Below are 115,343 nucleotides of genomic sequence, written 5' to 3' on the forward strand. Positions count from 1 at the left end.
TGGAGCCACATGGATAGCGGATGGGCAGAGCCCGATTAACGTGCGACGACCACCTCAAAAACAAAAAACGTGAAAAAAGCTACCTAGCCTAACCGATTGTATTCTCTAGAAAAAATCGCATCTAACTGTTAGTAAAGCCCCGGAATTATTGCAATCCACCAAGGCGAACACAGGCTTCCTCATCCGGCTTTGGCCTGTTCCCGGTACAACGCAGCCCCGAGCGCCGCAAAGTAACACTGAAAGGTGTCATTGATCCGCTGGCGATGCTCGCCCTGCGGATACAGACCCGCCTTGGCTTCATCAGAGTGAACGGTTCCGTTTACCAGAAATCGGTTACACGGCTGACTGTCTTCAATAAAAGCTTCAAAGGCGCGGGCGCACAGCTCCTCCGGTTTGGCGTAATAAACCGTTTTCAAGTGCTGATCAGCCACCTGGGAGGCCCGGAACAAAGTGCTGGGTGCAGTGCCGTCCTCCGTCAGCATGATGGCCTGGAAGCAGGCGGCTAGCCGTTCATTCAGTGGATGCGGTTTACTGCTTACGCTGTTCAGCCAGGCACTTGAAGCGAAGCCGCACGGTCCGGCATTCCGGTAAGCTTTGCCACCCATGTAGTGATCAAAGGCGTGAAACCATTCATGCGCCAGGCTACCCGCACCAGCGTTCTTGGCCAGCGCCAGTTGCCGGGTGGCGGGAATGTAGTGCGCGGCCACGCCCAGCCGGCCGCCGATGCCATACTGCAGGCCCAGCGTGCTCCTCAGGGAGATCAATGGCTCCGGTCCTCGCAGGATCGTCATCAAATCACACAGCGCCTGATCGAACCGGCCGGATGCCCGGTCCCGCTCCTGGGGCGTCACCCAGCGTCCGACCTCGATGCTGCGAAAATCGAACCGTCGTCTTACGGTGACAAAGGAGACTGCCGATTCAGGTGTCATCCCTGCCCTCCCCGCTTGAGTGACCGGATGACATTGGTGATCACACCAAACACCTCCATCACCATATCGCCCTCGACGGTAATAGGCCGGTACGCTGAATTCCTTGGAAGGAGGCGAACGGGCGGTGGCGTCAAATGCAACTGCTTGACCGTCATCTCGCTTTCCAGGCTGGCGATGATGATATCTCCATGCCTGGCCCGCAGTGATCGGTCTACCACCAGGACATCGCCGGGATAGATGCCCGCCTCAACCATAGACTCCCCCTGAACTCGCACAAAGAACGTGGCAGCCGGGTGCTGGATGCACAGCTCGTTCAGGTCAATGGTTTTCTCAACGTAGTCCTCCGCCGGCGATGGGAAGCCAGCGGAGACCCGCTCCAGAAACATCGGAATGTTCAGGCGAGAGAAGGACTCAAAGTCACCAAGCAGAATGCAGGACATGCTTTACACCGGATACTGTCTGAATATACAGTATTTTGGCGAGACAATATCAGCAGGTCAACCCATCGCTGGGCACAATGCCTTATACTCGGAATAGTGCAGCTGCCAGGAAGGTGGGAGGAGTCTGTATGAAAAGCGTAATACTGATGTTTATTGGCGGCTTATTGGGCGGCCTGATCGGGCCGGTGACGGCGCTGGTGGGTGTGGCAGCCGGTTACGTGTTAGGTCGCGCTCTGACACATTCGGTCGCACCTAAGCCGAGTGAGGAACAGTCGCACTGTCGTTAACGCCGCCCCTCGTAGCATTAATCCTTCACATGCTCCCGAACAAGGTCTAGCGCTTCTTCCATGTGCTCAAACCGATGGCTGCCGCCCTCAAAGCTATGAACCGGAAAATAGTCCCCAAGCGCCCTTACGGTGTCGTTCCACGGAAGCAGTTCATCCCCCTGATCCAGCAGTACCAACCCGCTACCATAGTGGGTGAAAGGATAGTAGCTAGAAACCACTTCGTCCGTCAGTTGATAGGCCTGCCCCTGATGATCAACACCCTGCCCTATCCAGGGCTTGAGAGTGTGACCAGGATCCGTCACCGGGTTGATGGCGACAAACGGAATGCCGGATTCGGCACCCAGAATACCCGCAAGCCATCCCCCCATCGAAGTCCCAACCAGAAGGTCTGGGTTTACTTGCATCAGTTTGTCCAAGCTCTCTTCGATAACGTCTTCCGAGCCTTGGGTGTAATCGATGTCGTGACCATAGACAGGGCCAAGCCTGGCGAGCGTTTTGAGTTTGTCGCTGGTGATATCGAAGTGACTGGCGAAGCCGTGGAGGTAGTATATCTTCAGCATATCCTTCGCTCTGGAGGCTATATTTTTCCTGACCTTAGCACCGTTGCCGGGTAAATGCCTGTTTCACGGCCCAGCTGCTGTCCTCACACAACATCGAATAAAAAAGGGGTGTGGCCGCAACGTGCTCACACCCCTCACTGTAGTTTTCATCCGCCTCATCCGTGAGCTTCTATCGATGGCCGCCAATATGTGTTGTTTCCGAGCCGCCCAAAACCGATTGGCTGGCGCTTTCGATAGGCCTTCCGCTGATTGTCAGCCATGGCACTCTGGGCATCGGCGTCCCGAACATAACGGGCAAGCGTCATCGCAGGGCTGACACCGTAGCGAGCACCGGGCGAGGCACAGGTCCAAATGTGCCGGAGTGCAAGAGCCGCATCAGGGTCTACCTTGTCAAGATAAGCCAGGCCGTAGGCGCAGGCCTCTAAAGTCATGTCGGCATGGTCGCACAACCTTGCAGTTGCTGTCGGCTTACCCCACGTATCATAGGTGTAGGTCTTGCCAATATCGTGCAACAAACCAGCGACGAAACCGAGCTCCTGAAGCTCCCAAGGCATCTCGGGTTCATTGGCCTTCGTCATGACCAGAACGTTCTTCGCCACCTCCAGGGAATGAGCCAGCAGACCACCGGGCTCACTGTGATGGTAATTCCTGCTTGCCGGAGCTTTCAGGAAAACCTCCAATCTGTCACGGCGCTCCAATACTCGCTTAATGAACATCTGTAATGGGGCTGACCGCAAAGACCGTACCGCAGCCACCAGCTGATCCAGTGCCTCCGGCTTAGGGCAGAACGTTCGTGGCAAAGTCTGCAGTGCCGGCAAGCCGGCAACGTCTGCCTGCAACGGGCGACGGATATCGGTCAGCAAAATCTCACTTTCCTCCGTACCAACACAGGCCTGTCCTTTGACTACAACTAGATCCATATGCCCGAGATGCTCTGGGATCACGATAGAGCCGATCACCGCCAATACAACAATGTCGCTGGCACAACTGCTCAAGCGAAGTTTCAGATACGGGATACCCTCATCATCAAAACAAGCAACACGCCCTGTCAGACGGTAGGTGCCTTTGAACGTTTCCTGGGTCAACGGGCGCAGATCATTCAGTTTCATCACCTGCCTCCTTATCGTTTTCGATGACCCGACTCTGAATCAGACGCTCAAAGGCGCTGCCATCCATACGAGTCAGGTTCGGGATGTATCGGGAATACACTTTAAACAGCATTTCCGTTGAAGAATGGCCGAGAGTTCTGGCCACCCACTCCGGGTTCTCACCGGAGGCGAGGAGCAACGTCGCCGCTGTGTGCCGCGTCTGGTAGGGACGGCGTTTTTTTAGCTTGAGATGCTCCAGCAGCGGGTACCAGACACGCTTAGTCACGTTGTTATGGTCAAGTGGCTCACCCAGCCGGTTGCAAAATACGAACTTGCTGAGCTTGCCGGTGGCCTCGTACTGGGCCTTGAGTGCATCGTACACCGGGCCAAACATGGGAATTTCCCGCTGAGAGCCATCTGTTTTGGTGTACTCGGTCTGGCCATGAATGAGGGTTTCTCGCACCAGGATTTCCCGTTTATCGAAATCCACATGCTCCCACTTGAGGCCGTCAACTTCCCCTGTGCGCATGCCGGTGTAGAAACGCACCAGGTAGTAGTTGCGGTAATCTTCCCTGACTGTTTCGAGGATCTTTTCTACCTCATTCAGGGAGAAGGGCTCGATGTGTACCTTCTGCTGCTTCAGCGGCTTGATGTTCAGGTAGGGATTAGTGAAGTCAAACCGCTCCGCCGCCTCCGTCAGAATCATCCGCAGAATGGTCATGTGGCTGTTGATGGTTTTGGGCGCCATCAAACCACTTGCCCCCTTCCCTTCCGCCGAGCCATCTTGTTACGCGCAGCCAAAATGTCTGGTTTGGAAATCTCGCCTACCCGTTTATCCTTGAAGGCTGGCTTCAGAGAGCTGGCCAGAATGGATTCCACATTACGAGTGTGGGAGTTCCGCCACTGGATTTTCGATTCGAGGAACCACTGGTCAGCGAAGTCTGCGAACAGAGGAGTATCAGATGCTTTGCCATTTTCTGAGTTGCTGCCAGTCCCAGCACCTGCCTGGTTGGCTTGAACCTTCTTGAGGTTACGACTATCAGGGAAATACTCCGCATAGTTGAAGTCACCCAAGAGAATCATGGCCTCAACTTTCTGCAAAAGTGCGTTTACACGTTTGCGGTTTACAAGCGTGTCCGGCAGTGCCGTTTGTTCACGACACCGGTGACCTGCGTACATAAAGTCCAAATACAGCTTTCCTGTCTCTTTCCTTGCCCTCACCTTACCCATGACAAACCACCCCGTTCGCCATAGGAATTGCCAAAAACTCATTCTCCCGGGCACCGTCTAACATTTCCTTTTCGACTTCCTCCCAAAGAAAAAGAATCTTGCGGCGGCCGAACGGCTTGATGTAGTGCTTGCCCTCTAGGAGAACCGTGTCTTTCAGACACTGGCGAATGGTCCGACAGTCATATTTGATTCGACCAGCCAGTTCTTCAGTGGTCAGATAGGTGTAAGAGTTTTCCATCGAAAAATTCCTTCCGTTGCGATACGCTAGATCAACAAAAGACATCCCCTATATCAGAATGCCATCCTAAATGACATTTTATGCAACAAAAGAACACTTGCAAGCGCTTTTTGTCATCCTGGATGATATTTTTTCATTAAGGATAAATTAGAGATGATTCGATGCCACCTGGCCCGCATTATGGGCGAGCACAAAATGAAGATCGTGGATGTGGCGCGAGAGACCGGCCTGAACCGCAACACGGTGACTCTGCTTTACAAAGAGACCGCTCAACGGATCGATCTTGATGCGCTCGACAAACTCTGTAAATTATTCAAATGTGAGGTCAGCGATCTGCTGGAGTTTCAGGAAGACCAATAGGTAAAAATTAAAGATAGCCAAGATAATTCCAGGGAGGGGATTGCTAAATGAGGGATGACCGAGTCGTCCGCTGAGGGATTATTTGGCGTGTGACATAGAAAGACTTACGGTCAATCTCACCCAACCATCAAAATAGGATGTCACAGGGATTGGCACATATGTGTCACATATACGTCACAGGGGAATTTGGTCGCCGCAAAAACAAAAAAGGCAGACCAGTAAGTTACTGATCTGCCTTTCTTTTATATGGTAGCGGGGGCAGGATTCGAACCTACGACCTTCGGGTTATGAGCCCGACGAGCTACCAGACTGCTCCACCCCGCATCAAAACTTTTAACGAAATCTTTTGTTTACCGGGGTTGCCCCAATCAACGTGGCGCGAATATTACAGCGCACCACCGGGACTGTCAATCCATATTTTCAAACAGGTCGGTGGGATAGCTCAACTCGGGCGCACCCTTCTCGCTGGCCGGCTGAAAGAAACCTGCGGAGTCAATTGCTTCCTGGACAGGACGAAAGGATCGGCGATGCTCCGGAGTTGCCCCAAGACGCATCAGCGCCTCCAGGTGCACCGGCGTCGGGTACCCCTTATGTTGCGCCAGACCGTAACCGGGATAGGTTTGCTCCAGCAACGCCATTTCCTGGTCACGCGTCACCTTGGCAATGATAGATGCCGCGCTGATGGCCGGGTGTCGACTATCCCCTTTTACCACCGGCTCCGATGGCCAGCGCCAGTTCGGGCAACGGTTGCCATCCACGAGAACGTATTCCGGAGCGATGGAAAGACCATCCACCGCCCGCTTCATGGCCAGCATCGTGGCCTGGTAGATATTCAATTGATCGATCTCGCCAGGCTCACAGCGCCCCAGGCACCAAGCCGCTGACTTTTCGACAATCTCATCGTACAGTGCCAGGCGCCGCTTCTCTGTGAGCTTCTTGGAATCCGCAAGGCCCTGAATAGGCCGCTCGGGGTCCAGGATAACCGCTGCGGTGACGACGGCACCGATTAAAGGGCCCCGGCCTACCTCGTCCACCCCGGCGAGTCGCCAGCCTTGATAACTGCATTCAAACGGAGGGAGCGCCTTACCAGCCATTAGCGGTGCCGCTCCAACAACTCAGAAACAGCCTTGGCGGCCCGCTCATCGGCATTCTGTTTCAGCGACTGATGAAGCTCGGAAAAGGCTCGCTTCAATGCAGCCCGCTCCTGTTCATTTTCCAGTCGCTCAAGCACAGCAGCACCCAGGCTTTCAGGGGTGGCATCGTCCTGCAACAGTTCCGGCACTAATGGTTTCTGGGCGAGCAGGTTCGGTAACGCCACCCAGGGCACTTTTACCAGCCGCGACAGCAGCTTGTAACTGAAGTTGCTCAATCGGTAGCCCACCACCATTGGCTTTTTGAGCAACATCGCTTCGAGGGTGGCAGTTCCTGAGGCAAGCAGCACCACATCACTGGCAGCCATCACCTCACGAGAGCGACCACGCACCAGGGTAACCGACAGTTTCACGTCCAGGGATTCCACCAACGCCTGAACCTGCCGTTCCCGATCCCGGTTTACACAGGGAATCACCAACTGAATGTCTGGCCTGCGGTTCTGTAGCCAACGGGACGCCTCCAGGAACAGCGTGCCAAGGCGCTCCACCTCCCCACCCCGACTGCCTGGCAAAACAGCCAGTACCGGCTTGTCTGGCTCAAGCCCAAGGCTCTCCCGGGCGGAACCGGTATCCGGTTCCATGGGAATACGATCAGCCAGCGGGTGCCCCACAAAAGCGACCGGCACCTGGTGCTCTTCGTAGAAACGGGCTTCAAAGGGAAACAGCGTGAGCATCAGGTCCACAGACTTGGCAATCTTGAAAATACGCTTCTGGCGCCACGCCCAGACCGAAGGACTCACATAATGAACCGAGGGGATACCCGCCTCCCGACACCGCCGCTCGATAGCCAGGGTGAAATCCGGTGAATCAATGCCAATCACGACATCCGGCGGAGTGGTAAAGAAATAGTCCAACAGCCGGGCGCGGATACTGAACAACTCCCGAATACGCCCCAGCACTTCCACCAACCCCATAACGGATAACCGCTCCATGGGGACCAGGGAATGAAACCCTTCGGCGTTCATCTCATCGCCGCCAATACCAACGAAGCGGGCATTCGGATAGCGATTACGGAGAGACCGGATCAAGCCGGCACCGAGGATATCCCCCGATGCCTCACCGGCGATAATGGCAATGGTCAACTTGCGGGAACTGACCATGTCAGCCTGTGCGTGCGTCACCGGCAGCCTCCTGCCGGATCAGCGGATGATGCCGCGATCCGCTCCCCGGAGCGAGTCGATCAGCGGGCGAACCTCTGGCACGTCAGCAAAGCTGCCCTCAAGTTCTTCCAGTGCCTGCTCTGTGGTCAGGCCCTGACGGTAGATCACCTTATAGGCCCGGCGCAGGGTCAACAACACTTCCTTACTGAAGCCACGGCGCTTCAGCCCCTCAACATTCATGCCATGGGGCTGGGCTGACTGCCCGCTGGCCATGACATAAGCGGGGATATCCTTGAGCACGATACTGCCACCGGCCGCCATGCTGTGGGGCCCGATATGGCAGAACTGATGCACCATAGTGCCGCCGCCGAGGATGGCGTAATCACCTACCGTAACGTGACCAGCCAGGGTGGCACAGTTCGCCAGAATGGTGTTGTCTCCAACGCAGCAGTCATGGGCAACATGCACGTAGGCCATTAGCAGGTTGCCATTGCCAATGCGGGTTTCGCCCCGGTCCTGAATGGTTCCGCGGTGGATGGTGCAGTTCTCGCGGATAACGTTGTTGTCGCCGATCACCAGTGTCGTTGGCTCACCGGCGTACTTCTTGTCCTGACACTCTTCCCCGATACTGGAGAACTGGAAAATACGGTTATTGCGACCGATAACTGTCGGGCCCTTGATCACCACATGGGAAAGAATCTCGGTGCCTTCACCGATTTCCACCCCCGGGCCAATGTAACTCCAGGGACCTACCGTAACGTTATCCGCCAGTTTGGCTGACGGGTCCACAATCGCCTGAGGATGGACACCCGACCAGTCATTTGTCGCCATCAAACTTCTCTCTCAGCGGTCAATATTTCTGCAACGCACGCGACTTCTCCGTCCACCAATGCGCGGCATTCGAATTTCCAGATACCACGCTTGCCAGACACAAACTCGGATTCCATATCCAGGCGGTCTCCCGGCAGCACGGGACGCTTGAAGCGTACTTTACTAGAGCCAGCCAAGTATTGTATCACGCCATCAGACGGTTTCCGTTCCACGGTCACAAAACCGAGAATTCCGGAAAGTTGCGCCATGGCCTCAATAATCAGCACCCCGGGCATAATGGGGTTGTCCGGGAAATGCCCGGTGAAGAACGGCTCATTGAAGGAGATATTTTTGTATCCCTTAATCGACTTTCCTTTTTCGACTTCGGTTACCCTGTCCACCAGCAGAAACGGATAGCGATGCGGCAGATACTCCAGAATTTCATCGATTTTCATCATCTTGCTTGGCCTCAGCCCTCCAGCTTTTTTTCCAGTTCCTTGACCCGCCTCGCCAGAACGTCCAACTGCCTGAAGCGTACCGCATTCTTTCGCCATTGCCGGTTGGTATCTGCGCTGGTACCCGACGAATACACCCCGGGCTCTGCTATGTCGCCCGTCACCATCGTCATTCCAGTCAGTTGAACCTGGTCGGTAATTTCCAGGTGGCCGGCAACACCAGCGGCGCCCCCAAACACACAATGCCGACCAATCGTTGTACTGCCGGCAATGCCCACTTTCGCGGCCATGGCGCTGTGGTCGCCAATGCGCACGTTGTGCGCAACCTGAACCAGGTTATCGATCTTTACACCATTGCCAATCACTGTATCGTCAACCGCCCCCCGATCGATCGTGGTATTGGCACCAATCTCTACATCATCCCCGAGCACCACGCCCCCAACCTGGGCAATGCGGTGCCACACACCACGCTCGTTGGCAAAACCAAAGCCATCTGAACCGATGACTGCCCCGCTGAGAATATGACAACGCTGCCCAAGCACTACATCATGGGCCAGGGTAGCCCGCGGGCGCAGGACTGACTGATCACCGATCCGGGAACGGGCTCCGATGAAACAGCCGGCCCCGATGACAACTTGATCACCGATTTGCGCATCCGCTTCAATCACCACGTGCGGGCCGACACAGGCAGAGTCCGCAACGGTTGCCGAGGGATCAACCACGGCGGTAGGGTGAATACCGGCAACCGGTGCCGGTGTGGCGTCAAACCAGTGACTGATGCGAGCGTAGCCCAGGTAGGGGTTGTCCAGTAACAGGACATTGGTCGGAGCATCGGCCGCATTAGCCGGCGACACAATCACCGCAGAGGCCTTGGTCTGCGCCAGATACTTGGCATAGGCGGGATTAGCCAGAAAACTCATCTGCCCGGGGCCCGCAGCCTGCAGCGTTGCCAAACCGGAAATGGCTGTGTCCGGATCTCCCCTCAGCTCAGCACCCAACGCCTCGGCCAGTTCCTGCAAACGAAAGGATTTTTGCACCATTGAACCTTCTCCCGATGCGGTAGTAACAGTGCCTGGCCAGGTTTATCGGTTAAGCTTCTCGAGCAATTCCGAGGTCAGGTTCATCTCCGGCTTAACGTAGACAACTGCTTCGCTCGGCAGAATCAGGTCCAGATTGTGCTCTTCCAGCAGCTCTTTGACGGCCGCGTCTACTTCAGGGCGAGCGTTCTCCAGAAACTGCTGTTTGCGCTGCGCAACGGTCTGGTCCAGGCGCTGTTTGAGGAAGTTGAACTCCTGCACTTTCTCCTGGAACTCACCGGTCAGCTTGTTGCGCTCGCTTTCATTCATCATGGCGCCGTCTTTCTCGATCCGATCCTTCAGCCTGCGGGCCTGTTCCTGGGCCTCACGAACCTTGGCTTCTTCGCCAGCAAAATCCTGCTGAAGTTTCTCACTGAAAGACTGGGCGTCGTTGGACGAAAACAACGCCTGGCGCAGGTCAACCACGCCAATTCTAGTCTCCGCTGCGAGCTGCAGCGAGAATGCCATCAGAGTTGCGCCAACAATGGCAGATAGACGTTTCATCGGGAATCTCCTGTGTTTCATCCTTTGTTTTTCTGTTTACTGCAATCAGAAGGTTTGCCCCAGCGAGAACTGGAACACCTGAGTATCATCGCCCGACTTGTCATTAAGCGGTTTCGCCAGGCTGAAAGCAAGCGGACCCACTGCGGTAATCCACTGGAAACTCACACCCGCTGAGGCCCGCACTTCACCCAGCTCCGGATCAAACTCACGATCGGTATCAAACACCTGACCAGCATCCAGGAAGAACGAGGTACGCATGGAGCGAGTGTCGCCCGCGAAGGGCGTTGGGAAGATCAGCTCCAGGCCGGCTTCGGTCAGCAGGTTACCGCCAAATGGATCGGGGGTGCTGAAATCACCTTCTGCGCGCTCGGCACGATTACCGAGGGAGTTTGCCCGGTAACCGCGCACAGAACCATAGCCACCCGAGTAGAAATGCTCAAAGAACGGCATCTGGGTTCGGTCGCCGTAGCCATCCCCGAAGCCTACCTCGGTTCGGGCGCGAACCACCCACTTATGGGTGTCCACCACCGGGAAGTAAAAGTCTGTTCTATGGGTGGCCTTGTAGAACGTGAGATCACTGCCCGGCACCGCCACATCCAGAGACAGGGAATGGCTATACCCACGGGTAGGCAGTACACCCCGGTTCAGGGTGCTGCGCCGCCAGCTGCCGAACAGGAAATAGTTGGTAAACGAATCACCTTCGTCGGCAATGAAGTCACGCACCTCAACCGAGGAAAAGATGCCGGGTTTGAGATTGGATTGAGTGACACCCACACCGAAATTGAGTCGGGTGATGGCATCTGTCGGATACCCGAAGGTTAATCTGGCGCCATATTCATCCAGCAAGTAAGAGGAGATATCCTGCTCTTCAAAATCGGTTTCTCTGGCAAACAAACTGAAACCACGGCTGACGCCGTCGACAGTGTAGTAGGGATCCAGATAGGAAATATTGGCGCTTTTAACAGAATCGCTGACGTTTACACCAAACGACACCCGCTTACCTGTACCGAAGAAGTTGTTCTCGGAGACTGCAGCACCGAGGATCACACCGGAGTTCTGGGAGAAACCGATAGATGCAGACAAGCTACCAGTCGGCTGCTCACTGACACTGTAATTGACGTCCACCAGATCGTCGGAGCCAGGCACCGGAACCGTTTCCACGTCAACGATCTGGAAGAAGCCCAGTCGCTCCAATCGGGTTTTTGAGAATTCTATGCGATCAGATGACGCAACGCCCCCTTCCATCTGGGTCATTTCCTGACGCAACACTTCATCCTTGGTGGAGATATTGCCCTCAAAATTCACACGCCTGACGTAAGCGCGCTTGCCAGGTTCAATGAAGAAGGTCACCGCTGCGGTATTGTCTTCGCCGGGCTCTGGGACCGCATTGACGTTGGCGAAGGCATAGCCCTCCCGCCCAAGACGGAAAGACAGGGATTCTGATATGGCCGTCATCTGGGCACGGGAAAACACATCGCCCTCTTTGACCGGAATCAGCTTAAGCAGCTCTTCCTCTTCGACGATCAGGTTGCCGCGAAGGCGAATGTCCGAAATCGTATACTGGGGGCCTTCATCCAGGGAGATGGCGATAAATACCTGCTGCTTGTCCGGTGAAATGGACACCTGGCTGGATTCTACGGTGAAATCCAGATAACCGCGGTCAAGGTAAAATGAACGCAACGATTCCAGGTCACCACTCAGGCGCTCCCGGGCATACTTGTCTTTATTGGTAATGGAATTCCACCAGCTGCTGGTGCGCAACTCAAACAGGCTGATCAGCTCTTCATCACTGAAATCCTGATTTCCAACAATATTAATGTGCTTGATTGAGGCAACAGTGCCTTCGTTGATATCGAGACGAACCGCTACCCGGTTTCTTGGAAGTTCTTCAGCCGTGGCACGCACTCGCGCGTTATAACGGCCCTGTGCGATATAGGAGCGCAGGATCTCAAGCTCCAGCCGTTCGAGGGTCGCTCTACGGAAAACCTGACCTTCTTCCAGCCCGGCGCCCGCCAGCGCATCCATCAACATATCGGTTTCGATGTTCTTGTTGCCGTCGATCTCAATGGACGAAATGGAAGGGCGCTCCTTGACCGACAGAATGAGTACACCGCTGTCACGGCTGGCTTCGATGTCGGTAAACAGACCGGTCCTGAACAACTCCTTGATGGCATTGGCCAGACGGGTCTCGTCGATCTGCTCGCCAATGTTTACCGGAAAAGCCGAGAAGACGGAGCCCGCTGAAACCCGCTGAAGGCCTTCTACCTCGATATCCGCTACCGTGAATTCATCCGCCAGCACAGGCTTGATACCAGTTGCGGTAATGGCTAGGCCAACGGCTACAGCTAGAAGGGAACGTCTCATTCAGTTATATCGCCTGGTTAATGTGCGGTAAGGAGCCCGCAATTCTCACAACCGCATCAGGTCGTTGTAAAGAGCAAACACCATTAAAGTCAGAATCAAAGCCATACCAATTCGTAATCCAAGTGCCTGAACCTGTTCAGATACCGGCTTTCGGCGTATAGCCTCGATGGTGTAATACACAATGTGGCCACCGTCCAATACAGGAATCGGCAAAAGATTCAGCACCCCGAGGCTGACACTCAGGTAGGCCAGAAAACGGATAAAATCTTCAAACCCGGAACTGACACTGGCCTCAGCCACCCGGGCAATGGTTATCGGCCCACTCAGATTGGTGGGCGACAACAGGCCCGTGACCATTTTCTTGATGGCCACCAGCGTCAGTCGGGTATCCGCCCAGGTTTCATGCACCGCATTCGGAATGGCCGCAAAGGGGCCGTAACGGACTTCACGCAGCAACTCGTCTGGCCAGGTGATCGCTTCGACACCTGCACCCACGAAGCCAATTTCCTGGCCGTCGTCGAGGGTTCGGGTAGCCGGGCGAACGGTAAGCTCCAGGGGAGTGCCATCACGCTCTATGGACAGCTCAAGGTCGGTTTCCGGCGCATTCCTGATGTAGTCCACCAGGGCAAACCAGTCGGCCACCGGCTCGTCGTCCACGGCAACAATACGATCGCCGCTCCGAAGCCCTGCGGCAGCAGCCCGGCCATCACTGGTGACCTGCCCCAACACAGCCGGCACCGCCGGTCGCCAGGGCGTGATACCGAATTCTGCCAGGGGGTTAGGCGTATCATTGCTCAGACGCCAGCCATTCAGGGCTCCGTCGACTGTGCCTTTTGATCCATTCTGTGACACCTCAAGTGTCACCAGGCCCTGTTCTCCGGTTCGCTCCAACAGGCGCATATTAATATCACGCCAGGACGTCACCCGGTGACCATCCACAGCATGGATTTCCATGCCCTGCTGCAACCCTGCCCTCTCGGCCACACTGCCGGGCGTCACATCCCCTACCACCGGAGCAACGGTTGTTACGCCCACTACGCTCAGCAACCAGTAGGCGAAGATGGCAAACAGGAAATTTGCCAGCGGGCCGGCAGCAGCGATGGCAATTCTCTGGGACGGCGGCTTGGAGGTAAAGGCCTGATCTTTCAGCCCCTCCGGTACGGGGCCTTCCCGCTCATCGAGCATCTTGACGTAGCCGCCCAACGGGATCGCCGCCACCGCAAACTCGGTACCATGACGATCGTACCAGGAAAACAAGGGTTTACCGAAGCCCACGGAAAACCTGAGCACCTTGACCCCGCACCGCCGGGCCACCCAGAAGTGACCATACTCGTGCAGGGTCACCAGGATTCCCAGTGTTAATGCAAGTGCCAGAACGGTTTGAATAATCTGCATAGAGTTTCCGGTTTGAGGCCGTCGGCCAACATGAACATTCCCGCAGGACTCAGACAGACAGCAGGCTTATCTGTTCCCTGGCCCGGCTGCGAGCCTCGGCATCCTTGGTAAATATGGTGTCGAAGTCGCTCGCTGGAACGACCGGCGTCGCCGCCAAAGTCCGCTCTATGATAACGGGGATATCGGCGAAGCACAGCTTACCGTCCAGAAACGCCTCCACCGCCACTTCGTTGGCGGCATTCAGCACCGCTGGTGCCGTGCCACCACTGGCGAAAGCCTCGGCGGCCAGCCGCAGGCAGGGGAAGCGCTGGAGATCCGGTCGTTCAAAATGGAATTTACCAATGGCAAACAGGTCCAGAGGTGCAACCCCCGCCTCAATACGCTCGGGCCAGGCCAGCCCGTTGGCAATTGGCGTACGCATGTCCGGGCTTCCAAGTTGAGCCAGAACAGAGCCGTCCGCGTACTCCACCATGGAATGGATAATACTCTCCGGATGAACGTGAACCTCAACCCGGTCTGGCGTGGTATTGAACAGCCAGCAGGCTTCAATCAGCTCCAACCCTTTGTTCATCAGCGTGGCGGAATCGACCGAAATCTTCTGGCCCATCGACCAGTTCGGGTGCGCACAGGCCTGAGACGGAGTAACACTGCGGAGCTCTTCTGCTGCCATGGTTCGAAACGGCCCACCAGAGGCGGTCAACAGGATCCGGGTAATACCGGCGGCCTTCGGATCCCGAATTTTGTCTGCTGGCATACACTGGAAAATGGCGTTGTGCTCAGAGTCGATGGGCAGCAACTCCGAGCCTGAGGCGATTACCGCGTCCATAAACAACTGGCCCGACATCACCAACGCTTCCTTGTTGGCCAGCAGTACCCGCTTTCCGGCCCGCACTGCCGATAAGGTTGGCGCCAGGCCCGCAGCGCCAACAATGGCGGCCATGACTGTATCGGCGTCGCTCGCAGCTGCCACGGCACAGAGGCCTGCCTCACCCCCGAGCACCTGGGTATCCGGGCAATCGGCCAGCAACTCCCTGAGCTCGTCCGCAGCGCGCTCACTGGCCATGACAGCTACCTTGGGGCGAAACTCCCGGCACAGGGTTGCCAACTCCCATGCCCGCGTGCCCGCTGTCAGCGCGTAGACCGAGAACCGGCCCGGGTGTCGGCGAATCACATCCAGGGTGCTGAGCCCGATGGAGCCCGTTGCCCCCAATACGGTAATGCAACGTGTTGTCATAGTTACCAGTGACCGGTGGTCAACCAACCCAGCAGGGTGATTATCAGGGCAAATACAGGAATGGCGGCGGTCAGGCTATCGATGCGATCCATGATCCCGCCATGGCCGGGCAGCAATTGACTGCTATCCTTGATACCCCGGAACCGCTTGAGCATGCTTTCAAGAAGGTCGCCCAGCACCGACACAAAACCGGTGACCAGTGTGGCAACGATCAACAGAGCCATTTGAACAGGCGTGGCGCCAGCCAGCTGGCTGGCGACAACGGCAAGCAAGGCGACCGCCGCCAGGCCACCCCACACACCGGCCCACGACTTACCGGGGCTGACCCGGGGCGCCAGTTTGGCCTTGCCGAACGCTCTGCCCGCAAAATAGGCGCCAATATCCGCCACCCAGACCACAAGAAATATATAGAGAATCGCCAGGCGGTTATCTGCCAGGTCACCAAACTGAAAGCCTCCGGTTCGCAGGTGGTTCAACCCCACCCAGGCCGGTATCAGCACCAGCAGGCCCATCACCGCTCGCACGGGCACGGCACCCCAGGAATCCGATCCAGCCGGATACCGGCGCACCAGCCAGAAGCACACCAGCCACCAAATCACGGCAAGCCAGAGCACAGCCACCGAAGGCACGTTCAGCAGCCCATAGAGTAACGCTGCAACAACAGCGGCGTAGATAACCCGGCCCGGCTGCGCCTCAATGCCGGACATATTCGCCCATTCCCAGGCACCCAGAGTGATGATCGCGCCGGTGAACAGGGCAAACCCCAGGGGTGATGTAAAAAAGATGCCGCCAATCGCGATGGGAGCAAGAATAAGAGCTGTGATGATGCGGGTTTTTAACACGGTATAAGTCGCTGTATCGTTATTGTTGTGAAGCTCGCGCCGCGATCTGGTCGTCGGTTTGCCCGAAACGACGCTGGCGACGGCTGTAGGCTTCCAGTGCCTTGCGCATTTCCTCAGCCTTGAAATCCGGCCAGTAAACGCTGGAAAAGTAGAACTCGGTATAGGCCAGGTGCCACAACAGGAAGTTGCTGATGCGCTGCTCGCCGGCGGTACGGATCATCAGGTCCGGCATGGGCAGGTCGCCGATACTGAGGTGCTGCTGGATCAGGTCGTCGGTAATGTCTGACGGTTCAAGTTGACCAATCCGAACCTGCTCTGCCACCTTCCGGGTTGCCTGGGTTATGTCCCAGTGGCCTCCGTAGTTCGCCGCAATCACCAGGGTCATCGCCGTGTTGTCGCGGGTCAGCGTCTCGGCTTTCTCCATGTGCTCCTGAAGCGTTGGATTGAAAGCCGAGCGATCGCCTATTATGCGCAAGCGGATATTGTTGCGATGAAGCTTCCGGACCTCGCGCTCAAGGGCAATCAGGAAAAGCCTCATCAAAGCCGACACTTCGTCTTTCGGGCGACGCCAGTTCTCGCTGGAGAAAGCGAACAGGGTGAGCACCTCCACCCCTTCCCTGGCGCAGGTTTCCACCACGGCCTTTACCGCATCCACACCAGCCTTGTGACCAGCCACTCCCTTGAGCCGATGAGCCTTGGCCCAGCGGTTATTGCCATCCATGATAATGGCCACATGCCGGGGACAGTTGTCTGCCATCACCGGAATTTCTGCGGTTATTTGTGCCGTCATGAAACCCTCTGTGCGGCGGAGCATCCACCCCGCCGCGTGCTTTCTACTGAATGGACCCGGCGATCAGACCGCCATCAGGTCCTCTTCCTTCGCCTTCAGCATCTTGTCGACTTCAGCGATGTACTTGTCAGTCAGTTTCTGGACTTCGTCTTCGCCCCGGCGCTGATCGTCCTCACTGATCTCTTTTTCCTTGAGCAGGTCTTTGATCATGCTGTTGGCATCGCGGCGAGCGTTACGGATGGACACCCGGCCATGCTCCGCATCTGCTTTCGCCTGCTTGACCATTTCCTTACGGGTTTCTTCGGTCAGCATCGGCATGGGCACACGAATCACATCACCGCTGGTAGACGGATTCAGCCCCAGATCCGACGTCATAATGGCCTTTTCGATGGTGGGAACCAGATTCTTCTCCCACGGGGCAACCATCAGGGTGCGATTGTCTTCAACGTTAACGCTGGCAACCTGCTTCAGCGGCGTTTCCTGACCGTAGTAGTTCACCATCACACTGTCCAGAATCGCAGGGTGGGCACGGCCGGTGCGAATCTTGTTGAAAGCCGAGTGCAGAGCCTCCAGGCTCTTCTTCATCTTCTTCTCGGCATCTGCTTTGATATCGTTTATCACGTCAGCATCCTCGAAACGTTCGTCTGGTTATAGTGCAGTATCCGGCCAGCTTTCCGCAGCCGGCAACCAATTATTCAATCAATGTGCCTTCTTTCTCGCCAGTCACAATGCGGGTCAGAACGCCCGGCTGGCTCATATTGAACACGCGCAGCGGCATACCATGATCCCGGGCCAGGCAGATAGCCGTGAGGTCCATCACCCCGAGCTTTTTGTCCAGAACCTCATCGTAGGTCAGGTAATCGTATTTTACAGCGCTGGGGTCAAGATGGGGATCCGCATTGTAGACACCGTCAACCTTGGTGGCCTTCAGCACGGCATCGGCCTCGATCTCGATACCCCGCAGGCAAGCGGCGGAGTCTGTGGTGAAGAACGGATTACCGGTACCTGCGCTGAAAATAACCACGTCACCCTCTTTCAGGTCACGTACTGCGCGCCGGCGGTCATAATGCTCAACAATGCCGCTCATTGGAATGGCAGACATCACACGGGTCCGGATATTGGAACGTTCAAGCGCATCACGCATGGCCAGACCATTCATGACCGTGGCCAGCATACCCATGTGGTCCCCCGTCACACGGTCAAGGCCTGCGGCACTTAGCGCTGCCCCCCGGAACAGGTTACCACCGCCAATCACCAACCCCACTTGTACGCCAATACCGACCAGGGCACCGATTTCAAGCGCCATGCGATCAAGAACTTTGGGGTCAATACCGAAATCGTGATCGCCCATCAGGGCCTCGCCACTGAGCTTCAGCAGAACACGCTTGTATCTGGGCTGGTTTTTTGAAGATGTCGGCATGGTGATCCCCTTATCGTCTGTTGGCTATCCGGCGCAAACCCGTTGCAGGCTTGTATCTGACATACTCCTCGAAAAAAGGGGTATCTCAGATACAAGCCCGCCACGAAAGCCGGGCGTACCCGACTGACGTGGCAGACTCAGGTAAGCACTGCCACCTTGCGTGACAGCGCTCAGAAGAGGATCAGGCCTTGCCTGTGCCAGCGGCAGCAGCCACTTCAGCAGCGAAATCCACTTCTTCTTTCTCGATGCCTTCACCCACTTCCAGGCGAACGAAACCAACCAGCTCGCCACCGGCCGCTTTGATCAGGTCGCCCACTTTCTGGTCGGGGTTCTTGACGAACGGCTGCTCAATCAGGCTGTTCTCAGCCAGGAACTTCTTGATGCGGCCACCCATCATCTTTTCGATGATCTCAGCAGGCTTGCCTTCCATATCCGGCTGCGCCTTGATGATCTCTTTCTCTTTTTCCAGCTCTTCAGCCGGCATGTCGTCGGGCTTGCCAACACGCGGGTTAACAGCAGCCACGTGCATCGCGATGTCACGAGCCAGCTCTTCGTTACCAGCGGTCAGGGCCACAACAGAGGCAATTTTGTTGTTGCTGTGAACGTAACCGCCCACAACCGGACCTTCCACCTTGATGATGCGACGAACAGTGATGTTCTCGCCGATCTTCTGAACCAGCGCCTCACGCTTGGCTTCCAGATCGCCAGCCATCAGGGCCGCAACGTCGGTTTCACCTTTTTCGAAGGCAACGTTCAGAACGTCGTTGGCGAAGTTCATGAAGTTGTCGTCACGAGCAACAAAGTCAGTCTCGGAGTTCACTTCCAGAATGTAGGCAACGGTGTTGTCGTCAGACACTTTAACCAGAGACACGCCTTCAGCGGCGGTACGGCCGGCTTTCTTGGCGGCTTTCAGACCGGAAGACTTGCGCAGCTCTTCGATTGCGGCGTCAACGTCACCACCGGCTTCAACCAGTGCCTTCTTGCATTCCATCATGCCAAGGCCGGTACGCTCACGCAGCTCTTTGACCATTGCAGCGGTAATTGCAGCCATGTTCAGTCCTCTTAATCGTTTCCGAATTCGGTGGGGAGGTATGCCCGGATTAACGAGCGGGCATACCTTACAACTCAAACGTGAAGTTTAAGTGTTACTCGGCAGCCGGAGCGGCGCCCGCAGCGTCTTCGCTGACTTCAACAAACTCGTCAGCACCAGCGCCTGCAGACTGGGAAGCTTCCAGGCAGGTATCGGCAACAGCCTTCACGTAGATCTGGATGGCGCGGATGGCGTCATCGTTACCCGGGATTACGTAATCAACGCCGTCCGGATCGCTGTTGGTATCAACAACACCGATAACAGGAATACCCAGCTTGTTGGCTTCCTTGATAGCGATACGCTCGTGATCCACGTCGATAACGAACAGCGCGTCGGGCAGGCCGCCCATATCCTTGATACCACCGATGGAGCGCTCGAGCTTGTCCATTTCACGGGTACGCTCAAGGGCTTCTTTCTTGGTCAGTTTGTCGAAAGTACCGTCTTTGCTCTGGGCTTCCAGATCACGGTAGCGGCGAATAGACTGACGGATGGTCTTGTAGTTGGTCAGCATGCCACCCAACCAGCGATGGTTAACGTAGGGCTGGCCGGAACGCTGAGCTTCTTCCTTGATGATCTTGGACGCAGCACGCTTGGTACCAACGAACAGGATCTTGTTCTTGCTCTCTGCCAGCTGCTGAATCACATTCAGCGCTTCGTTCATGGCAGGAACAGTCTGCTCAAGGTTGATGATGTGAATCTTGTTGCGGGCACCGAAAATGTACTTACCCATTTTCGGGTTCCAGTAACGGGTCTGGTGACCAAAGTGAGCACCTGCTTTAAGCAGGTCACGCATATTTACCTGAGCCATGATATTTACCTTTTAGCTTCGGGTTAGTCCTCCACGCGTCCGATTGCCCCAACCAGCCTCCTTTAAACAGGAGCCGGCACCCTGGGACAACGTGCTGACACGTGTGTGAATTTGCCGGATTCGTTTCCGGCGGGCGCGTTTATACCATAAAGCGACACCGGGGCGCCATTATTTTTAGCGCAACCCTATAGTCACGATAGCAGGCAGCTCGCCTTGTACCTGACCCCTCAGGCCCTTAAAATGCCTGTTTGATGCAAATCAACAGGTATAGCGATGCAAGTATCCATCAAGACTCCCGAAGAAATTGAAAAAATGCGCGTGGCCGGCCGGCTGGCGGCCGAAGTTCTGGAAATGCTGGACGAACACGTAAAGCCCGGAATTTCTACCGAGGAGCTCAACAGCATCGCCCACGATTACATCGTCAACAAACAGCAGGCTATTCCGGCGCCGCTCAACTACAAGGGTTTCCCGAAATCCATCTGTACATCGGTCAATCATGTGATCTGCCACGGTATCCCGACCGAAAAGAAAATTCTGAAAGACGGCGACATCATTAACATTGACGTCACCGTTATAAAGGATGAGTACCACGGCGACACCAGCAAGATGTGGGTCGTTGGCAAACCCAAGCCCGGTACCGAACGCCTGATCCAGATCACCCAGGAGTGCCTATATAAAGGTATTGAACTGGTCAAACCCGGCACCCGCCTGGGCGACATTGGCCACGTCATCCAGCAGCATGCCGAGAAACATCGTTATTCCGTGGTAAGAGACTACTGCGGCCACGGCATTGGCAAGGTGTTCCACGAGGAGCCGCAGGTCATGCATTACGGCAAGCCCGGCACCGGCATGGAACTGCAGGAAGGCATGACCTTCACCATCGAACCGATGATCAACCAGGGCAAATACCAAACCAAGCTGATGGCCGATGGCTGGACCGTGGTCACCAAGGACCACAAGCTGTCTGCCCAGTGGGAGCACACCATCCTGGTGACCGCTGACGGCTATGAAGTGCTGACCAAACGATCGGAAGAGTCATTCTAAGTGGACCGAAGCGAGCTGGAATCCCGTATCAGCAACGACACCTCACCGGTATTTGCCGCCAGGGAACTGTTACGGGAAAGCTATAATGCTGACGCCGAAGCTTTCCGCCAGGGTGCAGATGTAAGAGCCCTGGTTCATGCCAGAGCCAACACCATAGACAAAGTGCTCAGGCTGATCTGGAATCGGTACCCGTTTTCCCGCTCCTCCGACATTGCCCTGGTCGCCGTCGGCGGCTACGGGCGCGGCGAACTACACCCCCACTCCGACATAGACCTGCTGATCCTGACCCGCCACGGCATAGAAGAGGCCTGGCAGGATGACCTGGGCGCATTCGTTACCCTGCTCTGGGACCTCAAGCTGGATATCGGTCACAGTGTGCGCAGCATGGAAGAGTGCCTCTCCTCGGCCCGGCAGGACATCACCATCCTGACCAACCTGCTGGAGACCCGAACCATCGCCGGCCCCGATGGACTGCGGGCAGAGCTCAGTGAGCTGGTCTATTCCGACGAGGTCAGCTCGGATCGTGACTACTTCCTGGCCAAGCGGGAAGAGCAGCAACAGCGCCACAAAAAGTACGGCGACACCGAATACAACCTGGAGCCAAACGTTAAAGGTTCCCCCGGCGCGCTTCGGGACATCCAGACCATCGGCTGGATCACCAAACGCCACTTTGGCCTGCAGAACATTGCCGACCTCACCCGCTTCAGCATTCTGACCGAAGAAGAACACCAGATCCTGCACCAGGGCGAAACCTTCCTGTGGCAATTGCGTTATGGCCTCCAACTGATCGCCGACCGCAATGAAAACCGGCTGCTGTTCGACCACCAACGTGCGCTCGCGGAAATGCTCGGCTACAAAGATGAAGGCAAACGGCTGGGCGTAGAGCTGATGATGCAGTCCTACTACCGCACCGTACTAGCCCTGGCGGAGCTGGCTGACGTTATCCTGCAGTACTACGACGAAGCCATTATCGGCGAGGGCAGTGAAGACGAAATCCGCCCGCTGAACAAACGCTTCCAGATTCGCAACCTGTATATAGAAGCCATCAACAACCAGGTGTTCGCCTACGCCCCCTACGCCATCATGGAAATCTTCGTACTGATGGCCCAGCACCCTGAAATCAAGGGCATCCGTGCGACCACCATCCGCTCGTTAAGGGCCCACCGGCACCTGATTGACGACGCCTTCCGGTCAGATCTGGCAGTCACCACCCTGTTCATGGAACTGTTGCGCACGCCACACGCCCTGGACCAGACTCTGTCTGCCATGAAAAAGTACAACGTACTGGGCCGCTACTTGCCGGAGTTTGGCCAGATCATCGGCCAGATGCAGCACGACCTCTTCCATATATACACGGTCGATGCCCACACCATGCGCGTGATCCGCAATATGGCGCGGCTGAACAGTACCGACGTGCGCAATGAATACCCCCTGGCCTCCCGGCTGATTCATCGGTTGCCCAAACTGGAAACGCTGTTTATTGCTGGCCTGTATCACGATGTGGCCAAGGGCCGTGGCGGTGACCACTCAGAACTGGGCGCCATTGACGCAGAAGCCTTCTGTGAACGCCACCACTTGAGTGAGCGGGACACCCAGCTGGTGTCATGGCTGGTGGAAAACCACCTGCTGATGTCCATGACCGCCCAGCGCAAGGACATTTCAGACCCGGACATCATCCAGGCCTTTGCCCGCGCAATGCCCAGCCAGGCCCATCTGGATTACCTGTACATTCTGACGGTGTGCGACATCAGCGCCACCAATCCAAAACTCTGGAACACCTGGCGCGCATCCTTGCTGCGCCAGCTTTACATTGAAGCCAAGCGCGCCTTGCGCCGTGGCACCGACACGCCAGTAGACCGCCAGGCCTGGATACGCGCCACCAGGGAAGAAGCCCGTCAGATCCTGCACGCACAGAATATGACCGATGAGCAGATTGATCCTATCTGGGAAACCGTAGACGAGGACTACTTCCTGCAGGATTCCACCGTGGATATTGCCTGGCAGACGGCAGCCATCATTCGCCACGGTGACAACCCGGACCCATTGGTGCTGATTCGTGACACCCGGGGTGGGCCGACAGACGGTTACTCACAGATCATTATCTACATGAAAGACCGGGTTGCCCTGTTTGCGGCAACCACGGCGGTGCTTGAACAGCTGAACCTGAACATCGTGGATGCCCGCATCAACTCCAGCGAAGGCCCCCACTCGATCAGCTCCTACGTGGTATTGGATGAACAGGGTCAGCCACTGGGCGTTGATCCGGCCCGCAAGGAAAGAGTGCGCAAGCGCCTGATCGAAGAACTCGATGACCCGGAAGACTACCCGGACATCATCCACCGGCGCACGCCCCGGCAGCTGAAGCACTTTGCTTTCCCAACCGAAGTGACGTTTTCCAATGACACCATCAATCAGCGCACGGTGATGGAAGTCATCACCCCGGACCGCCCCGGCCTTCTGGCCCGCATCGGCCAGGTGCTGCTGGAACACCGGGTGCGACTGACCAACGCCAAGATCGCCACCCTGGGCGAGCGCGTGGAAGACGTGTTCTTCATCACCGATGAACACGGAGAGCCGCTGCGCGACCCGGGCGTGTGCCAGGCCCTGCAACAGGACCTTTGCAAAATGCTGGACGACATTCAATGAACCCGAATCTCGAAAGACTTCACCCTTACCCGTTCGAAAAGCTGGCCAAACTGAAAGCCGGCATTACGGTGCCGGAACACCTGAAGCCGATATCGCTCGGCATTGGCGAACCCAAGCACCCATCACCCGCATTTGTGAAGCAGGTGATCGCCGACAACCTGGACAAACTGGCCAACTACCCCACCACCAAAGGCATCGACGAGCTGCGCGAAGCCATCGCCACATGGGCCAGCAAGCGCTTTCAACTGGCCGAGGGCACCCTCGACCCAGCGCGGAACGTGGTTCCGGTCAACGGTACCCGTGAGGCCATTTTCGCCCTGGTTCAGGCGGTGGTCGATACCAGCAAACCGGCCACCGTGGTAAGCCCGAACCCGTTCTACCAGATCTACGAGGGTGCCGCTTTCCTGGCCGGCGCCGACCCCGTGTACCTGCCCTGTGATAACAGCAACAACTTTATTCCGGATTTCGACGCGGTGCCGGAATCAGTCTGGAAAGACTGCCAGGTCTTGTTCCTGTGCTCCCCGGGTAACCCCAGCGGCGCAGTCATCCCCCGGGAGACTCTGGTAAAGGTTATCGAACTGGCCGACCGTCATGACTTTCTGGTCGCCTCCGATGAATGCTATTCCGAACTCTACCCGGACGAAGCCACCCCGCCCGAAGGCCTGCTGCAAACCTGCGCGGCCATCGGTCGTCACGACTTCAAGCGCTGCATTGTGTTCCACAGCCTGTCCAAGCGCAGCAACCTGCCCGGCCTGCGCTCCGGCTTTGTGGCCGGTGATGCCGAGGTACTGGCCGGTTACCTGAAGTACCGCACCTACCACGGCTGCGCCATGCCCGTTCACAACCAGCTGGCCAGCATTGCCGCCTGGAGTGATGAAGATCACGTGCGGGAAAACCGCGCCGCCTACCGGGCCAAGTTCGAAGCGGTGGTGCCCATCCTGCGCGAAGTGATGAACGTGGACTTCCCGGATGCCGGTTTCTATCTATGGCCGGAAACGCCGATGGATGATGAAACCTTCGCCAAGGAGCTGTCTGCACAACAGAACGTGCACGTGCTGCCCGGTCGGTACCTGTCCCGAACGGTAGATGGCCACAACCCAGGTGAGAACCGAGTGCGCATGGCGCTGGTAGCACCACTGGAGGAGTGTGTGGAAGCAGCCCAGCGAATCGTCGATTTTGTAAAAGGTTTCAAAGCATGAAGTTATATGGCATCAAGAACTGCGATACCGTGAAAAAAGCCCGTAAGTGGCTGGACGACAACGGCATCGTCTACGAATTCCACGACTTCAAGAAAGACGGCCTGACCAGCGAGAAGCTGAGCCAGTGGGAGCAGGCCATAGGTTGGGAAACCCTGATCAACAAGCGGGGCACGACCTGGCGAAAACTTCCCGACGAGCTTCGTGATACCATTAACGCCCAAAATGCCCACCAGATCATGCTGGAGAACACCTCCATCATTAAACGCCCGGTGGTTGAGCGGGGCGACGAAGTGACCGTGGGCTTTAACGCAGACCAATGGGCTGCGTGGTAAAACCAATTTTCAATCGTTAAGTACAGGAGCAACCACCAGATGAGTTTTGCATTCGGCATTGGCATCGGCACCCAGAATAACCAGGGCGAATGGCTGGAGGTGTATTACCAGCAGCCGATCATGACCCCAGGCAAAGACCTGATCGACGTGGTTGAAACCGCGCTGGACTACAAAGGCGGTAACCAGGCCATTGATGTTAAAGCCGAGCAACTGACCAGGTTTGCCAACGCCCTGCGCCAGCTGGGCCAAACCGACCAGGCGAAACTTGCGGAAAAAGCGGCCGAGAGCAAGCGCCCTGTGGTTGTTACCGTGCTGGCTACCGACGATACCGCCTCCAGCACCCCAGAAGTGTATCTGAAGCTGCACCTGATCTCCCACCGGCTGGCCAAGCCCCACAGTGTAAAGCTGGACGGCATTTTCGGCCTGCTGCCGAACCTGGCCTGGACCAACGAAGGCGCCGTCGACCTGAACGAACTGCCAGAGCACCAGCTGCAGGCCCGTATTGAGGGCCGCACCCTGGAAGTGAAATCGGTCGACAAGTTCCCGCAGATGACCGACTACGTGGTACCCAAAGGTGTGCGTATTGCCGATACCGCCCGTGTTCGTCTGGGCGCCTATGTGGGCGAAGGCACCACCGTGATGCACGAAGGCTTTATCAACTTCAACGCCGGCACCGAAGGCACCAGCATGATCGAAGGCCGCATTTCTGCCGGCGTGATGATCGGCAAGGGCTCTGACCTGGGCGGTGGCTGCTCCACCATGGGTACCCTGTCTGGTGGCGGCAACATCATCATCTCCGTGGGCGAAAACTGCCTGCTCGGCGCCAACGCCGGCATCGGCATCCCCTTGGGCGATCGCTGCACCGTTGAAGCTGGCCTGTACATCACCTCTGGCACCAAGGTGAACCTGCTGGATGACAACAACGAGCAGGTAGAAGTCATCAAGGCCCGCGACCTGGCCGGCAAGAACGACCTGCTGTTCCGTCGCAACAGCCTGACCGGCGCGGTCGAGTGCAAAACCAATAAGTCTGCCATTGAACTGAACGAAGAGCTGCACGCTAACAACTAAAAGCGTGATTTAGCCACGGACGACACGGACAATCACGGACAAAACCCTCCTTGATGTCCGTGAACGTCCGTGTTGTCCGTGGCAAATTTTCTTTTTTTACACAGGTTTCCCGCATGTCATTATCACCCACTTTAGAACTCGCCATGGACCTCATTCGCCGCCGCTCGGTTACGCCGGATGACGCCGGCTGTCAGGAGCTAATGATGTCCCGCCTGGCGCCGTTGGGCTTTGCAGGCGAGAACCTGCGGTTCGGTGATACCGACAACCTCTGGGCCCGCAAGGGCTCAGACGGCCCGGTACTGGCATTTGCCGGCCACACCGATGTGGTGCCAACCGGCCCGGAGAAAAACTGGGCGCACCCGCCGTTTGACCCTGTCATCAAAGATGGCTATCTGTATGGCCGGGGCGCAGCAGACATGAAGGGCAGTCTGGCGGCCTTCATCACCGCCTGCGAACGCTTTGTGGCGAACAACCCTAAGCACCGAGGCTCCATTGCCCTCTTGATCACCAGCGATGAAGAAGGACCGGCCCAGGACGGCACGGTTAAAGTGGTAGAAACCCTGGAAGCCCGCAACGAAAAGATGGACTGGTGCCTGATTGGCGAGCCTTCCAGCACCCATCAGGTGGGCGATGTCATCAAGAACGGCCGCAGGGGCTCCCTGCACGGCTACCTGACAGTACACGGCGTACAAGGCCACGTGGCCTACCCTCATCTGGCAGAGAACCCCGTGCACACGGTAGCACCGGCGCTGGATGCACTGGCCAGGGAATTCTGGGACAACGGCAACGACTTCTTCCCGCCGACCACGTTCCAGATTACCCGGATTGAATCCGGCGTGGGCAGCAACATCATTCCCGGCGAGTGCCTGGTGCACTTCAACTTCCGCTACTGCACCGAGAATACGGCAGAAAGCCTGGAAGAGCGGGTAGTGGCCATTCTGGACCGGCACCAGCTCAAGTACGACCTGCAGTGGCACCTGAGCGGCCGCCCCTTCCTGACCGACAAGGGCGCCCTGGTTGCCGCCAGCCAGAACGCCATCCGCTCCGTCACCGGCCGCGAGACCAAGCTGTCCACCTCCGGCGGCACCTCTGATGGCCGCTTCATCGCACCGACTGGAGCACAGGTAGTAGAACTCGGCCCCATCAACGCCACCATCCACAAAGTGGACGAATGCGTAAAGGCCGAAGACCTGGATACCCTCTCCGAAATCTACGAACAGATACTGGAAGAACTGCTAGGCTAACTCTGAGGGGGCAGACCCCAGCGCGTCAGTGGGCCCTAAGGCCGCGCTGGGGTCTGACCCCGGAGCTCAAGCCATACACCAAATTCAATAATGCGGAGGCGGAGTCTCATCCTCCTCCGCCTTGATATTCGAAGGCGAAATATCCTTCAACTGCTTATGCAGCACCTTCTTGGCATCCCACAGCTCCCGAATATCCATCTCCTGCTTCGCCACCTGCTCACTCAGGGTATTGATCACATCGTCCTGGAACGCAAGTCGCATTTCCAGCTCTGCAAGCCTGTCTTCCAGTGTCTTTTTGCTCATGAGATTTGGTCAGCCCTTTCGGTAATCTGGTATGATGCCGCCTTTTACCGCCAACATTGAACATTGGCGGCGTTCATTGGCCGGGCATGCCATGTTACCCGATGTCTGGCTTTTTATCGTTAGTGTTAACCCATGGAGAATATTCAGCCAATGCGTAATCCAGCCAAAGCGATCCGTCTTTCCCTTATGATCGCCATTCCGGCACCCCTGGTACTGTTTCTGCTGCTGTCTGTCACACCGCAATTCCTGGCCGCGCTGAGCGCTGGCAACCTCGCCGAGGCACTGGGCAGTGTTGGTGGCCTTGCAGCGTACCTGATTGCCTTTGTTATTTTTGCCATCACCGGTTTTCTGGCCATCGCGCTTGCCACCAAGCAGCCCTCCGCAGCGCCGGCTTCCAGAAGCCAGAGCCGCCCGGCACGCAACAGTCGCCAGAACAACGTTTATGATGACGAAGAAGACGATTTTGACGACACCACACCGGAAGGTGACGAAGAAGGCACCGTCAAGTGGTTCAACGTCAAGAAAGGCTTTGGCTTCATCGTCCGCGACAGCGGCGACGAGATCTTCGTACATTTCCGCGCCATTCGTGGTCGTGGTCGCCGAGTCTTGCGTCAGGGCCAACTGGTTCGGTTCAACGTTGTGGAAGCCGACAAAGGCCTGCAAGCAGACAACGTGTCTATCCTGAGCGAGTAATTTCAAAGCACGGAATACGAAAAAGGCAGCCTCCAATGGCTGCCTTTTTACCTTCTGGCGATCGGTTCAGTTCCAAACCACCCGTTGTTCACCCCGGTGGTCCAGGCGCCACCACTTCTCATCTTCCACCGGATCGCCCTCTTTCCAGTCACCGGTGCTGCACCGTATCTCCCCTTCCATGGCACGCCAGGCACTTCGGGCGCAGTCCAGGTCACTGTTCCAGGGCAAATCGTCGCCCTCCATCAGCACAGAGGTAAACCTCTTTCCAAAGGCGCCGGGATACAGGGTAATCCGCAAACGGGTACCATTGAACAACGCACTTCCCTTCACCACCGACGTGACATCCGAATCGTCCAGTTGAACGTCATCAAGCTGGTTCTCCAGCCAACCGGATATGGCCGCCGGTTCCAGATCACGAATATAAATTTCCAGGTCCTGCACCCAAGGTATCTCCCTGCTGTTGTTCACAATTCAGCACATAGTGAACCGGCCCGGGCCTGGCTGCAACCCATCGTTCCAGTTCCTGGCGAAGATCCTCCACCAATAACCGACGCAGGGTGCCGGAACGCTTACGTTCGTGCCAAACCACCTCAGCGGCGGCTTGTTCAAGATCCAGTTGTTGTATCTGCAGCTCTACCCGCTCAGCACACTCACCCCGGGCGAGGGCCACCAGGGACTGGCGCCGAAGGGTGTCGTGTTCTGCCGCCAGAGCCACCGCCTCCAGCGGTCCCCGGCTGGCAAACAGGTCAAGCCTGGCGGCTGCCCGGTGCAACCATTCGAGCATACCGCCGGGCGTTGCTATACTTCGTGTTTGGCGGGACGCCGCATACTCCATCGCTGCCGGCGACAATTGCAGGTTCCAACGCTTTTCGATGGCTGGCTGGTGTGCTGTCAAGATCGCTCTTCTCTGCGCCTCGCTAACACCCGGCATCGCCATGGTTTCCAACTCCCGGCCCAGAATGGCGGTCAACCGGCTGTTGTCTGTTCGTCCTTTACCCCTGTCGTCTGATGCCAGCATCAGGATTGGCCCCTGCCATCCTGTCACCAGTTCCCGAACAGCACCATCCGGCATGCTCATCAGTTCCAGTAGGTCGAGCGGTGCCACATTGTCCAGAATCATCGCTGGCCACTGCGCGACTCCGCCCCCGCCTGATGGGACCACCGGCTGATCGGACGCCATCACCTCTGCCTGGCGGCGCAAGTCCATCTGCACCCACGAGAATCCCGGCGTCGCCAGCAACATCCTCAGCCAGGCGGTTTTTCCGCTACCACGGGGGCCTGCTACCCAGATCAACCCATTCCGGTTTGCGGATAAAGCCACCACAACGTCCTCAGCCAGCTGCAACCAGGCTGGATCAGTCACCGTAACGGGGCTGAAAGGTTGGTCAGGGGAAGCCGGAGGTGTGCAGGCCTCACCCTCCGCACTCGGCCAGTGGCTGACCAGTTCCAGCACCGCCACATAGGCTTTGTCTTGCAGGCGCTCCGCAAGGTGAACCAGCCCATGCAACAGCACCGGCCAGTCCAACCAGGGCTGGTCGGTCGCTTCACGGGTGCTGGAAATCCAGTAGATAAGCTGGGAAGACAAATCTCCATCGCCACGGACTTCCGCAACAATGGGTTGCTCGCCCTGAATGGTACGAATCAGTTCATCCAGGTCCACACCCTGGCGTTTCAGAAACGAAACTGCCTCCGGAACGGCATCGAGCAATGCCAAGAGGTAGTCTTCAACGGTAATCACCGAGCCGCCGCGGCTGGCGACATTGTTGCGGGCCTGCAAAAGCGCAGTCTGACACTGGGGCGCAAGGCACCCTTGCCAATCATCCATCGGCATTCTCCTTCCTTGGGTTTGGGGCAGCATCATCCTGATGCATGGTTTAAACAGCGAAGGATTTTAGGGGGAAGAGCGGCCAACAGCAACGGTTAGCCGCCTGTTTTTCTGATTCGGCCGCACTCTGTTCAGGTTGGAGCTTGGGCCGATGCCTTGCAAGCCAATCACAGGGCCAGGCGCATCCCGACCCTGTGGCGCTGATCACTCAGCCTGATTGGGTGACAGGGTGACCGCAAACGCGGGTGAAGCCCACCCCGGAACAGGCTGATCGTTGCTGCTCAGCGGCGCGCCGCCATGCACCACCGTCTCGGCATCACCATAATGCATCCAGGTCACTGTTGGTACCTGGCCAACCGGTGGTTTGCTGTAATCGCATACCCCGTTCGGGAAGATCTCCGCAACCTTCTGGGCAAAGTTCTCAGAGTTGAAAATACCCTGGAGCAGATTGGCTGAATAATCCGCAGGGTCAACTGGCTTGAGCTGACACTTGTTATTCAGGGTGCGAATGTCATCTCCGGCCACGGTTCTCGGGGTGCCAAACCGGGTTTGCACCAGCAGTGCCTGGGTTTCAACAATCGGGTCTGTGATCGGCGCCAGCAGATCGGTCACCAGCGATGGCAAGCCAAGGGCGCCAAGATCCAGGCCGCACACCTGCCCGGTGGCCACGTCCAGGATCTCACCCATCTCTGCTGGCAATCGGTTGGTCGGCAAGTATTCCAGGCCGGGCAGAACCGGGTCCGGGTACAACAGGCCACCGGTGAGCGGCAGAATCACACCCCATTCGGCGGTAGCGCCCGACAACGACAGGCAGCGATCACGGGCGAAGCCGGGCCGGTTGCGAATCACTTTCTCCGGCAGGCTATCCTGGCGCTCATCCGCCTCGATGCCCGCCAGCCACTGGTCCATGGTCAACAGGGCCTCGGTGGTAAACACGGTATCCCCGGCGATCGGGAAGGCGCCATACCAGATCACATGGTTGAGCGAATGGCCCTGAACCTCCTCAATGCGGGCACGGGTTTGCCAGGAGTGGAAGGCATCGTGGGCAAAGCCGGGGTCCGGGCCTCGCAAGTCAATCATCGGCACACCGGCAAGATTCTCTGCCGTGTTGATGGCGCCGGTGCGATAGGCATTGGTGATGGCCTGGATATCGCCCAGGGTACGCTCTGGCTGATATTTGATGTCCACGTTGAAGCCACCAATCTCCCGGTTCAGATCCAGGAACTGGGAACCGGTAATCAACCCTTCCTGCAATGCTCTGAGGCCGTACTGAACCCCTTCGTTATCCAGCGGAATGCCGGCAAAACCCCGCCCCAAAAGCTGTTCATTCTCAGACCACACCTCCGGTGGCCGCTCGCCAAACTGGTTGACCATGTAATCGATCAACCCGCAGCGCAGGCCGCCCGGTCGTTCCTCAGGATGATAAACCTCAACGCCCTCCTTCAGGCGCCGGCAATCCTCCTGATCCGGGTAGGCCGCCGGGAAAAAGGCCAGGTCTGAAACCACTGGATTGACGGGCAGGTGCCCATAGATAAAGGGCCACTGGGTTGGCAGCAGGCCGTTGGTCAGCAGATCCGTCATGAAGGAGAAGAACCCTTCCGGACCCTCCGGCATCTGTAGCCCAAGGTAGTTGCTGATCAGGTTGTAGTCCGCGAACTGGGTAGCGGTGGTCCAGACATCCGGATAGGAACACTGAACAATCAACCCCTGATAGATACCGGGATAGGCATTGGCAATGTGTTGCTGGGCAATCGCCCCGCCCGAGCAGCCAGTGCCAATGGTGTAACGGACCGGGCCATAGTTCTCGATGATGTGCTCCTTGGCCATCATCAAGGACTCGGCAGCAGTAACCAGGTTCACGTTATGGCCGAGGTTGGCCTGGGCGGTGGACAGGGTTACAAAACCCCGGGCCAGCGCCACGGAAATACTGTCTCCCAGCAACAGCTCGTTACCGCTAGTCAGGCCGGAAATGTCACCGTTGGGCGGACTGCCCATACCGTAACTCACCCCCACGTTACCACCGTGATGAACCAGTACTTTCCCGTTCCACTGCTCCTGGGGATTCAGGGCGGTCCAGTCGTTTCCAGGTTGGAACAATGACATTACCTGGTAACGGTCCCGGTTCAGCACACCGGTTTCCACACGAACGATGAACGGCATTTCAACGCCTTCGTCGGTGGTCACGGTGGCGATGTCGTCATCGGCGGGAGGGTTTTCCGGGTCGTAAGGCAAAAAAGCATCCGGCAGGCCGGGGTCTTGCGGATCAAACTCGATGAATAGCCGCGTAAAGCGCTCCGCAGGAACATACTTGAAGCGGTATTCCGCAGGCTGGTTGCATTGCTCGTCCATCGCAGCGGCGTTGGTGCAGGTCCAGGGTTGAACCTGGGGGCCCGAAAATACTGGCCCACCTTTCGGGTGGTTAGTGATGGTCTTCACCAGCCGGCTACTGCGATTGTCCAGCAGCACTTCCAGCGTGTTGTCGCCCAACGCCAGGCCGGTAACAAGGCCACGCAACTGACCAGCTTCCATCAAGGTAAACTGCCCGGTTACATCCTGGCCGTTCAGCAAAACACGGGCACCATCGGGATTGGCGACCTCGATGTCTATCAGGGCATCGCCACCGCTGATCAGATCGGCGCGATTGGACAGAACCCGCACCTCGCCCTCACCTATTGGCAGACCTTTGTTGCCATCAGACTGACCGGGCGGCGTAGTGCCCGGAACCGTCGGCCCCGGGCCCTGGGCATTGGTATTATCGGAAGCGTTCTCTGAACCGGAACCCCCGCACCCCACCACACCCAGCATAACGGCTGCAACCAGAGCGTTTCTGGAGAACATAACGACCACCTCATTTGTTGTTGTTTTAGTAACAGAGCGTTACATAGCGCAACAAATGATAAGCGAGTGTTATGTTTCAGGGCCTTGGTCAAATCGCCCGGGGCCTGCGTCAAAAATGTGAATCAAGTCTCACTTTAGTCTGGCCAATAGACTCCATGGCTTCACCAGGTACCGGTGTTTTCCATACTGGCCCAGGGCTCCTGCGCCGGCAGCGCATCGCCCTTCTGCAGCAGTTCAATCGAGATATTATCCGGCGTTCGAATAAAGGCCATATGGCCATCCCGAGGCGGACGATTGATGGTAACGCCGTTGGCCTGGAGCCTTTCGCACAGCGCATAAATGTTGTCCACCCGGAATGCCAGGTGCCCGAAGTTGCGGCCGCCAGTGTACTCCTCAGGGTCCCAGTTATGGGTAAGCTCAATCATCGGCGCCCTGTCTTCACGGGCACGGGCTTCGTCTTCCGGAGCTGCCAGGAACACCAGGGTAAAACGGCCTTTCTCACTGTCTTTACGAGAAATCTCCACCATACCCAGCAGGTCGCAGAAGAAATGGAGTGTGCCATCCAGATTGCTGACCCGAATCATCGTGTGCAGGTATTGCATATAGGGCTCCTGTGGTTTCGTGACTCTCAAACACGCTCAGTTTACGTTATTCTCAGGCCATGACGACAAACGCAGAAACCGAAACCCTGCTCAACCTGCAGATACCGGCCATCCGGCACCTCGCCTGGCTGTGCACCGCACCGCAACTCCTGGCCGCCCCCGTGAGCTTTGAGCCACTGCAGTGGCTGCCCGATGATTACCGCGACACGCTCAAGCACTGGGACAAGCACCCGGACACCATGCCAGCAAGACTCGCGGCCACTACCGAGCGCCGCCTTGGTCATTACTTTGAGCGTTTGTATGAAGTGCTCCTGTTCGATCTGCTGGGTTGGGAACTGCTGCTAAAAAACCAGCAGATCAAGGCCGGCAACCGAACCATCGGCGAGCTGGATTTTCTGGTGCGAAACCCAAACACCCAGTGCCTGGAACACCATGAAATTGCCATCAAATACTATCTGGGCGTCAACGAAGGCCCCGACATTACCAAGTGGTACGGGCCAAACGCCAAGGACCGCCTGGACCTGAAAGTAGACCGAATGCTCAGCCACCAGAGCCTCATGGCACAGCGGGAGGAAGCGCAGGCGCTGTTAGCAGATCTGGGGCTTTCAGAACCGATTATTCCGCGAGTGTTTTTGCCGGGCTATCTGTTCTATCCCGATGACGAAGTGGCACTTCCGGACTACGTACCGGCGGGCCATGGGCAGGGGCGATGGTGCTATACCCGCGATTTGGAGAACACCGATCTGACCGGCTGGGTGCCGTTGAAAAAGCCGCATTGGATTGGGCCTTGGAGGCAGGGTGCCCAGCCTGATATTGAGGCGGCGCGGGAGGCAGTGGCATTTGTGGAGGCCCAGGGCGTGCCGGTGTTGTTTGCGCGGGTGGAGTGGCAGCCAGGGATTGGGTGTTGGGTTGAGAGGGAGCGGAGGTTTGTGGTGCCGGGGGAGTGGCCTGCTTGACGCCCAAGAGTAACGTATGACGGAACTACATCCTGATAAAAACCTCAGCCCACTCCGGCAAGACGTCCTGATGCAGCACCCACTCTGCCCCACGTTGCTCGGCCACTCGCAAAAACGGCTTCTCGGCACTGGAGTTGTCAACAAGATAAAGTTCGTCTACCAAGCCAATGCTTGCCTTCACATTCTGCATGGTACGAGGGATGCGATCTTCGATCTTCTTCTCAGGAACTCCATGCCCTCCCGCCTTTACCCGAGAGGACACCCGAGCCTTGTTCAGCGCCACAAAATCGAGGTGGAAGTAAACCATTCGGATTCGAAAGCCCGCCGCTTTGGCAGCACCCAGAAAGTCCAGCTTCGATGGATGAGAAAACACTGTTTCAAAGCAAAAGCTGCTGCCCTCCTCCAGAAAACGAAATCTTTCCTTTTCGGCAATTAAAGCCGCCGCATAGCTGTGTTTCTCTGGCTCATCCGGCCAGAGGCTCCTGGCAATGTTATCTGCGTTGATAAACGGAAAATTTCGGCGAGCCAGAAATTTTTCATAAAAAGTCGACTTGCCGGCCCCATTGCCGCCGACCAATATCCAAAGTTCAGGCTGCGTTGTCTCGATCATTCAGCGCCTCAAAAACTCCGTTTCTGAAAACACCGGTTTGCCGGGTACCATCAGGATGGATAGCCTGCAGATATCCCGGTTTGTTTGGTGAACGCTGATAGACAACACGATTATTAGCAATAGTCTTAGCAAGCTCACCGGAATCACGAGCAGCATCCACCTCAGCCCATAATTCATCACCGGATACCGGCTCCGGAACTAACGGCTCCACCTTTACCCGACGATTGCCCTGCGCAATGGACATCAGATCCTCAGCCGAGACTTCGCCAGCGACAATCCTGCCAATCTCCGCCCAGTATTCGATCTGTTTGGGCGTAGAACGACGTTGAACCTGAGCCTCTGCAGCCGCCTCCCGGATCAGTTTGTCATCGATTCGAATTGCAGTTGCCATGGTGCCCTCCTGAAATGATTGCTGCAACCATGCGTACAGATTACTACAGGCATTGCATTTTGCAACATCAAATTGGCCAGGCCTCGGCCGGTCGTAGTTTGCGGTATTCTTCCATCGATATCTTGCCCAGTTGCGGCGTAAGTTTGCAACGGCGCTTATCCCACGGATACTCCACCTGGCGCCTCAACCACTCAGCACCCTCGCCTTTTTTCCAGGCTTCCAGATCCAAGTCTCGCCAGAACCGAGGATTACGCCCGGTACGCTCGTCATGCTCCGCAGTGACCGGATCCAGATGCCGGAACGGTTCCAGCCTTGGCACATCCGGCAAGGGCTGGGAGGTATCCATGTAGCGTTGAAGCATGTCCCAAAGCGCCATCACCTCTTCTTTCGAGGGCTCGACCCGGCCCAGGGACGTCTGGCTGAATTGTTTGGCGGTATAGCGATGCACAAACATCAGACGATAAAAGACACCGCCGGCTTCAATGACTCGCTCCACGTAGGCATCGAACTCCTCAAAAGGGGCTTTCAGTTTCTTGCCGCCCGACATTGCAAAGCTCACTTCACCGGTTTCACGACTGAAGTAGCTTTCTCCGGCTTCGAGGCCTCGATTCAGGAGCTTGCTGAGGAGTTTGTCAAAGGGTCTGAGTAGCAGGGCGAAAGCGCCCATGACCCAGGGCATGGTTTTTACAAGGATGAAGAGAGAAGCCGCTATCCATCCAAAGCCAGCTAGAAGAATTAACACGAACTTCAGTAACTTCGGGAATTCGACTAAATTAGAGCCTGTAAATAAATCTGTGTAACTGCCCATCCCATTACAGGTGACCGTCCAGACGGTCACCGAATTCGATAATAAAGCGATTCAATGCCGGCTTCCAATCACGGATCGGCATCGTCCATTTCTTTGAGGCCTGCTGGATCGCCAGGAAGGCCACTTTCAGTGCCGAGTCATCGCTGGGGAACAGCTTACGGCGCTTGGTGGCTTTGCGGATGACGCTGTTCAGCGACTCAATGGCATTGGTGGTGTAGATCACTTTTCGGATGGCCGGAGGATACTCGAAGATGGTGATCAGGTTGTCCCAATGGCTGTGCCAGGATCGGGAGATCTGTGGGTACTGACCGTCCCAGCGTTCTCCGAAGGCCTCCAACGCCTGCCGGGCTTCGTGTTCCGAGGCAGACTGGTAGATCTGCTTCAGATCGGCCGTCACGGCCTTATAGTCCTTCCAGGACACGTAGCGCAGCGAGTTGCGAACCATGTGCACGATGCACAGCTGCACCTTGGTCTGAGGGTACTCAGCAGCAATAGCATCCGGGAAGCCCTTGAGGCCGTCCACGCAGGCGATCAGGATGTCCTCCAGACCACGGTTCTTCAGTTCCGTCAGTACCGACAACCAGAACTTCGCGCCTTCGGTCTCGGCCAGCCAGAGGCCTAGCAGCTCCTTCTGGCCTTCCATGTTGATGCCCAGGGCCAGGTATAGGGACTTGTTGATCACCCTCTTGTCCTGACGAATTTTCAGCACGATGCAGTCCAGATAGACGATGGGATAGATCGGATCCAGCGGACGGTTCTGCCACTCCTGAACCTGCTCGATCACCCGCTCCGTCACCTTGGACACCAGAGTGGCCGAGATGTCGGCGTCATACATCTCCTTGAAGGCGTCCACGATATCCCGGGTGCTCAGGCCCTTGGCGTATAGCGCCAGGATCTGGTCATCCATCTGGGTCAGGCGGGACTGGCCCTTGCGGACGAACTGAGGTTCGAAAGAGCCATCACGGTCACGGGGAGCCTCTATCGGCACATCTCCGTGCTGGCCCTTCAGGCGCTTGGCGGTATAGCCATTTCGACTGTTGCCGGTGCCACGGCCTTCAGGCGCATGCTTCTCGTATCCGAGATGCTCGTCCAGTTCGGCATTGAGGGCGGTCTCGACCGTCAGTTTGACCAGTTGCTGAGTGAGGGCTCCGAGATCTTTTTCAGACTTGATGTCCTTGGCCAGCTCGGCGGCCATAGCTTTGAGTTTTTCTTGGTCCACTTGTGTACCCACGATGGTATCCTTTTGAAAAGATTACTCAGTCGTGAGCAGTTACACAATTTGGTTTACAGCCTCCTAAATTAGCTAAATAGATCGACGACACCCCACCACCGACGAGCACTAGACCGCCCCAAGCGTAAGGTACTAGTAACAGTAAAGCAGAAAGACCAACGAATGCCTTGCCACTGAGAAAACGAATTCGACGCTGATTCCACCTCCAATCATCAGAATGAAAAACCTCTGGGTCACTCTTATCCTGATGTTGAACAGCCCCCTCATCCTCACAAACCCGGTAGTAGGGCTCGATACCAGCGTAATCACCAACCGGTTGCAAATCCTGACCAAGGCGTTGTCTGTTTTTCACGGCTTCAGGAGTAGGAGGAAGCTGATTCTCCAACCTTCCCGCGTTCTCATAGGTCTCTTCGTTACCATCCTGACTCAAAGCGCAACCTCTTTAAAAACCACGTACAAAACGTTCCAATGGTAACGGCTCTTGGTTACTACTCCACTCTGGCTATTGCGGAGCTCATCGAAGCGATTACTCGAAGATATAGGTCCCACTCTCATCCTTCCTCACATCCATAAACCCCATGTGAGGGAATAGGCGAACCTTGATTGTAGTGGTTCAATGATTCCGGACACCAACGTAGGTGGTAAGATCGCCACCATAAACGAGGTGTCTGATGACCAGAAAGCGACGTTCTTTTTCTCCTGAGTTCAAACAGGAAGCAGCCAGCTTGGTGCTGGATCAAGGTTACACGATTCCGCAGGCCAGCGTGTCTCTGGGAATTGGTGAAAGCGCTGTTCGGCGTTGGGTTCAACAACTGACGGACGAGCGTAAGGGCGTCACTCCGAAAGGCAAGGCGTTAACCCCGGAGCAGCGACGTATTCAGGAGCTGGAAGCCCGTTGCAATCGCCTGGAGCGAGAGAAAGAAATATTAAAAAAGGCTACAGCTCTCTTGATGTCGGACGAGATGAATCGTACGCGCTGATAGACCGGTTGGGGGAGCAGGAGCCAATTGAACTGGTCTGTGAAGCGTTTGATATCAGTCGTTCCAGCTATTACGAGTACCGCCAACGGCGGAACCGTGTAGATGTGGAGCGCCTGGCCCTGAGGGCTCAGGTAAACCGCCTGTTTACCAAGAGCCGCAGCTCTGCCGGCAGTCGTACAATCAAAGGCTTGCTCCGCGAGGAAGGCGTTGTCGTTGGTCGCTTTAAAGTTCGACGACTGATGAGCGAGTTGGGGCTGATCTGTAAGCAGCCAGGCCCTCATGCCTACAAGCAGGCTACCGTTGAACGACCAGATATCCCGAACCATCTGGACCGGGAGTTTGCAGTAGAACGGCCTAACCAAGTCTGGTGTGGTGACATCACCTACATCTGGAGCGGCCAGCGATGGAGCTATCTGGCTGTGGTGCTGGACCTATATGCCCGGCGAGTTGTTGGCTGGGCAATGTCATCCAGTCCGGATGCGGACCTGGTTGTAAAAGCTCTGGATCACGCCTGGGAACAGCGTGGTCAGCCAGAGAAAGTCATGTTCCACTCGGATCAGGGCAGTCAGTACGCCAGTCGCAAGTTCCGTCAGAGGCTCTGGCGCTATCGAATGACACAAAGCATGAGCCGGCGTGGCAACTGCTGGGACAACGCTCCGATGGAGCGACTGTTCCGAAGCCTGAAATCTGAGTGGATACCGGCCCTGGGTTATCGAAATCTGCCTGAGGCAAAAAGAGATGTTGGTGGCTATCTGATGGACTACTACAACCGGCAGCGGCCTCACGCATTCAACGGCGGCATTTCGCCTGTTGCAGCTGAGGAAAATCTTAAAATACTGTCCGGGATTAGTTGACCACTACAGAAGGACTTTCTGAACAGGCCGACGAAATAGAAAATCGTCAAAATGAACGTTGCGACAATGCCCTGCCAGCCGAACTCCTCATCCATCGGTACCACATTGGAGTGGATCACCCAGATCCCGAAACATGCCTGGAGCAGGCAGAGCACCATGAGAACTCGGTTCAGCAGGACGGTTTGCGTAGAGGGTGAGCCATGCTCGAACGTTGCAATCTTGTTAGCCAGGCGCATTTGATTGCTCGACTGCTTTTTGAGCTGTTCGAAGATTTCACTTCGAGTTAAGCCTTGCTTCATGAGATCTTCTATTTGACGATCCATAATTTACTATCCTTGTAATATCCAATCGGCTAAGCGCCGGCAGGCCGTTGCTTACGGTATTCTTCCATCGATGGCTCGACCCGATTCAAAGAGGTCTGGCTGAATTATTTGGCGGCTCTCTAATCCACTAGGGCAATACTAACTATATAGCGAGCACCGCTCCTTTCCCGGAACCTAATCGAAAAAGAACGGTCCTTAGCCAATTGGTCATAAATTAAAGGACTTAAGCCGGAAACGGGGCATACGTCCTCATCAAGATAGTAGTCTTGCTTTTCTTCATCTTGGAAAATAAAGCAGAATTTTTTATCCTGCTTTTCGGCAACAAACTGCACAGTTTTCATATCCACTAGCGCACCTTTTCAGACTTCATATAAATTACTTTCCCCGAATTTTCTGGCAGCCAGTGCTGGGTTAGGATCTGCGTTCCACCTCCGGAGTAAAGCCTGCCGGCCCTGGATTTCTGAGGTGCCACCTCGCCAACCAAAACTTTCGCTGCTTTTTGAATCCGAACATCTACCAGATTATCCATTGTGTTATACACGGAGCGGCCAGAAGCATCATAGAATGGACTAAGCGCCAAATGCTGACGTGCATGCTGTAAATTATTAGGAATTTTTCCTACGGCAACGAAAGCACCTTCTTTTGCTGCATCGCCTCCATAGAATCTTACTCCATCGACGTCCTGCAGCAATTCGATTTCAAGCGCCTTATTGTTCGCAAACCCCAGTTTTTCGGGCGTGTCAACTTGATTTATCACCCTATAGCTGCCCGCAGGCAGAGAACGAAGACTAGCCTGAAGTTCAGTGTTTATGGAAACATCAGGCGAACGTTTCTCTTGGGCGGTCAACCCAAGAGGGTCCACCCAACCCGTAGGATTAGGTACATACTGGTAGTTGTTCAATCCACCCGCAAGCCCAATCGGGTCCGGCGTAATGAATCGCCCACTATTAGGGTTGTAGTACCGGTGGCGGTTGTAATGCAGACCGGTTTCCGGGTCGTGGTACTGGCCCTGGAAGCGGAGCGGGTTGTCGATTTCTGCGACTTGTTGCTGAACCACATTACCGTAGGCGCGGTAGGTCACCGACCAGACGAGTTCGCCCTGCTGGTTGGTCAGTTCCTGGGGCGTGCCCAAATGGTCCAGGTGGTAATAATAGACTTCAGCTTGTTCCGTGCCGTGGCCATCTACCAGCGCCAGGGGTTTGAAGCTGTCAGGCTCGTATAAATAGGTGCGGTACTGATTCCCGGTTTCTTCAGCAATGAGGCGGTCGCCCTGCCAGAGAAATTCGGTTCGTGTCAGGCCGTTGGTTTTGGCGATACGGCGGCCGAAGGCGTCGTATTCGTAGTGCCAGGTGCTGCCATCCGGTGTGGTGACGCTCGTGAGCCGGTGCTCGCAGTCGTAGGTATACCGGGTGACCAGTTTCTGGCCTTTACCTCGACGTTCCTCAATCAGGTTGCCGAATTCGTCGTACTCGTAGTGGCTGTCGCCATGCATGGTAAGCCGGTTACCGTGCACATTGGCAGATTGACCGCTTGAAGCCCCGAGGTTTTGCTCCAGGAGGTTGCCAGCCGGGTCGTGTATGAGTTGTTCATAGAGATCGCCTCGCACGCCCACCAAACGATCCATCGGGTCGTAGACGTATTGCCTGAGCCCTTTGCGGCTGTCCTTGATGCTCTTGAGGTTGCCGTTGGGATCATACTGGTAGTCGCGCTGGGCGCTGATGTCTTTGAGGCGGCCCTGATGAATCCGGTGCTGGGTCAAGCGGCCTTCGTCGTCATAGACATAGGCACTCAGCAGATCACCTTGTTGCCGTTCGATTTCCTCGCCGGTGGACGCCATTCGGTGGCGGGTCAGCGGTTGGCCATTCAGATCGATGCCTGACAACAACCCGGCTGCGTCCCGATGGTAAGCCAGCGCCTGGCCGTCCGGCAGCACCAGTTCGTTCAGGCGATCAAATTCATCATAACGGTAACGGAGGCTGGCCCAGCCCTGATGTTCGGTTTTCAACAAACCGAATTCGTCGTACTCGAAAGCCAACGGCCAGTGGCCATCATCAACCCCGATCAGTTTGCCGTCCGCGTTATAGCCGTACTGAATCTCGCGGCCATCGGGTAGTGTCTTCTTCAGCAACTGGCCGAGTTCATCCCGCTCATAGGTAGTGGTTTGCAGGACCTCACTGGAAGTGCCGTACTCAGCCTTCTCCGTCAGATGGCCATTCAGGTCATACTGGTAAGCGGTGCGATGGCCATCAAAAGCGGTCTCCTGTTTGACCAACCCGTTCGGGTAATAGTCGATGCGGTAGGCTTCACCCCGCTCATTTTCGATGTGAGTCAGCAGAAATCGGTGATGATCATAACGGTAACGAAGCTCGCTGCCGTCCGGGTTGATGCGACGAGTAAGCAGGTGAAGGTTGTTGTCATACTCGTAACGGGTTTCCCGCCCTTGCTCGTCAATGAAACGGGTGACCTTGTTGTACGCATTGTACTGATAATGACGAGATCGGTTGCCTGAGAGTATTTCCTCTATAACTCGTCCAAGGCCATCGTACCGGTATCGGGTGATGGCACCCCGGGCGTCTTTTTTGGCCAGAAGCTGGCCAAACTCATCGTAGCGGTATTGGTTGAACGCCCCGGTGGGGGTGGTTTCCTCAATGAGCTGACCCTGGCTGTTCCAGCCCCACTTGTGGGCACGACCGTCCGGCAGATTAACCTGCGTGAGCTGACCATGTGGGCTGTAGGTGTACCGCGTAATTCGTCCTTTTGGATCGGCTTCGCAGGCCAGGTCACCGTGCTGGGTATAATCAAACTTCCAGGTCTGGCCATTGCGATGAATTTCAGCAATGCGCCCCTTTCGATAGGTGAACAAAATGGGCTGGCCGTCCGGGCCGGTTTTGCTCTGGAGTCGCCCACTCTTGTCGTACTGGTATTCTGTCCGGGCCCCCATGGGGTCGATGGAGACTTTTAACCGCCCCTGTTCGTCGTATTCACTCTGGTGTTTGGCGCCGTCCGGGTCTACTTTCTCCTGCAGTTGTGCAGTGCCATCGTAACGCCAGATTTCCCGGCTACCATCGACGTAGCTAACGGTACAGGTGTGGTTTTCATCATCCCACTCAAAGCGGGTATCGACCTGGGCACTATCCCCCCACTGATGAACACAGCGGCCGGTTGGCAGGTTTTCGTCCCACGCGAGATAGAAGCTGTAACCGCCAGCAAGTTGCCGGTGAGTAAGCATATGGTTTTCATAGCCATAACGCTCAATGCCGCCCTCAGCGTCCTCAGCGCCGATCAGGTCATCGCTGTCGTCGTAGGTGTAGCTGCGCTCAGTCCGCAGTGAGTGCCACTGGTAGCCAGTATCGGTCAGCTCCCTGCGCAACAGGCGAACCGATGTGAGGCGGCTACCCTCGAAATCAAATGCCAGCGCATTGCCCGAGTCGTTGCTCAGGCGCTCAAGCTGGCCGTGCAGGTTGTAGCTAACCTTGAGCGTATTGCCATATCGATCGGACATCCGGACAAGCTGGCCCGAGCTTCCCGATCGGAGAAAGTGATAGCGAAGCGATTTTTCACCCGCGCAGACAACAACCTCTTCGCCGTCCCGCCAGGCCGCCATGCCAGCTCGGGAATTGATACCGAAAGGTGCGCTCTCCAATTCCGGAAGGCGGGTGTTTTTGCCCTCGTGGTCATGCCAGGTGATGCCACCATCGTCGAAAGTCAGGGCGTGATTCAGGCTATGGCGCCAGCCATAGCCCATGTCGAAGCGTCGATCACTGCTTCCGGACCGGTACACGCGCTTAAATTCGAACTGCAGTGTTCCGGGTAGTCGCGCGTCTGTGAGTTCTAGTACCTCTTCACCGGTGACTGTACTGATCGGGTCAGCGACCTTTTCTGTGGAGTTGTTCTCCTGAGTTGCGCGCCCCTGGTCGGTTTCAGATGACGAACGTTCGTCGCGGGGTGGTGGGTTACTGCTTTCACTGGTCGCTGCATGATTTCGACCACTGGACTGCAAATTCGTTACCTGGTCATCGTCAGCAATCTGGCTGTAAACCTGGTTTCTGTTACGAACCTCTGCCCCACGCTGGGTGCCAGATGCATCCAGACGACTGCCTCCGGCAACCTGGATCGCTCGGTGGTTGGTACCAATGTTTTCCATGAAGTCCTGAAACTCCCGGGCAAACTGACCGAGAAATTCACCAAGAATGTTTTTACTGGTTCGAGCACTGCCTGCCACATCCATTGCGCTTGCAGCCGCTTTACTACCAATTCGAGCACCATATTTCGCCGCCAGGCCGGCACCCCCAGTAATAATCAGACCTACAACCACGTCAAAAAGAATCTGCCCTACAAGCTCGCCTGAGACTTCCGCCACCTGGGTGGGTGCCAACAACCGAAAATACTGGCGTACCGTATACATCACCAGAAACAGGAAGATCTCGTCGTTGGCCACCAAGCAAGCCTTTAGATAGGCCTCATCTGCTTTTTTCAGGGTTTCCAGCTGGTCCCGAATATCCTCGGGCAGATTACTGAAGTCATGATCAAGCAGACCGCAGATCACATCGTAGATTCTTCGAATATCATCCAGCACGCCTATAAAACCGTCTGAAATACCCTGCTGAAATCTCCCATAGGTCGCCAGCGACTGCTCAACGGAGCTCATCGTCAGGTAACGGTCCCACTCCTGCCGGGCACCGTTCTGCCAGGTATTCTCGAGCAGGGTACAACAGCGATCGATAAAACCTTCATAGGTTTCATAGAGAGCATCCATATCAGCCTGAGTAACGTCCGGTGACATTACCACTCGGTATTCCTTACCAGGCGTAACCGGAACTTCGGCCAACCCATTCTCATCCGTGGTGCCGCTGTGGATCGTATCCCAACTCTTAAAAAACCAGCCGGTCTTCTCCTGAATCTGAAAACTCGTATAGGGTATTGGGGTCTTGCTCACATTCTCATGAAAGTGGACAATCTTGATTTTTCGGGTTTCTTCGCAGGGTGCCACCGCAGAGGAAACGACCTTGTTCTCATCGACGCCCTCGCGCTCGGCCTCACCATTAACCTCGAGAACTTGCTCAGTCCCCATGAAGATCGACGAGAACCAGCCCTCCCGCCAGTCGTCAAATGTTGACGCTAGTGATTCCCTGAGTTCACGGGTAATGGCATTGATATCCGGAAGTGCACCGGAAGTCTGTTCTGAAGTCGAAAGAGCCGTCCCTGACTCGCTCATTGATTCATCCTCATCAGTGCGCTCCCTGCAATGCCTCGTGCATCAGAGCTTGGTGTATGGTTTGGACTTGTTCCGGAGAGAGTTCCGTAAGCACTTCTCCAGCGGCGAGCCGCCTCAATTGACGCTCAACTTTCTGTCGTGCGATCGGTGAGGGATAGCGACTCAACGCAGATGGTTTCTTTTCGCCTAGCACGGAGATTGTGTTGTCCACCAACTGATCCCAACAGAGAGATGCAATCTTCGTCAGAGTTGCCGCTGGTAGAGAGAACCATGGGAACTCTGGCATTGGCTTAGCGACCGCCGGAGTGCCGGGGTGCTGTAAGCGGCGCCCATCAGGCATTACTACCGCACCAGCCGGCCCCATTAATTGTGCGCGACAAATCTCGTCAACATTTTCGAGAATTGCCCCCCAAAAACGCGGGGCCCAATACCGGAAGAACACCTCTTGTCCTTCAGGAAGGAATATCTTGGTCAGACTTCGAATATGGCAGAAGACCTCGTCAAAAGACACATCACTCACCAAACCCCAACCCCAATCAATACTGTCGGTTTTATCTATCCAGTCCAGAAAGGCGCTTGTGTTATTGACCTGTGCCAGAAAGGGCATCACCTCCTGCCAGCTCGCGTACTGAGTACCGAGAAATAGAGGGCGAGCTGTCATGCCGTCGGCTTTGTAAAAATGATGTACGGGTGCAGCATCGCTGGTCCCACTCAGCACAAGGAAAATGGAGCGCTCGCTGTGATGCCTTTCGCCGATAATCTTTAATTGAGTGCGAAAATCCGACGTTTCAGACATCACATACTCCGTCCCGGCACTTAACACATTCCTCGCAGAAAGGCGCATCAGACCTCAGGTTGTTTAACTGGGGAGCAGTTAGGGGAACCTCCGCTAACATGTCAGGCTCCACGGTGTGATGAACATGGCCTTCCAGATCTGTAGGCATCCCGGGCATCACAGCCCCCTGCCCCGAACCACTCCCGGGGCTGCCCCCGGAATTTATCTTGATCCCCGGCCCAGCCAAGGTAACCCCGCTCGGGTCCAGCTTGATAAAGCTACCACCACCAGAAATCGTCAGCTCCGCCCCGGCATCCAGCACCACTTTCGCGCCGGCTTTGTGATGAACTTCGGTGCCAGCTTCCGAGGCCATGGTGTGGCCGGTTTTCTGGTGATAGCTGCCGGCGATGGTCTGGCTGCAATCAGCGCCGACGGAGACTCGGCTTTCACCATCGGTGGTGCAGTGGTCTGCCGCTTTCACATGGCTGAACTGGTGGTTGTCCACCGTCAGGTGGCTATCGTTCTTGATGACTTCGGTGCGGTTGTTTTCCGTCAGCAGGTCCAGGTCTTTCTGGGCGTGGACGTAGATCTGTTCCTGGTCCGCTTCGTCTTCAAAGCGCAGTTCGTTGCTGCCCTCACCCTTGTGGGTTTTGGTTTTTAATGTGGTCCGGGTTTTGTGTTCCGGCAGCGCGTAGGGCGGTGTGTTGGTGGCGTGGTAAGTCCTGCCAGTAATAATAGGCTGGTCCGGGTCGCCGTCCAGGAAGCTAACAATCACTTCGTTGCCGATTCTAGGCAAGGCCATGAAACCGTACTGGCCGCCGGCCCAGCCCTGGGCTACGCGTAACCAGGCGCTGGAGTGTTCGTCGTTCTTGGAGTAGCGATCCCACGGGAATCTTACTTTCACCCGGCCGTACTGGTCGCAATGGATCTCTTCACCCTCGGGGCCGGTGACGATGGCCATCTGGGGGCCGTCCATCATGGGTTTATGTTCACACAGAGGCCGCCAGGTTTTGTCGGCCGGGATGGCGGTGAAGTCGTTGTGGTAGCTGGTGGGTTCGCTGCCACCCTCTTCTTCCATGGCCTGGGGCTGTTTGCCGGTGTGGGTGATGGCGGTCAGCAGCCATTCCCGGTTCAGGCTCTGGCTGTCGTGGTCCTGCAGCTCCACTTTGGCGCCGGGGGTGAAGTCCGGGCGGTTGCTTTCGCCCTGGGCCAGGGAGGCGTCGTTTCTCAGGGCGTCCAGTCTGGCCTGGGTGAAGGGCTGGCCACTGGCGTCGGCCTTGTAGCGACCGGGGTAGTCGTAGTGTTGGTAGTCTTCTCGGTGGTTCACACCGCCCGCGCTGTGCTCGTGCATCAGGGCGTAGGCGGGGTTCTTGAAGGTGTAGTCCTTCATGGCCACGGAGGCGGCTTTGATGCGTTCTTCGTAGGCGAAGCTGAACACGCAAGCCTGTTTGCTACTGCCGCCGGCCTGGGTGTTGCAGGGCACCGGGTCCAGCTTGGGGGCGTCGCCATGGTGGTCGGCGATGATCAGGGCCGGTTGTTCTTCGCCATCCACGCTGCCGTGCTGGTAACGGTAGTGCCAGCCTTCTTCGGCGGCCAGTCGTTCAATGAACTGCAGGTCGCTTTCCCGGTGCTGGACGCAGTATTCCCGTTCCTCAGGGGGGCGTTTGAAGTCAAAGACCGTATCAATAATGCCCCGCTCTTCGAGCAAGGTGCGCACGATGGCGTCGGTACTCTGGGTCTGGAAGATGCGGCTGTTGTGCATCAGGCCCAGGCGCCAGGCCGGGGGCTGGATGACCACTTCATAGGCGGTGCGGCGGTGGCCGGTGTTGCCGCGGACGAATTCGTTGACCACACCGGCAAAGCGCCGCAGGGGTTGGCCATCTTGCCAAACAACCAGGTCCACCGGCTGTTCCAGAACGTCAGCAGCGGCCACATCGGGGTCGGTGCTCGCCAGTTCTAACCGGCCATGAAACAAGGAAGACAGCTGTTCGGCCAGCTTAAAGCCAACTACCGAAAAGTGATCTGAGGGGAATTCGCCTACACGGGCGGTGAACTGCAATCCGCTTGCCTGGGGCATGACTTCGGTCCCTGAAGAATAGTGGTTTGTAACTGACTCATCCTGAGCCCGACCGATTATAACCGCACAGTCGTGGATTACAAACCACCGTTCCTTGCGCTACTCCTCAACAAAATCATAATTCCTGATCAGATGGCAGACCGCCGAACACGGTAGGTTTTCATCTCAAGCTGCTCTGCGGTGTCATCCAACCCCACCTGGCCACCAAACTGTTCCAGAAGCCCCTCAAGTACCTCACCCTGTTCTTCGTCACCTCGGTGTCCGAACACAATCGCCAGCGGATTAGGGCAATAGGATTGCTCCCACAACCGATACACCTCATTGCCATAGCTACGGTACCCAGACGTTGTATACCACTTCCAGTTCTCATCCTTACGGCTCACCTGGTTCAGCTTGGCCAGATCCGCTACAGACAATACCGGCCCGGGCGCGTCTTCTTTCTTGAGGTATCCGGCAAGGCTGTCTGCCAGTTTCAGAACCCGGGGTTTCTCGCAACCGTACGATTTGCTGCGGCTGATCACATAGAGATAGTCGCCAGGCTCGTTCGCGCCCTGCTCTTCATTGGTTTCCTTCGAATCGGCGCCGTTTTCAACCTTCGGGCCATGGTCGACCTCTTCGAGGCGAATGGTCTCGATGCCGGAAACATTGAAAGGCAGGGATGACTCCTCCGGTGTTTCAGTCAGGCCGGCCAGAAACTCGTGGATAGACTCCTGATCTGCGCGCCCTCTCCCAGCAACCACATGAGAGGGTACATCCGCGAAAATGGTCACTGTGCTGTAGTCAGAACTGACCACACTGTCCAACAGCGCGGCCTGCTTTAACCGACGTTCCAGATAAGGCCGCTCCGCCTCGCTATATCCGGGTTTGTCCGGAACCATCGGGTAGCTTTGCAGATAACCGTAGGGGCCTTGCAGAAGCAGATAGCTGAAATACCGGTCATCCCATACGGATCTGAGTTCCTTTAACGGTAAACCAGAGTCTGATCGAATCTCCTGAAAAAACTCTCCCATCCCGTTAAAAACGGCAGGAGTCAGTACATCATCACCGGCGCCCGCTGCAGACAGAGATATCTCAACCCACTCAACCGCCCTGCCTGACTCCTGCCATTGGTAAGAACGACTGCCCGATTCTGCAAGCTGCAATACTGCCGATGTCTCAACCCGCCCCAGTAACGATCTCGCCATCAACTGGCCGGTCGCACCATTCTCAACACCATGGAACCAATACTGATTGTCCTGCCGATACCCAACTCCCTGAATACCCGCCAGCAACAACCGGTTGTTCTCACCCTCAGCGACCCCAGTCAGGGCCCCCAACGGGAGATCAAGCTCCGGATAAAACATCTCTCCGCCCGCAGCGCGCCGGGCCACGATACCCTCACTTCCAACCAGGATAACACTGCCGTCAGACAAAAGGCGCCCACCGAAATAACCCACCTTGCTGGCGCTTTTGATGCTATTCCAGCTCTTTCCGCCGTCAGGGCTCTGCATTACCGTGCCTTCTGCTCCAAAGGCCAGAGCCTCACTACCACCTAAGCCTATTACGCCCAATAGTGGCTTGTGCCCCTCACGAAACACCTGCCAGTCGGCGCCCCACTCCGAACGGGAAAGAATGTCACTGCCATCGGTAATAATCAGTTGATGCCCGCTCTCCAGAATGGCCACTCCGTTGAGGTCTGAGCCGTAAGACCTCGCCGCCAGACGCTCCCGCGTCCAGTTTTCACCACCATCAAGCGTCGTGAGAATAAAGCGGTTGGGCCCAACGATAATGCCCTGGCCCTGGCTATCGAAAGCCACGTCCATCAGCGCCTGATCAGAATCTATCTGCTGGTCCAGATGAAGAGATTCCCAGGTGTCGCCCCCACTATCCGTTCGCAGCACCGTGCCATCATGGCCAACGGCCCAACCGGTCTGATCAGACACAAAGCTAACCGCGGTCAGGGTGCTATTCACCCCGGAACTGACCACTCGCCAGGAACTACCGTTGTCATCCGAAACCCTAATCGCACCAGATTCACCCACTGCCACGATGCGGGAACCCGCACGATCAAGATCAATGAATACCTGCGAAGGAAACACCTCGGACGTTGCAGCCAGCCCGCTATCAGACGCACCCCGCTGGTCATCGCCAGACGCATCCGTATTGTCACTGTTACTGCAACCACCCAATACCCCAAGCGCCAGCAGGCCTGCGGCAAACACTCCGATAGCGCGGATTTTCAACATGATACCTTTGTCCTCAAACCGTCCGTGTTCCTGCACAGCCTCAAACCATGCTTTTTCATCAGCGCACCCGCGAAGTCGACAGGGAGTCCAGGGTTATGTCGCCCTCACTGATGAGCGTTCCATTTTCGTAGTGCTTGCGAATCACAGACATACCGCCGTAACCCACTTCAATCCACTCCCCGTGGGGCTCGCCGTCGCGATAGCTGCGTTTCTTCAACATCTGGCCAACGCTGGAGAACTCGTAGTGAACGCCTTCCGGTTTCCCGAGCCGGTAATTGCCCTGGCGTACGATACGCCCGTTTTCGGTCGTTTCCAGATAGTCGCCATCCGGCTCGTCTTTGTAGAAGTTAGCCACCACGCGATGGCCATATCCGTCGCTGAAATCGGCCGGTCCATGTTTCTGTCCATTTTCATAATGGATGATATCTGAGCGCTCTCCGGTCTCGTCAAAGCGCTCGTAACGACCGTGGCGTTTGCCGGCACGATAGTTCACTTTCTCGGTTATGCCATCGCTCTGTAGCGTTAGCCACGGGCCTGTTTTCAGGCCATTCTCGTAACGCCCTTCCTCGCGGGCACCACCACTGCCCTCCCGGAGGGAATCGCCATGTTTTTCCCCGTCCTTGTAGTGCTCCCGCACCAGGGTCGACCATTGCCGGGTCAGGAGCAGACCCTGTAGCCCTTTGTCATCCTGCTCCCGCCGGGCGATGAGCTCACCACTCTCGCTGTATTCTTCCTCAAGCTGCCAATCACCCACCTTGTGTTTAAGCTTGACCAGCCGCTCACCGTCGCCATATTGCTCATCCCGGGACTCAACAAGCCGGCCGTTGTCATCCAGAACGCGCATCACCTTGCGAGACAGACTACCGTCCATTCGGTAGTAAAGATCTTCACCCACCGGCTGAGACCGGAACTTACTGGCAATATACACACGCTTGGGTGTGCCGTCGGGGTAGTAGGTTTTCTGCAAACCCAGCCGGTTACCCTCGTGGTAATGCTCCTCACTGGCCAGAATTCCATCTCGATAGGTTTCCAGCACCCCCTGATATTTGCCATCCAAGAAGGTGGCTTTCCGGATCAGGTGGCCCTGTTCATCCAGCTCCCGGTAATTCCCTTCCCTGGCACCATTCACGTAGTGGGCCTCTTTGGTCAGCTGCCCATCTTTATACTCGGCATAGTCGCCATGGCGCCGATAATTCCGGATGGAATAGCGACGGGTTACCCGGCCTGCCTCGTCATATTCGGTGTAGTCTCCATCGGCGATGCCGCCGCCATAATAATCAAGCGAGCGCTCAAGCTGGCCGTTCGGGTGATAAGCCTTGTAGGCACCGTGGAGCACCGGGTAATTGTTGCCGCAGTCGCAGATCTGGTCACGAACCACGTAACTGGCCTGCACTGAAACCTGCCCATTAGCGTAATATTCCACCACATCACCCAACAGGTCCTTGCGGTTAAAATCCGGCGTGGGTGAGAGGCCTTCCAGCGCAACCTGGCCGTCAGCGTAGAAGAGTTTGACCTGATAAAACTCATCCACCTTGGGAAGTGGCAGCTCAAGGTAACTCGCCTTCCGGTGCCAGGGATTGGCAGGGTCGTAGTAATCGCCATTTTCAGCAAACCATACCCGTTGGTCGGCTTGCCCAATCAGCGGCATACAGAGCAATACAATAAACAACAGCTTTCTGGTCATGGTCTCATCCTGAGTTATTGACCGGTTGAATCAAGGCAGTGGCGGGAACTGCACAGACACCTGCCTGGCCTCCCGCTCCATACTCACGGGGTAACGGACCTCAGCGATTTCGCCCCAGAAACGGAGATCCATGCCATCACCATCCCAACCTTCCGAAGGGTTCCCTGAGTAGGCAGGAGACAGGGGCTCCAGAACTTTACCGTCCCGGTTGTAGGCGATCAAAGGCAGCTCTCTTAGATTGAATCGCTGCTGGATCTGCTTGAGAGTCTGGTGTTGGGACTTGCTCAGCCTCAGGGTGCTGGGGTCTACCCGGAATAACTGACCGCTATCAGGAACGGTCCCCCTGTGCAGCACTACCTTGGTTATGCAGTCAACATTGACGTCAATCTCAAGGTCGTAGAAATATTTCAGGCCATGCTCGGTAACCAACTCACGGCCGGGCTGATCGTTATAGGTGCCGGATGCAAACAGTAGTTGCGACGTTCCATAGCTTTGCTCGGCAGAAAAACGGACAGGGCTACCCTGGTACATTGGTTCGCCAGCCACAGAAATGTCGCAGCGCCCGGCGCCCTCACCAGGAACCACGGCACTGAGCCTGTTCTGACGAACGCCTTCGAGTACCACCTCATCCAACTCAAATGATGAAAACTCCAGCACCGGCTCCCGGTACTGCTCCAGAGTTCGCTCACCAACCACCGGCCCGCCATCTAACGTGGGGAGCGCGTTCGGGGCTACAAACGTACGCTGCTCCACCTCACGGTCGTACACATAAACCCGAACGCCTTCAATGGGCTGGCCACCCTCTGCCCCCAACTCATAGATCCAGTCACCGTAGCGCTCTTCCATAGGGGAGGTTATGAGTGTGTCGGTGGCTGAATGCGCAAATTGCTCGGCCCTGGCCCAGTGATCACCCTCATCCGAGGTTTCCAGAAAGGCATTCCGCAGAGGTTCAATCGCCGTATGAGTCAGCCGCAGGCTGAACGTCGGCAGAAAGTCGCCTTCGGCATTCACAGGATAGGCGCCAATCAACGGAAAGCTGGTGGGTAGCGACCCCCCGGGCTCATGGGCCCGAACCAGGAGCCCATCGGGATCCCAACTTTCAACAGAAAGCGTCAGCCCAAGGCTCTCGATGTGGCGGGATGGGGTTTCCGGCGTCAGCACAAAGCTGTGCAGCTCTCCGGGCACGATAACCGTGGCATCCACCTCCACCGAGGCAATCGCATTCAACTGATCGCGCGTTAACTCACTGGCGATAAACGGCACACGGCGATGGTCTGCGCTGTCAATCGAATACAGAGTGTAACGCGGATCACGCGGTACCGAATCGATCACTGGTTCACCCTCGGCATTCAGCAGCCGGACGGCACTCGCAGGCTCAAACTCAACGGCTGCGAAATGATAATGCTCAATCTGGAAATCCAGACCCAGGCGACCATCAACTTCCTCATTGCCGAACCAGAGCAGCGACCTCTCCAACTGTTCAAAGGATTCTTCGGGCGTGGCCAGGCCAAACGGCGGCAGGTAATAGGTTTCGAACTCCGGATCGGTGGTATCGACAACCCGGCTATCCAGCGCCCCCAGTGCCCGGTACCATGCTTGCCCCGCCTTGAATCGCGGCTCTATACCGGTCTGGGTCAACGTCATCGTGCTTTTCAACGCCAGGTGCTGGTCGGCGTATTCAAATACCCCACTGATTCGCGCAGCAGCGCGCCTCGGCCACCCGGTCAGGCGCTCAAGCTCCATAAAGCCCTCGATTTCAACGGCAGCAGAGTCAGTGGCTCCCTCCGTTGTCACCGAACGGAAGTTCAAAGAAACGGTGTCGTCATTCACATGGCTGATTTCGTATTGCACCGCTGGCAGCGACTGACCGCCCATATCGCGTGCCGGCACCTGCCAGCTCACGCCTACTCGGGGCTTACCCGAAGGAAAAGCTGGCTGGTAGGTGTGCATCACGCTGAGATCGCGGCTTAGCATATCCCGAACGGGTTCAGGCAACCGGGAATCTTCCGTGAGCTCGGCCAGGGCGGCCTCATTCACGTAATTGGTTTCAAGTACCTGACCATCGCTGGCAACCCGTTCAACAATCCCGGCCTTGAGCAATGCCGCCATAGACTGCAGCCGGTCACTGTATTCCGGAATCTGCGCGGTATCGAGACCGAGTCGATCCTGCTCCCAAAGCTGGGTATGCAAAGAGCGGGATTGCAACTCAACCACATCGTTGTCTACCGCCAGTACGTCACTGCGCAGCAGGCTTTCCATTCGGACACGAGTCGGCTCCCTGCGAAACCCGCTGGGCGTTTGCAGTTCGGCGGTTTGTTCGAGAATAAAATGGCGGCTGTCGCCCGGCTCGGGCTTAAAGGCAAGGCTGTCGCCGGTGAACCAGAACATTCCGGCCAAACCTAACGACAGTAACAAAGCTACTGCGACGAACATCCTCATCGTCTCTGTCCCCTCCGTGGGTCTCAGTCAGTTAATGCGGCGGGATTATAGGGGCTGCCTCCACAGAACTCAATGCAACAGGCTCGCAATGGGGTCAGACCCCAAGACATTTCACCCCATCAAATGTTCTGGGGTCTGACCCCAACTTAGTTGGAGAGCCAGACGCTTTGGTAGGGTTTGAGGGTGATGACTCCGGCGAGGTCGTCGATGGCCATACCGGAAAGCAGATCGGTCCACTGGTCGGTGCCGATGAGGTTGATGTCGGTGAGGGCCACTTGCTGCACTTCGTCGCTTATGTTGTGGATGCAGAAGATGGATTGCTCCCGACGCATGCTCTGGCGCCAGAAGCCGAACAGCTGCAGGCCCAGGTGCAGGGTGAACTGGGTGGCATTGGGGTGGAAGGCGGGTTGGGCGCGGCGAATGGCGATCAGGCGTTTGAGTTCGGTGAAGGCTTTGCTGTGGTGGCTGAGTGGGTCCGCCAGGGCGGCTTCCACGGTATCCAGCTGCCACTGGCCGCGGTTAATAGAGCGGAAGCGGCCGGTGTGTTCTACCCGGGCGTGGTCGTTTTCCGTGGCCAAGAGGCTGTGAATATAGAACGCGGGAATACCTTCCAGCGCCAGCATAATGGTGTGGGCGCACAGGAAACGCTGCAGCTGCCAGTGGTCTGCGCCACCCTCGGCGGTGCCTTTGAGGGCATCCCACAAGGCAATGTTCATTTCGTAGGGCTGGTCCCGGCCGTCGGCAGTGCGCCGGTAGGATACCTTGCCGCCAAAGGATTCCATGGTGTTGATCAGCCGCTGCTTTTCGTCCTCGTCCAACAGGCCGTCAGTGGGCCGCAGGCCAACGCCGTCGTGGGAGGCAATGAAGTTCAGGTAGGTGGTGCCCATCTGCGCCGGCGGCATGCTCATCAGCCAGGTTTTCAGGTGCCGGCAATTGCCGGTGACCAGGGTATTGATCAGCAGTGGCGGCAACGAGAAGTTGTAGATAGCATGGGCTTCGTTGGCGTTGCCGAAATAAGTCAGGTTCTCCCGGTTGGGCACGTTGGTTTCGGTGATCACCACCGCATCCGGCGTGTGATGTTCAATCAACAGCCGCAGAATCTTGATCAGCTCGTGGGTCTGCTGCAGGTGAATGCAGGGCGTGCCCGGTTCTTTCCACAAGAACGCCACCGCATCCAGCCGGAAGATCTTTACTCCGCGTTCCAGGTAATAGTGGATAATCCGGGCAAATTCGATCAGCACTTCCGGGTTGGCGAAATTCAGGTCCACCTGGTCTTCGCTGAAGGTACACCATACATGGCGTTCGCCGTCGTCGGTCTGCACCGGCGTCAGCAATGGCGAGGTGCGGGGCCGCACCACCATGCTTAAATCGTCTTTCGGGTTGCCCTCAAAGAAGTAATCCTTGCCCGGTCCCACGCGCTTGCGAAAGTTCTCGAACCAGCGGCTGCGGGCCGACATGTGGTTGATCACCAGGTCTGCCATCAGTTTGTAGTCCGCGGCGATGGCCTCGATGTCTTCCCAGCCACCGTGAGACTCGTTCACCGCCAGGTAATCCATCACCGAGAAGCCGTCGTCCGAGCTGTAGGGAAAAAACGGCAGGATATGCACAGCGCTGATGGCATCCCGCAGGCTGTCATCCAGAAACCGCTTCAAAGTCACCAATGGCTTCTCACCTGGCTGCTGAACGGTATCGGCGTAGGTGATCAGGACAATGTCCGATGGGTCCCAATGGTTCTGGTGCGCCGGCGGGGCCTCGGCATCGGGCGCCAGTGCCATCGCATCCATCAACTGCTCTGCCACAAAGGCACAGTCCACCGCCGGGTAGACCACTTCCAGCATGGCCACCAGTTTGCTGTTCAGGGTCTGGCTCATGGCCGGAACTCCTGGTTATCCAGTTCCACCGCTTCCAGCAACTGCTCCCGGATATCCGGAATGGCACTGGTTACCCGGTTCCAGCTCGGGATGAACGGCGTGTCCATGGGATTGTCTAGGAAATAGGCGCCGGCGCGCATCACGTTCTGGGCGAACAGCTCCACCGCCTTCTCTTCCTTGTGACGATCGAAACTCAGGCCGTTAATGATGGCGTCGTTCTGGTAGGTCTCCACAAAATCCAGGGCAATACGGAAGTAGCTGGCCTTGATGGTGCGGAACTTCTCGTTGGAGAAAATCTCACCGTTAGTGGCCAGCTTTCGGAACAGCGCCTTCGAAATATCCACACTCATCTTGGACAGGCCACGGCTGGCGTCTTCCGGCGACAGCTCCTGATGCTTGTGGTCATAAACATCCGCCACATCCACCTGACACAGGCGGTTGGTGGCGTAGTTGCGCTTCATTTCAGACAGTACGCCGATTTCCAGACCCCAGTCGCTGGGAATGCGCAGGTCGTTGATCACATCGGTGCGGAAAGAGAACTCGCCCGCCAGCGGGTAGCGGTAGCTGTCCAGGTAATCCAGAAAATCGTTCGGCCCACACACTTTTTTGAGGGCGCGAATCAGGGGCGTGACCAGCAGGCGGCTGACCCGGCCATTCATGCTGCCGTCCGCCACCCGGGCATAATAGCCTTTGCAGAACATGTAGTTAAAACCGGGGTTGGCCACCGGGTAGATCAGGCGCGCGAGCAAATCCCGGGAATAGGTCAGGATGTCGCAATCATGCAGGGCCACGGATTTACTCACACCCGAGGCCAGCACGTAGCCAAAGCAATACCACACATTGCGGCCCTTCCCCATCTCCGTGGGTGCCAGGCCCTGCTCCCGCAATTTCATATCCAGTGCCCGCAACCGGGGGCCATCGTTCCAGAGCACCTTGAACGGCTGCGGCAGCTCGGAAAAATACTCCAGAGCATGGCGGTACTGGGCTTCATCGGCACGGTCCAAACCGATCACAATCTCATCCAAATACGGAACCTTGGTCAGCTCCTGGACGATGTTTTTAAGCGCAGGCCCTTCCAGCTCCGAGTACAAAGACGGCAACACCAAAGACATAGGCCGGGCTTTACGGAAGCTCATCAGGTCCGCTTCAACATCCTCCACGGGGCGTCGCACAAGGTTGTGCAGGGTGGTGATAATGCCATTCTGGTAAAAGTCGCCCATGGCGGCTCCTCCTTTACTGGTAGCCGTACTCGAATAGCAAGTTGAGCACGCATTCATTCCAACCCTCCGGGCCGGGCTTGAGGGAGCGCATGGCGTGCCGGGACGACGGCAACTGAACCTGGTCACTGTTCACCCCGCGAATCACCACCGGTACGTCGGCGGCCTCCAGCATGCACTGGTCGTTGGGGCTATCGCCCAGGGCGATGGTCACAATCGGTTCCTCACCAAAGTGCTCCTGATAACGCTTCAGCAAGAACCGGGCCCCTTCCGCCTTATCAAAGGTGCCCATGGCATGCCAGAAGCGCCCGCCCTGCACCAACTTCAGGCCCTCCAACTCAAGCGCCGCGCGGAATTGCGCCAGCTCTTCCTCCGTGCCATCCCACACAAGCGGCACCGTCGCCAAACGCTGTTTCGCCCGGGCCGCCTCCGTTACCGTCAACCGGGTAAGCGACGCCACCTGCTCCGCAGACAGGTCATCAAAGCTCCGAAACTGTGCACCGCTTTTCCTTTGCACCAAAAGAGTGCGAACAACCTCCTGATAAGACCGGCCAACATGAACCACTTCTTCCTCCGCATTGCCCAGGCAGCCGGCAGGAATCACCACCGCCGCGCCGTTCTCCGCAATAAACGGCCCCCGCAGCCCCATCATGCTTTGCAACTCACTGATCTCCGGCGCCGTTTTGCTGGAATTGAAAATCAACGGAATGCCATTGGCCCCCAACCGCGCCATCGCCGGCTTCGCCGCCCGCCAGCTGTAACTGTCGTGATCCAGCAAGGTGCCGTCCAGATCCGTAAAAACAATCAACCGTGGTTGCATTTCCCCACCCCGCTCTGCAATGTAACTGGGGTCAGACCCCAAGACATTTGATGCGGTGAAATGTTCTGGGGTCTGACCCCAAATTAGATTCAAGAACCAGGCCAGACTATGAGCACGAATGCCTTTAAGGTGGAACACCGTTATCTGGAATTGCCGGACAGCTTTTATACGCGGGTTAAGCCGACACCTTTGTCGCAGCCGGCGATGGTGTGCTTTAACCACAATCTGGTGGCCCAGATGGGGTTTCATGTTCAGGATGAAGGTGAGTGGGCCAATGTGGGTGCCGGGGCGGAGTTGCTGGAGGGTATGGACCCGGTGGCGATGAAGTACACCGGGCACCAGTTTGGCGTGTACAACCCGGAACTGGGCGATGGCCGGGGCTTGTTACTGTGGGAAACCGTGGCGCCGGATGGCACCCGCTGGGACTGGCACCTGAAAGGGGCAGGCACCACGCCCTACTCCCGCTTTGGTGACGGCCGGGCGGTGCTGCGCTCCACCATTCGCGAGTATCTGTGCTCGGAAGCCATGCACGGGCTTGGCATTCCGACCACCCGCGCCCTGTTTATGATCAGTGCGAAAGATCCAGTGCGCCGGGAATCCATCGAAACCGCCGCCGCGCTGATGCGAGTGGCGCAAAGCCATATCCGTTTCGGCCACTTCGAATTCGCCGCCCACCATGAAGGCCCCGAGGCACTGAAAACCCTGCTGGAACACGTAATCACCCTGCACTTCCCGCACCTGATCAGTCTGCCGGAAGAACAACGCCACCAACGCTGGTTTGAAGAAGTGGTGGAACGCACCGCCCGGCTGATCGCTGACTGGCAGGCGGTGGGCTTCTGCCACGGCGTGATGAACAGCGACAACATGTCCATCATCGGCGACACCTTCGACTACGGCCCCTACGCCTTCCTCGATGATTTCGACGCCGGCTACATCTGCAATCACACCGACGAGGGCGGCCGCTACGCCTACAACCGGCAGCCGCAGACTGGCTTTGTGAACTGCCAGTACCTGGCCAACGCCCTGCTGCCAATCATGGATGAGGACCACGTGCGCCGTGGTCTGCGCCGGTACGAAACCACCTATAACGAACATTTCAAGAACAATATGAGGGCAAAACTGGGGCTGGAGGAAACCGACGACTCAGACATGAACCTGATCATGGAGACCTTCAGCCTACTGCACGAACACCGGGTAGACTACACCCGCTTCTTCCGAGGCATCTCCAACCTGCACCGCCATGGCAACGCCCCGGTGCGAGATCTGTTTGCCGACCGAAGCGCGGCCGACGAATGGCTCGAACGCTACGAGGCCCGCCTCAAGACCGAAACCCGCGCCCACGACGAACGGGAATACGTCATGCGCCAGGTAAACCCCAAATACATCCTGCGCAATTACCTGGCCCAACAAGTCATCATGGAAGCCCAGAACGGCGACTACGCGCCCCTGAAAGAGCTGTTAAAGGTGCTCGAGAACCCCTTCGACGACCAACCCGAGTTCGAACACTACGCGGCCTTACCGCCAGATTGGGGCAAACACCTCAACATCAGCTGCTCCTCCTGAAGTTGTGAAGTTGGGGTCAGACCCCAGAACATTTGATGGGGTGAAATGTCTTGGGGTCTGACCCCAAATTGGCTCGGTAGGTCATTAAAGCTCGCTCACTTGGCCATTGGGGTTTAATTCCGCATAATCCCGGTTCTTGTATTCCACTCAGCTCCGGACGGCCGTTCATGCCTCAGAGTTTTATCCTGAAGTTCCTTCAAGGCTTTCAAGTTTATCGAAACCCCCGGGTTATCGGCATGCTGTTCCTTGGCTTCTCCGCAGGGCTTCCGTTGCTGTTGGTGGGGGGTACGTTTACGGCGTGGCTGCGGGATCTGGGCGTTGAGCTTGCCACTATTGGCTTTCTCAGTTGGGTGGGCATGGCCCATTCGATCAAGGTGCTGTGGGCACCGATTGTTGATCGCACCAGCATTCCGCTTCTCACCCGGTGGCTCGGGTGGCGGCGCAGCTGGATGCTGGTTTCACAGATGAGTATTGCCGGCGCATTACTGGGCATGGCGCTGACGGACCCAACCCAGCAACAGTGGCTGGTGGCCCTCTGGGCCGTGGTCGCCGCGTTCGGTTCCGCCACCCAGGACATCTCGGTGGATGCCTACCGGGTGGAAGCCGCGGAGCCCCATGAACAAGGCGGCATGGCCGCCAGCTATGTGACCGGCTACAGGGTTGCCATGCTTATGGCCAGTGCTGGCGCCCTGCATATTGCCGCCGTCGGCAGCTGGTCCCTGGCCTATGGCACCATGGCCCTGCTGATGGGCGTTGGCATGGTCACCACGCTGATCAGTTCCGAACCGAAGAACCGCCAGTCTGCGGCAGTGTTTGCCATGGAGGCGCGGGTTATCGGGTACCTGGACCGCACCAAACACAGTGGTGCCCGCAAGAACATCACCGCCTGGCTGATCGGCGCGTTTGTCTGCCCGTTCGCGGATTTCTTTCAACGGTACGGCAAAGCGGCGCTGGTGATCCTGCTGTTTATTGCCACCTTCCGCATCAGTGACATCTTTATGGGGGTGATGGCCAATCCGTTCTATCTGGACCTGGGCTTTACCAAGTCCCAGATCGCCAACATTGCAGCCGCGTTTGGCTTGATCATGACCCTGAGCGGGGCCGCGGTCGGCGGCGCACTGGTAGCACGGTTTGGCATTGCCCGAATGCTGTTGTTCACCGCGTTTATGGCCCCGGCCACCAACCTCACCTTCGCCGGCCTGGCCATCATTGGCCCCCAACAACCGGGCCTTGTGGCCGCCATCATTGCCGATAACGTCACAGGCGGCATGGCCATTTCGGTGTTTATTGCCTACCTGTCCAGCCTCACCAACACCGCCTACACCGCCACCCAGTACGCGTTGTTCAGCTCATTGATGACGCTGCCCGGGCAGTTTGCGGCGGGCTTTACCGGGTTGCTTGCAGAACACGTGGGCTGGGTGGGATTCTTCCTGATCACCGCAGGAACCGGCGCGCCGGCCATTATCCTGGCGGCCCTGCTTTTCCGCATTGCTCACCCGGACAAGCCGGCACGAATAGACGAGGATACTGCGCAGGGGCAGACAGCTCCCTAGCCATGCAGGGCAGGCCAGAACTCAATCGCGGAAGTTGTTAAACTGCAGCGGAATATCCAGCTCTGCCTCGCGCAGCATGGCAATGGCTTCCTGCAGGTCGTCCCGCTTCTTGCCGGTTACCCGCACCTTGTCACCCTGGATGCTGGCCTGCACCTTCATCTTCTGGTCTTTGATCATTTTCACGATCTTCTTGGCCATGTCGGTTTCGATACCCTGCTTCAGGGAAAAATGCTGCTTCACCAGTTTACCGGCCTTGCTCTCGCCGTCTTCCGCCAGGGCCCGGGCGTCAATGTTGCGTTTGGCGAAGGCCATGCGCAGCAGATCAATCAGTTGCTCCAGCTGGAATTCCTGCTCGGCGCTCACCGTAATGCGCTTGTCTTCCAGTTCGATATCCGCCTGCACATTTTTAAAATCCCAGCGGTTACCCAGATCACGCTTGGCCTGATCCACCGCGTTGGTGACTTCGTGCATTTCAATTTCTGAAACAATGTCAAAAGAAGGCATGGTCGTTATTCTCCAAAGGCCACACAGGGGTATACTGTGGCGACATTAAAAATACCGGATGTTCCGAAACCGCCAAAGCATACCAAGAGCCGCGGCGAACCGCATCTGACAATGGACTGGTAAGAAGTAGACAAACGATGCCAAACCTGGACCTACCCATACTCGTAGTAGACGACGCCAAATTCAGCAGTATGGTGGTCGGCCGCACCCTGCGAAATGCCGGTTACCGCGATATACGCATTGCCAACAACGCGCCAGACGCCCTGAAGCTGATGGAACAGCGGCAGGTCAGCGTGTTGATTGCCGATTGGCTGATGCCTGAAATGGACGGGCTGCAACTGACCGACCACGTGCGCCAGCAGGATGAGCAGGACAACCACTACACCTACGTGATCCTGCTCACCGCCCGCGAAAGCGTGGAAGCACTGTCGGAAGCCTTCGACCGGGGCGTGGATGACTTCATCTACAAATCCGACATGACCAAACAGCTGATCCCCCGCATCTTTGCCGCCGACCGAATGGCCGATCGCCAGAATACCCTGCTGCGGGCCAACGCACTGCTGGTCGAAAACAACCGGGAGCTGGAATCCACCAACATTATCGACCTGGAAACCGGCCTGTGTAACAGCAAGTATGCCCGCCAGCGCCTGCAGAAAACCCTGCGCCACGCGGAATCCCGCGGCGGTTCCACCTCATACGTGATGTGCGGCATTCGTAACTGGCAAGACCTGAAACGCAAGCACCCACCCAGCGTGATGAGCGAATTGGCCACCGGCATCGCCCGCCGCCTTAGCACCCTGATTCGCCCCATCGACGCCCTGTGCCGTGTTGGCGACAACCAGTTTGCCATCGTCTCCTACTTCCCGAACAGCGACCATTGCTCCACCACCGCGTTCCGGCGAATTTTTGATGGTATCAACCACAAGGCCCTGAAAACCACCGCTGGCTTTATCTCCGTGGAAGCCGGCATGGTCCTGTGCCGCGCCGACGCCCAGGACGGCACGCCCTCGGTGCAGGATATGGAACGGGCGGCGGTGCAAGGCCTGGTTGACGCCTACGAAACCCGCCGCTTTACCGAAACCAAACCCGAGATACGGGAAGGTGTGTAGCCCTCACAAACGGTAACAACGGGACACAGATCACAAACAGACAGGAAGGGCGCGAGGGCTTATTCTGAAACTGTGGAATCAAGCAGTATCCGCCCATGGCGGAGGAGCCGAGTAGTAACTCCGCCGTATTATGGCCCCTGACTCCACAGGATTAACGAATTTTTCAGGCACTTTCGTTCTTTCCGAAGTAATTTCGAGCCAGCTCTTGTGAGCTGGCTTTTTTATTTAGGGGTCTGTCCCCGTATGGGGACTGACCCACTTTTGCCCGTCCCTGCCCCAATACTCGAGCCCATGGGTCCAAGGTGGGTCAGTCCCCATGCGGGGACAGACCCTTAGGGACAGCCCTTGGGAGTCCCTAATCCAACCACGAGTGGGATTGGGTAAAAGTGGGTCAGTCCCCGTTCGGGGACAGACCCTTAGGGACAGCCCTTGGGAGTCCCTAGTCCAACCACGAGTGGGATTGTGTAAAAGTGGGTCAGACCCCTTTGGGGTCAGACCCTGTGAGACCCCGGCGATAATCCCCAGGCGTCTTCCCGGCAGCCGCCTTAAACTTCCGATGGAACGATGTGGTCTCGCTGTACCCCAACCGCAGCGCGATGTCGGGAATACTCATCTCGGTATTCCGCAAATAGTCCTCCGCCATCTGCTGGCGCACATCATCCAGTAGTTTCTGGTAGGAAACACCTTCCTGGCTCAGTTTGCGTTGCAGGGTGCGGCTGGTCATGCCCAGGTCTTCGGCGATCATGTCTTGCCGGGTCACGCCGCTGGCCAGTTGTTTCTGGATGCCCTGTTTCACCCTGGAAGTCAGATCGGTATCGGTATCCAGCAGCGCCAACTGGGAAAGCGCATGGGCTTCAAGGGTCTTGCGCAGCAGCGGATCTGGCTGACGAAGGCGGGTGGCCAGTAACTCCTGAGGCATGGTCACCACATTCTCTGGTGCCTCGAACTCAACCGGGCAGCCCCAGCGCTCCTGATAATCGCCCTCATAGTCAGGGCCTGGCGAGGAGCGTTTCAGGGCAACCCGGATTGGAGAAGCCTCATCACTATCCGCCAGCCAGCGAGCGTAGTTGATCCAGGAAGCGAACACGTTATCCACCACCTGGGGCCACACCACCGGATCGGTAAAATTGCAGGTCCACACCAACGACACTTCATTCCCCTTCATCCGAAGGCCCGTGGTGCCCATGTCCCCCACCAGCTTTTCATAGGGCGCAATCCGGGTGACCGCCTCCCCCAGCGTGGCACAGCTCATGGTGATGTAGCCAAGCACACTGTAGGAACCGGGCTGAACGAAATCACCGGTTTCCAGGCCAAGGATGGGATTGCCGGATGCTTCGGCCAACAGGTGAATAAACGTCTGCAACTGCTCGCCCGTCAGGCGGCCGTCATCGGTATCAAGGATATTCGGCTCAAGGCCGGCTTTGCTGAACAGCTCTGAGGTACTGATGCCCTTGGCATCGGCATAGCGAACGTATTGGCGCAGGGCGGCGACAGAGGCGGTTCCAAGAGGGGTCATGAGACTGCTTTGGTTGTTGATTTTATGCAGCGAGTATAACCGAAAATGGGTAGGGCTGGGGTGTTATAGGGTCTGTCCCCGAACGGGGACTGACCCACCTTTGCCCGTCCGTAGCACTAAACACGAACCCATGGGTCCAAAATGGGTCAGTCCCCATTCGGGGACAGACCCTTGGGACAGACCCCTAGGACAGAGCCTACAGCTTCCGCCCTTTCCCAGCCGCAATCCGCAACCGCAGCGCGTTCAGCTTGATGAAGCCTTCGGCGTCTTTCTGATCATACGCACCCTGGTCTTCCTCAAAGGTGGCAATCTTTTCGTCGAACAGGGAGTCGTCAGACTTCCGGCCAACTACGTCCACGTTGCCTTTGTAGAGTTTCAGGCGAACGGTGCCGTTCACGTAGGTTTGGGTCTGGTCGATCAGTGCCTGCAGGGCTTCGCGCTCCGGGGACCACCAGTAGCCGTTGTAGATGACCTCGGCGTAGCGGGGCATCAGGCTGTCTTTCAGGTGGGCCACTTCGCGGTCCAGGGTGATGGACTCAATGGCGCGGTGAGCACGCAGCATGATGGTGCCGCCCGGGGTTTCGTAGCAGCCGCGGGACTTCATGCCCACGTAACGGTTCTCTACGATGTCCAGACGGCCAATACCGTTGGCGCCGGCAACCTTATTCAGCGTCTCCAACACTTCGTGGGGCTTCATTTCCTGGCCATCAACGGCAACAATGTCGCCCTTCTTGTAGGTCAGTTCCACGTAAGTCGGCTTGTCCGGCGCGGCTTCCGGAGATACGCTCCAACGCCACATGTCTTCCTCGGCTTCCGCCCAGGGGTCTTCCAGGTTCATGCCTTCGTAGGAAATGTGCAGCAGGTTGGCATCCATGGAGTACGGGCTCTTGCCCTTCTTCATTTCCACCGGAATGTTGCGCTCTTCGCAGTACTTCAGCAGTTTTTCACGGGAGTTCAGGTCCCACTCACGCCAAGGCGCAATTACCTTAACACCCGGCTTCAGCGCGTAGGCACCCAGCTCGAAACGCACCTGGTCGTTACCCTTACCGGTAGCGCCATGGGAAATCGCATCCGCGCCGGTTTCGTTGGCAATGTCGATCAAACGTTTGGCAATCAGCGGGCGGGCGATGGAAGTACCCAGCAGGTATTCGCCCTCATAGATGGTATTGGCGCGGAACATCGGGAACACGTAGTCGCGCACAAATTCTTCGCGCAGGTCCTCAATGTAGATTTCCTTAACGCCCAACGCTTCCGCCTTGGCGCGCGCCGGCTCAACTTCCTCGCCCTGGCCGATGTCGGCGGTGAAGGTCACCACCTCACAGTTATAGGTGTCCTGTAACCACCGAACGATCACGGAAGTATCCAGGCCACCGGAATAAGCCAGCACCACCTTTTTGATATCAGACATGCCCTTGCTCCAGACTGAACAGAATGGATGTATTGAAAAGAAGGTGCGTATTGTACGGGAGTGCGGGGGGAATGGCTATTGGGCGGAAGAAGTCTGGAAAATGCGCTGTAACTCGCCGTTGTCACGCATGTGTTGCAGTGCTTCTTTGAAAAGACGAGCGTGTTCCGGGTTGCCGCTGTCTGGTGACATATACAGCCGGGCCTTTTGGCCCTTTACATGCTCCTGCAGACGGAACTCTTCTGCGGGAAAGCCGTAAGCGTCAATCGTCATCGCGATGTTGTGATCGCTGGCAAGCACCGCTGAAATACGCCCCAGCATCAGCATTTCAATGGCTTGCCGAATGTTATAAACCGGCACTTTCATCACAGCCTCATCCGCTTTGAACGACTCACCAAGATAGGTACCCCGCACATAGCCGACACGCTTGCCGGCCAGGCCATCCAGGGTCAGGGGGAAATCGGTGTCACGCATCGCCATCAGCATCAGATTGATCTGAAGTACGGTATCGACGGGAATGGTGTTCTCGTCCAGGTCTGGACTTTGAAACAGAAAAGCAAATTCTGCCCGTCCCGTGTGCAGGTCAAGTATGACGCGCCGCAAAGGAAGCAACTGCGCACTTACGTGAACACCCGAGAGTTCTGATAAACGGTCCATCAGCGTAATCAGACTGCCTTGCAGTTCACCCTGATTATCCTGAAAGCCCCAGGGCCAGACATCAGGAATCGCAAACATCGCCGGCGAGTTGGCAGGAAGGCCTTCGTTTGAGCCGACGACTTGATCACTCGCGCTAACCGGGGCAGCTGCAAGCAGAAAGGCCACCAACAGCCCGCGAAAAAACGCCATGTGCTCGACCAACGCTAATTCAAACCGCCTGCTGCTGGTTCACCACCTCGTCGCGAATGCCATCCCAGCCGTCTTTCACGGAACGCAGCAGGGTCAGCACTTCATCCAGCTTGGCAACGTCATTCTTGGCACTGGCTTCCAGCAAAGTGCGCTCCATATAGTCGTATAGAGCCTCCAGCCGGGTGGCCAGTTCACCGCCTTTTTCGAAATCCAGGAACGCCCGCAGGCCACCGATAATCTCAATGGCTTTATTGAGTAACTGAGCCTTAGCTGCGTAATCCTTGGCCTGAATTTTTGACTTGGCCATGTTAATCCGCTCGATCGCCCCGTTATACAGCAGCTGAATCAACTTGTGCGGGTCTGCATCGGTGATGCTGGTTTGGGTATTAACGCGCTGATACGCCTGTAAACCGTTCATATATAACCTCGTTTCACCGTTGTCCGGTATGCCATGGTTGGCTGGCCAACCATCAGTATAGCTGACTTAATCGTTTTGCCTGTTCGGCGCCAGGGCCGCCAACTGCTGGCTCACGTAATCTCGTGTGCTGTTAAGCTGGGAGATCAGGGAATCGGCGGCGCTGAATTGCTTCACCAGGCGTTCCTGATAGCTTTCAATCCGCAAGTCCAGCTTGATCCGGTCTTCCTGGATGCGCTCCAGGTCCCGGTTCAGGGCATCGGTTCGGGAGCTCAACGCACCGTCTGCACCCAGAATGCTGGTAATGGCATCTACCGCGCGTTCACTCACGCCCTCGATGAACTTCACCGAGCCACGGTTGCCTACGTCACCACCGGTAATGCGCACCTGCAGGCCAGCGGCATCGCCACCGGCACTGTTTGCCAGGAACAGCACCTGGCCGTCGCCCTGGGCAGTCTGGCCGTTAATGGTGCCTTGGACATCCTGGCCGGCGGTGCCGGTGGCGGTGTTAAGCCCTGTAACGTTGCTCAGCCCGGTCAGGCTTACGTTAGAATCGCTACCAAAGCGGTTAGAGGTAAACGTCAACCCCTCTGTGGCATCATAAGCCACCTGAACCGAACGGCCTGCCGCGTTCAATGCCGAGTTCTCGCGCAAGGCTGCCTGAATGGCAGCGGCAAAATCTTCACCGGAATAGTTATCTGCAGCAATCGAAACAGTCGCTGTGGTTTCACCATCTACCCGGAAAGTGAAACTGTTGTCAGCGCCAACATTAACGGTATCGGCGCTCGCGTAATTCAAACTGCCCCGAGTCGCCATCTGGGTAACATTAATACTGTAATCACCCGGGCGAGTATTAGAGCCGCTACGAACAAACTCCACCTGGGAATCGCTAGTTCTGCCCTGCTCTGCAAACAGAGCGGTTACATCATCCGGGTTTTCCCGAAGCTGCTGCTGAAACTTCTGACTATCAAACTGCAGCTCACCAGTACGAAAATCGGTGCTGATACCCACATCTGCCAGGCTCCGCACACTGGCGTTTTCCAGCCCGGGAATAATATCTGTTAAAACCCGCTTCAACTGGTTCTGAATGTTCCGAACCGTGGAATCCCCGGTCAGAATACTGCCCCGGCCGGTTTCGCTATCGAACGAAGACAGCTCACGAATAGTACCCTGCAGCTCGTTGAACTTGTCTACGAACGCCTGAACACGCTCGGCAACCGCCGCCGTGTCCTGCTTCACTTTGATAGTGGACTTACCCTCACCAGTAATGTTGAAGGTCAGTCCATCCACCACGTTTTCAATGGTGTTGGTGGCCCGGCGAATTTCCACGCCGTTGATTTCCATCACCGCATCGCTCGCCGCAATGGTTTGGCGCATGCCATCCACGTTATCGGGATCTGCTGTGTCAAAAGCAAACCGGCTCAAACCCGGAGCGGCACCATCTTCAGTAACGGAAATATTCACGGCATTGGCTTCACCGGTCTCATCCGCAGACAACACCAGCTGGAAACCGTTGCCGGTATCAATCACACCGGCAGAGACGCCCGCATTGGCCTCGTTGATGGCATTCGCCAGGCCTTGCAGGGTGTCGTTGGAAGAATCGATGGTGATGTTGGTGGTCTTGTCACCCACCTGAAGCGTCATGGTGCCACGGCCAACGCTGGTGGCATCCCGGTCGGCGAACACATCCCGGCTGGCCAGGGCCTGGGACTGCGCCAGACTTTTCACATCGAGGCTGTAAGAGCCGCGGCTGGCCTTGCTGGCATCCACCGACACATCAATATTGCTACCCGAGGAAGTGGCCGAAAACGACTTCATCGCATCCGCAGAACCGAGCTGTCGCATAGGCAGGCGCAGCTCCGTTACGGCGCTCCGCAACATGCCATAGGCAGAAATAAGCGCTTCTGTACGCTCTGTTTTCTGATCCAGCCGAACTTCCGTGGGCCTGCGCTCCGCAGCCACCAACTGGTCGACAAGATCCGACGTCAAAACGCCGGAGCCGATACCTAATGATGAAATACTGGCCATAACCGTGCCTCCTCAGGGGGGCGATTCTCTGTACTGATCAGTTTATCGGCAGCAGGCGGCAAAACTTTGCCTTTTTTCGGAAAATTCCTATGCCGATTTGTAACAGTGCGTAAACGCAGAACACCGCCGGCTCTTCTCAGAGGCGGCGGTGCTGAAATACCGTCGTTTTCACCCGCGCAAAAGCGGCAAGCTTTTACACCTTGATGTTAAACAACGTCAGCGGTTCGTCCTGCTGCAATTTTTCTGCCAACCTCATTGCCACTTCGTCCGGGATCTGGCGGATCACTTCCTGGGTTTGCTGATCAACCACCCTTACGATGGTCTGGCCCATTTCGTTATCCACTTCAAACTGAAGATCCCGCTGCACGGTTTGAACAAAGTCGTTCAACTGGCTAACCGCCTCATTCAGCTCCTTGCGCTGCTCTTCATTACGGGCCTGCAGCTTTTCAGCCTGCGAAGCCTGTTGAGCAACCTGAGGAGCCTGCACCTGGCGGGTACCGGCAGCCGAAGCAGCAAGGTCAGGGGCGTTCCGGCCCTCGGCCTGAGATGACGACAGTGCCTTGGCCGGAGCCTGGGCGCCAGAGCGCACCAGTTTCAGGTCCGGGCTGTTCAGGTTAACGTCATTCATAGCTGTACCTCGCTATCCTTCAACGGCGGAAGGCCGGAACCCGAGGGTTCCGGCCGTTACCGCTATGCCCCTTACTGCAGGAGGGACAGAACCTGCTGCGGACGGGCGTTCGCCTGAGCCAGGACGGAGATACCGGCCTGCTGCAGTACCTGGGATTTAGCCAGGTTGGCAGTTTCTGCCGCGAAGTCAGCGTCCAGGATACGGCTGTTGGATGCGCTGAGGTTCTCGACCGAGGTGCTCAGGTTGGCGATGGTGGACTCGAAGCGGTTTTGAACCGCACCGAGCTCGCTTCGGAAACTGTTCACGGTCTGTAACGCTGAGTCGATCCTTTTGATGGCATCGTTGGCATTGGCAACATCTGTAACACTCAAGCTAGAGAGGTTACCAGTGGCTGCTGCAATCTGGCCATCATCGAAACCCGCTACAGTTGGATCGTCACCGCCGATAGTAATATCTTCGAGCGCCTCGATCGTCACTTGTCCGCGGAGTACAGCACCTGCGGCAGTACCGATTGTCAATGCGAGCCCGGACGTGCTTCCAGTCGCCGTAGCTGCAGCAGTTCCAACAGCCGTTGTCTCAGCCGTGATGGTAATGTTCTTGCCATCCGCATTAGTCAGAATAACGCCAGTGGAGTTGCTACTCGCAGTCAATCCCTCAATACCCTGCGCATTGATCGCGGCAGCGAGGTCTGCACTATCCAGCGAATTGGTGGAGCCGGCCGCAATGGTCTCAGTCACGGTGACAGCAGAGGCTGTGCCCACGCTGATCGACAATGAGTAGACAGTGTCGTTACCAGAAGTGGCCGCAGCTCCATCAATCGCGGCAAACGTCACATCCTGTACATTGGTTGCCGAAACAGAGGTGAGACCCTGAACATTGGCATCTGTTATTGCCTGAGCCTTATCTTCCGCCGAATCCGATGATGAGGCACCAATTGTAACAAAGTCTCCATCCCCCACCTTAATCTGCAAATCTCCAGCGGCGAGCGCAGCATCACTCACGTCAGCAGTACCAGTCATCGTGGCGAGAGACCCAATCTGCTGGAGACGAGTGCCCTGAGTAAAGTCAACACCAATAACTTCTCCGGCGTTAGCGCCGACTTGGAAGTCCTGCTGACCAAAGGAGCCGTCAAGCACTTTCAAACCGTTGAACGCGGTCTGCGTTGAAATACGCTCGACTTCAGCCAGACGCTGCTGCACCTCGTCGTTAAGTGCAGCTCGATCAGAAGAGCTGTTGGTAGCGTTGGCCGACTGAACTGCGAGCTCGCGAATCCGCTGGAGGTTGTTAGTGATCTCATTAAGAGCACCTTCAGCAGTCTGCGCCAAAGAGATCCCGTCATTGGCGTTTCGGGTGGCAACGTTCAAGCCAGAAATCTGGGACTGAAACCGCGTCGAAATCGCCAGACCCGCAGCGTCATCCTTCGCGGAGTTAATACGAAGACCTGAGGACAGACGCTGCAATGCTTGGTCGTTCATCCCCTGAGACTTACTCAGTTGGTTCTGTGCGTTTAGTGACGCTACATTGGTGTTGATACCGAGAGCCATAATGCTTCTCCTTCGACTGATGTCGTGATTTCATGGATGAGGCCTAGCGCTCGACTTACATGTTTAGAGCGCCACCCTGTTATCCTGATTAACGGCACTGAGCCAAATTGCTTTAGAAAAAAAATTCAAGATTTTGTAAAGGAATGTAAAACCGGCAATTTCTTTCCCTTCACCTCCCACAACACCCATCAGGTTTCAGACTCATACCATCAGATAAAGTTTTTAAAAACAAAACGATAAAGCTATTTTAAAAAAACTGGCACACCCTTCGCTTAGTGACAACCAAGACTGTAACTCAACGAATTTCTGCCGAAGCGCACTATTCAACATAGAGCTCTAGCGACCGGCAACTCTGAGCAAGGAGAATTGATATGCCTCAGGTGATTAATACCAACATTGCTTCATTGAATGCCCAACGAAACCTCAATGCCTCACAAGGTGATGCCAACGTGGCACTGCAGCGACTATCCTCCGGCCTCCGAATTAATTCGGCCAAAGACGATGCTGCCGGCCTTGCCATATCCACGCGGTTTCAGTCACAAATTTCTGGTCTCAATGTCGCCCAAAGAAATGCTAGTGACGGTATATCCCTTGCACAAACTACCGAAGGAGCATTAAACGAAGTCATTAATAACCTGCAGCGCGTTAGAGATCTGGCAGTTCAATCTGCCAACGCGACCAACAGTGCGTCCGACAGAATCGCGCTTGATCAAGAGGTTCAGCAGCGGATCGAAGAAATACAGCGCATAGCTGAACAAACAAACTTTAACGGCCTGAAGGTACTGGATGGGTCCTTCGGGGAGAAAACATTCCAGGTCGGTGCGAATTCGGGCGATACCATCAGCGTCGATTTGTCCCGTGGGTCTAGAGCCGATCAAATTGGCTCTCTCGCATCTTCGGGCCCGCGCCAGATATCAGATGTTCCGTTAGCTGATGGTGATTTGACGATTTCTGTAGGACAAAGCGAAGCCTATCCGATACCTGGAACTGGAACAGACGCTTCTGCCGAAGCCACAGTAAATGCTATTAAACAGGCGAACATACCAGGATTACCTACTGTTTCGGCAACCAACGTACAGGATGTGACGTTTGCCGCGATTGATGGAGCTGCGGCCACTTCTGGTAACGACACTGTCTACTCATTGTCGATCAGCGTGGGCACAGCCTCTGCTGTCACCGTGACTGAGACCATTGCGGCCGGCTCCACCAATTCGCTGGATAGTGCAGACCTCGCTGCCGCGATCAATGCGCAGGGTATTGAGGGATTGACTGCGAGTAGCAACTCCACTGGCGTTATTCTGACTAATGCGGATGGCAAGAACATTACCATCACGGCTGAGACAACGGCTGTTGGAACTGCTGCAGCTACGGCGACTGGAAGCACGTCCGGGCTCGCATTGACAATCGGTACTGCCGCAGGTGCTGTACTCCGCGGACAAGTGACGATCGAGGCGCTCGAAGATATTACTATCGGCGGCAATTCGCCGGAAAATGCTGGTTTTCTCGCAGGTGGAGAAACCATTACTGCCTCGGGAAGCCTTGAGGGTGTCGACATTCGAACTGTGGCCGGCGCCAACGATGCAATAAAACGCGTTGATTCAGCGCTCACGACAATCAATGCTATCCGAAGCGAGCTTGGTGCTGTCCAGAACAGGTTCGAATCAACAATCGCGAATCTAAGCACCACGTCAGAGAATCTAAGTGCAGCGAACAGCCGAATTCGTGACGCAGATTTCGCTGCAGAGACTGCCGAGCTTGCTCGAACTCAGGTTCTCCAGCAGGCAGGCCTATCAGTTCTAGCACAAGCTAATGCTAGACCTCAGCAGGTGCTCCAGCTCCTGCAAGGATAAGCTTTAGAAAAAGGATAGCTCCGTACCGAGTCCTTCGGTACGGAGCTATCTCTTACGCCTGCCTTATGACCATATGCTAAGATGACTTAAAACTCAGCAGCATCCCGGAGTTCGCCGCAGTGGTTAAAAACAAAGCCTTGGAATTTGTTCGTCGTCGCGAAACTAATCTCCTATTCTTCAAGAAATTCTACCCTGACATCTACCGTTACTACGCAAACTATAAGCTGACGGAAGCTGAAGTCGTTATTAGCAACGTAGAAGACGAACTCGACCTTAATCTGGGAGGAGTATCTCTATATCAAGGACAAGGCAAAAAACGAGCGCACCAAGGTGTAGAGCTATTCAAGTCAACATTCGCGCACAACAAAATGCTCCCATCGCTACCCCCTCCATGGCCTGGCGATTACCACCATCCTCGCTTTGCTCACCTCGCAATCGACCAGATCATCAGAAAATCACCATTAAACAAAAAAGACTTCAAGGGATACCCAATTCCTAACTTCTACCCCTTGGTTGTTTTCCAAGGCGTGGGACTTGGCCTCCAAATTGAGGAGCTTGTCACAAGAACAGACGTTGAAAATGCAATAGTAATTGAACCCAATTTAGAAATCTTTGGCGCCAGCCTTTTAACGGTGGATTGGGCAAAAGTGTGCTCAACATTCCAGCGCGCAGGCCGATCCATCCGTTTTTTGATTGGTGTCGACAAAACGGAAGATGCAATCTGGCCGGCTCTGGTAAAGCATTTGATGCACTTCACACCAATGTTTCCGGTAATGAACCTGTTCCTAAACGAGCGGGGGGACAAAACAATGGATGCCGTTGCAAAACGCATCAACCGTGAAGCAATTGCAACTCTCACAACCTGGGGCCATTACGATGACGAGGTGCGCCAATTAAATAACGCACTTCATGCTTTCCATATGGGCGTCAAAGTCATACCCGAAATAAACTCCATTTCGTCGACTATTCCAACGATTATTGTTGGGAGTGGGCCATCGCTTGATGACCGTATAGATGGATTAAAAGCCAACCGCGAAAATATAATCATTGTCAGTGCCGGGACGGGGCTGAGGGTCCTCATCGAGAACGATATTTATCCTGATTTTCACGTCGAGCTGGAATCGGATTACCTGAACTACCGTGTGATCAGTTCTTATGATCAAAAGAAGCTTAAGTCTATCCGAATTATTGCCGCATCTCAGATCTGCCCATTGATTTGGGACCTATTTGGAGATCAGCGCCTATTCTTCAAGAAAGAAAACCCTATCGGAACGCTGTTCGGGTCACCAGAAACCAGTATCGCTGGCGGAGCTCCAACCTGCACTAATACTGCGATTGCATTATGCACCCAGCTTGGACTTCGGAACATCTTCCTTTTCGGAACAGATTTCGGATTTCGCGACCATGGAAAGCACCATTCCATGCGATCGGTGTATATGGAAAGTGAAGACGATACCATTGGTACAGAGCTTAAAAAGGGAGCGAGTAAAGTCTTCCAACAATCCAATACCTTCAAAGTACAAGGCGTAAATGATAGCGTGGTTTTTACCACTCCCATCTATTTCACTGCAAAGAGAGCTGTCGAAGGTTTAATTGGGGCAACGACAGCCGCATCCTCGGCCTATAAGTTTTTTAACTGTGCAGACGGCGCAGCGATTGAAGGCTCAACCTGGATAACCGAAGCTCAATTCAACGACACGATAATAGAGTTGGGTGATAAAAACGAGAAGGCTCGCGTTCTGAAAAAACTGTTCAGCAAAGACTCACAAGCAATCTCACTAGAAAACTTAGAGGACACCCTCAACGTAACTTGTGAAAAGCTGAGTCAACTCGCAAGAAAAATTGAGGGAATGATAAAGAGCCAACGCGTAAGAGGGAAGAAAGACATTACGAGGCTGTCCTCTGAAATCAGTCGCTACTTAGAAGGGGAGTTAATTAAAAGCGATCCAGGGTTCTATTACATGATACGAGGCGCAGTCAGGCACCATCTCTATGCTGGGTTCGCACACGCCCTTGCCATGAACGACGACGGCGATGTTGCAGCTTATCTCGATCGCTGGAAGAAGAGCTTTACAGATTCAATGGCCGCTTTGCCCGGCCACTTCAAATCTGTCACCAGTAAACGCTACTCACTGGTTGATGATCCATGGGTTCGGCAATCCATTAACGACCCAGAATAGCGAAAAAGTTTGCTAAATCCAAAGGGGATTCCATAACTGGATCCCCTAGCCCCAAAACTGGCACACCTTCCTTAAAGCACGGCAAACCGTCAAAAAACTGCAGACCTTTGCCGCATCGAATCATGGCTGGTAACGAGGTGTTCCATGCGCGTACAACATCACAATACAATGCTCATCTTCCCCGCTCGGTTCAGGCGCAGGCGGCGCGGTTGATTTTGCAGGCGAATCTGGCGTTTGGGGAGTCCAACAGTAACGGGCTTTCCTATGTGCAGCGGCTAAAGGCGCGGTTTGAATGTCGGGAGTACCTGGACCAGGCGCTGGCGCTGGAGCCGGAAAACGCGGCAGCCCTTGGCCTGCTGGGCCAACTGGAGAAAGCCCATGTACTTTTGGGGTCAGACCCCAAGACATTTCACCCCATCAAATGTACTGGGGTCTGACCCCAAATTTCGCTTGCCTCATCCTAGCTACCATTAGCCAATAACGACCCCACGCGCTAAACTAAGTCAATTGAACTAAGCAGCACCGAAGGAGGGCTACATGGAATCCATCAACATGCACGAGGCAAAAACCCGGCTGTCACAACTGGTCGCCCGCGCCGCCAAAGGCGAAGCTTTCATAATTGCAAAGGCGGGCAAGCCTGTTGCCAGGGTAACCGCCTACGATTCTCCTGATGAGAGCCAACAGAGACGATTGGGTTTCTTGGCGGGCGAATTCAAAGTACCGGACGACTTTGATCGGATGGGGCAAGACGAAATAACCGAGTTGTTCGGAGGGTGACATGAACCTTCTTCTGGACACTCACCTACTGCTCTGGGCCGCAGCGGAGCCAAATAAGTTATCGCCCGAAGCGGCAGCCATGATCAGTAACGAAAATAACAGGCTGTACTTCAGCGCCGCCAGTATCTGGGAAGTCGTCATCAAAAATGGCCTGGGGCGGCCAGACTTTCATGTTGACCCACATCTGCTCCGGCGCGGACTGGTTGATAATGGCTATACAGAATTGGCAATTTCGTCACTGCACACCTTGGCCGTTAGCCACCTGCCGGAAATTCACAAAGACCCATTCGACAGAATTCTCGTTGCCCAGGCCGAGACAGAGGGCTTCCTGTTGCTGACGGCCGATGATCTGGTCGCGCGTTATCCCGGCCCCGTTCGCCGAATCTAATTTGGGGTCAGACCCCAAGACATTTCACCCCATCAAATGTCCGGGGGTCTGACCCCACCCTAAGCCTTAGCAAACAACTCCTCAAACAAAGCCGTTCTCCGAAGCCGTTGCTCAGCCTCCTCGCGGAACAGCACTCGCTCCGGGTTCAACTCAATCAACCCCAACAGCCGGAGCAGGCGGATTACCCTGGAATCCAGTGCCCAGCGGGTTTGTTGTTCTTCGCTGGCATACGGCCGCGGGAGCGCTGAAAGGGGCAATTGCGGGAAGGCCGCCAGCATGTCGTTAATGTAGCCATCAACCGGCAACCAGTCGCCCCCTTTATCTGCCAGCAACCACAAGAAGAAGGGGCCGACGGTTTGGATATCGTCCAGCCCGTCGTAATGGTCCATCCAGGCCCAGTTGAATTCTGAGAACGCAGCGGCCAGCATGTCCTGGTACAGGGTTAGCCAACCTTTGGTATCGAGGCGTTTGGCGGCGGCTTTCTTCAGCAGCAGGCGGCCCTTTTCCTTTCGGGTGTAGCCGGCCAACTCCAATAGCACACGGGTAAGCTGCACGCCAAGAATGTCTTCCTCGGAACGCACGGAACCGTACCCGGCAAACGGCACCACAACCTCCTCGCCGGCGGCCTCAATCATAGCCTTCACCTGCTTGAGCGGCAGGTTACCTTTGCCGGTCAGGCGAATGCCCTTCTCGCCAAGCTCATTAACCAGTACCTTTGCCATCTGAAGGATGGGTGCAGTATCCAGTTCCTGATCAACCGTTTTTTCATTGATCAGCGGCTTGAACACAGACGGGCAATGCAGCGGGCTCTGCAGCAGCTCATGCATCTGGCTTGGGCTCAGTCCACAGAAATCAGCAGGCGGCAGCGCATCAACGTCGCTCTCAGCAAACAGGGCATCCCGCTCTGGAAGCAGCTGATTGATCTCCTCCAGGTTCACAAACTCGGGATCAAACTCCCCATCCCACCACTCCTTCACACCCTCGTGTTCCGGGTGCGCGGGGTCATGCATTGCATCCAAAAACTCATAGTAGCCATGCACCCCACCCACATCCTCCGGCGGGCACTGGCGGGCGGCTTTTATGCAGAGGGGCAATTGCCCTTCATCGCCTGCGGGCAGAATCTTCTCCAGCTTCACCTGGTGTTCCCAACTATCGCCAAAATCATACTCATATTTGATGGCCTGGCCTTCCCGCGTCAGAACACTGCCCACCCGCAAGCGGGTTTCATCCAGAAACCCCATCATGTCGTCTTCATCCTCCGCCGGGTCGCCAATCAGCCGTCCATCCGCCGCCTGAAACAAATGCAGATGCGACGCCCGCCACCCCATGGCAATCTGAATAATCCGGTGTAAATCCTGAAACGTCGCCTCCGGCGAGATCAGCAACCTTCGCCAGATAGGCGGCCTGATGCCAGAAAGCGTGACCTTAACCTGATAAACACCTTTACCCTGCGCACCCATAACCGCTCCTATTTTTGGGGTCAGACCCCAAGACATTTCGAGGCTGCAAATGTATTGGGGTCTGACCCCAAATTCAAACACCAAACTGGCACACCTTTCGCAACACCTCCCTCAAAGCACGGCAAACCGTCAAAAAACTGCAGACCTTTGCCGCATCGAATCATGGCTGGTAACGAGGTGTTCCATGCACGTACAACATCACAATGCTCATCTTCCCCGCTCGGTTCAGGCGCAGGCGGCGCGGTTGGTTTTGCAGGCGAATCTGGCGTATGGGGAGTCCAACAGTAACGGGCTTTCCTATGTGCAGCGGCTGAAGGCGCGGTTTGAATGCCGGGAGTACCTGGACCAGGCGCTGGCGTTGGAGCCGGAAAGCGCGGCGGCCCTTGGCCTGTTGGGCCGGGTGGAGATGGACGATGGCCAGTTGGAGAAAGCCCATGCGCTGTTCAATGCCAGCCTGAACAGCCAGCCCGGGCAAGCACAGCAGTACTGCAACCTGGGTTACTGGGCGCTGAAGAGTGAACGGCCGGCCCTGGCGGAGGAGTACTTCCTGCGGGCGTTGGAATGCGACCGGCAATCCGCCGCCGCTTTCTGCGGTGTCGCCCACGCCAAGCGCTTGCAGGGGCAATTCGATGTGGCCTACCTGCATTACCGCAAACTGCTGCAAACCGGTTCCCGCTGGGATTCGGTCTATTCCGGCATGCTAACCTGCGCGCAGCACCTGCAGATTCACAAGGCAGACACCGACCTGGCGCAAGATGCCATCGCCCTGCTCCGCAAAGACGGCCTGCCGCACCAGGAAATCGGCCGATTCGTCGGCGCCATCATTCAGCAGCAGTACGATCTGGATAACCCGAATGCCGAGGTCTTCCTGGATGCTGCCGCTGAAGACGAACTGCTGATTCTGGCCCTGCAGAAAACCCTGATGCCCAACGCCGCCGTGGAAGAACTGGTGGTGATGCTGCGCCGGGCGATCATGGCGGAAGTGGCGCAAACCGCCAGCCTGCGGGATGAACTGCAGCCCCTGTGCCTGGCCATTGCCGAATACGCAGACCGCACCGGTTACGCCCTGGCCGCCGAAGACGATGAAGAGCGCCTGGCGACCACGATCAACGACAGCATCGTGGCGCAATTCGCCGTGCGCGAACCGCAAGAGGCCCTGATTGGCTCGCTGATGATCAGCGCCATGTACGGTGCCCTGTTCCATCAAAGCTTTGCCATCCAACTGGGGCAATGGAACCTGGTGGACTGGCCCCTGGCCATGCAGCCGATGATGGCCGCCAGCTATTACAGCCGCGCCGAAGAAGAAGCCATCAAACAGAATTTTGACGAAAAAGCGGAAGAGCTCTGCCTGGCCAAAACCGACGTGCCGCAAGCCTGGCCCGCCTGGAGCCAGCTGGCCTACCGCACCGAAACCAGCCTGAAAGCCGTGATGGCCCAGGAACTTGGCCTGAATACAGGCAACCTGCCCGCCACCCTGCGCATTCTGGTGTGCGGCGCCCAGTCCGGCCAGCGCGCCATGGAACTGGCGCAGTACCTGGACGATGTAGAGGTAATCGCGGTGGACGAATCCCTGGCCAACATCGCCAAGGCCACCCGCATGGCGCAAACCCTGAACATGGATAACATCGTGTTCTGGCCCTGGTCCATCGCCCAGCGCTTCGTGGCCGATGGCCATCAGGTCCATTGGGTGGAAGTAGGCCGCCTGCCTTCACCGGCCATGACGGAACTTTCCCTGGCAGCGCTCATCAATAGCGCCTCCATCAGTGGTGCTGTCGTTCACATGCACACCAGCATGGCCGAGCAAACCGCCGGCGACAAACAAATCCGCCGACTGATTGCAGAACACCAACTGCAACCCACCCGCACCAGCCTGCGCCAGCTACGCCGTATGGTACTGGCTAACAAACAAGACGCGGTATGGGCCAACCTGCTGAAAGACGACGACTTCTACAGCCTCGGCGGCTGCCGCGACCGCTGGTTCCGCCCACAAGACGCCGCCCAGCTCAAAGAACTGCTGGCACTGGTCAGTAACGAAGTGGAATGGAAACTCGTCAAAGCCCGGGACGAAGACGGCCACAGCCTGGCCACCGCCCCGGTACAACGCCAAATCCAGGCCGAGGCCCTGGGCAGCGAAGTGCAAAGCCTCATGGGCCAGAACCTCAGCGTCTACTTCCAACGCCGGAGATAAAAGTTGGGGTCAGACCCCCGGACATTTGGCAGCATCAAATGTCTTGGGGTCTGACCCCAATTTCACATGTAGGGGATGAGGGATTCGCCGTAGAGGTGGAGGTCTTCGAGGATTTGCTGGTTCCTGGGCGTGAGCTCCGGGTCGGCGGCGAGCTTTTGCAGGATGCGGCCGTACTCTTCGAGGGAGCGCCAGCCTTTCTTGGGGTGCATCAGGCGTTGGCTGCGGAATTCTTCCCAGCGTTCCATTTCTTCGCCGCTCAGAGTGCCCGGGTAATTCCGGGCGCGGTAGCGGAATAGCATGTCTGGCAGGCGTGCGTCTTCGAAGCTCACGTCTTGCTCGCCCAGGGTATCTGCCGGCTGGGTTAACAGCCAGTTCAGTTTCTCCCGATCAATTTTGCTGATGAAGCCACCGGCGTAGAGTTGTTCGTCCGGGTCGGTCAGGTCGCTGCCGGCGAAATCCTGCTCGAAGGCTTGAGCGATGCGGCCTGGCAGGTCTGGCGCTTGGCGCAGCTTGGCGAGGTTGGCGCGCAATACATCACCGTCGAGCTCCAGTTCCGCCAGCCGTTCCGGCGACAGGGTTGACAGCATGTTAGCCGGGGCCAGCACCGGGCACTTGTTCAGTTGCACACCTTTCAAGGGAAAACGGCTTACGCCCTCACCCAGCTCCGCCTGTGACGTAAATACCCGCTCGCGAATCTGCTCCACTGTCGCACTGATAAGCTCGGAGGGGTCTTCCCGCAAGTCGTACACAATCACCTGGTTCTTGTTGCTCAGACTTTCTGCCACCGGCGCCACCAGGGCACAGCATCCGCGGGTAGCCGGGTACTTGGCGGAAATGTGGAACACCGGTTTCATGGCGGCGGTGTCCAGCATTTGCCGGGCGGAGTGCTTGTCTTTGTTGTTCAGCACAAACTCAAACAGCTTGGGCTGCTTTTCTTTGATCAGTTTGGCCACGGCGATGGTGGCCAGCACGTCAGACATGGCATCGTGGGCAGCCTCGTGGGCAATGCCGTTAGCCACCGTCAATTCCTCCAGCTTGAAGCTGGGGCTGCCGTCTTCTTTCTTCGGCCAGTTGATGCCTTCCGGGCGCAGGGCGTAGGTCAGTCGCACCATGTCGATGATGTCCCAGCGGGAGTTACCGTTCTGCCATTCCCGCGCATAGGGATCGCGCAGGTTTCGGTACAGGGTGTGGCGGGTGACTTCATCGTCAAACCGCAGGCTGTTGTAGCCCACGGCACAGGTGCCGGGCTGGCTGAAGGCTTCGTTGATCTGGGCGATGAATTCCGCTTCCGGAAAGCCGTCTTCCAGCGCTTTCTGCGGGGTAATGCCGGTAATCAGGCAGGCTTCGGGAGATGGTAGGTAATCGTCTGTGGGTTTGCAGTAGATCACCAGCGGATCTTCGATCACGTTCAGATCGGCATCGGTGCGAACGCCGGCGAACTGGGAGGGGCGGTCATGAACCGGGTCCACACCGAAGGTTTCGTAATCGTGCCAGTAGAAAGAACGGATCAAGGGAGCACTCCTGCCAAACGGATCAATGGCAGGAGTCTACCAAAATTCAAAACAACTTCGTCCCCATATCCACCTGATGAGTCCGCAACCGGTCTACACCCTCACCCGTTAACTGGCTCAAGTCCACTGTCATATTCGTAGGCAGGTTAATGAACACCCCCTTACCCACGCTGATGGTGTTGGCGCCATCCAGGCTTTGCCAGGCCACATTCTCATCACGCTGGAACCCGATGAAGAAGCCATCGGTGAAGGCTACCTCGCCCTCTGCCGCACCTTCGTCACCTACAATGATGGAGCGCAGGTTGGTGAGCGGCGCGCAGTTCACGCCAGAAACACAGGACAAGGGCTCATCGCCATTGGGCACAATACCAATGTGGGATGCGCGGTAATTCGTGGCTGTTTCACCCTCACCGGCAAACAATGCAGTATCGTAAATGGTGCCAGACACTTCCTCCCGCACCTTCAGCCCCGGCAAGTCACCACTGAAACTGGTGGTATGAGAAGACACCGAACCCCGCGCCTGCTGGAACCCCAAACGGAAACCCGCCAGGCCCTGGGCATCCTCAGCCAGCTCGATATAAGGCCGCTGGGCCTCAAAGGGAATAACCTCGCCTTCATTATAGGTTCGGCCATTGAATACTTCGCCGTTGGCACGGGCGATATGCCCCAACGCCAGGTGGCTTGCTGAAAAATCGGTGCCGCCATCAATCTGGCCCACCTGAATACCATCCACATTGACTCGCGTTTCCACGTCCATACCCAGGGTCATCCGGGTGAAGTCATGGTTTTCGCCGGCAATGTTTTCTATCTGCATAAAGGCCTGCCCGGTCACCTCACCCATTGCATCATCTGAAATGGGCTTAAGATCGGCCTGGGCAACGGGCGAAATACCCAGGCAGAACGTGGCAAGGGCAGCGTATCCATACGCTTGCGTCTTCATATTAGTGTCTCTGATTGTTTTTGTGAGTCAGTTTCCGACGCCGACTCATGCCGCCCGCTGATTTTGTTATTTCGGTGCTGGCATACGGCCACGTTATTCTTTGTAACGTTATGTGTCTTTTTGACCGTCACCGAACTATAACGGAGGCCCGCGCGTACATAGAGTGACCAAAATCACATTCACTCATTACGTAGATGTCATTTCCTCGTTAAGCATGATCGCCATCACAGGATTACACTTATCCTCACCTGCCCACAGCACGGAAGAAACAATAACCAGCGGACCGGAAATCAATGATGTAGCCTATAGATACATATCATCCGGCACTGCTATACTGAATCACTTTACCCATGGCACTGATCAACCACCGATGTCTACCCACATCCTGATTTGCGACGACTCTGCCCTCGCCCGCAAGCAAATGGCCCGCGCCCTTCCCGACGGCCTGGCGGACGACATCCTGTTCGCCACCAACGGTGAAGAGGCCCTGCAGATTCTGCGCGAGCGCAAGGCTGAATTGCTGTTTCTGGACCTCAACATGCCAGAAATGGATGGCTACCAGGTTCTGGAGCACATCCGCAAAGAAGATCTGCCGGTGCTGACCATTGTGGTGTCCGGCGACATCCAGCCGGAAGCCCGAGAGCGCGTTCGCAAACTGGGCGCCATCGACTTCATCAAAAAGCCCACAGACACCGGCCTTGTTACCAGATTGCTCGAGGAGTACGGTTTTTATCGCCCCGGCGAACTGGAAACTGCAGCGCTGAAGGACTCCTCCCTGCGCAGCACCGTCAGCAAAGCCCGGGAAATCTCCGTCAGCCTGAACGACTACCTGCAGGAGATCGCCAATGTATCCATGGGCCGCTCGTCTGACCTCCTGGCACGGCTACTCAGGGTGTTCGTAAAGCAGCCGATCCCGAAAGTGGCGTTTATCGCCAATTCCGAACTCCACATGGCCATTTCCGCTGCCCAGCAAGGCGAAGCTTACTCCGCCGTGTGCCAGGGATTTACCGGCGCCGGTCTTGCGGGCGAGGCACTGCTGTTGTTCGAAGACGCCAGCTTTCAGGAAATGGCGGAACTGCTGCATTACGATGTGGTCGAGGGCGAAGCCGTTAACGTGGAAGTGCTAATGGACATGTCCAGCATCCTGTTCGGCGCTTTCCTGAACGGCATTGGCGATCAGCTGGATCTGAAACTTGGCCTGGGCCATCCCAGCGTTCTGGGCCAACATCGCCCCATCAACGAACTGCTGGAACACCACAGCAAGCGGGAAGAACAACTTCTTTGTATTGAAATCAGCTACGCCATCGAAAACCGCGATATTCATTGCGATATGCTGATACTGCTCACCGAAGACTCGGTGCCCTTCCTTGAAAAACGCCTAGAATACCTGGTGGATTGACCATGGCCTTTCAGAACCCGGAAGCAGACGCCTTTCACTGGCTGGTAGACATGCTCGAATCGGTCGAGGTTGGCCTCGTGGTGCTGGACCTCGATTTCCGCGTACAGGCATGGAATGGCTTTATGGAGCATCACAGCGGCATTACCGGCAGCCAGATCCAGAACAAAGTCCTGTTCGACGTGTTTCCGGACATCCCGCAAGCATGGCTTACCCGCAAAGTCGATGCCGTCGCCATGCTCAACACCCGGGCGTTCACCTCCTGGGAGCAGCGCCCCTACCTGTTCAAATTCCGGAACACCCGGCCCATCACTGGCACCGAAGAGTACATGTTCCAGAACCTCACCATCAGCCCGCTAACCGGCACCAACGGTGAGGTCGACAAGATCTGCCTGCTGATTTACGACGTGACCGAATTCGCCAGTAGCAAGCGGGCCCTGGAGCGGGCCAACGAACAGCTTGCCAAACTGAGCATGACAGACCGCCTGACCGGCCTGCTCAACCGTGGCACCTGGGAAAACCTGGTAGACGCGGAATACGAACGCTATCGCCGCTACGGCCAGGCCACCACCCTGGTGATGTTCGACATCGACCACTTCAAACCGGTCAACGATAACTACGGCCACCTGGCGGGCGACGAGGTCATCCGCCACACCGCCCAGGCCACCCGCAATAACATCCGCCAATCCGACAGCGCCGGCCGCTACGGTGGCGAAGAATTCGGCATCATCCTGCCGGAAACCGACGCCGAGAACGCCCGCCTCCTCTGCGAACGCATCCGCGAAAGCATCGAAAAAAGCACCGTGGAGACCAGCGCCGGTAACATCACCTACACCATCAGCATGGGCATTGCCCAACTCACCGACGAGCCTGAGAACTATATGCAGTGGATGCAGAAGGCGGATGAGGCGCTGTATGCGGCCAAGGAGAGTGGGCGGAATAAGGTTGTTGTTGGGGAGTGATTTTTGGGGTCAGACCCCCGAACATTTGGCTCCACCAAATGTCTTGGGGTCTGACCCCAACTTAAAAGAGGCGGTCGATGAGGCCGGTGATGGCTCCGGTTATCGGCGACAGCAGCCGGCCCAGCAGGCTGTCGGTGGTGGTCAGGGCGTTTCGGTCCAGTTGTTCAGTGACTTCACGCGCTACGGTGGCCAAGGTATCCGACAGGAAGTTGGTGGGCAGGGTGGCGTTCTGGTTGATGGAGTCCGGCGCTTCCTCAAGCAGCAGCACTTCCAACACCAGAGTATTCAACGCAGCGTTGATTGAACCGATCAGCGCATCAGAAGCGGCGGAGCTGTCGAGTTTGGAAACTTCCTCCAACGTGCCACCCACGCCTCGCAAAGTGGTCGCCAACAAGCTAGTGACACCCTGCAGCACTGGCGCTGGCTCGGCCTGCTGATCCATGGCATCCAGAATGTTCTCCAGATTAATCACCAGCTGTACGACCGGCCCCAGCAGAAATGCGGTGTCTTCCGACAACCCCTGGCCAGAGCTCTCATCGCCCTCACCCCCAAAACCAAGGCCGAAGGCTTCAAACGCCGCACCCAGGCGGTCAAAGGGGGCTGGCAGTTCGGAGGTATCAATAGCCTGCAAACGCTCGGCGGCCGCTTGTACCGCCAACGTAGCTTGAGCCATATCCTCCGGAGAGCCGGCTTCAGAGACGGATGACGCCGCCGCATCCAGCGTCACCAGCAGAGTATCCAGCCCGTTGATCAGCTGGGCAACGGCTTGCTGGGTTTCAGCGTTCGGATTGACCATATTCAGGGTATTCAGACCACTGACCAGCTCCTCCCGGAACAGCTCTAACGGGCCCGTGAAGTTGCCGTCAAAGCCCGCACCGCCAGCCAGGGGCACCGGCAGGGAAACCGGCGAGCCGGAGAAATCCTTGCCCCGGGCGATGTTCATTGGCCCGACCTTTTCCAGGCACTGGCTGTAGGCCGGGGTAAGCCCACCATCAGCACCCAGCACACCAAAGCCTTCCAGCTCCGGGTCTACGGTGTAGGCCTCAAAGCACATTTGTGCAGGCGCGCCCGTGGCCGGGTTGCTTTCCATCGCCTGCACCCAGAAAAAGCCGTAGGTATCGCCGGCCTGGTACATGGCCTGGTTTCGGCTTTCATCCTGCAGGGAGCGGGTTTTGCCGGCGGCGCCGCTCACCAAAAAGCGAGTTCGACCACAGCTTTCCACCGGTTCCAGCAATTGCAGATCGTGATCGTGCCCGGTCATGATGAAATCGGCGTAGTCGCACACCCCCTCTTCCAGAAAATCCTTCCAGCGCTGGCCGGAGATCACCGGCAGAATGTACGAGGGAATGAAATCATAGTTGCCTGCGTTGCCGTGCAAGCCATTGGACAGATACGGGTGATGGGCCATGGCGATGTTAAACAGAGCCTGCGACGAGATCAGCTCGTCCTGGGCCCACATCAGTTGGGTCATGCCGTAGTTTTGCCAGGTAAACCGGGAATCCGCGTCTGCTACCAGCGAGGCAATCGGGTTGGAATCCAGCGACACCACCGTCAACAGCGGTTTACCTTCCCGGGTTTTCGGCATCAATGCGGTGGGTATTTCGCCGCTATTGAACGCATAGTAGCGGGCAGGCATGCGCCAGCGGGGGCTGTTGCCCTCGTAGTGGTAATCCACCTGAACATCGCCCCGGCTGTTGTTGGCGCCATCGCCACCCACATAGCCGGTGTTGTCGTGGTTACCCAGTACCATATAAAACGGGCGCTCCCCCATGGGCTCAAACGGCTTTTCAAACTTCTCGATAAACTGAATGTCGTCTACCGATGTGGCTCCGTCTTCATAGATATTGTCGCCAAACCCCAGCACAAACTCGCAGGGGCCTGCTTCTGCAGACTTAAGCTCGCAAACCTGCGCCATGGCCTCGCCCACCGCATACTGGCCGGGGCTGCCGGAGCCGGAATCGCCCATGGCGATAAACTGGGTTGAGGCCACCGCACGAGCACCATCCTCGTCACCCGGCGCAGTCACATCGGGTTGAGTACCCGGCGTGGTGGACTCGGCCTCGTCATCGCCGGAACCGCCACAGGCAGCCAGGGTGAGTGGCACCACCAAAAGGGCGATCAACTTCAATTTAGCGTTCATACAACAGACTCCAGGGAATGAACGGCGCCCATCACAGCCGCCAGTTCCTGTTGATGTTCAGGCGTGGCAGCCGGCGCCAGCAGGCTGGTTTGCGTGGTTCTGGGGCGGGATGGGGTAAGGTTGTCTGTGATCAGGCGATACCGTTGGCCAGGCTGTTTGGCAGCGACTTTCACCAGTTTTCGCTTGCCGGTGTCCAGCTCGCCTTTGCGGGTTTCATCGGCAATCGACGCCACATAATGAAACTCCGCCTGGGCGCCGAACCGGTCCACATCCATCAGAATAAACCCTCGGGTTTGCAGCTCGGCGTACTTCACGTGCGGGTTGGTGGTGCGCACCGCGACCGCAGCCAACTCCGCCAAGCCTGCCGGAAAGCCCGGCGAAGTTACCGACGGGCACACAAACTCCACCGCCAGCGCTTCCGGCGCAAACAAGTCACCCACCACAGACGCCGGGTTCCGATAGATCTCATTGGCCCAGGAGGTATGAATATCACCGGTGAACACCACCACGTTCTCCACATTGTTCTGCTCGATGGCGTCCAGAATGCGGGTGCGGCTTGCGGTGTAACCATCCCATTGGTCCATATTCAGGCCCTGTTGGGTGGTGCCGTAAGGCAGCTGTTCGGAGATCAGTTCCGGCTGGGGCAACTCCGCCAGATTCAGCTGCCCGAACATCACCTGCTGGCCAATCATCTTCCATAAACTGCCTGAGCTGGTCAGGCCGTCCGTCAGCCAGTTCATCTGGGCATCGCTGATCAGCTTTCTGTCCGGGTCTGTGCGTTCAGGGCCGAAAGGTAAAGACACCTGGGCATCCCGGCCTTCGATCCGGGTATCCAGCATCCACAAATCAATCAGATCGCCATACCGGAACCGACGCCACAGCCGTTGACTGTCTGCACCAAAGTCCCGCACCGGCATCCACTCAAAGTAGGCGCGAATGGCTGCCTGCTTGCGGGTTTCCCAATCCCCTTCCGTGGCCGGGTCGTGGTTCTCCGCGCCATCCATGTAGGCGTCATTGGCAATCTCGTGGTCGTCCCAGATGCAGATCATCGGGTATTGCTGATGCACCGCCTGCAAATCGGGGTCTCGCTTGTACTGGCCGTGGCGCACGCGGTAATCGGACAAGGAAAGGATTTCATTCGCCGGCTCATGAACACGATTCGGCACAGCAGCGGGATCATCGTATGTGCCCGGCTCGTACTCATAGAGGTAGTCACCCAGGTGCAGGACAAAATCCAGATCCCGCTCATCCACCTTCGCCAGAGCGTTATAAACAGAAAAGTGGCCATACGGCAGGTTGGAACAGGAAACCGTGGCAAACCGGGCCCGCCGCACACGTTGGTCCGGCGCCGGGAAAGTGCGGGTACGCCCAACCGGAGAAACATTAGGGCCGCAACGGAAGGCGTAGTAATACCAGGTGTCGCTGGCCAGGCCAGTGGCATCCACCTTCACGCAGAAATCAGAATCTGCCTCAGCAGTTGCGGTAAACACCTGAGGCTGCGAAAGATCCGGCTGACGGCTGACCAACACCTGAACCGGCACCGAGGTTTCCGTAGGCAGCGCCGGTGTCACCCGCGTCCAAAGGATGACCCGGTCATCCAGCGGATCGCCAGAGGCAACCCCATGCTCAAAGAACCCGACCGCCTGATTACCAGGCTGACCGTTACCCCCGGAGCCAGGCCCTGGCCCGGCAGGCAACTCCCCCGAAGAACCAGAATCACCACACCCCACCAAAGAGAAAGCCGGCAGCGCCAGCGACGATGCCAGGAAAGATCGACGTTTCATTGTTTTCACCCAGAAGCTCTATTCAGGCCAGGATTTTATGGAGCGATCGTTGCAAAATTATTGCATAGAGCACTCTATGCTGAATATTTCCTGAATAAATCCGAAGGACACGCTCCAACTTTGGGGTCAGACCCCAGGACATTTCGGGTGGTCAAATGTCTTGGGGTCTGACCCCAAAAGTGATTTCGTGGCTGCTTGCGCGGAAGGTTTGGGACATGGTGGTGCCTACCTGAGTGAAGGCGGGTGTCTTGGTTGTGTACGAGTCTATCTGGCCGGCAATCTCAGTGAGTTTTTGCGCCAGTAACTCAAGATCTGTGCTTACCTCAGCCGTTGTCAGGCCACAGGATTGGCGGGCGAAGTTTTTCAAGTAACTCAAAGGCCACCATACCTTCCGGCCAGACAGGGTCAGCGCAGGTACATCACGCTTCAGGTAGGGAGTGGTAGAAACAATGTCGTAGGTGGGTGCCAACCAGCGTTCACCAAACGGCTCGCAATACAACAAGCCAAAGTTCTTCAGATGGGCATCTCCATTGCGTACGGCCCATGAGAGCAGTACAGACCTGAATAACCAGCGCAAGCCTTCACGGCGGTGTTGCGGGGAGAGAAATAGCGATAATGTTTTAGCCAGCTTCTCATAACTACCAGAATACTTATCCTCAGGCAGCAATCCTTGCAGAACACAGGCATCTTCAAAACCCAACCAAGAGCCATCCGGCCGCCGGTCAAAACGAGACATGATGAACAACCGGCCATTATCAGAAAGATAGAAATCCGGTACCGGCAACCCGAACTCCCGAGCCACAGTCATGCAAAAGTATTCATTGGCTGCCAATTGCGGATAGTCATCGCCCCAAGTCTTTACAATGTAGCCTTCGGTGCGAAGCGTCGATTTTTCAGAGATAGAGGCCGGCACCAAAACCTTCGGTTGCACGCCGGAAACGCCTGAACGAAGGGCGTACTTTTCAACGAGTTCCTCAAACAAAGAGTCGTCCTTGGCAGCCAGCAATCCGCCCAACGATTCGCCTTGGTGCTCATCACCCATCCCTGCAAAATCATCAGTTGTCACGACCACTCGACCAACCTGATGCCGACCCAGTGTTGCCAGCACCGCCAGATCCCCGGAGCCATAAAGCTTGGCGACATGCTTTCTGATGATGTCGCCCAAATAGCCCTCTGGCAGATTCTGGGCAAAGATCGGATGCACACCGTCGAATGCATAAGACGCCTCACTCACCGGCATGGTCACCGACACCGCGGACTGCTCGAGCACACCTTGGCGATACACAAAAACCGATGGCTCCGGCCGCTCTGGCGAAGACAAGTCACCCACAACACTGCCAGATACCTCTACCCTTGCCCGGCGAACAGAAGTCATTCCAGGCCCCGTTCATTATCTCTCTGAAGGTCTTTTAACGTAGGCAATCCCCCCATAACACGCACCGAAAACTCCAACCCAAGAACAGCAAGTACCCGTTCCAGTTTGGCATAACCCATTTCAGGGAGGTGCTGATTCTCCAGTTTCGACAGGGTTGTCCGGTCAACGCCCGCCATGTCAGACAAAGCCTGCATGGATAAGCCTGCGCGTTTGCGCTCTTTTCTGATAAACGGACCAAGTTCGAGAAGGGTCATGTGGATATACTCTACATTTCAACGAATATCTTATAGATTGTAGCGTATATTCACGATATGGCGAGAGGGCTTTCGCAATGGACAGGGAACTGAAATACGTGACTATGGAGATTGACTCTGACAGAAGGGTGGGGTCTGTCCCCACGGGACTGACCCCAAACGCACCAACTCAAACCAAGGTGCGCAAGCTTAATAGGGCCACCAAACCTCAGCAGCCCTATCTAATCAATCCTGCTGCCAGCTCTGAACAGCTTCCTTACCGTGCTTTTCACGCCACTCATTCAGAGTCTTGTGATTACCGCCACGGGTTTTAACCACTTCACCGGTGTGCGGGTTCTTGTAGGTTTTCATCGGGCGCTTGGCGCGGGTACCGGTTGAAGCATCCGCTTTGGCGCCAGCAATCGAGGGGTCAATCGCCGCCAGAATCTGCAGAACATCCTTGGGAGATTTGTCATATTCCTTCATCAAAGCGCGAACCTTGTTTTCAAATTCCAGTTCGCCTTTCAGTGCCTGGTCCTTCTCGAGCTGTTCCAGCTCAGCGGCCAGCTTTTCCATCAGCTGTTTCTTCTGGTAGTAATCGTTAATCTTTGCCATGGAAATATAACCTTATTCGATGGGTTTTAATAAAACATTGAATATGACGAGAAGTCGCGAACAATCATAATAAACAATTCACACATTGGCAAAATAAAACGCTTACAGCCAATTAATAAAAAAGCCCGACAACAATGCCGGGCTTTTATTTTGTCGAGTTCATCAACACTCACACTTGGTCGGACGCAACTGCGATGAGCTCGTTCAATGAAATTGCAGTTCCGACATGACGGCTCGAAAGCTTCTCATCATCAGTCACCAGAACAAAGTCTCCCTTTATGGCGGTTGACGAAATTATTGCATCCGGGAGTTTGAGCAATGTGTTCCTGCGAATCTTAATTGCCGTTTCCTGAATCGCAGGAAGCAATTGCACAACTGTGATCCGCTCTATGACCTCACGCAACTTCACCTCATCATTAGCCGTCAGTGCCGGCCAAGACAACAGCTCCATTTTAGTTATTACTGAAACTGCATAGTGCGCTGGGGGCAATTTTAAATTGCGACCAAGTGCATAAATAATGGCGTTGGTATCCAGCAGGTATCTACCACTCATCCCTCATTTCCCTCTGCATGACCACGGCATCCTTTTCCTTGAATGCCTGAATATCAACATTACTGAAATCCAGCGAGGACTTCTCAATAGCCAACGATGCCTGGTCACTAACCATTACAAGAATCCGAGCGTGACTGTCTTCCAGTTGCGTGTACTCTGATGGAATTTTAACCATGCCATTCTTGATGTCTGCTTCAAATTCGATAGCGTACATCGCTACACTCCTCAACAAATAGCCGTCAGACAACTATATCAGGTATCCGATCCGAACACCGATTACAGCCGCAAGTCTGCATGCCCCAACGGCAATATACCTTTCAAATCAAACAGCACACCGTTGCCATTGGTATAACCACGTAATTCATCCGCATTCAAAGCCGCGTATTCCCTGTGCGGAACGGCCAGCAAGACAGCGTCATAGTTTCCTTTCGCCGGCTCTGGTACCAATGAAATACCATATTCATGCTCTGCTTCGGCATTATCTGCCCAGCAATCGGTAACATCCACCTGGCAGCCATAATCCTGAAGTTCGCGCACCACATCAATCACACGGGTATTGCGCAAATCCGGGCAATTTTCTTTAAAGGTAAAGCCCATAATCAAAATACGGGAATCGGCAATGGTGTGGCCTTTTTTAATCATTGCCTTCACCAGGGCCGAAGCAGCATAAGGCCCCATATTGTCATTCACCCGGCGCCCGGCAAGAATAATCTCCGGGTTATAGCCAATGGCCTGGGCTTTATGGGTCAGATAATACGGGTCTACCCCAATACAATGCCCGCCTACCAGGCCGGGTTTGAAAGGCAGGAAGTTCCATTTAGTTCCGGCGGCGGCCAATACTTCATTGGTGTCGATCTTCAAACGAGCAAAGATCATCGACAACTCATTCATCAATGCAATGTTCAGATCCCGCTGGGTGTTTTCAATCACCTTGGCGGCTTCCGCCACCTTAATGGAACTGGCCTTGTGGGTGCCGGCGGTGATGATATCCGCGTATAAGGCATCCACTTCCTCGGCAATTTCCGGCGTAGAGCCGGACGTCACTTTCATGATCGTTGTTATCCGGTGCTCTTTGTCACCCGGGTTGATCCGCTCAGGGCTGTAACCGGCGAAGAAATCCTGGTTGAACACCAGGCCAGACAGCTCCTCCAGCACCGGCACGCACACCTCTTCGGTGGCACCCGGAAACACCGTGGACTCGTAAATCACGATGTCGCCCTTCTTCAACACCTTGCCCACACTCTCGCTGGCCTTCACCAGCGGCGTCAGGTCCGGGCTTTTGTATTCATCAATGGGCGTAGGCACCGTCACAATGTAGATCTGGCAATCGGCAATGCCCTCCAGCGAATCCGTAAACGACAAATGCTTCGCCGCCGCCAACTCATCCGCAGACACCTCACGGGTAAAATCCACCCCATCCTTCAGCTCGGCAATGCGCTTGCTGTTGATATCAAAACCGACCACCTCGCGCTTCTCACCGAAGGCCGCGGCCAAAGGCAAGCCCACATAGCCAAGACCTACCACTGCGATCTTCTTCATGAATCCTCCAATTTTGGGGTCAGACCCCAAGACATTTTGATCGGTCAAATGTTCTGGGGTCTGACCCCATTATTTGATGTTCTGCTGATAGGCTTGATCAAGCTGCTGCTGGATAAGCCGGGTCGTCTCGGCGCTCACGCCCAGCGCCTTCGCCGTGGCGGAGAAACCGGCCAAGGCATCCAGTACCCGCTCTATTCCCTGCCTCGCCTGTACCCAGCTGGCAAAGCCTGCCTCAGCGGCCAGCTTTTGCATGGCCTTCAACGGTGGTTTCTTGCCAAACCCGGCATAAGCCGTGCTGTGTTCGCCAAACCGGCCGGGGCTGAAGGTCACGTCATAGAACGGTGCAGGCTGCCAATCGCCATCATCGCTTTGCAGAAACGCCCAGTTCTTGCTGTGATCGTCCTGGTTTACTGCGAACAAATTAAACACTGCGCGCAAGAACTGCAGCTGCGCCGCGTTAACGCCACGACATAACTGGCCACTGGCCTTGATCAAATCCTCGTAATCCAGGCTGGGCGCCCGGAAGTCCGCATCCAGCAAACCGCAGGCACTGTGCAAATGAACGCAACCGGGCACATCCTCTGGGCGCCACACCCGGTCAAATCGCTCAACCGCTAACCAGGCCCTGGCGCCCGATGCCTCGGGAGCCGGCAGCAACTGCCAGCGGGGAGGCTGCAATCCCGCGCGTTCTGCCAATGATAGATAAACCGCCTCACACAACCCTTCTTCATGGCCTAGTGGCAGATTGGCAGAGGTAAACTTAACCAGCCAGGCTTCATCACCAGCGATGGGCCGAGTGCGACACACGCCGTACTCCCCTTCAGCAAAATACAGTTGCGCCTTGGGCCGCGCACCTGCGGAGCTTCCGGCGGCAACCAGTTCGGCCAACACATCCGTCGTTTGCCCGTCGAATACGGCCTGCGCCTGAAGCCCAAGCTCTGCTGTTTCAATCAGCTTGTCATCCGCTACCGGCGCAAATTCCGCCACCGGCGTATAACTCAGTGCACCGGTGCCCGTAGCGCCCACAAAAGCCAGCCTGTCCATCGGCGTTACCTGAGCTGGCAGGATACCCTGCTGACGAAACACCCGGTCCATCAACAGTAACCCCCAGCCATCAGGCAGAGAATCCGCGAACACCCCCGGCAGCCCGCCATGGGGATCACGGGGAGCCAGCTGCACCGTCGCATCCCACTTCAATGCAAAGGGCGACAACGGGCTGAACCTGGCCAGGTAATCTGCATCGTACTGAAAGAATACGCCTTGCCGGTTCTGCGCCAGGCCACCAACCAGGGCCCGCTGCCCATCGCTGAACGTGCGCCAAACCGCTAACTGGCGAACCGGGGCAAAGCTCACTGGGCAAGCACCTCATCCAGTGAACGCGGCATAGGCTTTTGCTCCGCGCTCGTCAAATCCTGTAACCGATGAAGATCATCCACGCACTGCCACAACAGTAAAAACTGCCGTAATGAAATCTGCCCCGTGGTTTCAAATTTCTTGATGGTCGGTGCCGGCACAGTACTGCGCTCCGCCAGCGCCGCCCGCGACCACTTCAAGGCCTTCCGCCGCTCCTGCACGTACGCCGCCAAGGCAACCTGTACATCCCGCCCTGAAACCAGATTCACAGAGACACCCCCATATCCAAAAACCGATTAATTATACCAAACTGGACACATTAGTATCTATTCATATTTGGGGTCAGACCCCAAGACATTTTGATCGGTCAAATGTTCTGGGGTCTGACCCCAAATTTACAATTTCACGCCGCGCGGGTGGTTATGAGCGGCCAAGCACCACTCTCTTTGGCATCAAGAACCACAATCTCTACAATCGATCCATCTTCCGCATAGCTGATATGAGTGTTCCAGTCCTGGGAAACCTCTTTCGCAATCGCCTTATCGCTGAGATGGATTGTCAGAATATCTTCCGATTCATCATAAACGGTACGCATATCATTAACCCTCCCAGGAAAAATGGTGCATTACAGTTTTTACTACCAGCAAATCTTTTTCATGAACCACTGGTACACATAACAGATTGTCACAGCGTTCCTCAAAAAAATGAGCTATCCAGAACCGCTTACTATCTTTGAATCGAGTTTGCCCTTCTTCTATCAATAAAGACAACTCCCTCTCACTGATAGCACGTGACTGCATGCGCTGAGCAGCATGCCGAGTAATCTGCACTTCCTTGGCGAATCGTTTCGAATACATATCGAGTTTTCATCCTTGAACCAACATTTACCCAGGAATCAACACCTCAGCCTCAGGCACCACCTTCTGCAACTTCCCCTGTAAAGCCCGCTTCGCCGCCTCATCCCCATGCACAATCCGAATCTCGCTGGGCGGTTGTGGAATGCCCTCCACAAAGCGCAGCAAATCCTCCTGCCCGGCGTGGGCGGAATAGCCACCTACGGTGTGCACCTGGGCGCGGATGTCGTAGCGTTCGCCATCCAGCTCTACCCAACCGCCGCGAGGGCCGTAGGTCAGAATGTTGCGGCCCGGAGTGCCTGCAGCCTGGTAACCCACAAACAACACATCGTTGCGTGCATCGCCCAGCATCGCTTTCAGATAATTTACCACCCTGCCGCCGGCGCACATACCGGAACCTGCAATCACCACGCAGGGGCGGTGAGATTTGGCCAGGTATTCCACAGCGTTGAGGTGGTCTTCGTGGGAATTGATGACGGTAAGCTGCTCGAAGGAAAGCGGATGGCGGCCCGCTGCCACCAGGGCACGGGCTTCTTCATCCCAGAAGGGTTTGAGGTCTCGGTAGATTTTGGTGAACTCGGCGGCCAGGGGGGAGTCGACGACGATTTCGAGGTTGCTCCAGGTCAGAGACTCGCTACGGGGTCTGTCCCCTTGGGGACTGACCCCAAACGCACCAAGCCTGGAGTCAGTCGCTGGCAGAAGGGTGGGGTCCGACCCCAAGGGGTCAGACCCCTTTGTAGCCTGCGGAATTTCTTTATCTCCAAACTCCGCAATCAGCCCTTCGATCTCATACAAAAGCTCCTGAGTACGGCCAATACTGAACGCCGGTATCAACACCGTACCGCCATCCTCCAACGCATGCTCCAGAACCGCCTTCAGCCGATAACGCCGCGTTTCCCGGTCTTCGTGGTTCTTATCGCCGTAAGTACTCTCAATCACCAGGCGATCAGCACGCTCCGGGGGCGCGGGCTCCGGCAGCAACGGGGAATGGGGCGCGCCGAGATCACCGCTGAACACAATACGCTCAGCCGCCGTGCCAGACACTACATCACACTCCACATAAGCCGAACCCAGAATATGCCCTGCCCTCTGCAGGCGCACCTTCAAACTCCCCACTTCCTCCTCAAACACCGAATGCCAGCGGCCATACGGCAGCGGCACCACCCTCGCCCGGATCAGCCCCAAAACACGGTTAATCAAACCTCGATCCCGGGTGAAGCCAATCTTCAGGGCATCTTCCAGGATTTCCGGGAGCATGATGGCGGAGGGTTCGGAGCAAATGATGGGGCCGTCAAAGCCGGCGGCAAGCAGGTAGGGAATGCGGCCCACGTGGTCGATGTGAACGTGGGTAACCACCAGGGCGCGAATGTGGTCGATAGGGAAATCGATGGCGAGATCGGCGGCGGAGGAGCCTCGGGATTCTTCCTGGCCCTGGAATAGGCCGCAGTCTATCAATATGCCGGCGGGGGAGTTTGCCACTGGCTCACGGGGCCCGCTACGGGGTCTGTCCCCTTGGGGACTGACCCCAATCGCACCAGGTTTGGAGTTAACCTCTGGCAGAAGGGTGGGGTCTGACCCCAAAGGGTCAGACCCCTTTGTAGCCGGCGGTGTTTGGTGCAGCCCCGAGAGGTCAGCCCCCTTTGTAGACTGAGAGCCTTTTGTAGCCTGCGACATTCGGAGTTCGTGGCACGAGCCCGTTACGCCATTCACGGCGCCGTGGTGAAGAATTTTGATCATGGCAACATCCTTGTCGTCCTATCAATTACTTGGGGGGCAACTCCGAGTCATTTCAACTGAAGCACTTTTCCACCGGCATCCAGTGCCGGCGAGGTGGGCAGGTCACCGTTGTTGCACCAAACAAGATCGGCAACATCACCATTCGGTTCGTATGCAGTTCGGCCTTCTTTCAACAGCTCTACCACAGCCCGGCAGTCGAACGCCTGGCTCGCTCGAGTAAACTTGTTCAAAAGGTCTTCGACATTGGCCCAAGGCAAAGAAACCTCCCGGGCCATCATAATACGGGGATGTGAAGTACCTTGTGGATTATCACCAATAAGAAGCTCCTCATAGAGTTTCTCACCCGGGCGCAATCCCGTGTAAACAATTTCTATATCCCCTGCGGGGTTATCATCCGATTTTTCTTCCAACCCCATCAGGTGAATCATCTTTCTAGCGAGATCAGCAATCTTGACCGGCTCTCCCATATCCAACACAAATACCTCACCACCGCGCCCCATGCTCCCGGCCTGCAGCACCAACTGGCTCGCTTCCGGAATGGTCATGAAATAGCGAATGATATCCGGATGCGTCACCGTTACTGGCCCGCCGTCCCGAATCTGGTCTCTGAACAAAGGAACGACCGACCCTGATGATCCAAGCACATTACCAAAACGCACCATTGAAAACACAGTTTTGCTCTGGCGTTGAGACAAGCCTTGCAGCACCAACTCCGCCATTCGTTTGCTGGCCCCCATCACATTAGTAGGCCGCACAGCCTTATCTGTAGAGATCAGAACAAAACGTTCAACACCGGCAGAGATGGCCGCCTCTGCCGTATGCCAGGTACCGAATACATTATTCTGGATACCTTCAATAATATTATGCTCAACCAGAGGCACATGTTTATACGCCGCCGCATGATAGACAGCCTGAACGCCAAAGGCCTTCATGACAGCTTCACACCGCCTGAGATGCGTCACACTGCCCAGAACCGCATGCACCGAAACATCCAGGCTCTCAACATCACTGATCGTGCGCAATTCCCTCTCGATGGCATACAGAGAAAACTCGGATTGCTCGAACAACACCAGCACTCGTGGCTTGTGGCGCACAATCTGGCGACACAACTCAGAGCCTATTGATCCACCCGCCCCAGTTACCATTACAGACTTTCCGTAAAGGCTCTCGGAAACGATCGCCGCATCCGGGCGCACTGGGTCACGCCCCAGCAGGTCCTCAATCTCCAAATCGCGTATGTCGTTGATCCGTGCCTGCCCAGCTACCAGCTCCGACATCGAAGGAACGGTCTGGACAGGGATAGACAGCCTCTCAAGCGCGGCGAGCAATTCTTTTCGATTAACAGGCACCGCGTCCTCTAATGCGAGCAGCGCCCGTGAGGCATCCAACTCTCGTACTGCTTTCTCCAAATGCTCTACGGAATAGACCGGCAACCCACTAATTAAAGACCGGTGATTGCTGCTAACCAATGAGACAAACCCCACAGGGCGGTATTCAACGCCTTGAGCCAAGGCGGATGCCAACTGCATTCCTTTGGGCCCGGCGCCCACGATTAAAACTGTGTTTTTGGCCTTCTCTCTGGGCCGGCGAACAATCGCACGTACCGTAAAGCGCGTACCCGCTACCAATAAGAAAGCAAACGCACCATATATAACCGGCACTGAGCGAGGGACCAACGCCTGGAACAGAAATCCAAAAACAATCAGAGCAACACTGGAAATGGCGACACCCAGAATGATTGCCAGGAAGGCGTGCTCACTGAGGTATCGAATAACAGCACGATACAATCCGAGCTTGATAAAAGCGCCAATCGTAACCAGCACCGTGGCAAGCGATACAAGAAGCTGTTTCTCATTGGGCATCCACGTGAATGTCTCGAACCGCAGCGCAAAAGCGCCCCAAATCGCGACAGCCAGCAAGATGAAGTCGACAGCCACCGAAACCAAACGCTTGGCAGGTCGAGACCACCCCAGTACTGATTCAATAGCATTCGATTTCACCTGCTACTCCCCCGATTTCACGCGATCACCCGACCCTTTGCCAGTGGCCGTTTGAAAGATATAACGGAAATAGTGCTTTAAATCCAAAGAGCGCAACATCGCTGCATCGGTTTCAGCCAGCAATTGTGGAGTCGACATATCAATACCGTTCACCTGTGCCAGCCCCGTAATGCCGGGGCGGGCCTTCAGCACTCCACGGCTCTCCCGCTCCTCAATAAGCTCGACCTGATTAAACAAACAGGGCCTTGGACCAACCAGACTCATCTCACCTTTCAGCACATTCCAGAGTTGAGGCAATTCATCAAGCTTTGTCCGCCTGAGAAACCGGCCAACCGGCGTAATAGACGATGAATCTGCCAGATGGCTGGCAACAGATTTAGTCTCCGGCGCCATGGTGCGAAACTTCACCAAGATAAACGGCTTCTTGTACCGCCCTACCCGCTCCTGACGGAACAATGGAGAGCCAGTATCAAACAACCCGACAATAAAGATAACCACAAGAAAAGGCAGGCCAAAAACCAAGCCAACCATGGAAAAAATAATATCAAGAATCCTGATCACACCAGATCTCCAGATTCCCCTGGGCAGTTATAATCATCCACCGTCAATTTCAATCCTTCTTTTACCGAGTATGGTGCAGACCAACCCAGAACATGACGGGCCTTAGTTGAATCTATCCTCAATTCACCTGTCAAACGCTCAATCGAAGAGCTCTTACCCAACAGCACCGCTGCAAATCGAAAAAGAAACACCGGCACTATCACCAGCCATGGGGAACGCCCCTGAGCACGCCTGAGCTCCGCCAAAAGCTCCGTCAACGAAAGTGTTTCATCGTCACTAACCAAAAAAACTTCTCTTGCGGCCGCTGGCAAGCTGACACATTGAACCAGGAAATCTGCAAGATTGCCGACATAAACCATGCTACGTTTGTTCTTCATAGAACCAAATGGCAACGGTATCGGCAAGTTACACAGTTTCAACAAACTCGCAAAATTTCCCTTAACGCCCGGGCCATAGACCAACGGTGGCCGCACCACGACCAACTCCATGCCTGCTTGTTCACAGAACGCTTTCAACTTTAGCTCTGCCTCGTGCTTTGAACGTGCGTACGCGTCCTCAGGAACCGGCTTATCAGCCTCGCAAAAGGGAGCCCTGCGATTGGTATCTTCTCCGTGCACCTTAACGGTACTTATAAACACAAAGCGTTTAACGCCCGCCTTGCTAGCCTCGCTGGCCAAATTAAGTGCGCCATCCACGTTAACACGCCGATACTCCGCCAAGGGATCCAAGGATTGGTCTTTCATTACATGAGCGCGAGCAGCACAGTGGACCACCACATCAACTCCATGAAGTGCGGCAGCCCAGCCTTCGCAATTAAGCAGCTCAAGACCAGAAACCGAACGAAACCCGGGACCGTCGTCTGCTCGCGCAGTGCGCGCTACTGCAACCACCTCATAACTGTCTGACTGTGCAAGCAGGCGTTTTACAACAGCGCTGCCAACAAAGCCCGAAGCACCCGTTACCAAAACCCGTTGCTTACTCATTGCCCGGGCCGCCTGATCAGTTCCAATAACTTGAAGGGAATTTTGCTCAAAACGAAAAGGAGACTGGTGTAGACGCCGTTATCTCGGCAGGCGCGGACAATCTCGCGATTCAGACGTATGCTACTTCTGAATCCACTCGTGCTGACTCCGCCCGCACGCATTCGAACCAGAACCTTATCCAGATACTTCCACTTCAATCCAGCCACCAGCAGCCAGCGAACGAACATGTCATAGTCGGCAGCAATACGCATGTCGAGGCGGTATTTGCCCACCCGCTCATAGGCGCTTTTCCTGACAAACGTGGCGGGATGTGGTGGCATCCAGCCGAATCTAAGCTTCCAGGGTCGAAAATGTTCTGCACTGTAATAGCGAGTAACCCTTAAGAGATCCTCCGGGGCCACAAAAACAACATCGCCAAATACGACATCAACATCCGGGTTTTCAGCAAAGACGCGAACAACTGACGAAATAACATCTTCTGATTCATAGAAATCATCAGAGTTGAGAATGCCGACAATATCACCCTTAGCCAGGGCTACACCTTTGTTCATGGCATCGTATAACCCTTCATCCGGCTCTGATACCAGCACATCGGATTCCCGCACTCGGGTACGCACCCTGTCAACCGTACCGTCAGATGAGCCACCATCGATAATCACGTGCTCGATATCAGGATAAGTTTGCGACGAAACCGCAGCCAAAGTCCCCTCAATGGTTTCAGCGCTATTAAAACAAACAGTAATGACAGAAACTTTCAAAAAACGAACCTCAGGTCTTGGCAAAAATCAGCGGCTTATACTCTGGCCTAAAAAAATAGGCCAATGGCCCTAGAAGAGCATAGTCAATCAGATTCCCAAAAAATATAACATCAAAGAAACCTCGAAAAAGCATTACACATAGCAGCACAAGGAGGAACCCTGAACCCGATGAAAGCAAGCGTATAAAAACAGCCAGGATAGCCACCAGACTTACAAACAACATAAATCCAAAGTTAGAATGAAAACGAATGAAGGCATTGTGAGGATTTCCACCATATTCCTGAATTGCCAACACCAGCCTTTCGTCGCCCCCCAAAAGTAATGAGAACAGATTCAGCTCACTCAAATAACCAAGAAGCATCTCATACCGTGGACTTTCAATCCCCGATGAAAAATTGGTTTCTGACGAAAAGTAATCAGCCACAACGGGCCCTAACACTATTACAGCCATAACGGAAGCACAGAAGTAAAATAAAGAGACCTTGTACTTCCAACAGAAAAACAGGACAAAAACAACCACCAGCATCAATGCTACAATATTTGACCGTCCATAAAGCGGAATCGTAATCAGAGCAGACAAAATCACAAGCAGAATACTAGGGCGAACATCCTCCTCATAACATATCCATAGATAGCCACCTAGCAAAGCTAAAACCACTGCACCTACTATATTTCTACTGTAACCGGAAAAAATATGGTTAAATTCGCTGGGACCAAAACCGAGAACAAGCCAACAAAAATACAAATACAACAAGTAAATCAACAACGGAAATTTATAGGCGACGCCGCCGAGGTTAAAATCCCTTATAACCACAGCCATCGCCAGCCCACCTGTCAGAAAAAATCCGGCGATCAGCGAACTCCCCCCCGAGCGATCGAGGGCGACAAGCCCCATCAGAAAAATGAACAGGACATAAATAACGTGAAAAAATTTAAGATTGCTCGAGAAGCAAACAAAAAAAAGCAAAAACGAAAAGGAAAGTGAAGCAAGAACGAGCCGAATATAGAAAAAACCCGAGAACAGTGCCAGGAACAGCAGTAGCGTATAAACAAGCACCCCTACCATTAAGATTTGTCGAACTAACGTAGTAGATGATGAGGCGCTCGACACCTCAGGCCAATCCATCGCAGACATGCTAAACAGAGTCACTTCTACCCATTCTCGGGAATGCGTCTATGAAAGAGCCCGGAGTCTGGTTAAAAACCTTCACACCCAGAGACGCCGACAACTCGCCGATTACTCGGTAACTTTTATGTACCAGGCGGTAACTCTCAAAGATTTCCTCCATGGAAAAATGCTGACCAGTAAGCCGGTCTTTGTATAATGGTGACAGGCTTGGATCCTTATCATAGAAATGACTATCTTTTATGTATAACAAATTATCATCAGCAACGTGAAGATTCTGATGCCAGGAGTGATCGGCGCCATCGATCACCACATGATTGTGACCATTCAGAATTGACAAATAAATGGCAGCAATCAGAACATTATTCGCACGTGGCATCAATATCTGGCTCTTCATTAAGCCCAAAAAAGGAAACCTAAAATACGATTTCAAACCAACATCTCTAAAAAAGACAACTCTTACGGAAGTATTCCGGAATAACTCAATCAAAACCCGGCCCATCGAATAAAATCTAATGGGGATATACAGATTCATTTCCCAATCAACCGTCTCCACCATCTTTAGGAATAAGCTATTCCCCGACTTCAGATCGGTATCAAGTGAATTAAAATAATTCGGATCGAATATCACATACTGTGATGGCTTACATAAAATAAAGGCATCTTGAAAGGCGAAATTATTCACACAATAAACATCATGAGTGCTGCCGATAGATGCCCAGTCGGCAGATGCAACAAAATCTTGCAGTGAGGGCCCATTTCCCAGTATCAGCGCTTTTTTATGGCGAGAGAAACGACTACGCCGACTATAAAACAGATTATTTCTGGCAATAAAACTCCAAAAATAGACAGGCCAGTAACTCAGATGGCGTCTCAGTTTACTCATTGCAATCTACCGCATCCATTTCGCGCCTGACCCGCGCCAGAAAATCCACAAACAACGTCAAGATCATCGCAGCCAGTAGGGAGGCCAGAACAATCACTGCAAATTTTATAATTTTAGATAGGCCCTCCGGCTCCATTCCAGGCCTCGCCAACGTCAGTACCGTTGCTTCGTCCAGCGATTGCACCCGCTCAAGAAGCATCGAACGCCGCTCGATGAGGGAGGCCAACACCGCATCACCTCCGGAGCCACCTGGAGTCTCCTTTATGCCCTGCTCCACCGCTTCAATTTGGAGATTTAACCTTTCCTCAACCCGTTGCAGTGCCTTCAAGTGATCGCTGATCAAGCCGGAAACAGCCGTCTCATGAACTTCACGAACAAGAACTTCACCCGACCTGGGAACAGTAGTTGATAGCGCAATCAGATCATCCGAGCCAACGCCGTACACCGACACTTTCAGTTTCTCTCCGCGCGAACCCTCGAGCTCAGCAATCGCATCAGGAATATGATCTCGCTCCAGGCGCATTATCGATGCCTGAAGCGGCTCAACCGGTCTAGCCTGCGACACCATTGCAGGCTTTATCAGTGTTAGGTAACTGAATTTTTCCTCGCTTAAACCTACCAGTAAACCTCCTGCCACCAATGGCAACAGAAAGCTAGACAGAAACAAATACTTCCAAAGAAAGAACGCCTGAAAAATCGCAACCAGACTGATTGCCTCTATGTCACCCGACTTAAAACCCTGATCCGCTCTAGACATTTTCACGGTACCACTTGTAAGCGCTTCGCAATCCCTCTTCCAGCTCGATGCTTGCCTGCCACCCCAACGCCTTCAACCGGCTCACATCCATCAACTTCCTCGGCGTACCATCCGGCTTGCTGCTATCAAACACAAGACTTCCCGAGAAACCGGTTACCCTGGCAACCGTCTCTGCCAGTTCCCGAATGGTGCAATCCACACCGGTGCCCACATTGATGTGTGAAAGCATTGGCTCGGTGTTGCTGGTGTAGGTTTCGTAGTCCAGCTCCATCACGTGCACACTGGCCGCGGCCATGTCATCCACGTGCAAGAACTCACGCATAGGTTTGCCGCTGCCCCAGATAACAACTTCCTCATCGCCCGCTTTCACTGCTTCATGAAAGCGCCGCAACAACGCCGGAATCACGTGGCTGTTTTCCGGGTGGAAGTTGTCATTCGGGCCATACAGATTGGTGGGCATCACGCTGCGGTAGTCCCGTCCATATTGGCGGTTGTAGCTCTCGCACAGTTTGATACCAGCAATTTTAGCAATCGCGTAAGGCTCGTTGGTGTGCTCCAGAATACCCGTGAGCAAGGCATCTTCCCGCATGGGCTGTTCAGCAAACTTCGGGTAAATGCAGGAGGACCCGAGAAACAACACCTTCTGCACACCGGCCTGGTGAGCGGCATGAATCAAGTTGGCTTCGATCATCAGGTTTTCATAGATGAATTCCGCCGGGTAGGTGTTATTGGCGTGAATGCCGCCCACCTTGGCCGCTGCGATATACACCTGCTCCGGCTGATGCTCGGCAAACCAGGCATGTACCGCTGCCTGGTTCAACAGGTTCAGTTGATCCCTGCCGGCCGTCAGGATGTTGGAGTATCCCAAAGACTCCAGACGCCGAACAATCGCCGAGCCCACCATGCCACGGTGGCCAGCCACGAAAACCTTCTGATTGCGCAGTTCAGCCATCTTAGTTCTCCACCGATACCGGAACATCATGGCCATGGGCCTTGAGTAAGGCATGGCGCTTCGCAGCCTGCAGATCTTCCTGAACCATCTCGGCGCACATCTCCTGCACGGTAATCTCCGGCACCCAACCCAGTTTTTCCTTCGCCTTGGTCGGATCCCCCAGCAAGGTCTCCACTTCGGCTGGGCGGAAATAGCGGGGATCTACCTTCACAACAACATCGCCAGGCTTAACCGCCGGCGCAGACTCGCCAGAGACAGACACCACCACAGCCGTCTCATCCACACCTTCACCTTCAAAACGTAGCTCTATGCCCAACTCCGCCGCAGACCACTGGATAAACTCCCGAACCGAATACTGAACGCCAGTCGCGATAACAAAATCTTCCGGCTGATCCTGCTGCAGCATCATCCACTGCATGCGCACATAATCCTTGGCGTGCCCCCAATCCCGAAGCGCATCCAGATTGCCCATGTACAAACAGCTCTCCAGCCCCTGGGCGATATTCGCCAGGCCACGGGTGATCTTCCGGGTAACAAAGGTTTCACCGCGCCGGGGCGACTCGTGATTGAACAACACTCCATTACAGGCATACATGCCGTAGGCTTCCCGATAGTTAACGGTAATCCAGTAGGCGTAGAGCTTGGCAACTGCGTAAGGGGAGCGAGGATAAAACGGTGTAGTTTCTTTCTGGGGAATCTCCTGTACCAGGCCATAAAGCTCAGAGGTGGAGGCCTGATAGAAGCGGGTTTTCTTCTCCAACCCCAGCAAACGAATGGCCTCTAACAGGCGCAAAGTGCCCATGGCATCCACATCTGCAGTGTATTCCGGCGACTCAAAGCTGACCGCCACATGGGACTGAGCGCCCAGGTTATACACTTCGTCTGGCTGCACTTCCTGCAAAATGCGCGTGAGGTTGGAAGAATCCGTAAGGTCACCGTAATGCAACACAAATCGCTGATTATCGGTGTGAGGATCCTGATAGATATGGTCTACACGCTGAGTGTTGAACAACGAGGCCCTGCGCTTGATACCGTGCACCTCGTAGCCCTTTTCCAGCAAGAACTCTGCAAGGTAGGAACCATCCTGGCCTGTGATGCCGGTAATTAAAGCTTTTTTCATCGAAAAATCCTAAAAAACGTTTAAGCCCTAAACAAAACGGGCTTCCGCTCCTCACGAAAGCCCGAATGACGAAAAGTTGACGAGAGTCTACGCCACCCCATCCATTTTTTCAGTAACGATCAAGTAACCCATGAAACCCAAGCCAAGCTAGGCGCGCCCATACTTATCCTCAAATCGTACAATATCGTCCTCACCTAAGTAGGACCCAGACTGCACCTCAATCAATTCAAGATCGACTACCCCCGGGTTCTCCAAAGCATGAACCTGCCCAATACGAATATAGGTAGACTGGTTCTCCGTAACCAAGTACGTTTTCTCCCCATTCGTCACCTTCGCAGTACCGCTAACGACAATCCAATGCTCAGCCCGGTGATGATGCATTTGCACCGAAAGCTTTGCGCCCGGCTTCACAGTAATCCGCTTGACCTGATAGCGATGCCCATTATCAATGGAATCGTATACACCCCATGGCCGATACACTTCCCGATGATTCAGGTGCTCATGGCGACCATCCGCCTCAATCTGGCTTACGACTTTTTTAACATCCTGAACCCGATCTTTATGGGCGACCAGAACGGCATCTTTGGTTTCAACGACGACCAGATCCTCTACGCCAACTGTCGCTACCAAACGATGATCGGCCCGCACCAGACATCCCGAGCTATCCTGTTGGATCACATCTCCGGAAACCGCGTTACCGAATTCGTCCTTGATTGAAACCTCCCACAATGCAGACCAGGATCCAATATCACTCCAGCCGGCATCCATTGGCACAACGGCTGCAGAAGATGTCTTTTCCATCACCGCATAGTCCACAGATTCCTCAGGGCAAGCTGCAAAAGCCCCTTGGTCGACTCGAGTAAAGTGCAAATCCTTTGCAGCCCCTTTCAAGGCGATCCGACAAGCCTCAAGAATGTCGGGACGGAAACGTTCCAGCTCTTCCAAGTAACGACTGGCTTTGAAAAGAAACATTCCGCTGTTCCAGAGATAATCACCGGATTCAAGGTAGTTTTGAGCCGTGGCGTGGTCTGGCTTTTCCACAAAACCCTCAACCGCGAAACCTCCGTTATCCAGCGCCGATCCTTTTTTAATATAACCGTAACCAGTCTCCGCACTAACAGGAACAACCCCAAACGTCACCAACTTACCAGCCTCAGCCAGGGGCAAAGCTTTGTTAACACTTTCGTGAAATGCCGCCACGTTACCAATCAGATGATCAGCCGCCAGAACAAGGAGCATTCCATCCCCCCCGTCCGCAACGGTCTGCAACGCAGCCAGAGCAATAGCAGGCGCGGTGTTGCGCCCGAACGGCTCCAGAACAACCCGGGCATCAGTCTGACCAGCCAGACGTAGCTGCTCAGCAGCCAAAAACCGATGCTCTTCATTGCAAATGACTACCGGAGCACCAACGTCTAAACCACGCAAGCGGCTAACAGTTTGCTGCAGCATCGTTGAATGATCAGCCGTCAAGGCAAGGAACTGCTTCGGATTTAACTGGCGAGAGAGAGGCCAAAGACGGGACCCAGCCCCACCCGACAGTATTACAGGCACAAACACACCAATCTCCTATAGATTTTAGGACTACCTATTTCGACCAATTCTCGTTTTTATTAGTTGTTTAAGTGCAAGCCATATAAATAATGAGTTAGTTACCAAATACCGCTTCCACAGTCTTCGTGGCTCCGTAAGCAACCGAAACAACCATTCCAAACCATTGTGCTGCATCCAAAGGGGAGCGCGACGAATTGTGCCAGCGTGATAATCAAAAGCTGCACCCACGCCAATCATTACCGCGTTAACACGACCACGATGAGCCGCCATCCAGGCCTCTTGTTTAGGACAACCGAGGCTAACCCATACGGTACCGGCACCGGACGCATTGATTGATTCGATCGCAGCCTCTTCTTCCTCTCGGGTTAACTCCCGATATGGCGGAGAATATGCCCCCGCAATTTTTAGCCCGGGAAATTTCTGAGGCAGATCCTTTTGAAGAGCATTCAACGTCGCCTCGGAACCGCCGTATAAGTATATAGACTCCCCGCGCGTTGATGCTTCTTCACAATAGCGATGCATCAAGTCCGGACCGTTGATTCTTTCTTGACCTCGTGCGCCCAGTTTCCTCATCAACCACGCCACCGGTGCGCCATCCGGTGTCGCCATATCAGCTCCCTCTACTACCTCAAAAAACTCAGGATCTTGCACAGCTGTAACTACTGAGTGGGAATTGCAAATACACACATAGCGACTATTTTTCTCTTGCGCCCAGTGATGGATACGTGCCAGTGCCTGCTCCCACGTCAAAGCATCAATACAAGCCTTCAAAACCGGTAGCCGTGTGTGCATCACACTATTACTTTCGTGCTTCGAACTTTGCAACTTTCTTCGCCTCTCTATAGATTTCTTGAAGCTGCCAATAATTAGCGTTTTCATTATACTTCGCTTCAAACTCGGCTCTAGCTCCAGCCCCCAACCTTTGAAGCCCCCCCGGCTCAATCCAGGCAGATTTAATTTCTGATAATAATGAGGCCGAATCGGCGGCCTCAAATACAACGCCATTTAGCCCCTTCTTTACGATAGAAGGCAAAGGTCCTATGTTTGAGACCGCCGAAGGTGTACCCAAAGCAAAAGCTTCTCGAACCACCATTGGAAACCCCTCAAAACACTCAGAGGGGAGCACCTGTAACATACTCTCTGATATCTCACGTTGTGCCTCCTCCATTGAAAGTTGTCCAAGAAACTTGATTGGCAAGCCCTTAGCCAAATCCTCCAGTTCATGCCGAAGAGGACCATCGCCAACAATCCTTAATTCTGGAGCAACATCCCCCCACATTCGCCAGGCTTTCAAAAGAGTGACGAGTCCCTTTTCCTGCCCCAAGCGTCCAGCAAACACAACAGCCGGCCTGCGTGCGTGCCAAGGCTTTACTTCCGGCATTCCGGGATAGAAGTTAGGCTTTACATGAACCTTGTGACGAGGCAACCCGGCTTCGACCATCAGCTCCCTTTGAAACTCAGACAAGCAAATAAAGGCGTCAACCTGATTTTGCCAGGTTCCCATTTTTCTATGTGCTGCCACACTTATCGCCAAGGGAGCTGTAGCTAACCGGCTATTGCGATAACATCCGTATCTCAACGATGGCACCACTGAGCGTTTGTCTATACATTCGGTACAAACATTCCCGGAACGCATGGGAATGGCATTGGCGCAAAAAAGACGATAATTGTGAAGTGTCAGAACTCGCGCAGGAAGTCGGTCTTTCAAATAAAAAATACTTGGAGAAATCCGGGGAAAAAAATTATGAACATGCACCACCTCTGGACGAAATTCACTGACAGATTTCTCGAGTTCAGCTAACGCCCCGGAGTTCCACGGGATACTAGCGATCTCGGAAGCCTTTCTTAGCAGGCTCATTTCCAAAATATGATCGCTATGTTTTTCAAACGTCCTAACTTCATTTCCATGTGCTTGCAAAAGCCGCTTCTCATCCTCGAAAACGGAATTCTCACCAGATGGAAAAGCTGACCTGTAGTAGTTGTGGCACATTATTATATTCACAAAACCTCATCCTATCTCGCTTTCTGATTTACGACGTATAGCGCCGCAGCGATGCTTGGGACATCCCAAGCCCTATCATTAATCCACAAGGCAACAAGACATATGAGTAAGCCAACGGATTATCCGTAAACATCGATACTAAAAGGCCTATAAGTGAAAGCGAGCCAGCAACCATCCACTGCGAATTATCATTTATATACCGTCTACTTCGTATTTTTATATAGAGAAAAATGAGAACTAAAAAAGAAAATAAACACCAAAGAAACAACCCAAACACACCGGTTTGGTGAAAGAGACGAAGATAGTCATTATGAGGATGTTCCCATCCTTGATACTTTTGGCTTAACCACTCAGGAAGAGGTGCACCATGGCCCAACAAAGGGCGATCCAGTGCTGACTCGAAAACTATAGGCCAAACAAAAGACCTACCGGAAGTATTTAAGCCAACCCCCATAAAACTCAATCCCGAATCCCCTCCCATCGACTTCTTTATAGCATCAAGCTCAAAAATATATTGATGAAAGACAAAGTATACAAAGAAAACAAATATCAAAAAAGACAGCAAACCCTTTAACGAAAACCCTCTTCTATAGCACACGAGAAACATAAACAATAAAATAAAGTCTGTAATTATGGCGACTCTTGCCCCCAACCCCAAGTGCACAAAAAAAATAGAAAATAGTGCGAAAACGGAAAAATAACGACGAATTGAAGAAACGGAAAGATAGTACGAAAAATAAAAAAAACCCGCTAAAGCAACAGCCGGGGCATGACCAAAATTTACCACACAGTAAGCCGAGTAAACCAAAAAAAATAAAAACGAAATATCAAAAGCACGACCAACTAAAAAACGATCTACCAACCCCATACCATACTTCGAAAATATCACAACGGACAAAAAGAAAGAGGGCCATAACAAAATCGAAACATCGCTACTTCGAACATAAATTAAGTAAAAAAAGTTATAAGTGACCAGCATCAATAAAAAAATAACGGAAAACAGCCCAGCCCGAGGCAAAAACGGCCTACAAACAAAGAATATAAAACAAACCACGGACACTGCAGCCAGAAAAAACCCTCCCCAGCTTAAACCGCCAAGAAGCTTAAACGAAGTTAGAAATGGCACAAAAGCGGGAAAAAAAACTAGAACTAAAAAAATCAATTCAACGTTATTTTTAGGGAAAGCATTCCGAATCGTTGATATCAATTCAAACCTTCTCTCTATATATATCCAATGAAAAGTCTATTGGAAACGCATCTGTGTAAGTAACTTTTGCGACATTTTTTATACCAGGAAACCCATCCGATATCTTCTCGAGGTACCTAAAATGCCTAGAAAAGTTCAGAAAAACATGAGATGTTTTCGGGAACAAAAATGAGTCGATGTGTCTTTTTTTAGGATATCTATCATAAAAGTGCTTATCAACAAAATACTTGTTCCCGTTTTTATCAACTGTAAAGTTCAAAAAATAGGAATTATCAAAGCCACAAATTCTCACCTCTTCATACCCCAAAAAAATCGCTATAGAAAGCGCGTAAAAAGCTGTAGTTGGATAATACCCTAATGGCCTAAAACAATTTGATACATTCTTTGAATATGGATTTGATACGGAGCAGAAAGGTATTGAATTAAGAAACCGGCTTCGTGAAAATAGATGCATCGGGACAAATGCGGGAATCCCGTGCTTGTTCACCATCTCTATATCATCTGATGCTTGGTCATTAATAATATCATCATCATGGAAATGATAAGGATCACCGAAGACACAAAAATCCGGAACAATACCATGAACATCTATAGCTTTAGACGAAAAGGAATTTATAGTTATAACATCATAGGAACTGGCTTGATATTCTTTAACCTTTCGGAAATCAATATCGCTCAGAGATGGGCCGTTTGCGAAGACAAATGCTTTGTCTTTTTTCGACTTACAACACTGTTTAAACTTTGCTTTCCCAATCCTCCGCTCCTTATAAAACCTAAAACAATATAAACCTCCTTTTAAAAAATAAAGAAATTTAAGAATTGCCAGCCGGCGTAGGGATGTAACATCATCTCTATAAGCCGACCTCAAAAACCTAAGAAGACCATCTGCATTAGGAACGGACATAAAATTAAATTATTAGGATCTCAAATAAAAAATATCTATTTAAAAACAGCTTATATGATTTTTCTCAACAAAACGAAAGCCTCTGATAATCGCCCCCCAACGAAGCCACCTCGGAACTCAGCTAACCTAAGAACATTTTCAAAGGATCGGATATGAGGGGCTTCTCTCATTTCCATATGATATTTCTGGAGCGCAGCTAGCTTTACATCCATTTGGCTCGAAACATCTACAAAAACGTTAGGGACAAAAGGGCTTTCAGTAGGTGTATTCCAGCCGGTAGCTGACAGTACTTCAAATGCATAAACTTCCTTTACCGAACTTCCCGGTACCGGCCTACAAGCAGTCAACACTACTTGGTGTGTAACGCGATGATCGATATTCAAATCACCACTGTGGTGGGTGTAGATAATCCGGGGCTCTATTTCTTGAATTACTGCTTCCAATTTCTGAACTATATCCAATAACGGTACGCTATCCATTCGGTTGTCGGGGAAACCGAGCATGTAAGCTTTAGTTATACCCAGTATCCTATGGGCTTCTTCCGCTGCTGCATTCCTCTGTTCAAGCTCTTCAGATGTAGCGCCTGGGCGGGACGTCACGCCATCAGCCAGAAAAACAGCGTAAACGGTATCTCCCTCTGCCACGTGCCGAGCAATCGTACCTCCGCAGCCCAGAGCCTCATCATCGGTGTGAGCTGCAACGACAAGAACAGTTTTACTCATCAAATAGCTCCCAACTGGTTGGAGTGCCGCGTGTGACGTCGCTTTTTAGCGTTTTTCCAATAATGGTACTGAAGTGTTTGGGCTCAATTCCAATTCCTGGCCGGATTCTACGAATATCCTTTTCTTTAATCGTCTCACCGGCCTTCATATCGCGCATGAAGTATATGGAACGACGAAAAATACGGTTCTGTTCTTCAGCTTTTTGCCGGGCATAGCCTACCTTGCCGATGGCGAGTTTTGCCTCGCGGGTTTCTACACACAGACGCTCGAGTTCTTCCGGCTCTATCGAGAAACCGCTGTCGGGGCCACCATCCTCTCGATTCAAAATAAAGTGCTTTTCGATCAGACAGGCTCCCAGAGCAACCGCTGCTACGGAGGCAGTAGTACCCAGAGTATGGTCAGACAGCCCTGGTATGGCCTGGAAGCGATTACCCAGCTCTTTGACCTGTGCAATGTTTGCCTGCTCCATGGGCGCGGGATAGCTGCTTATACAATGAAGCAGAACCAGCTGTTCACAGCCCGCATTTCTAGCGGTCCCAACTGCTTCCTCAATTTCCTCTTCGCTGGCCATACCTGTCGACATAATCATGGGCTTGCCGGTTTTGGCTACGTATTCGATCAGAGGGAGGTCGGTTACTTCAAAAGAAGCAATTTTATAGGCTGGAGCATCCAGCTCTTCGAGTAGATCCACTGCGGTTTCGTCGAACGGTGTCGAGAACACAGTAATTCCGATTTTACGGGCATGCTCGAACATCGCCTTGTGCCACTCAAAGGGGGTTTCTGCCCACTTGTAGAGGTCGTATAGCTTAAAGCCATCCCATGGTCCGCCTTTAATCAAAAACTCAGGGCGGTCGGAATCTACTGTCATGGTATCTGCTGTATAGGTCTGGAGCTTGATTGCAGATGCACCACGCTTTTTGGCTTCATCTATAGTGGCCAGGGCGTGTTCCAAAGAACCATTGTGGTTCGCAGATAACTCAGCAATGATGTAGGGGGGATGATCTGGTCCGATCTTCACTCCATCAATAACAACATCTTTCATAACTGTTCCTTACCTAGATTTCTTTGTGATTCGCACAGATGCTTTCAACTCTTTTTCGCCCACTTCAGCGTCTGAAAACTCAATAACAAACTCGCCGTAAGTGATAAAAGCAGGCGGGTAGGTTGGCGCATCCAGCATTCGTATGTGGTCGTATAGGTCGAGAATACTGCCGTCGATAGGTAATTCACTTTGAGCAGGCTTTCTACGTTTAAAGATAGTGGGGGTCCCCTGCTGTGGGATGGGCTTAGGCTGAGTTTCAATCATCCACCTGATGATATCAAAGCTTAACTCTCCGGCCCGTTTGTAAATCTCTGCGGCGGTGCCACTGAGCGACATATCTTTCTTCGTATAAACTGGTCCGGCGTCCATTTCCTCAACCATTCGCAGTGCTGTTAACTTGGTTGAACTGTGTCCTCGAACGATCAGGTTCTGGAGCGGGCTTCCCCCTCGCCCATAGGGCACATCTGTCATGTGAAAACATACAGATTCATAATTTTTCCACACTTGCTCGGGTACCAGCCAATTCCAGTGTAGAAAGAAGATGTAACGAATGTTCTGCTCGTTGCCAATGATTTCTTCAAGTTCAGCAGGGTTGTTAGCCCATGCGTATCGTTCCTCACTGGGAAGCAGGTCAGTAGCTTGGGAGTGATGCCAAGGTTTTGAGGTGGCGAGGATGTAGGTATTCGTGTCCAAGGGAATTGCCTATAAGCTGTTGTTCGATGAGCTTACTGTCAATACTTTGCGATGCTCGGCCCACTCAGCGGCAAGCAGTCCAAAACGAGTCACTGACTGAAAACCTTCTTCACCGAGATATTGATCCCGAAAGACCCCTTCCACTTCGAACCCAAGTTTCCGGTGAAATCGAAGACTCCTTTCGTTCTTCTCCAGTACTTCTGCATTGAGTTTGTGGAAGTCTAACTCCCTGAAGTAGAGATCAATCGCCTCTATACCCATTCTCGTCCCAGTGCCCGGTTGCGCCTCAGGGTCTGCATAGAAGCCCCAAAACGCGTTTTTTGAGGCGTGGTCCATATCTGTGAAATATACGATTCCTGCGGGGCGGTTTTCGTGCGTTTCGTAAATCAACCACAAACAGTCATCCTTTTGAGTTTGACGTCGGAACCATGCCCGGTGTTGATCAAACAGAATAACGGATTGTGAAAACATGCTCTGCCGAATCGACGGATGGTTGCGCCAGCTTAACATCAGCTCCAGATCTGCTTCCTCAATCTTACGCAGCGGCATGTAAACTTTGCTCCATCGCTTTTATCAGTCGCCATGTTCCATTGCCGTCAACAATGGCTCGCATTGCTTTTGATTGAGCGGAGGTGGTGTGTGTATCTTTCAACATACTTGCCAAAGATCTGCTGATGTCGTCAACAGTTACC

At 55.0% G+C, this 115,343-nt stretch carries 109 protein-coding genes and 1 tRNA gene (1 of these 110 only partly in view); 23 read left to right on the plus strand and 87 right to left on the minus strand.

Translation table 11 applies throughout. The features are described from left to right. Nucleotides 1–179: 179 nt before the first annotated feature. Together RVM24_RS09170 and umuD are read right to left on the minus strand one after the other, a co-directional pair. Nucleotides 180–929 carry a CLCA_X family protein gene (locus RVM24_RS09170; protein WP_058091795.1) on the minus strand — a complete coding sequence of 250 codons (750 nt, stop codon included), beginning with the start codon at nucleotides 927–929 and terminating at the stop codon, nucleotides 180–182. Next, nucleotides 926–1,369 (minus strand): translesion error-prone DNA polymerase V autoproteolytic subunit, encoded by a 444-nt coding sequence (gene umuD, locus RVM24_RS09175; RefSeq protein ID WP_058091796.1) that lies wholly within the window; start codon nucleotides 1,367–1,369, stop codon nucleotides 926–928. Before umuD ends, RVM24_RS09170 begins: the two co-directional genes overlap by 4 nt. A 128-nt stretch (nucleotides 1,370–1,497) precedes the next feature. Here umuD and RVM24_RS09180 point away from each other — a divergent pair, with 128 nt between their 5' ends. Beyond that, nucleotides 1,498–1,656, plus strand: a complete 159-nt coding sequence (locus tag RVM24_RS09180; RefSeq protein ID WP_156471732.1) for a hypothetical protein — start codon at nucleotides 1,498–1,500, stop codon at nucleotides 1,654–1,656. Between the two features lie 17 nt (nucleotides 1,657–1,673). On the opposite strand, the gene RVM24_RS09185 is transcribed toward RVM24_RS09180, so the two are convergent. The 5 genes from RVM24_RS09185 to RVM24_RS09205 all read right to left on the minus strand — a co-directional run bounded on the left by RVM24_RS09185 (nucleotide 1,674) and on the right by RVM24_RS09205 (nucleotide 4,772). Continuing rightward, nucleotides 1,674–2,216 carry a YqiA/YcfP family alpha/beta fold hydrolase gene (locus RVM24_RS09185; RefSeq protein ID WP_058091797.1) on the minus strand — a complete coding sequence of 181 codons (543 nt, stop codon included), beginning with the start codon at nucleotides 2,214–2,216 and terminating at the stop codon, nucleotides 1,674–1,676. Between the two features lie 155 nt (nucleotides 2,217–2,371). Further along, entirely contained in the window at nucleotides 2,372–3,325 is a 954-nt protein-coding gene (locus tag RVM24_RS09190) for a TraI domain-containing protein (RefSeq protein WP_058091798.1), read from the minus strand. Continuing rightward, the gene (locus RVM24_RS09195; protein ID WP_431475268.1) at nucleotides 3,312–4,052 is read right to left on the minus strand and encodes a site-specific integrase; all 741 of its coding nucleotides are present in this window, start codon (nucleotides 4,050–4,052) and stop codon (nucleotides 3,312–3,314) included. The genes RVM24_RS09190 and RVM24_RS09195 overlap by 14 nt, the downstream gene beginning before the upstream one ends. After that, a complete protein-coding gene (locus RVM24_RS09200; protein WP_431475269.1) occupies nucleotides 4,052–4,534 on the minus strand; it encodes an Arm DNA-binding domain-containing protein in 483 nt (160 codons plus the stop codon). The genes RVM24_RS09195 and RVM24_RS09200 overlap by 1 nt, the downstream gene beginning before the upstream one ends. Then, entirely contained in the window at nucleotides 4,527–4,772 is a 246-nt protein-coding gene (locus RVM24_RS09205) for a hypothetical protein (RefSeq protein WP_058091800.1), read from the minus strand. The genes RVM24_RS09200 and RVM24_RS09205 overlap by 8 nt, the downstream gene beginning before the upstream one ends. 153 nt (nucleotides 4,773–4,925) lie before the next feature. Between RVM24_RS09205 and RVM24_RS09210 the strand changes: the two genes are divergently transcribed. Further along, complete coding sequence (locus tag RVM24_RS09210) at nucleotides 4,926–5,132, plus strand: helix-turn-helix domain-containing protein (protein WP_058091801.1); 207 nt, start codon at nucleotides 4,926–4,928, stop codon at nucleotides 5,130–5,132. 247 nt (nucleotides 5,133–5,379) lie between these two features. On the opposite strand, the gene RVM24_RS09215 is transcribed toward RVM24_RS09210, so the two are convergent. The 16 genes from RVM24_RS09215 to rpsB all read right to left on the minus strand — a co-directional run bounded on the left by RVM24_RS09215 (nucleotide 5,380) and on the right by rpsB (nucleotide 20,171). Continuing rightward, nucleotides 5,380–5,456 (minus strand) — tRNA-Met (locus RVM24_RS09215). Nucleotides 5,457–5,539: 83 nt separating this feature from the next. Further along, complete coding sequence (gene rnhB / locus RVM24_RS09220) at nucleotides 5,540–6,226, minus strand: ribonuclease HII (RefSeq protein ID WP_431475270.1); 687 nt, start codon at nucleotides 6,224–6,226, stop codon at nucleotides 5,540–5,542. Further along, entirely contained in the window at nucleotides 6,226–7,383 is a 1,158-nt protein-coding gene (lpxB, locus tag RVM24_RS09225) for a lipid-A-disaccharide synthase (RefSeq protein WP_286921975.1), read from the minus strand. Before lpxB ends, rnhB begins: the two co-directional genes overlap by 1 nt. 39 nt (nucleotides 7,384–7,422) lie before the next feature. Next, entirely contained in the window at nucleotides 7,423–8,214 is a 792-nt protein-coding gene (lpxA, locus tag RVM24_RS09230) for an acyl-ACP--UDP-N-acetylglucosamine O-acyltransferase (protein WP_431475271.1), read from the minus strand. Then, complete coding sequence (fabZ, locus tag RVM24_RS09235) at nucleotides 8,214–8,651, minus strand: 3-hydroxyacyl-ACP dehydratase FabZ (protein ID WP_058090249.1); 438 nt, start codon at nucleotides 8,649–8,651, stop codon at nucleotides 8,214–8,216. Before fabZ ends, lpxA begins: the two co-directional genes overlap by 1 nt. A gap of 11 nt (nucleotides 8,652–8,662) precedes the next feature. Then, nucleotides 8,663–9,685: a UDP-3-O-(3-hydroxymyristoyl)glucosamine N-acyltransferase gene (lpxD, locus tag RVM24_RS09240; protein ID WP_431475398.1), complete on the minus strand. Its 1,023-nt coding sequence runs from the start codon at nucleotides 9,683–9,685 to the stop codon at nucleotides 8,663–8,665. A 45-nt stretch (nucleotides 9,686–9,730) separates the two neighbouring features. After that, nucleotides 9,731–10,228, minus strand: a complete 498-nt coding sequence (locus RVM24_RS09245; protein WP_061333431.1) for an OmpH family outer membrane protein — start codon at nucleotides 10,226–10,228, stop codon at nucleotides 9,731–9,733. 45 nt (nucleotides 10,229–10,273) lie between these two features. After that, nucleotides 10,274–12,592 carry an outer membrane protein assembly factor BamA gene (bamA, locus tag RVM24_RS09250; protein ID WP_431475272.1) on the minus strand — a complete coding sequence of 773 codons (2,319 nt, stop codon included), beginning with the start codon at nucleotides 12,590–12,592 and terminating at the stop codon, nucleotides 10,274–10,276. Nucleotides 12,593–12,637: 45 nt separating this feature from the next. After that, a complete protein-coding gene (gene rseP, locus RVM24_RS09255; RefSeq protein WP_342630686.1) occupies nucleotides 12,638–13,987 on the minus strand; it encodes an RIP metalloprotease RseP in 1,350 nt (449 codons plus the stop codon). Between the two features lie 49 nt (nucleotides 13,988–14,036). Continuing rightward, nucleotides 14,037–15,221, minus strand: a complete 1,185-nt coding sequence (gene ispC / locus RVM24_RS09260) for a 1-deoxy-D-xylulose-5-phosphate reductoisomerase (RefSeq protein ID WP_061333434.1) — start codon at nucleotides 15,219–15,221, stop codon at nucleotides 14,037–14,039. A 2-nt stretch (nucleotides 15,222–15,223) separates the two neighbouring features. Next, a complete protein-coding gene (locus tag RVM24_RS09265) occupies nucleotides 15,224–16,063 on the minus strand; it encodes a phosphatidate cytidylyltransferase (protein ID WP_061333435.1) in 840 nt (279 codons plus the stop codon). Nucleotides 16,064–16,082: 19 nt separating this feature from the next. Then, a complete protein-coding gene (gene uppS / locus RVM24_RS09270; protein ID WP_061333436.1) occupies nucleotides 16,083–16,853 on the minus strand; it encodes a polyprenyl diphosphate synthase in 771 nt (256 codons plus the stop codon). 63 nt (nucleotides 16,854–16,916) lie between these two features. Further along, complete coding sequence (gene frr / locus RVM24_RS09275; protein ID WP_058090257.1) at nucleotides 16,917–17,474, minus strand: ribosome recycling factor; 558 nt, start codon at nucleotides 17,472–17,474, stop codon at nucleotides 16,917–16,919. A 70-nt stretch (nucleotides 17,475–17,544) separates the two neighbouring features. Then, entirely contained in the window at nucleotides 17,545–18,273 is a 729-nt protein-coding gene (gene pyrH / locus RVM24_RS09280) for a UMP kinase (RefSeq protein WP_058090258.1), read from the minus strand. Between the two features lie 181 nt (nucleotides 18,274–18,454). Further along, entirely contained in the window at nucleotides 18,455–19,324 is an 870-nt protein-coding gene (tsf, locus tag RVM24_RS09285) for a translation elongation factor Ts (protein WP_061333438.1), read from the minus strand. Nucleotides 19,325–19,418: 94 nt separating this feature from the next. Then, nucleotides 19,419–20,171, minus strand: a complete 753-nt coding sequence (gene rpsB, locus RVM24_RS09290) for a 30S ribosomal protein S2 (RefSeq protein WP_058090260.1) — start codon at nucleotides 20,169–20,171, stop codon at nucleotides 19,419–19,421. Nucleotides 20,172–20,444: 273 nt separating this feature from the next. Here rpsB and map point away from each other — a divergent pair, with 273 nt between their 5' ends. The 6 genes from map to dapE all read left to right on the plus strand — a co-directional run bounded on the left by map (nucleotide 20,445) and on the right by dapE (nucleotide 27,704). Then, nucleotides 20,445–21,215, plus strand: a complete 771-nt coding sequence (map, locus tag RVM24_RS09295; protein WP_106695231.1) for a type I methionyl aminopeptidase — start codon at nucleotides 20,445–20,447, stop codon at nucleotides 21,213–21,215. After that, the gene (locus tag RVM24_RS09300) at nucleotides 21,216–23,861 is read left to right on the plus strand and encodes a [protein-PII] uridylyltransferase (protein WP_061333440.1); all 2,646 of its coding nucleotides are present in this window, start codon (nucleotides 21,216–21,218) and stop codon (nucleotides 23,859–23,861) included. Further along, nucleotides 23,858–25,060, plus strand: a complete 1,203-nt coding sequence (dapC, locus tag RVM24_RS09305; protein ID WP_431475273.1) for a succinyldiaminopimelate transaminase — start codon at nucleotides 23,858–23,860, stop codon at nucleotides 25,058–25,060. The genes RVM24_RS09300 and dapC overlap by 4 nt, the downstream gene beginning before the upstream one ends. Beyond that, the gene (locus tag RVM24_RS09310; RefSeq protein WP_286921967.1) at nucleotides 25,057–25,392 is read left to right on the plus strand and encodes an ArsC family reductase; all 336 of its coding nucleotides are present in this window, start codon (nucleotides 25,057–25,059) and stop codon (nucleotides 25,390–25,392) included. Before dapC ends, RVM24_RS09310 begins: the two co-directional genes overlap by 4 nt. A gap of 39 nt (nucleotides 25,393–25,431) precedes the next feature. Continuing rightward, nucleotides 25,432–26,460 (plus strand): 2,3,4,5-tetrahydropyridine-2,6-dicarboxylate N-succinyltransferase, encoded by a 1,029-nt coding sequence (gene dapD, locus RVM24_RS09315; protein WP_431475274.1) that lies wholly within the window; start codon nucleotides 25,432–25,434, stop codon nucleotides 26,458–26,460. Nucleotides 26,461–26,573: 113 nt separating this feature from the next. Then, entirely contained in the window at nucleotides 26,574–27,704 is a 1,131-nt protein-coding gene (gene dapE / locus RVM24_RS09320) for a succinyl-diaminopimelate desuccinylase (protein ID WP_286921965.1), read from the plus strand. An 84-nt stretch (nucleotides 27,705–27,788) separates the two neighbouring features. On the opposite strand, the gene RVM24_RS09325 is transcribed toward dapE, so the two are convergent. Then, nucleotides 27,789–28,007: a SlyX family protein gene (locus tag RVM24_RS09325; RefSeq protein WP_058090267.1), complete on the minus strand. Its 219-nt coding sequence runs from the start codon at nucleotides 28,005–28,007 to the stop codon at nucleotides 27,789–27,791. 150 nt (nucleotides 28,008–28,157) lie between these two features. On the opposite strand from RVM24_RS09325, the gene RVM24_RS09330 reads away from it, so the two are divergent. Further along, nucleotides 28,158–28,700, plus strand: coding sequence for a cold-shock protein (locus tag RVM24_RS09330; protein WP_058090268.1), 543 nt, complete (start codon nucleotides 28,158–28,160; stop codon nucleotides 28,698–28,700). A 66-nt stretch (nucleotides 28,701–28,766) separates the two neighbouring features. Here the strand turns inward: RVM24_RS09330 and RVM24_RS09335 are convergent, their stop codons facing one another. The 4 genes from RVM24_RS09335 to RVM24_RS09350 all read right to left on the minus strand — a co-directional run bounded on the left by RVM24_RS09335 (nucleotide 28,767) and on the right by RVM24_RS09350 (nucleotide 33,965). Further along, nucleotides 28,767–29,141 carry a hypothetical protein gene (locus tag RVM24_RS09335; RefSeq protein WP_072676890.1) on the minus strand — a complete coding sequence of 125 codons (375 nt, stop codon included), beginning with the start codon at nucleotides 29,139–29,141 and terminating at the stop codon, nucleotides 28,767–28,769. Further along, nucleotides 29,113–30,525 (minus strand): hypothetical protein, encoded by a 1,413-nt coding sequence (locus tag RVM24_RS09340; protein WP_431475275.1) that lies wholly within the window; start codon nucleotides 30,523–30,525, stop codon nucleotides 29,113–29,115. The genes RVM24_RS09335 and RVM24_RS09340 overlap by 29 nt, the downstream gene beginning before the upstream one ends. Nucleotides 30,526–30,729: 204 nt before the next feature. Further along, the gene (locus tag RVM24_RS09345; RefSeq protein ID WP_431475276.1) at nucleotides 30,730–33,363 is read right to left on the minus strand and encodes a DUF6351 family protein; all 2,634 of its coding nucleotides are present in this window, start codon (nucleotides 33,361–33,363) and stop codon (nucleotides 30,730–30,732) included. A 161-nt stretch (nucleotides 33,364–33,524) separates the two neighbouring features. Further along, the gene (locus tag RVM24_RS09350; protein WP_286921961.1) at nucleotides 33,525–33,965 is read right to left on the minus strand and encodes a VOC family protein; all 441 of its coding nucleotides are present in this window, start codon (nucleotides 33,963–33,965) and stop codon (nucleotides 33,525–33,527) included. Nucleotides 33,966–34,024: 59 nt separating this feature from the next. Here RVM24_RS09350 and RVM24_RS09355 point away from each other — a divergent pair, with 59 nt between their 5' ends. Continuing rightward, nucleotides 34,025–34,921, plus strand: a complete 897-nt coding sequence (locus tag RVM24_RS09355; RefSeq protein WP_286921960.1) for a DUF1853 family protein — start codon at nucleotides 34,025–34,027, stop codon at nucleotides 34,919–34,921. A 25-nt stretch (nucleotides 34,922–34,946) separates the two neighbouring features. Here RVM24_RS09355 and RVM24_RS09360 read toward each other — a convergent pair whose 3' ends face one another. From RVM24_RS09360 to RVM24_RS09380, 5 genes are all read right to left on the minus strand, one after another. After that, nucleotides 34,947–35,531 (minus strand): AAA family ATPase, encoded by a 585-nt coding sequence (locus tag RVM24_RS09360; RefSeq protein ID WP_286921959.1) that lies wholly within the window; start codon nucleotides 35,529–35,531, stop codon nucleotides 34,947–34,949. Beyond that, the gene (locus tag RVM24_RS09365) at nucleotides 35,509–35,922 is read right to left on the minus strand and encodes a TA system antitoxin ParD family protein (protein WP_431475277.1); all 414 of its coding nucleotides are present in this window, start codon (nucleotides 35,920–35,922) and stop codon (nucleotides 35,509–35,511) included. The genes RVM24_RS09360 and RVM24_RS09365 overlap by 23 nt, the downstream gene beginning before the upstream one ends. 67 nt (nucleotides 35,923–35,989) lie before the next feature. After that, nucleotides 35,990–36,601: a hypothetical protein gene (locus RVM24_RS09370; RefSeq protein ID WP_431475278.1), complete on the minus strand. Its 612-nt coding sequence runs from the start codon at nucleotides 36,599–36,601 to the stop codon at nucleotides 35,990–35,992. A gap of 133 nt (nucleotides 36,602–36,734) precedes the next feature. Beyond that, nucleotides 36,735–37,949, minus strand: a complete 1,215-nt coding sequence (locus tag RVM24_RS09375) for an IS256 family transposase (protein ID WP_431475389.1) — start codon at nucleotides 37,947–37,949, stop codon at nucleotides 36,735–36,737. Between the two features lie 37 nt (nucleotides 37,950–37,986). After that, on the minus strand, nucleotides 37,987–38,391 hold the full coding sequence (locus RVM24_RS09380; RefSeq protein ID WP_431475279.1) for a hypothetical protein: 405 nt from the start codon (nucleotides 38,389–38,391) through the stop codon (nucleotides 37,987–37,989). A 241-nt stretch (nucleotides 38,392–38,632) separates the two neighbouring features. On the opposite strand from RVM24_RS09380, the gene RVM24_RS09385 reads away from it, so the two are divergent. Next, nucleotides 38,633–39,795 (plus strand): IS3 family transposase gene (locus tag RVM24_RS09385; RefSeq protein WP_431475208.1). Its coding sequence is split into 2 segments (ribosomal slippage): nucleotides 38,633–38,888 and nucleotides 38,888–39,795, totalling 1,164 coding nucleotides; the frame shifts between segments, so codons are not numbered across the junction. Here RVM24_RS09385 and RVM24_RS09390 read toward each other — a convergent pair. The 11 genes from RVM24_RS09390 to RVM24_RS09440 form a co-directional block, all read right to left on the minus strand. Beyond that, the gene (locus RVM24_RS09390) at nucleotides 39,723–40,118 is read right to left on the minus strand and encodes a hypothetical protein (RefSeq protein WP_431475280.1); all 396 of its coding nucleotides are present in this window, start codon (nucleotides 40,116–40,118) and stop codon (nucleotides 39,723–39,725) included. The genes RVM24_RS09385 and RVM24_RS09390 overlap by 73 nt on opposite strands. Nucleotides 40,119–40,237: 119 nt before the next feature. After that, nucleotides 40,238–40,459, minus strand: coding sequence for a hypothetical protein (locus tag RVM24_RS09395; RefSeq protein ID WP_431475281.1), 222 nt, complete (start codon nucleotides 40,457–40,459; stop codon nucleotides 40,238–40,240). 5 nt (nucleotides 40,460–40,464) lie between these two features. Continuing rightward, nucleotides 40,465–45,333 (minus strand): RHS repeat-associated core domain-containing protein, encoded by a 4,869-nt coding sequence (locus RVM24_RS09400; protein ID WP_431475282.1) that lies wholly within the window; start codon nucleotides 45,331–45,333, stop codon nucleotides 40,465–40,467. A 13-nt stretch (nucleotides 45,334–45,346) separates the two neighbouring features. Then, nucleotides 45,347–46,129, minus strand: coding sequence for a DUF4123 domain-containing protein (locus RVM24_RS09405; protein WP_431475283.1), 783 nt, complete (start codon nucleotides 46,127–46,129; stop codon nucleotides 45,347–45,349). After that, nucleotides 46,122–48,185 (minus strand): type VI secretion system Vgr family protein, encoded by a 2,064-nt coding sequence (locus tag RVM24_RS09410; RefSeq protein WP_431475284.1) that lies wholly within the window; start codon nucleotides 48,183–48,185, stop codon nucleotides 46,122–46,124. Before RVM24_RS09410 ends, RVM24_RS09405 begins: the two co-directional genes overlap by 8 nt. Nucleotides 48,186–48,313: 128 nt before the next feature. Beyond that, nucleotides 48,314–50,410, minus strand: coding sequence for a YCF48-related protein (locus tag RVM24_RS09415; RefSeq protein WP_431475285.1), 2,097 nt, complete (start codon nucleotides 50,408–50,410; stop codon nucleotides 48,314–48,316). Between the two features lie 58 nt (nucleotides 50,411–50,468). Further along, nucleotides 50,469–52,094, minus strand: a complete 1,626-nt coding sequence (locus RVM24_RS09420; protein ID WP_431475286.1) for a toxin-antitoxin system YwqK family antitoxin — start codon at nucleotides 52,092–52,094, stop codon at nucleotides 50,469–50,471. 30 nt (nucleotides 52,095–52,124) lie between these two features. Continuing rightward, complete coding sequence (locus tag RVM24_RS09425; protein WP_431475287.1) at nucleotides 52,125–54,482, minus strand: hypothetical protein; 2,358 nt, start codon at nucleotides 54,480–54,482, stop codon at nucleotides 52,125–52,127. 197 nt (nucleotides 54,483–54,679) lie between these two features. Continuing rightward, nucleotides 54,680–56,404, minus strand: a complete 1,725-nt coding sequence (locus RVM24_RS09430) for a sugar phosphorylase (RefSeq protein WP_431475288.1) — start codon at nucleotides 56,402–56,404, stop codon at nucleotides 54,680–54,682. Further along, nucleotides 56,401–57,624, minus strand: coding sequence for a glycosyl transferase (locus RVM24_RS09435; protein WP_152438548.1), 1,224 nt, complete (start codon nucleotides 57,622–57,624; stop codon nucleotides 56,401–56,403). Before RVM24_RS09435 ends, RVM24_RS09430 begins: the two co-directional genes overlap by 4 nt. Nucleotides 57,625–57,637: 13 nt before the next feature. Further along, complete coding sequence (locus tag RVM24_RS09440; RefSeq protein WP_431475289.1) at nucleotides 57,638–58,441, minus strand: HAD-IIB family hydrolase; 804 nt, start codon at nucleotides 58,439–58,441, stop codon at nucleotides 57,638–57,640. 108 nt (nucleotides 58,442–58,549) lie between these two features. Between RVM24_RS09440 and RVM24_RS09445 the strand changes: the two genes are divergently transcribed. Both RVM24_RS09445 and RVM24_RS09450 read left to right on the plus strand, forming a co-directional pair. Further along, the gene (locus RVM24_RS09445; RefSeq protein WP_431475290.1) at nucleotides 58,550–60,004 is read left to right on the plus strand and encodes a protein adenylyltransferase SelO; all 1,455 of its coding nucleotides are present in this window, start codon (nucleotides 58,550–58,552) and stop codon (nucleotides 60,002–60,004) included. A gap of 167 nt (nucleotides 60,005–60,171) precedes the next feature. Further along, nucleotides 60,172–61,557: an AmpG family muropeptide MFS transporter gene (locus RVM24_RS09450; protein WP_374787587.1), complete on the plus strand. Its 1,386-nt coding sequence runs from the start codon at nucleotides 60,172–60,174 to the stop codon at nucleotides 61,555–61,557. 21 nt (nucleotides 61,558–61,578) lie between these two features. Here RVM24_RS09450 and RVM24_RS09455 read toward each other — a convergent pair whose 3' ends face one another. Beyond that, a complete protein-coding gene (locus RVM24_RS09455) occupies nucleotides 61,579–62,061 on the minus strand; it encodes a YajQ family cyclic di-GMP-binding protein (RefSeq protein WP_058092389.1) in 483 nt (160 codons plus the stop codon). 137 nt (nucleotides 62,062–62,198) lie between these two features. Between RVM24_RS09455 and RVM24_RS09460 the strand changes: the two genes are divergently transcribed. Continuing rightward, the gene (locus RVM24_RS09460; protein ID WP_058092390.1) at nucleotides 62,199–63,170 is read left to right on the plus strand and encodes a response regulator; all 972 of its coding nucleotides are present in this window, start codon (nucleotides 62,199–62,201) and stop codon (nucleotides 63,168–63,170) included. Between the two features lie 475 nt (nucleotides 63,171–63,645). Here the strand turns inward: RVM24_RS09460 and RVM24_RS09465 are convergent, their stop codons facing one another. From RVM24_RS09465 to RVM24_RS09495, 7 genes are all read right to left on the minus strand, one after another. After that, nucleotides 63,646–64,686, minus strand: coding sequence for an AraC family transcriptional regulator (locus RVM24_RS09465; protein WP_152438553.1), 1,041 nt, complete (start codon nucleotides 64,684–64,686; stop codon nucleotides 63,646–63,648). Nucleotides 64,687–64,882: 196 nt separating this feature from the next. Further along, nucleotides 64,883–66,094 carry an argininosuccinate synthase gene (locus RVM24_RS09470; protein WP_061333619.1) on the minus strand — a complete coding sequence of 404 codons (1,212 nt, stop codon included), beginning with the start codon at nucleotides 66,092–66,094 and terminating at the stop codon, nucleotides 64,883–64,885. 75 nt (nucleotides 66,095–66,169) lie between these two features. Next, nucleotides 66,170–66,937, minus strand: a complete 768-nt coding sequence (locus RVM24_RS09475; RefSeq protein WP_061333621.1) for a substrate-binding periplasmic protein — start codon at nucleotides 66,935–66,937, stop codon at nucleotides 66,170–66,172. A 19-nt stretch (nucleotides 66,938–66,956) separates the two neighbouring features. Next, nucleotides 66,957–67,355: a flagellar export chaperone FliS gene (gene fliS / locus RVM24_RS09480; protein ID WP_061333623.1), complete on the minus strand. Its 399-nt coding sequence runs from the start codon at nucleotides 67,353–67,355 to the stop codon at nucleotides 66,957–66,959. A gap of 66 nt (nucleotides 67,356–67,421) precedes the next feature. Then, complete coding sequence (gene fliD, locus RVM24_RS09485; protein ID WP_230715373.1) at nucleotides 67,422–69,380, minus strand: flagellar filament capping protein FliD; 1,959 nt, start codon at nucleotides 69,378–69,380, stop codon at nucleotides 67,422–67,424. A gap of 193 nt (nucleotides 69,381–69,573) precedes the next feature. Continuing rightward, on the minus strand, nucleotides 69,574–70,008 hold the full coding sequence (locus tag RVM24_RS09490) for a flagellar protein FlaG (protein WP_286921274.1): 435 nt from the start codon (nucleotides 70,006–70,008) through the stop codon (nucleotides 69,574–69,576). A gap of 71 nt (nucleotides 70,009–70,079) precedes the next feature. Next, entirely contained in the window at nucleotides 70,080–71,552 is a 1,473-nt protein-coding gene (locus RVM24_RS09495) for a flagellin (protein ID WP_374828606.1), read from the minus strand. 371 nt (nucleotides 71,553–71,923) lie between these two features. Here RVM24_RS09495 and RVM24_RS09500 point away from each other — a divergent pair, with 371 nt between their 5' ends. The 5 genes from RVM24_RS09500 to RVM24_RS09520 all read left to right on the plus strand — a co-directional run bounded on the left by RVM24_RS09500 (nucleotide 71,924) and on the right by RVM24_RS09520 (nucleotide 76,747). After that, on the plus strand, nucleotides 71,924–73,402 hold the full coding sequence (locus tag RVM24_RS09500) for a flagellin (RefSeq protein ID WP_374828605.1): 1,479 nt from the start codon (nucleotides 71,924–71,926) through the stop codon (nucleotides 73,400–73,402). A gap of 119 nt (nucleotides 73,403–73,521) precedes the next feature. Further along, nucleotides 73,522–75,582: a motility associated factor glycosyltransferase family protein gene (locus RVM24_RS09505; protein WP_230715367.1), complete on the plus strand. Its 2,061-nt coding sequence runs from the start codon at nucleotides 73,522–73,524 to the stop codon at nucleotides 75,580–75,582. A 122-nt stretch (nucleotides 75,583–75,704) separates the two neighbouring features. Next, nucleotides 75,705–76,019, plus strand: coding sequence for a hypothetical protein (locus tag RVM24_RS09510; RefSeq protein ID WP_374814275.1), 315 nt, complete (start codon nucleotides 75,705–75,707; stop codon nucleotides 76,017–76,019). Nucleotides 76,020–76,119: 100 nt separating this feature from the next. After that, entirely contained in the window at nucleotides 76,120–76,359 is a 240-nt protein-coding gene (locus RVM24_RS09515; protein WP_374814277.1) for a type II toxin-antitoxin system Phd/YefM family antitoxin, read from the plus strand. Between the two features lies 1 nt (nucleotide 76,360). Beyond that, a complete protein-coding gene (locus RVM24_RS09520; protein ID WP_061333892.1) occupies nucleotides 76,361–76,747 on the plus strand; it encodes a type II toxin-antitoxin system VapC family toxin in 387 nt (128 codons plus the stop codon). Between the two features lie 59 nt (nucleotides 76,748–76,806). On the opposite strand, the gene RVM24_RS09525 is transcribed toward RVM24_RS09520, so the two are convergent. After that, entirely contained in the window at nucleotides 76,807–78,207 is a 1,401-nt protein-coding gene (locus tag RVM24_RS09525; RefSeq protein ID WP_431475291.1) for a plasmid pRiA4b ORF-3 family protein, read from the minus strand. A gap of 184 nt (nucleotides 78,208–78,391) precedes the next feature. Between RVM24_RS09525 and RVM24_RS09530 the strand changes: the two genes are divergently transcribed. Then, on the plus strand, nucleotides 78,392–80,395 hold the full coding sequence (locus tag RVM24_RS09530; RefSeq protein ID WP_431475292.1) for a tetratricopeptide repeat protein: 2,004 nt from the start codon (nucleotides 78,392–78,394) through the stop codon (nucleotides 80,393–80,395). Nucleotides 80,396–80,457: 62 nt separating this feature from the next. Here RVM24_RS09530 and sbcB read toward each other — a convergent pair whose 3' ends face one another. Both sbcB and RVM24_RS09540 read right to left on the minus strand, forming a co-directional pair. Then, on the minus strand, nucleotides 80,458–81,906 hold the full coding sequence (sbcB, locus tag RVM24_RS09535; RefSeq protein WP_431475293.1) for an exodeoxyribonuclease I: 1,449 nt from the start codon (nucleotides 81,904–81,906) through the stop codon (nucleotides 80,458–80,460). Between the two features lie 46 nt (nucleotides 81,907–81,952). Next, entirely contained in the window at nucleotides 81,953–82,846 is an 894-nt protein-coding gene (locus RVM24_RS09540) for a DUF6160 family protein (protein WP_431475294.1), read from the minus strand. Between the two features lie 370 nt (nucleotides 82,847–83,216). On the opposite strand from RVM24_RS09540, the gene RVM24_RS09545 reads away from it, so the two are divergent. Both RVM24_RS09545 and RVM24_RS09550 read left to right on the plus strand, forming a co-directional pair. Further along, nucleotides 83,217–84,245 (plus strand): response regulator, encoded by a 1,029-nt coding sequence (locus RVM24_RS09545; RefSeq protein ID WP_431475295.1) that lies wholly within the window; start codon nucleotides 83,217–83,219, stop codon nucleotides 84,243–84,245. A 2-nt stretch (nucleotides 84,246–84,247) separates the two neighbouring features. Then, the gene (locus RVM24_RS09550) at nucleotides 84,248–85,204 is read left to right on the plus strand and encodes a GGDEF domain-containing protein (RefSeq protein ID WP_431475296.1); all 957 of its coding nucleotides are present in this window, start codon (nucleotides 84,248–84,250) and stop codon (nucleotides 85,202–85,204) included. A gap of 61 nt (nucleotides 85,205–85,265) precedes the next feature. On the opposite strand, the gene RVM24_RS09555 is transcribed toward RVM24_RS09550, so the two are convergent. The 26 genes from RVM24_RS09555 to RVM24_RS09680 form a co-directional block, all read right to left on the minus strand. Beyond that, nucleotides 85,266–87,344: a metallophosphoesterase gene (locus RVM24_RS09555; RefSeq protein ID WP_431475297.1), complete on the minus strand. Its 2,079-nt coding sequence runs from the start codon at nucleotides 87,342–87,344 to the stop codon at nucleotides 85,266–85,268. After that, complete coding sequence (locus RVM24_RS09560) at nucleotides 87,341–89,128, minus strand: alkaline phosphatase D family protein (protein WP_431475298.1); 1,788 nt, start codon at nucleotides 89,126–89,128, stop codon at nucleotides 87,341–87,343. The genes RVM24_RS09555 and RVM24_RS09560 overlap by 4 nt, the downstream gene beginning before the upstream one ends. Nucleotides 89,129–89,279: 151 nt before the next feature. After that, complete coding sequence (locus tag RVM24_RS09565; protein WP_431475299.1) at nucleotides 89,280–90,503, minus strand: type II toxin-antitoxin system HipA family toxin; 1,224 nt, start codon at nucleotides 90,501–90,503, stop codon at nucleotides 89,280–89,282. Then, entirely contained in the window at nucleotides 90,500–90,757 is a 258-nt protein-coding gene (locus tag RVM24_RS09570) for a helix-turn-helix domain-containing protein (RefSeq protein ID WP_420194181.1), read from the minus strand. The genes RVM24_RS09565 and RVM24_RS09570 overlap by 4 nt, the downstream gene beginning before the upstream one ends. Nucleotides 90,758–90,982: 225 nt before the next feature. After that, a complete protein-coding gene (locus tag RVM24_RS09575; RefSeq protein ID WP_058089975.1) occupies nucleotides 90,983–91,351 on the minus strand; it encodes a histone-like nucleoid-structuring protein, MvaT/MvaU family in 369 nt (122 codons plus the stop codon). A 169-nt stretch (nucleotides 91,352–91,520) separates the two neighbouring features. Beyond that, complete coding sequence (locus tag RVM24_RS09580; protein ID WP_431475300.1) at nucleotides 91,521–91,904, minus strand: type II toxin-antitoxin system VapC family toxin; 384 nt, start codon at nucleotides 91,902–91,904, stop codon at nucleotides 91,521–91,523. Beyond that, nucleotides 91,894–92,118 carry a hypothetical protein gene (locus RVM24_RS09585; protein WP_230714540.1) on the minus strand — a complete coding sequence of 75 codons (225 nt, stop codon included), beginning with the start codon at nucleotides 92,116–92,118 and terminating at the stop codon, nucleotides 91,894–91,896. The genes RVM24_RS09580 and RVM24_RS09585 overlap by 11 nt, the downstream gene beginning before the upstream one ends. A gap of 62 nt (nucleotides 92,119–92,180) precedes the next feature. After that, nucleotides 92,181–93,443 (minus strand): Vi polysaccharide biosynthesis UDP-N-acetylglucosamine C-6 dehydrogenase TviB, encoded by a 1,263-nt coding sequence (gene tviB / locus RVM24_RS09590; protein ID WP_431475301.1) that lies wholly within the window; start codon nucleotides 93,441–93,443, stop codon nucleotides 92,181–92,183. Nucleotides 93,444–93,512: 69 nt separating this feature from the next. After that, nucleotides 93,513–94,796, minus strand: a complete 1,284-nt coding sequence (locus RVM24_RS09595; RefSeq protein WP_431475302.1) for a type II toxin-antitoxin system HipA family toxin — start codon at nucleotides 94,794–94,796, stop codon at nucleotides 93,513–93,515. Further along, complete coding sequence (locus tag RVM24_RS09600; RefSeq protein WP_374787790.1) at nucleotides 94,793–95,065, minus strand: XRE family transcriptional regulator; 273 nt, start codon at nucleotides 95,063–95,065, stop codon at nucleotides 94,793–94,795. Before RVM24_RS09600 ends, RVM24_RS09595 begins: the two co-directional genes overlap by 4 nt. Before the next feature lie 134 nt (nucleotides 95,066–95,199). Continuing rightward, on the minus strand, nucleotides 95,200–95,391 hold the full coding sequence (locus RVM24_RS09605; protein WP_061333745.1) for a DUF2283 domain-containing protein: 192 nt from the start codon (nucleotides 95,389–95,391) through the stop codon (nucleotides 95,200–95,202). 4 nt (nucleotides 95,392–95,395) lie between these two features. Next, the gene (locus RVM24_RS09610; protein ID WP_082780652.1) at nucleotides 95,396–95,653 is read right to left on the minus strand and encodes a DUF4258 domain-containing protein; all 258 of its coding nucleotides are present in this window, start codon (nucleotides 95,651–95,653) and stop codon (nucleotides 95,396–95,398) included. A gap of 27 nt (nucleotides 95,654–95,680) precedes the next feature. Then, nucleotides 95,681–97,129, minus strand: a complete 1,449-nt coding sequence (locus tag RVM24_RS09615) for an MBL fold metallo-hydrolase (protein WP_431475303.1) — start codon at nucleotides 97,127–97,129, stop codon at nucleotides 95,681–95,683. Between the two features lie 305 nt (nucleotides 97,130–97,434). Next, entirely contained in the window at nucleotides 97,435–99,387 is a 1,953-nt protein-coding gene (locus tag RVM24_RS09620) for a polysaccharide biosynthesis protein (RefSeq protein ID WP_431475304.1), read from the minus strand. 3 nt (nucleotides 99,388–99,390) lie between these two features. After that, nucleotides 99,391–99,948 (minus strand): sugar transferase, encoded by a 558-nt coding sequence (locus RVM24_RS09625; RefSeq protein WP_374814295.1) that lies wholly within the window; start codon nucleotides 99,946–99,948, stop codon nucleotides 99,391–99,393. Then, nucleotides 99,945–100,931 carry a UDP-glucose 4-epimerase family protein gene (locus RVM24_RS09630; protein ID WP_374814297.1) on the minus strand — a complete coding sequence of 329 codons (987 nt, stop codon included), beginning with the start codon at nucleotides 100,929–100,931 and terminating at the stop codon, nucleotides 99,945–99,947. The genes RVM24_RS09625 and RVM24_RS09630 overlap by 4 nt, the downstream gene beginning before the upstream one ends. Further along, entirely contained in the window at nucleotides 100,928–101,689 is a 762-nt protein-coding gene (locus RVM24_RS09635; RefSeq protein ID WP_374814299.1) for a glycosyltransferase family 2 protein, read from the minus strand. Before RVM24_RS09635 ends, RVM24_RS09630 begins: the two co-directional genes overlap by 4 nt. A gap of 10 nt (nucleotides 101,690–101,699) precedes the next feature. Further along, nucleotides 101,700–102,824 carry a hypothetical protein gene (locus RVM24_RS09640; RefSeq protein WP_374814301.1) on the minus strand — a complete coding sequence of 375 codons (1,125 nt, stop codon included), beginning with the start codon at nucleotides 102,822–102,824 and terminating at the stop codon, nucleotides 101,700–101,702. A gap of 1 nt (nucleotide 102,825) precedes the next feature. Beyond that, nucleotides 102,826–103,701 carry a hypothetical protein gene (locus tag RVM24_RS09645; protein WP_431475305.1) on the minus strand — a complete coding sequence of 292 codons (876 nt, stop codon included), beginning with the start codon at nucleotides 103,699–103,701 and terminating at the stop codon, nucleotides 102,826–102,828. Then, nucleotides 103,694–104,458, minus strand: coding sequence for a hypothetical protein (locus tag RVM24_RS09650; protein WP_431475306.1), 765 nt, complete (start codon nucleotides 104,456–104,458; stop codon nucleotides 103,694–103,696). Before RVM24_RS09650 ends, RVM24_RS09645 begins: the two co-directional genes overlap by 8 nt. After that, nucleotides 104,451–105,410, minus strand: a complete 960-nt coding sequence (gene fcl / locus RVM24_RS09655; protein ID WP_431475307.1) for a GDP-L-fucose synthase — start codon at nucleotides 105,408–105,410, stop codon at nucleotides 104,451–104,453. Before fcl ends, RVM24_RS09650 begins: the two co-directional genes overlap by 8 nt. 1 nt (nucleotide 105,411) lies before the next feature. After that, nucleotides 105,412–106,530 carry a GDP-mannose 4,6-dehydratase gene (gmd, locus tag RVM24_RS09660; protein WP_431475308.1) on the minus strand — a complete coding sequence of 373 codons (1,119 nt, stop codon included), beginning with the start codon at nucleotides 106,528–106,530 and terminating at the stop codon, nucleotides 105,412–105,414. 147 nt (nucleotides 106,531–106,677) lie between these two features. Next, nucleotides 106,678–108,087 carry a mannose-1-phosphate guanylyltransferase/mannose-6-phosphate isomerase gene (locus tag RVM24_RS09665; protein WP_431475309.1) on the minus strand — a complete coding sequence of 470 codons (1,410 nt, stop codon included), beginning with the start codon at nucleotides 108,085–108,087 and terminating at the stop codon, nucleotides 106,678–106,680. 24 nt (nucleotides 108,088–108,111) lie between these two features. Then, entirely contained in the window at nucleotides 108,112–108,906 is a 795-nt protein-coding gene (locus RVM24_RS09670) for a WecB/TagA/CpsF family glycosyltransferase (protein WP_431475310.1), read from the minus strand. Next, nucleotides 108,881–110,071 (minus strand): glycosyltransferase family 4 protein, encoded by a 1,191-nt coding sequence (locus RVM24_RS09675; RefSeq protein ID WP_431475311.1) that lies wholly within the window; start codon nucleotides 110,069–110,071, stop codon nucleotides 108,881–108,883. Before RVM24_RS09675 ends, RVM24_RS09670 begins: the two co-directional genes overlap by 26 nt. 40 nt (nucleotides 110,072–110,111) lie before the next feature. Further along, entirely contained in the window at nucleotides 110,112–110,951 is an 840-nt protein-coding gene (locus tag RVM24_RS09680; RefSeq protein WP_431475312.1) for an O-antigen ligase family protein, read from the minus strand. A gap of 100 nt (nucleotides 110,952–111,051) precedes the next feature. Between RVM24_RS09680 and RVM24_RS09685 the strand changes: the two genes are divergently transcribed. Continuing rightward, nucleotides 111,052–111,321: a hypothetical protein gene (locus tag RVM24_RS09685; protein ID WP_431475313.1), complete on the plus strand. Its 270-nt coding sequence runs from the start codon at nucleotides 111,052–111,054 to the stop codon at nucleotides 111,319–111,321. Here the strand turns inward: RVM24_RS09685 and RVM24_RS09690 are convergent. The 6 genes in view from RVM24_RS09690 to pseG are tightly spaced (at most 50 nt apart) and all read right to left on the minus strand, a layout consistent with a single transcriptional unit that may run on beyond the window. Next, the gene (locus RVM24_RS09690) at nucleotides 111,292–112,194 is read right to left on the minus strand and encodes a 6-hydroxymethylpterin diphosphokinase MptE-like protein (RefSeq protein ID WP_431475314.1); all 903 of its coding nucleotides are present in this window, start codon (nucleotides 112,192–112,194) and stop codon (nucleotides 111,292–111,294) included. The genes RVM24_RS09685 and RVM24_RS09690 overlap by 30 nt on opposite strands. Before the next feature lie 50 nt (nucleotides 112,195–112,244). Continuing rightward, nucleotides 112,245–112,916, minus strand: a complete 672-nt coding sequence (locus tag RVM24_RS09695) for a PIG-L deacetylase family protein (protein ID WP_431475315.1) — start codon at nucleotides 112,914–112,916, stop codon at nucleotides 112,245–112,247. Then, entirely contained in the window at nucleotides 112,909–113,958 is a 1,050-nt protein-coding gene (gene pseI, locus RVM24_RS09700; RefSeq protein WP_431475316.1) for a pseudaminic acid synthase, read from the minus strand. Before pseI ends, RVM24_RS09695 begins: the two co-directional genes overlap by 8 nt. Nucleotides 113,959–113,967: 9 nt before the next feature. Further along, a complete protein-coding gene (locus RVM24_RS09705) occupies nucleotides 113,968–114,651 on the minus strand; it encodes a hypothetical protein (protein ID WP_431475317.1) in 684 nt (227 codons plus the stop codon). Between the two features lie 9 nt (nucleotides 114,652–114,660). Further along, nucleotides 114,661–115,200, minus strand: coding sequence for a UDP-4-amino-4,6-dideoxy-N-acetyl-beta-L-altrosamine N-acetyltransferase (pseH, locus tag RVM24_RS09710; RefSeq protein WP_431475318.1), 540 nt, complete (start codon nucleotides 115,198–115,200; stop codon nucleotides 114,661–114,663). Beyond that, nucleotides 115,187–115,343 carry the end of a UDP-2,4-diacetamido-2,4,6-trideoxy-beta-L-altropyranose hydrolase gene (gene pseG, locus RVM24_RS09715; RefSeq protein WP_431475319.1) on the minus strand. Its footprint extends 953 nt past the window's final position, so only the last 157 of its 1,110 coding nucleotides appear in the window; its start codon lies beyond the right edge, outside the window; its stop codon occupies nucleotides 115,187–115,189. The genes pseH and pseG overlap by 14 nt, the downstream gene beginning before the upstream one ends.

It is taken from the genome of Marinobacter sp. KM021 (genome assembly GCF_050707965.1).
Taxonomy (GTDB): Bacteria; Pseudomonadota; Gammaproteobacteria; order Pseudomonadales; family Oleiphilaceae; genus Marinobacter; species Marinobacter shengliensis.

Excerpts from the sequence above, each read along its gene's own strand:
- RVM24_RS09350 (WP_286921961.1), bottom strand. The coding sequence starts at position 33,965 with ATGCAATACCTGCACACGATGATTCGGGTCAGCAATCTGGATGGCACA.
- RVM24_RS09675 (WP_431475311.1), bottom strand. The coding sequence starts at position 110,071 with ATGTGCCACAACTACTACAGGTCAGCTTTTCCATCTGGTGAGAATTCC.
- gmd (WP_431475308.1), bottom strand. The coding sequence starts at position 106,530 with ATGAAAAAAGCTTTAATTACCGGCATCACAGGCCAGGATGGTTCCTAC.
- RVM24_RS09605 (WP_061333745.1), bottom strand. The coding sequence starts at position 95,391 with ATGCGTACCGTTTATGATGAATCGGAAGATATTCTGACAATCCATCTC.
- RVM24_RS09690 (WP_431475314.1), bottom strand. The coding sequence starts at position 112,194 with ATGTCCGTTCCTAATGCAGATGGTCTTCTTAGGTTTTTGAGGTCGGCT.
- fabZ (WP_058090249.1), bottom strand. The coding sequence starts at position 8,651 with ATGATGAAAATCGATGAAATTCTGGAGTATCTGCCGCATCGCTATCCG.
- RVM24_RS09450 (WP_374787587.1), top strand. The coding sequence starts at position 60,172 with ATGCCTCAGAGTTTTATCCTGAAGTTCCTTCAAGGCTTTCAAGTTTAT.
- RVM24_RS09520 (WP_061333892.1), top strand. The coding sequence starts at position 76,361 with ATGAACCTTCTTCTGGACACTCACCTACTGCTCTGGGCCGCAGCGGAG.
- lpxB (WP_286921975.1), bottom strand. The coding sequence starts at position 7,383 with ATGGTCAGTTCCCGCAAGTTGACCATTGCCATTATCGCCGGTGAGGCA.
- RVM24_RS09200 (WP_431475269.1), bottom strand. The coding sequence starts at position 4,534 with ATGGGTAAGGTGAGGGCAAGGAAAGAGACAGGAAAGCTGTATTTGGAC.
- RVM24_RS09455 (WP_058092389.1), bottom strand. The coding sequence starts at position 62,061 with ATGCCTTCTTTTGACATTGTTTCAGAAATTGAAATGCACGAAGTCACC.
- RVM24_RS09390 (WP_431475280.1), bottom strand. The coding sequence starts at position 40,118 with ATGGATCGTCAAATAGAAGATCTCATGAAGCAAGGCTTAACTCGAAGT.
- fliS (WP_061333623.1), bottom strand. The coding sequence starts at position 67,355 with ATGAACGGTTTACAGGCGTATCAGCGCGTTAATACCCAAACCAGCATC.
- map (WP_106695231.1), top strand. The coding sequence starts at position 20,445 with ATGCAAGTATCCATCAAGACTCCCGAAGAAATTGAAAAAATGCGCGTG.
- RVM24_RS09365 (WP_431475277.1), bottom strand. The coding sequence starts at position 35,922 with ATGGCAACTGCAATTCGAATCGATGACAAACTGATCCGGGAGGCGGCT.
- RVM24_RS09570 (WP_420194181.1), bottom strand. The coding sequence starts at position 90,757 with ATGACCCTTCTCGAACTTGGTCCGTTTATCAGAAAAGAGCGCAAACGC.
- ispC (WP_061333434.1), bottom strand. The coding sequence starts at position 15,221 with ATGACAACACGTTGCATTACCGTATTGGGGGCAACGGGCTCCATCGGG.
- RVM24_RS09470 (WP_061333619.1), bottom strand. The coding sequence starts at position 66,094 with ATGTCTGATATCAAAAAGGTGGTGCTGGCTTATTCCGGTGGCCTGGAT.
- RVM24_RS09680 (WP_431475312.1), bottom strand. The coding sequence starts at position 110,951 with ATGGGGTTGGTAGATCGTTTTTTAGTTGGTCGTGCTTTTGATATTTCG.
- dapC (WP_431475273.1), top strand. The coding sequence starts at position 23,858 with ATGAACCCGAATCTCGAAAGACTTCACCCTTACCCGTTCGAAAAGCTG.
- RVM24_RS09550 (WP_431475296.1), top strand. The coding sequence starts at position 84,248 with ATGGCCTTTCAGAACCCGGAAGCAGACGCCTTTCACTGGCTGGTAGAC.
- umuD (WP_058091796.1), bottom strand. The coding sequence starts at position 1,369 with ATGTCCTGCATTCTGCTTGGTGACTTTGAGTCCTTCTCTCGCCTGAAC.
- RVM24_RS09340 (WP_431475275.1), bottom strand. The coding sequence starts at position 30,525 with ATGGATGATTGGCAAGGGTGCCTTGCGCCCCAGTGTCAGACTGCGCTT.
- rseP (WP_342630686.1), bottom strand. The coding sequence starts at position 13,987 with ATGCAGATTATTCAAACCGTTCTGGCACTTGCATTAACACTGGGAATC.
- RVM24_RS09360 (WP_286921959.1), bottom strand. The coding sequence starts at position 35,531 with ATGATCGAGACAACGCAGCCTGAACTTTGGATATTGGTCGGCGGCAAT.
- RVM24_RS09565 (WP_431475299.1), bottom strand. The coding sequence starts at position 90,503 with ATGACTTCTGTTCGCCGGGCAAGGGTAGAGGTATCTGGCAGTGTTGTG.
- RVM24_RS09400 (WP_431475282.1), bottom strand. The coding sequence starts at position 45,333 with ATGAGCGAGTCAGGGACGGCTCTTTCGACTTCAGAACAGACTTCCGGT.
- RVM24_RS09425 (WP_431475287.1), bottom strand. The coding sequence starts at position 54,482 with ATGTTCTGGTTCACCGGCGACAGCCTTGCCTTTAAGCCCGAGCCGGGC.
- dapD (WP_431475274.1), top strand. The coding sequence starts at position 25,432 with ATGAGTTTTGCATTCGGCATTGGCATCGGCACCCAGAATAACCAGGGC.
- RVM24_RS09210 (WP_058091801.1), top strand. The coding sequence starts at position 4,926 with ATGATTCGATGCCACCTGGCCCGCATTATGGGCGAGCACAAAATGAAG.
- RVM24_RS09645 (WP_431475305.1), bottom strand. The coding sequence starts at position 103,701 with ATGAGTAAACTGAGACGCCATCTGAGTTACTGGCCTGTCTATTTTTGG.
- pseI (WP_431475316.1), bottom strand. The coding sequence starts at position 113,958 with ATGAAAGATGTTGTTATTGATGGAGTGAAGATCGGACCAGATCATCCC.
- RVM24_RS09195 (WP_431475268.1), bottom strand. The coding sequence starts at position 4,052 with ATGGCGCCCAAAACCATCAACAGCCACATGACCATTCTGCGGATGATT.
- RVM24_RS09465 (WP_152438553.1), bottom strand. The coding sequence starts at position 64,686 with ATGACCCCTCTTGGAACCGCCTCTGTCGCCGCCCTGCGCCAATACGTT.
- RVM24_RS09325 (WP_058090267.1), bottom strand. The coding sequence starts at position 28,007 with ATGAGCAAAAAGACACTGGAAGACAGGCTTGCAGAGCTGGAAATGCGA.
- RVM24_RS09435 (WP_152438548.1), bottom strand. The coding sequence starts at position 57,624 with ATGGGCGACTTTTACCAGAATGGCATTATCACCACCCTGCACAACCTT.
- RVM24_RS09345 (WP_431475276.1), bottom strand. The coding sequence starts at position 33,363 with ATGTTCTCCAGAAACGCTCTGGTTGCAGCCGTTATGCTGGGTGTGGTG.
- RVM24_RS09410 (WP_431475284.1), bottom strand. The coding sequence starts at position 48,185 with ATGCCCCAGGCAAGCGGATTGCAGTTCACCGCCCGTGTAGGCGAATTC.
- RVM24_RS09555 (WP_431475297.1), bottom strand. The coding sequence starts at position 87,344 with ATGAACGCTAAATTGAAGTTGATCGCCCTTTTGGTGGTGCCACTCACC.
- RVM24_RS09575 (WP_058089975.1), bottom strand. The coding sequence starts at position 91,351 with ATGGCAAAGATTAACGATTACTACCAGAAGAAACAGCTGATGGAAAAG.
- RVM24_RS09180 (WP_156471732.1), top strand. The coding sequence starts at position 1,498 with ATGAAAAGCGTAATACTGATGTTTATTGGCGGCTTATTGGGCGGCCTG.
- RVM24_RS09510 (WP_374814275.1), top strand. The coding sequence starts at position 75,705 with ATGGCTGGTAACGAGGTGTTCCATGCGCGTACAACATCACAATACAAT.
- RVM24_RS09560 (WP_431475298.1), bottom strand. The coding sequence starts at position 89,128 with ATGAAACGTCGATCTTTCCTGGCATCGTCGCTGGCGCTGCCGGCTTTC.
- RVM24_RS09525 (WP_431475291.1), bottom strand. The coding sequence starts at position 78,207 with ATGGGTGCGCAGGGTAAAGGTGTTTATCAGGTTAAGGTCACGCTTTCT.
- RVM24_RS09205 (WP_058091800.1), bottom strand. The coding sequence starts at position 4,772 with ATGGAAAACTCTTACACCTATCTGACCACTGAAGAACTGGCTGGTCGA.
- fliD (WP_230715373.1), bottom strand. The coding sequence starts at position 69,380 with ATGGCCAGTATTTCATCATTAGGTATCGGCTCCGGCGTTTTGACGTCG.
- RVM24_RS09530 (WP_431475292.1), top strand. The coding sequence starts at position 78,392 with ATGCACGTACAACATCACAATGCTCATCTTCCCCGCTCGGTTCAGGCG.
- RVM24_RS09515 (WP_374814277.1), top strand. The coding sequence starts at position 76,120 with ATGGAATCCATCAACATGCACGAGGCAAAAACCCGGCTGTCACAACTG.
- fcl (WP_431475307.1), bottom strand. The coding sequence starts at position 105,410 with ATGGCTGAACTGCGCAATCAGAAGGTTTTCGTGGCTGGCCACCGTGGC.
- RVM24_RS09310 (WP_286921967.1), top strand. The coding sequence starts at position 25,057 with ATGAAGTTATATGGCATCAAGAACTGCGATACCGTGAAAAAAGCCCGT.
- uppS (WP_061333436.1), bottom strand. The coding sequence starts at position 16,853 with ATGACGGCACAAATAACCGCAGAAATTCCGGTGATGGCAGACAACTGT.
- RVM24_RS09495 (WP_374828606.1), bottom strand. The coding sequence starts at position 71,552 with ATGGCTCTCGGTATCAACACCAATGTAGCGTCACTAAACGCACAGAAC.
- RVM24_RS09460 (WP_058092390.1), top strand. The coding sequence starts at position 62,199 with ATGCCAAACCTGGACCTACCCATACTCGTAGTAGACGACGCCAAATTC.
- RVM24_RS09170 (WP_058091795.1), bottom strand. The coding sequence starts at position 929 with ATGACACCTGAATCGGCAGTCTCCTTTGTCACCGTAAGACGACGGTTC.
- RVM24_RS09580 (WP_431475300.1), bottom strand. The coding sequence starts at position 91,904 with ATGAGTGGTAGATACCTGCTGGATACCAACGCCATTATTTATGCACTT.
- RVM24_RS09395 (WP_431475281.1), bottom strand. The coding sequence starts at position 40,459 with ATGAAAACTGTGCAGTTTGTTGCCGAAAAGCAGGATAAAAAATTCTGC.
- RVM24_RS09415 (WP_431475285.1), bottom strand. The coding sequence starts at position 50,410 with ATGTTGAAAATCCGCGCTATCGGAGTGTTTGCCGCAGGCCTGCTGGCG.
- RVM24_RS09190 (WP_058091798.1), bottom strand. The coding sequence starts at position 3,325 with ATGAAACTGAATGATCTGCGCCCGTTGACCCAGGAAACGTTCAAAGGC.
- bamA (WP_431475272.1), bottom strand. The coding sequence starts at position 12,592 with ATGAGACGTTCCCTTCTAGCTGTAGCCGTTGGCCTAGCCATTACCGCA.
- pseH (WP_431475318.1), bottom strand. The coding sequence starts at position 115,200 with ATGCCGCTGCGTAAGATTGAGGAAGCAGATCTGGAGCTGATGTTAAGC.
- dapE (WP_286921965.1), top strand. The coding sequence starts at position 26,574 with ATGTCATTATCACCCACTTTAGAACTCGCCATGGACCTCATTCGCCGC.
- RVM24_RS09440 (WP_431475289.1), bottom strand. The coding sequence starts at position 58,441 with ATGCAACCACGGTTGATTGTTTTTACGGATCTGGACGGCACCTTGCTG.
- RVM24_RS09490 (WP_286921274.1), bottom strand. The coding sequence starts at position 70,008 with ATGAATGACGTTAACCTGAACAGCCCGGACCTGAAACTGGTGCGCTCT.
- rnhB (WP_431475270.1), bottom strand. The coding sequence starts at position 6,226 with ATGGCTGGTAAGGCGCTCCCTCCGTTTGAATGCAGTTATCAAGGCTGG.
- RVM24_RS09695 (WP_431475315.1), bottom strand. The coding sequence starts at position 112,916 with ATGAGTAAAACTGTTCTTGTCGTTGCAGCTCACACCGATGATGAGGCT.
- RVM24_RS09545 (WP_431475295.1), top strand. The coding sequence starts at position 83,217 with ATGTCTACCCACATCCTGATTTGCGACGACTCTGCCCTCGCCCGCAAG.
- lpxA (WP_431475271.1), bottom strand. The coding sequence starts at position 8,214 with ATGGCGACAAATGACTGGTCGGGTGTCCATCCTCAGGCGATTGTGGAC.
- RVM24_RS09330 (WP_058090268.1), top strand. The coding sequence starts at position 28,158 with ATGCGTAATCCAGCCAAAGCGATCCGTCTTTCCCTTATGATCGCCATT.
- pyrH (WP_058090258.1), bottom strand. The coding sequence starts at position 18,273 with ATGCCGACATCTTCAAAAAACCAGCCCAGATACAAGCGTGTTCTGCTG.
- RVM24_RS09585 (WP_230714540.1), bottom strand. The coding sequence starts at position 92,118 with ATGTACGCTATCGAATTTGAAGCAGACATCAAGAATGGCATGGTTAAA.
- rpsB (WP_058090260.1), bottom strand. The coding sequence starts at position 20,171 with ATGGCTCAGGTAAATATGCGTGACCTGCTTAAAGCAGGTGCTCACTTT.
- tsf (WP_061333438.1), bottom strand. The coding sequence starts at position 19,324 with ATGGCTGCAATTACCGCTGCAATGGTCAAAGAGCTGCGTGAGCGTACC.
- RVM24_RS09610 (WP_082780652.1), bottom strand. The coding sequence starts at position 95,653 with ATGTATTCGAAACGATTCGCCAAGGAAGTGCAGATTACTCGGCATGCT.
- RVM24_RS09650 (WP_431475306.1), bottom strand. The coding sequence starts at position 104,458 with ATGTCTAGAGCGGATCAGGGTTTTAAGTCGGGTGACATAGAGGCAATC.
- RVM24_RS09500 (WP_374828605.1), top strand. The coding sequence starts at position 71,924 with ATGCCTCAGGTGATTAATACCAACATTGCTTCATTGAATGCCCAACGA.
- RVM24_RS09185 (WP_058091797.1), bottom strand. The coding sequence starts at position 2,216 with ATGCTGAAGATATACTACCTCCACGGCTTCGCCAGTCACTTCGATATC.
- RVM24_RS09405 (WP_431475283.1), bottom strand. The coding sequence starts at position 46,129 with ATGTCTGAAACGTCGGATTTTCGCACTCAATTAAAGATTATCGGCGAA.
- RVM24_RS09540 (WP_431475294.1), bottom strand. The coding sequence starts at position 82,846 with ATGAAGACGCAAGCGTATGGATACGCTGCCCTTGCCACGTTCTGCCTG.
- RVM24_RS09245 (WP_061333431.1), bottom strand. The coding sequence starts at position 10,228 with ATGAAACGTCTATCTGCCATTGTTGGCGCAACTCTGATGGCATTCTCG.
- RVM24_RS09430 (WP_431475288.1), bottom strand. The coding sequence starts at position 56,404 with ATGAGCCAGACCCTGAACAGCAAACTGGTGGCCATGCTGGAAGTGGTC.
- RVM24_RS09355 (WP_286921960.1), top strand. The coding sequence starts at position 34,025 with ATGACGACAAACGCAGAAACCGAAACCCTGCTCAACCTGCAGATACCG.
- RVM24_RS09475 (WP_061333621.1), bottom strand. The coding sequence starts at position 66,937 with ATGGCGTTTTTTCGCGGGCTGTTGGTGGCCTTTCTGCTTGCAGCTGCC.
- RVM24_RS09420 (WP_431475286.1), bottom strand. The coding sequence starts at position 52,094 with ATGACCAGAAAGCTGTTGTTTATTGTATTGCTCTGTATGCCGCTGATT.
- RVM24_RS09630 (WP_374814297.1), bottom strand. The coding sequence starts at position 100,931 with ATGAGTAAGCAACGGGTTTTGGTAACGGGTGCTTCGGGCTTTGTTGGC.
- RVM24_RS09445 (WP_431475290.1), top strand. The coding sequence starts at position 58,550 with ATGAGCACGAATGCCTTTAAGGTGGAACACCGTTATCTGGAATTGCCG.
- RVM24_RS09640 (WP_374814301.1), bottom strand. The coding sequence starts at position 102,824 with ATGTCTGCGATGGATTGGCCTGAGGTGTCGAGCGCCTCATCATCTACT.
- RVM24_RS09370 (WP_431475278.1), bottom strand. The coding sequence starts at position 36,601 with ATGCCCTGGGTCATGGGCGCTTTCGCCCTGCTACTCAGACCCTTTGAC.
- tviB (WP_431475301.1), bottom strand. The coding sequence starts at position 93,443 with ATGAAGAAGATCGCAGTGGTAGGTCTTGGCTATGTGGGCTTGCCTTTG.